Origin of the sequence: Roseomonas chloroacetimidivorans (assembly GCF_049629625.1) — a bacterium.
GTDB lineage: Bacteria > Pseudomonadota > Alphaproteobacteria > Acetobacterales > Acetobacteraceae > Roseomonas > Roseomonas chloroacetimidivorans.
Genome location: NZ_JBNBZS010000020.1, coordinates 1 through 109956, shown reverse-complemented (window position 1 = coordinate 109956; position 109956 = coordinate 1). Strand labels below are relative to the sequence as shown.

The following is a 109956-nucleotide window of genomic DNA, read 5'->3' as shown; positions in this document are numbered from 1 at the left end:
CAGGGCGCCAGCGCTCGGGCCCGGCTCGCCGGCACGCCGTCCAAGGCGGTGTCCTTTGGCGTGCCTCCTCTCGGCCTCGCCCTCGGCCCCGTGCCGCTCCTGCTCGACGGAACGAGCATGATGGCCGAGGCAAGCGTAAGGCTCTACGACTTCGGGATTGCGGCCTTGGCCCTGCAGCTTCCCGCGCAGGACCTTACATGGACCGCCTTCACAGCATTGATGAACCAGGCCGATCGAGCGGTAGGTCCCGCTGCCGAGACGGAGGTCTGGGACAGGCTGCTGTCGCAGATCCGCGGTCTTCTTGGGGAGGCGCTTGACCGCCCGACCGCGGTACCGTTGGAAGAAGACTACCTCATTGGCATGGTGAATGCCTTCAGCGAGCCAATGACCGCAGAGGCATTGCAGCAGCGCGTCGATCTCGTGCCGCTTCTCTCCGGCGAGGAGCGGCCGCTTTCGGAGGGAGCGCGGCGCGACCTCCTGGCGCAGCGCTTCTCCTATCATCCAGACGATTTGGCGGTGATCACCTGGGACCGCGCTTTTATCCTGGAACCACGACGGGAAACCGACGTCGCGGACGTGCTGGAAATGGCCAATGCACAACTTCTTGAGATGCGTAGCTATGACGAGATGCTGGATGACGAGCTGCCGCGCATGCGGGCGCTGGTAGAGACTGCACGACGACGCACCAACCTCCTCGCCTCGCGGCGCTACGCGCGGCTCGCCCGGCAGCTTCACACCCTGGTTGCCGAGGTGACCGAGCTGGCCGAGCGGGTGGATAACGCTTTGCAGGTGACCGAGGACGTCTATCTCGCGCGCGTCTACGCCGCCGCCATTGGGCTTTTTCGTGTGCCCCAGGTCAGCGCTGCCGTCGATCGCAAGCTGGACATCATTCGCCAGACCTACACAGCGCTGCACGGAGAGACCGCAGGCGGCCGGGCCGAACTGCTGGAGATCGCGATTCTGGTCCTCATCGCGTTCGAGATCGTGCTATCGCTCGTGCGGCACTGAAGAGTGGAGCTGTACCTAAATGGACCGCAGCCAGCGAGGCGGTCAGGTCGGCGCCGGGACTCATGCTTGCTGAAGCGCGACCAAGCCATGGCCATGTTGGTGAGCACCTAGCCGCGCCGTACCCGGCCTATTTGGCAAGTCCCCCACACGGCATGCGAGGACCGGGTCCGCATGCTGAGCTGGTCTGTTAGGGCCATAACAACCGCCGGACTTGCACTGTTGGCAGGTGCTATCACTGGCCCGAATGGGAACTAACTTTCGGGTTCCCGGAAAGCTGACTTGGGGGTGCAACGGCTATCACGGCCACAGCCCCCGGTCGCTAGCTCCGGCTAAAGGCCGCACGCGTCTCAGTCGCGTCATCACCTTCGACTACGCCGGTCTCGGCCTCTCGGCCGGCGAGCGCACCTATAACCCGGCCGTCCTGGCCAAAGATACGGCGGCACTGATCGGGGCGCTCGGCCTCGGGCGCGTGGTGCTCGGCGGCTGGTCGCTGGGCGGAATCGTGGCGCAGGTGCTGCTGGCCACGCGGCCCGACCTCGTCTCCCACGCCGTGCTCATCGGCACCACGCCGCCCGGCCCAGTGGTGAAGCTTCCGGAGCAGCTGTTCATCGACACGGCGCGCATTCCCGGCAGCTCGCTGGACAAGGACACCATTCTCTTCTTCGAGCCGGCATCGGCCGAGAGCCGCGCCGCGGCGGAACGCTCGGCGAAGCGCCTCTCCGTCCGGCAGGAAGGCAGCAGCCCCGATGTGCCAGGCGATTGGGCGGCCGCCCAACTCGGGGACAGGCCGCGCAACCCGCCCTTTCCTGCCGACGCCGTGCTGGCGGCGCTGAGGACGACGAAGGTTCCGGTCCTGCACATCGGCGCGGACCATGACATCGCCTTCCCGGTAGAGAACTGGTACGCGCTGATTGGCCAGCTTCCCACATTGCAACTGCTCACCTACCCACAGGCCGGGCACGCGCCCCACCATCAGTACCCCGAGGCGGCGGCCGCCTATATAGGGACCTTCATCCGTACCGCACGGGCAGCGGCCTAGGCGGGCCGCCCAAAGCGGCTTCATCGAACTGGGAGGAGTCCGGGGTTTTGCCAGAAGGTACTGCGCGGCCTTGGCAAGGTGCCTGAACCTGCGAGCGTCGCGGCGGCGACGCCCGCCGGCGCTTGGAAGCCCTGCACCCGGCGCAGGAAGCGAACCGATCCGCTTCGGGGCAGAAGGCGACGGGGGCGTGGCGACCAAGGCCGCCACGCCCCCTCGAATTGCGTGAGCCGGTATGGGAACGGACGTCAGGCCGGGATCGGCTTCTCGAGCATGGCGGCGTTGAACTCGTTGACGAGCCTGTGCTCGCCGGCGCCAGGGTTGTCGCGGATCGCCTGGACAGCATCGACCACGATCTCTTCCTCGTCGCCGGCCAGCTTCTGCATGGTTTCCTCGATGAAGGCGCCGAGCGGCATGGCGCGCGGGTCGTCGCTCTTCCCAATGAGATCAGTGTTCACCCAGGGCGGCGCGATCTCCTGCACCGTCACGGAGGTGCCGCGCAGCATGAAGCGCTGCGAGAGGGTGTAGCTGTGCAGCGCCGCCTTGCTGGCCGAGTAGACCGCATTCCCCGCCAGCGGCAGATAAGCGAGCACGGAGGTGTTGTTGATGATGGTGGCGCGCGGCTGCCGCTTCAGCCCCTCGATCAGTGCGGAGGTCATGCGGATCGGACCCAGCAGGTTCGTCTCCAGGATCTTCTGGCTCACGGCGTCATTGATCGGCCCGGCCGAGTTGTCGAAGGGCATGATGCCGGCATTATTGACCAGCACGTTCAGCGCCGGGAACTCCGCTGCCAGCCGATCCGCGACGGCCTGGATGCTGTCCGGGTCGGTGATGTCCAACTCCATCCCGGCCATGCCAGGATTGGCGGCGGTCACCTCCTGCAGCAGCGGAAGACGCCGGCCCGCAACGATCACCTTGTTGCCGAGCCGGTGGAAGGCCTCGGCCAGACCGCGTCCGATGCCGGACGTCGCGCCAGTGATGAAGATGGTGTTGCCGGTCAACCTCATGGTGTCGCTCCTCGGGTGATGTTGGGTTCAGGCGGCCGGCGCCATCACGCGGTGGCAGGCCGCAGGCTCACCGTGCGACAGCTTGGGAAGCACGGCTTGGCGCGGCGTGTCGTGGATGATTCGCCTCGCGGCACCGCCCCGGGGCGGCGCTATCCGCCCCCGCCGCGCAGGAACACGGCCAGGTGGGCGGCCACGGATTCAGGGTAGTGGTGGTGCGGCGCGTTGCCGGTGGTGGAGAAGGTGATGACCTGCAGCGTCGGCAGTTGCCGGCTCAGCGCGTACCAGTTCTCCACGGGGTGGCCGATGTCGTTGCCCCCACCAACGTGCAGGACCGGGATGCTGGTACTGCGGAGCGCGGCCAGGACCGCGTCCGATGGAAAAAGGGGCTGGCGCGGCGCGTCACCGAGTTGTGCGGCCGCCCATTCCCAGGGTACCTCGGCGCTGCGGCCAGCCTCGCGCAGCGCCAGCCGCTCGGCCGATCGCCGTGCCGCGTCCAGCCCCTTCCCGGATCGGTCCCCGAAGAACAGGACTGCCTCGTCCTCCAGGCTGCACCGGGGCATGGTAGCGATGTCGTAGTAGAGCTGCTCCGCTGGGCGCGCGCACGGGCCCGGCGGGGCGGTGCCGATCAGCACCACGTGGCTGAGCAGGCCGGGGATGCGGGCCAGCGCTGCCTGGGCGACCATGCCGCCGAGCGACCAACCGCCCACCGCGACAGGCCCAAGGTCGAGCGCCCCGGCCAGGTCGCGCAGATCCTCCACCATCTCCAGCGGGTTGTAGCTGCGCTCCCCGGTCGAGAGGCCGATGCCGCTGGGGTCGAAGACGATCACCCGGATTCCGTAGCCCGCCAGCGCATCGAGGAAGGCCGGATCCCAGCTGTCCATCGTGCCGCGGAAGCGGCTGCAGAGCAGCAGGGGCGTGCCCTCCCCGATGGACCGGTAGGTGAGTTGCCGTCCGCCGGCCTCCACGCGCCGGTTGACGGCGGAAACGGCTCCCAGCCTGTCCGCTCTGTTGCGGCGCGGCATGCTTTCTCCCTTGTTGGCCCGTGCCGGGGTCACAGGCGTCGTCGCCGGCCGATGGCGGCAGGGCCGGTTGGAGATGGGATCATCAGGGCGAGGCGCTGCCCTGCAGGAAGGCGACAATGTCGGCCCGGTCGGACTCGCTCGCCACGCGCACCGCCATCCGCGTGCCCGGCACCTTGCCCGTGGGGTTGGCGAGGTAGGCCTCCAGTTCCTCCGGGGACCACTGGATACTGGCGCCCTTCAGCGCGGGCGAGTAGCCGAAGCCCTGCACGGAGGCAGCGGCACGCCCCACCACCCCCTGCAGGTGCGGCCCCACGCCGTTACGGGGCTGCGCCACCTGGTGGCAGACAGCGCATTGCCGCTGGAACAGGGTCTTGCCCTTATCAGCATCAGCGGCGAAGGCCGGCGCCGACAAGGCGACGAGAGCCAGTGCCAGGAGGAGTGGGCGCATCAAACGGCTCCGAAGCGGGTCTTGGAGAAGGGGAGGCTGCGGACGCGCTGGCCAGTGAGGGCCGCGACCGCGTTGGCGACGGCGGGGGGCACCCCCGGCAGGCCGGGCTCGCCGATGCCCCCCATGGGCGCGCCGCTCTCGATGATGCGCACGTGCACACGCGGCATCCGCGCGCGGTTCAGGATGGGGTAGGTGTCGAAGTTGCGGGCCTGCGGCGCGCCCCTCTCGTAGACCACCTCCTCCAGCAGGGAGGAGGAAAGGCCGAGCGCCACAGCCGACTGCACCTGGTTGGTGATGATGGCCGGGTTCACGACCGAACCCGGGTCGATGGCCACCCAGACCTCGTGGACCTGCACCTCGCCCTCCGCGATGGAGACCTCAGCGATCGTCGCCACCTCCGTGTTAAAGGCGCTGGCCAGGGCAACGCCCCGCGCGCGCCGTCCGCCCTCGGCCTCGTAGGGGCCGCGCTTCCAGCCGCCGGAGAGGTCACCCACGGTCCGCAGCAGGTCACGCTGGCGCGGGCTGTCCTTCAACAGCTCCATCCGCAGCGCGTAGGGGTCCTTCCCCCCGCCCGCAGCGATTTCGTCCAGGAAGGATTCGTAGAAGAACTCGTTCATGGAGTGCCCGACGGAGCGCCAGAAGGCGATCACCGCGGGCTGCGGGTGCTTCACGCAGTCGATGCGCTTGTTGGGAATGGCGTAGGGCCGCTCCACGATACCCTCGACCATCGACGGATCCACGGGCGGGTTTCCCATCGCCGCGCCGAAGTAGCGGCCAATCGGCCCCTCTCCGACCACGGTGCCCTGCAGCGCCACCGGCATGCCGTTCGCATCCAGTCCGGCCTTGAAGCGCGTGAAGCCCATCGGCCGCACGGCGTCGCGCGCGAACTCCTCCTCGCGGCTCCAGATCACCTTTACCGGGCGGTTCACCGCCTTGGCGAGTTGGATGGCCTGCTGGAACGGGTTGGCGAAGTCGTAGAGGAAGTGGCGGCCGAAGAAGCCGCCGAGCATCGGCGAGTGCAGCTTCACCTGCTCCGGCTTCAGCCCCGCCACCTGCGCGGCGGCCCCCTGGAACAGCTCCGGCATCTGGTTCGGCAGCCACAGGTCCAGCGTGCCATCCGGGTTGAAGCGCGCCAGGGCGGAGGGTGGCTCGAGCTGCGCGTGGGAGAGATAGGGCGCGTCGTACTCCGCCTCGATTACCTTGGCCGCGCCGCGCAGCGCCGCCTCGGGGTCGCCCTTGCTCTCCGCCACGGCGCCGGCGCCGCGCTCGGCCTTCAGCGCGGCCAGCATGCCGGAGGAGGAGAAATCCTCCGGCATCCCGCCCGTGCCGGGCTTCCACTCGACCTTCAGGCTTTCCACCGCGCGGCGGGCCCGCCACCAGCTATTGGCGACAACCGCCACCGCGTCCTTCAGCCGATGGATAGAGTGAACGCCGGGCATAGCGCGGACCTCATCCTCGTTCTGGAAGTCGCCCGCCTCTGCCCCGATGCGCGGCGCGTGCTGCACGGCTGCCTGCAGCATGCCGTCCACGCGCTTGTCGATGCTGTAGGCGGCGCGGCCCGTGGACTTGTCGCGCACGTCCAGCCTTGCCACGGGCTTGCCGATGTAGCGAAACGTCTTCGGGTCGCGCAGCCGCGGGTTCTCGGCCGGTGCCAGCGCCATCGCCTCGCCGGCCAGCGCCGCATAGGTCAGGCGGCGACCACTTTGCCTATGCAGTACCTGCCCGTTCTCGGTCGTCAACTGCTCGGGCCTCACCTTCCAGCGCGCGGCGGCGGCGCGGATCAGCATGTCGCGTGCCGTGGCGCCGAGCCGGCGCATGATCTCGTGGGAGGAGCGGGTGGAGGAGGACCCGCCCGTCATCCGCATCCCGTCCACCACCGCATAGTCCGACCCCGGCGGGGCACACTCCACCTCGAAGCGCGCGGGATCGACGTCCAGCTCTTCCCCCATGAGCTGCGCCATCGTCGTGGCGATGCCCTGTCCGCCTTCCACGAATGGCGAGAGGAGTCGGAAGCGCCCGTCCGGATGGATCTCCAGGAAGGCGCTGAGGCGTGTGCCCGGCGGCGGCGCGGCGGCGCCCTGTGCGCGGGCCATGCGCCGGGGCAGCGAGGCCCCGAGAACCAGCGCGCCAAGCCCCACAGCCAGGCCGCGCCGGGAGAGCCGCGGCGGCTGTGCAGTGCCGCGTGCGAAGGGCGGGATCATGCCATCCATTTCCGTTCTCTCCTCAGACCGCCGAGGCGGCGTGGCGGACGGCATCCGCGATGTTGTTGTAGGTGCCGCAGCGGCAGAGATTGGTCATCGCGGCGGCAATGTCGTCGTCCGTGGGCTTCGGCGTCTGCTGCAGCAGCGCGGTGGCGGCGATCACCTGGCCGGACTGGCAATAGCCGCATTGCGGCACCTGCCCGCCCACCCAGGCCGCCACCACCTTCTTGCCCACCGGCAGCGTCTCGATCGCCTCGATGGTGGTGATCTGCGCGCCCACCGCGCTCTCCACGGGCGTGACACAAGAGCGCGTGGCCTGCCCGTCCAGCAGCACGGAGCAGGCGCCGCACTGGGCGATGCCGCAGCCGTACTTCGTGCCGGTCATGCCGAGCGTGTCGCGCAGCACCCAGAGGAGCGGCGTGTCGCCCTCGACATCGACTTGGCGGGTCGTGCCGTTGATGGTCAGCTCGATCATGCGGCCTCCTGGGGCGGTGCTTCGGCGCCCTGCGCTGTGGGGGGCGCGCGGGCGGGATGCGACGATGAGGGCCGGACCCTATGCTCGTGTCCCCAGGTGGACTTGTCGTTTTCGCTTCCTTCAGCGCGCGGCGGCCTTCCCACACCGAGGCGGGCCGAAAAAGCGGGTGCAAAAATGGGGGGACAAGACTTTTAACACCGCTTTACTCACGCCCCCTGCGGCGCCGGGGGCATGAGGCCGGCACGGGTCGCACCGCGCCGAGGACGGCGGGGGGCGGGCCCGGGCAGGAAAGGGCCGCCCCCATGCAGACGAGCTTCGCCAACCCGGCCGCAGCCGGTCACCTCATCCCCGCCAGCCACATCGAGCGACTGGCCGCGCTGCTGGAGGCGCCGGAGAACCACGCCGCCGCCGATGTGCGGGCGCTGCAATCCGTGCTGATGCGGGCCAACGCCCTGGTCTCGGCGATGCTGTGCGCCGAGCCGGAGCCGCGGCCGCTCCCCGCGCCACGCCGCGCCTGCGCGGGGCTGGCACCGTGGCAGCAGAAGCGGGTGCGCGACTTGGTGGAGGAGCGGATGCACGAGAGCCTGTCCGTGGTCGAGATGGCCGCCGCGGCACGGCTGAGCCGCAGCTTCTTCTCCCGGGCCTTCAGCGCCTCCTTCAACTGCTCGCCGCATGCCTACGTCATGGATAGGCGCATCGCCCGCGCGAAGGCGATGATGCAGCAAGGCGACGAGCCGCTGGCGCAGATCGCGGTGGCCTGCGGTCTGTCGGATCAGGCGCACCTCTCCCGGCTCTTCCGCCGCCACGCAGGGATGACGCCGAGCGCTTGGCGCCGGCGCGCGCAGGTCGGGCGCGGCAGCACGCCGTCCCGCGGGATCGTGGACGGGAACGCCGCGCTGGCAGTGGGCTAAGGCGGGCCATGTGGGTCCTCACCCTGCCGTCCTCGCATCCCGATCGGCCGATACAGGAGATTCCGTTGATCGACTCACCCATGCTCCGCGCCGCGCAAGGGCGGGAGCGGGACGTGCTGCACGGCGACTTGCAGCGCCTTGCCGCGCTCGGCGAGATGGCGGCCGCGGCGGCGCACGATTTCAACAATCTCCTCCAGGTGGTTGTCAGCGCGCTGCGCGTGATCGAGGGACAGCTGGGCACGGTGCCGGCGCAGGAAGTGAAGGGCCTCTTCGCCCAGGGGCTCTCGGCCGCCCAGCGCGCCGCCTTCCTCTCGCGGCGCCTGCTCTCCTACGGCACGGCCAGCCGGGGCACGGCGACGCGCTTCGAGCTCGGCGCGGCGCTTCGCGGCTCCATGCCGATGCTGCGCTGGATCCTGGGCGGCCGGATTGAGCTGCGGCAGGAGTTGCGAGACGACCCCCCTGGTGGTGGAGTGCTGCCCGCACGAGCTGGAGCAGGTGCTGCTCAACCTCGCCGCGAACGCACGGGACGCCATGCCCGGCGCGGGCACCCTGACCATCCGCAGCGAGGTCGTGCCGGCGCCCACGCCGTCCTGGCCCTTCCACAGCGTGGTTGCCATTTCTGTCGCCGACAGCGGCTGCGGCATGCCGGAAGCTGTGCGGGTGCGTGCCTTTGATCGCTACTTCACGACGAAGGGCGCTGCCGGGTCAGGGATTGGGCTTTTCGCCGTTCGGGAATTCGCAAAGCGGAATGGCGGTGACGCCTGGCTTGAAAGCAATCCCGGCCACGGCACCTCAGTGACGGTGGCGCTTCCCTGCCGGCAAGTGGACTAGCCGCCCCACCCGTAACCGTTTGCCACCGCCTTCGCCTGGGTGTTAATTGCCGCTGACCTGATCGAGTGATGACCTCGCGCGGGGGCGGCCTGCCGTTTCTGCCGAGGTCGGAGGACCGCGGCGGCATGGCACGAGAGAGTTTCGCCTTCGGCCCCTTCCGGCTTGATCCCGCACAGCAGCTCCTGACGAAGAGCGGCCACCCGCTGGCGCTCGGCGCGCGGGCCCTGGCGATCCTCGCCCTGCTGGCGGAGCGCGCGCCGGAGACGGTCGGCAACGCGGAGATCATGGCCCGCGTCTGGCCGGGGATCTTCGTGGAGGACGCGAACATCCGTGTCCACGTCTCCGGGCTCCGCAAGGTGCTCGGGGAAGGCCACGGCATCGTCAACCATCCCGGCGCGGGCTACGCGCTCTCCACGCCGGTGCGCCGGTGCAGCGAGGAGGCGGGCAGATCGCTGCCCGGCGCGGCCGTGGCGCTGCTGGGGCGCGATGACGCGCTCGCGCATCTCTCCAAATCCCTCGCCCGCCATCGGCTCACCACCATCATCGGCCCCGGCGGCATCGGCAAGACCAGTCTGGCCCTCGCCGCGGCACAGGCCGTCGCCGGGCGCTTTCCGCAGGGCGTCCACTTCGTGGATGTCGCGCCGTTGCACGACGCCTCGCTCCTCACCAACCGCGTGGCCGCGGTGCTCGGGCTGCGCTTGGCGGACGCCGATTCCGCCGCGGAGCTGGCGGCCGCGCTGCGCGACCGCGCGCTGCTCCTGGTTCTCGACAATTGCGAGCACGTGGTGGACGCGGCCGCCGTGCTGGTGGAGGAGCTGCAGGCCGGTGCGCCTGCGCTGTGCATCCTCGTCACCAGCCGGGAGCCGCTGCGCGCAGAGGGCGAGCACCTCTATCGCCTGCAACCGCTGGGGCTGCCGCCAGCCGGCATGGCGGAACACGATCCGGCGGCCGCAATGCGCCTTCCGGCCATGCGCCTCCTCATGGAGCGCGCGGCGAGCAACGATCCGCCTTTCGTCCTGTCGGAGGCCGAGGCGCCGCTCGCGGCCCGGCTCTGCCGCGCGTTGGACGGGCTGCCGCTCGCTATCGAGTTGGCCGCCGCCCGGCTGGGTGGGCTGGGCCTCTCCGCGCTCCTAGCGCATCTCGACGAGGCGCTCTCCACCCCATTGGAAGGATCGGGGCCCGCCCAGCCGCGCCATCGCACGCTGACCGCGACGCTGGACTGGAGCTACGGCCTGCTGCCACCGCCGGAGCGCGCGCTGCTGGACCGGCTGGGCATCTTCTGCGGCGCCTTCTCGCTGGAAGCCGTGGGTGTGGTGACCGCGGATCGCGAGGACGAGGCGGTGGCCGGGCCACGCCTCGGCGCCGCCGCGGCCGTCGCGGGGCTGGCGGAGCTGATCGACAAGTCCCTCGTCGTCGCGGACCTCAGCGGTGACCAGCCCTGGTACCGGCTGCTCGACACCATGCGGCACTATGCACAGGGCAAACTGGCCGGCACGGAGCTTTCCGCGCGGCTCTCCCGCCGCCACGCGGTCCGCGTCCTCGCGCGGCTCGCCGAGCTGGCGGCCCCGAGCACCCTGCAGGCGGAGCAGCGGCAGACGGCGAACCGCCGCCTGCTGGACGACGTGCGCGGGGCGCTGGACTGGGCCTTCTCGCCCTCGGGCGACCTCGGGCTCGGCCTCTCGCTCGCCACCGCCGCAGGCCCTTTCTACCTCCAGCTCTCCATGGCCGGCGAGTTCCGCCGCCAAGCCGCACGGGTACTGAGCGCCATCGCCGCCGTGCCGGGCCAGCATTCGGCGGCTGAGATGGGCCTGCTGCTCACGCTCGGCAGTGCCATCTACAACACGGACGGCGCAGTGCCCGCGGTGTTCGACGCCTATTCCCGCGCCCTCTCCCTGGCCGAGGCGCTGGGCGACGTGGCGGCCAAGCGGCGCAGCTTGTGGGGGCTTTGGCTACACGCCTTCGGCCTCGGCCACTACGCCGAGAGCCTGACCTATGCCGAGGCGTTCAGCGCCTGCACTCCGCCAGAGGAGGACCCGCTGCACGTGCGTGAACGGATTCTGGCCATGTCGCTGCACCATATTGGCGACCTCCGTCCGGCGCGCGAGCTTGCCGAGCAGGCGCTGAGCCGCCCGCCGCCGCAGGGCGGCAACGTCCTTGGCGGTTACCAATATGAGCACCGGGTCGCCATCCTCGGCGGCCTCTCGCGCGTGCTCTGGCTGCAGGGTCACGCCGACCAGGCGCGGGCGGCCGCGCGGGACAGCCTTGAGGAGGGGCTAAAGAGCGGCCACGCCCTCTCCATCCTCTTCACGCTGAACCTCGGCCAGTGCTTCATCGCCCGCGTAACCGGCACACCTGAGGAAGCGCGGGATGCGGCCGAGCTGATGCTCTCCACCGCCCGCGGCAACGCGCTCCCCTACTGGCTGCGCTACGGCCAAGTCTATCGCCGTGCCGCGGCGATGGCGCTGGGCGAGGCGCCGGACGACGCGGAGGCCTTCCTGCGCGGCACCCCCTGGAACAACGGGCAGGTGGAGCTGATCGCGACGCTCGGCCTTGGCCACGCCCACCCGCAGGGCTTCGCGCGGTTCGAGAACGGTGAGGTCTTCTGGGGTCTGCCGGAGGTGTTCCGCCTGGAGGCAGAGCGGCTGGCGGCACGGGATCCCGCGAGCGCCGCCGCCCTCCTCGACCACGCCGACAGAATCGCGAACCGGCAGGGCGCCCTTGCATGGCAGCTGCGGATCGCGATGAGCCGCGTCCGGCTCCCCGGCTGCCATGCAGGCTCCGTGCGGGCGCTGGAAGCGGTGCTGTCGCGCTTCACCGAGGGATTTGATACGCCCGACCTCGTCGCGGCGCACCGTACGCTCTCCTCCGTGACCGTGCGAGCGGGATGACGCGTACTCTTTCGGATGAGGCTGGCGTGAGAAGCGGAATCGGACGGCGAACCCTTGGTGCGGCCGCCATCGGCGGGGCCCTCGCCCGGGCGGCGAGGGCTCAGACATCCGATCGCCCGATCCGCATCCTGGTCCCCGGCGCGCCGAGCACGCAGCCGGACCTCGTCGCGCGCATCCTGGCCGAGGAGATGGGCCGGCAGCTCGGCCGCGCCGTGGTCGCGGAGCCGCGCCCGGGCGGGAACGGCATCGTCGCGGTGAACGCGCTGAGGCAGCAGCAGCCGGACGGGGGGGTGCTGATGCTCGGCGGCGGTTCCGTGCTCACCTACAACCCCGCACTCTACGCGAACCCGCCCTATGATCCCCTGCGCGACTTCACCGCGATCGGCCTAGTCGCAAACTCCCCGATGTTCCTGGTTGCCAGCCGGCGCAGCGGCATTGCGACCATCGCGGACCTCTTGGAGAAGGCGCGCGCGCGGCCCGAGGCGCTGACCTTCGCCAGTGGAGGCTACGGGCACTCGACCCACTTGGCGATGGAGATGCTGTGCGATGTGGCCGGCATCCGCCTGACCCACGTGCCCTTCCCCACGCGCTCGCCCCTTCCCGAGCTGCTGTCCGGCGCCATCGACCTCGCGACCGGTCCTGTCAGCAGCAGCCTGCCCTCCGTGCGCGCCGGGGAGTTGGTGGCGGTCGCGGCGCTGGCGGCGGGGCGAGTGCCCACGCTGCCCGACATACCCACCCTGCGCGAGGCCGGGTTGGACTGCCCGCTGGTGCCCGTGTGGTACGCGGTGGTTGGCCCGGCCGGCATGCCGGAGGAGGTCACGGCCCGGCTCAGCGCCGCGATCGGCGCCGCGGTCGCGTCCCCGGCCCTGCAGGCCAGGATGGCCGATCTCCAGATCACGCCGCTGATCGGAAACCCGGCGCAGGTCGGGGAAAAGATCAGGACCGAGGCAGCGGCATGGTCGCCGTTTGTCCGGAAGATCGGGCTGTCGGTCGGCTAGGCCGTCTCCAGCACTCTCCGGGCCGCGACCAGGTCCGGCATGTCGCCGCCCTCGTTGAAGCCCGCCAGGACCGGCGCGAGCAGCTCCTCCGCCCGGCCATGCTCTCCCTGGCCGCGCCAGAGGCGGGCAAGGCTGGTGGCGCTGCGGAGCGTCCAGGCGCGCAGCCCCTGCCGCTCCGCCAAGGCCAGCGCCTCGCGCAGCACGCGCTCCGCGGCCCGTGCGGCCCCGGGCTCGCCTCCGGCGCGGCGAAGAAGGTTCTCGGCCTTGGCGCGCAGAAGCTCCGGCGCGCACCAGGCGGCCTGCCCCGCCTCGGCCCGCGCGATGGTGGCGCTGTCGGCCAGGGCCGGATTCATCGTCGCCACCACCTCCAGGTGATAGGGCGTCAGCTCCAGCTCTCGTGGCAGGCCGGGAACCTCGCCGGGCCGGACGAAGAGGCTCGCGAAGCATCGCGACCACCCGTGCCAGTAGGGCATACGGTGGCGCCGGGCAGTAGCCGCCAGCCGCTCCACCAGTGCCGGCGTGGCCGGATCACCCGTCCATACGGCGATCGGTATCCCGGCCTGGGTCAGGGCGTAGCAGAGCGAGAGCGCGTCCTCCGCGGCTTCCGCCGCGGTCAGGGCCGCCTCCGCCGCCGCCCTTGCCCTGTCGAAGCGACCGTCCAGCCAGAGCAGCCGCGCGTCCAGCACGTGCACCGCGGCGGCCTGGTCGATCATCAGGCCGTAGGGGCTGGTGTCCAGCCTCGCCCGCAGATGGCGCATGGCGAAGTCGGTGTGCCGCCGCGCCTTCCGCTGGTCGCCGGCATAGTGCAGCGTCAGCCCGGCCACTCGGTGATGCGCCTGCCGCAGGTCGGAATCCGGCGGCGTCCCGGGCGGGATGCGGGCGTCCATCTCCGCCGAGAGGCGCGCGGCGGCGCCGACATCGCCCGCCATGATGCAGGCCATCCACAGCCCGCCGACGGCGCGGATCGCCGCGCCGCCCTCGCCGATTCGGTCGGCGATCTCGATGGCCCGGCGCAGCGGCTCCGCGACCAACGCCACCTCCCCGGTGTTCCGCAGGATTGTCATGCCGGCGGCGACGTGCAGCCGGAGGTCGGCCAGGGTCTCCCCCTGGCCGGAAGCGGCGAGGCGCGAGAGGGCCAGCTCCAGGCGGTGGCGGTACTCGGCCGCGAGATTCAGGCCCAGCCAGAGCGGGCCGGAGCCGGCGAGGAGGCTCAGGCCGATCTCCACCTCTCCCTCCGGCGCGAAAGCCCAGTCCACCGCGGCGCGCAGGTCGTCCGCCAGCCCGGCATGGGCCATTCGCCAAGCGGCGGGGGACATGCTCGGGCGCGCCGCCTCGGCCGCGCCCACCCTCTCCAGCACGTGCAGGGCGTGGAGGCGGAGCAGGGCTGGGGCCTCGCCGCTGGCCTCCAGCTTCTCGGCGGCATAGGCCCGTGTCGTCGCCAGCAGCCGCCGCAACGGCCCTTCATCACCCTCCCCGCCCTCCAAACGGTGCAGCAGCGACTTCGTCTCCAGGCGAAGGAGCGCGCGGCCGGCGTCGAAGGAAAGGTCCTCCCCCATCACGGTGAGGGCGGATGCGATGGAAAACGGGCCGCGAAAGACGGACAGGCGCCGCAGCAGGCACTGGTCGGCGGGCGAAAGGGCCTCGTGGCTCCAGTCCAGCGTTGCCCGCATGGTCCGGTGCCGCCCCGGCGTGCTGCGGCGTGAAGGAGCCGGGGAGGCCAGCAGGTCCGCCATCCCTGCTGCCAGCCCGGCGATGCCGAACATGTCGATGCGCGACGCCGCGAGCGTAATGGCGAGTGGTAGCCCGTCCAGCTTCCGGCAGAGCAGGGCCAGCCCGGCGGCATCGGCGTCCTTCGGGCTGAATCCGCCCAGCCGGGCCGAGGCGCGCTCCACGAAGAGCTGGGCGGCGGGGTAGGCCATCACCTCCGCCGCGTCACGCGGTTCCGTCTCCGGCGGCACCTCCAGGGGCGCAAGCCGGTGCAGCCACTCGCCCGCGGCGCCTAGCGGCTCCCGGCTGGTCACCAGCAGGCGCAGCGCCGGGCTGCGTTTCAACAGCCGCTCGGCAAGCCGCGCGGTGGCCTCGGCCAGGTGCTCCGCGCTGTCCAGGATCAGCATCGTCTCGCCCCGCAGTGCGGAGCCGATCTCCTCTATCGGGTCCAGCCCCGGCGTGCCCAGGCCGAGCGCCCCGCCCACCGCCGCCGGCAGCAGCGCGGGATCCGAAAGGGCGGTGAGGTCGAGGAAGCGCAGGCGCCTTCCGTGCCGGGTCGCCCAGGCCCCGGCGGCAGCCAGGGCGAGGCTCGTCTTGCCGATGCCGCCGATGCCGGCCAGCGTCACCAGCCGCCGGTCCTCCAGCCGCTCCGCCAGTAGCGCCAGCTCCCTTTCCCGTCCAATCAGCCGCGTCAGCAGCGGCGGCGGGCGGCCGGACTCCTCGTCCGGCAGGCCCGCCAGCACGGGTGGGGCGGAGAGGCGGCGCACGGGTAGGGTGAACTGATAGCCGCGGCCGGGGATGTTAAGGATCGCCCCCTGGCCCTCCGGCACCGTCGCCAGCGCCTTGCGCAGCGCCGTCATCTGCACGCGCAGGTTCGCTTCGCCCCGCGCGCCGCCGGGCCAGGCGCTGTCCATCAGCGCGGCGGCGCCGACGACATGGCCGGGCTCCGCAAGGAGGGCCGCGAGAAGGCTGCGCGCCGGCCCGCCCAGTGCCACCGGCGTGCCGTTCAGCAGCAGCGTCCGGGCGGACGGGTGGAACAGGAAGTCGCCGAAGGCGAGAGGCTCGTCGGCCGCCGTCAAGCGTCAGTCACTCCGCATGGTCACGCGGTCGGGCGGTGCGCCGGGCCGCGCGGGAGAATGCATAGCGCGAGCAGGAGGGCAACGCACTCGCATCCCGCCCCGGCCCAGCCGATGGCCCCGGCCGAGGCCCGCGCCAGGGTGGCGCCGCCGAGCGCCGCGCCGACGGAGAAGCCCAGGAACATGGAGGATGCGTTGAGGGAGAGCACCACCGGGGCCGCCTCCGCCCCCGCCAGCCGGATCAGCTTCGCCTGCTGCGCAGGGAAGAAGGACCAGACGGACATGCCCCAAAAGATGACCACCAGGATCACCGGCAGGGTGGCGGCCGAAGGGCTCAGCCAGACGGCGCAGGCCGAGAGGATGGCGAAAGCAGCGGCGAGCACGGCGAGGCTGGGCAGCACCACCGCGTCCGCGCCCAGACGGTCGTTCCCCAGCCCGCCCAGCACCAGGCCGATGCCGGCCGAGACACCCCAGAGGAGGACGAGGGCGGGAACCCAGGCGGCCGGCAGGTCGGTCGTCGCCCCGGCGATCGGCGCTAGGTAGGTGTAAACGGTGTAGGCGCCCATCGCCCAGAACAGCGTTACCAGCAGGCTCGGCCCGATCGCCGGGCGCCGCAGCACCGCCAGCCGCTCCCCGATCCCGGCCGCACGCGCCCCGGCGCCCAGCCCGCGCGACAGGCCCACCAGCACGCCGGCCACCGCCAGCGCGGCGATTGCCCCGACCGCGACGAAGGTCATGCGCCAGCCGAGCCCGTGCCCGACCACCGACCCAATGGGCACGCCGAGCGCGATGGCGACCGTGGTGCCGCCGTTGACGACCGCCAGGGCGCGCCCGCGCAGGGCCGGCGGCACGAGGGTTCCGGCGAGCGCGCTCGCATTGGGCGTGTAGAGTCCGGCGGCCAGGGCGAGGAGCACGCGCGCGCCTAGCAGGCCGAGATAGTGAGAGGAGAGCGCCGCCACCACATTGGCCGCGGCGAAGACGGCCATGGAGAGCGCCAGCAGCCGGCGCCGGTCCAGCCGCCCGGTGAGCATCGTCAGCACCGGGGAGGTCAGCGCGTAGGTCAGGGTGAAGGCCGTGACGAGCAGCCCGACGGCGCCGAGGCTCACCTCGAGGTCGGCGGCCATGTCCGGCAGCAGCGGCGCGATCATGAAGCTCTCGGTCCCGATGGCGAAGGTGCCGAGCGCAAGCCAGAGCACGGGCGTCATGCCGGAGGGACGCGGCGCGGGCGGGGCGAGGTCGCCCACGTAGTGGCTCGGCGTGTTCGCGTCCGGCGGCATGGCGAATTCCTGACTTCCACCCGCGCCGCGACCGCGCGGCCGGGGACCGACAGGCTGCAGCCAGAGCGCGGCCGGAGCTTGCAGGACTGCCCCGCGGCGAGGCGGGACGATCCTTCAATCCCGGACCTAGCCCTCCAGCAGGCGCCCGGCCTCCCGCAGGTCGGGCGTGTCGAAGCCCTCCTCGAAGCGGGCATAGGCCGCGTGCAGCGCCTCCAGTGCGCGGGCCCGGGCTGCCTCATCCCCCCGCAGCCGCGCCATGCTCATTAGGATCCGCAGCTCATAGGCCAGCGCGCCATTGGCCCGGGCGCAGACCAGCGCCTCCTCCAGCCCCGTCACCAGCCGCGCAGGATCACGGTGCCCGTACCAGGCGTAGAGGGCGCGGAGGTGCAGCAGGTGCGGCAGGTTCACCAGTTCGGCCGTGTCATGGGAGCGGAGGATGGCGGCTTCCACCGTTGCCAGCGCCTTCCCATGCCGGCCGGCGGCCGCGTAGGCCTCGGAGAGGTGGATCATCAGCACCACCTCCAGCAGGCGGCTGTTGATGCCGCGCAGGGCGGCGAGGCTTTCCTCAAGCAGGGGAATGCCCTCCTCCGGCCGGCCGCGATGGGTGAGGACCGCGCCGCGATGCGCCTGCCCCACGAGGCGGGAGGGGGAGAGGCCGCCGCGCGCGGTGCATTCCTCCAGCCGCGCCAGCCGGCGCTCCGCCACCTCCACCTCGCCGGTCCAGAGGGCGATCGGCAGGGTCCACATCAGCGCGACGGCGAGGGTGACGGGATCGCCCAGCGCCTCCGTCTCCTCCACGTTACGGGCCGCCACTTCCCGCGCCTGATCGGCCATGCCCTGCATCCACAGGGCGCGGGCCAGGGCGTTGCCGGCGTTCACCCGCCCGTCCACGCCGACGCGCAGCACGTCCACCGGCCGCTTGCGGGGCAGCGTAGCCATCGCACGCACCAGGTAGCGGCGCGTCTCCGGCAGGTTCCCCGCGAAGTAGAGAGAGACGCCCATCATCCAGTCGGAGCCGCCGTAATTCGGCAGGGCGAGGCCGCTGGTCAGCGCCTCGGCGCGCCGTGCCGTGTCGAACATTGCGCGGAAGTGGCCGCCGCGGAGGTGGTAGGTGAAGAGGCCGTCCAGGATGCGGGCTTGGTGGGCCACCGCGCCCAGCTCCTCCGCCAGGCCCAGCGCGCGCTCCAGCGCCAGCCGGACCTCCTCCAGATTGCCGCGGGTGAAGAGGAGGGGCATGGCGAAGCCCGTGCGGAGCTCCATCTCGCGCGCCGTGCCGCGCTCCTCATCCGGCAGGCGCTCCAGGGCGAGGCCGGTCCAGCGGACGCACTCAGCCAGGAGCGACAGGTCGATGAAGAGGAAGGCCGCCGCGACCGAGAGCGGCATGGCTATGGAGAGGTCGCCCTCCCCGGAGAAGGCCCAGGCCAGGGCGGCGCGGATGTTGTCCAGGTCCGGCCGGAAGGGAAGCAGGGTCTCGGCCGGGCGCTCCCGCACGAAGCGCTGCAGTACGTTCAGGAAATGTAGGGCGTGGCGCCGCGCGAAGAAGGCGCGCTCCCCGTGCTCCGCCAGGCGCTCCAGTGCGTAGACGCGCGTGGTCTCCAGAAGGTGGTAGCGCACCGTGCCGGAGGCGAGGTCGGCGGAGACGAGGGACGCCAGGACGAGGCGGGCGAGGTGGTCGGTGAAGTCGTCCGGGGGGATGTCGTCGCCGCAAACCACGGCCTCCGCCGCATCCAGCGTGAAGGAGCCGGCGAAGAGGCTCAGGCGGCGCAGCACCACCTTCTCTTCCTCAGCGAGGAGGTCGTAGCTCCAGTCCAGCGCCAAGCGCAGTGTCTGCTGGCGCGGCAGTGCCGTCCGACGGCCGCGGCTGAGCATCTGGAAGCGCTGGTCCAGCCCCGCTGCCAATCCCTTCACACCAAAGGAGTCGATCCGGCCCGCCGCCAGCTCGATTGCCAGGGCCAGCCCGTCCAGGCGGCGGCAGATCTCGGCCACGACCGGGGCGTTCTCGTCCGTCAGCGCGAAGCCGGCGGCGCCGGCGGCGGCGCGCTCCACGAAGAGGGCGGCTGCGGGATAAGTGGCGACCTCCTCCGCCGTCCGATCCCCGCCCTCCGGCGGGCAAGCAAGGGGCGGCAGGCGGTGCACACGCTCCGCCGAGATGCAGAGCGGCTCCCTCGTCGTCGCCAGGATGCAGGCCCGCGGGGCGCGCTCGTGGATCGCCTCCGCAAGCGTCGCCACCCCGTCCAGCACGTGCTCGCAATTGTCGAGGATCAGGAGGACGGGCGCTTCCTGCAGCGCGGCGAGGATGTTGCCGGTCTCGTCCTCGGATCGGATGGGAAGGTTGAGGGCGGTGGCGACCGCGCTCTGCACCATACGCTCCTCGCGCAGCGGCCCGAGGTCCACGAAGGCGACGGCACCGGGGAAGCGGTCGGCCAGCGCACCGGCGACCGCGAGGGCGGCGGTGGTCTTGCCGATGCCGCCCGGCCCGACGACGGAGATCAGCCGGTGCCGGAGCAGCGCCTCCGCGAGTTCCGCGACCTGCTCCTCCCGGCCCAGTACGGCCGTGCGTCGCTGGGGCGGCGGGCGCAGCCCGGAGGGCGGCGCGGCCGGGGCGGGGCGGGGCGCCTCCGCCGCCGGCAGGGCCGTGGCGCCCGGGCCGACCGGGGCCACGAAGCTGTAGCCGCGCCCGGGGATGTTGACGACGTAGCGCTGGGCCTCGCTGTCGCCGAGCGCCTTGCGCAACGCGTGGATGTGGACGCGGAGGTTCTCCTCCTCCACGTGCACGCTGCCCCAGGCGCGCTCCAGCAACTCCTCCTTACTGACGACCTCGCCTGCGCGCTCTACCAGGAGGAGAAGGAGGCCGAGGGCGCGGCCGCCGAGCGGCACCGCCCTTCCCTCCCGCGTCAGGCGCCGTGCGACGAGGTTCAGGCGGAAGGGGCCGAAGCCGATCGTTTCCGGCGCCGCAAGGCGGGCCTCCCCCACCGTGCCGAGGAGATGCTGCATCCCGCCCCTATCCGGCGAAGCGATGGGCGCCCGTCGCCTCGGATACCAGGGGCTGCTCCGCCGCGCCGTCGGCGAAGCGCGGCAGCCGGGCCATGATCGCCGCGGCCGCCAGCAGCAGCGCGATCACGCCCCAGATCACGGCCACGTAGTTGCCCACCGTGTCGAAGCTTATCCCCGCCAGGAAGGGGCCTACGGCGCCGCCCAGGACGAAGAGGGCGTAGAGGATGCCGTAATTCGTGGCGTAGCGCGCCAGGCCGAAGTAGCGGGCCGTGAGGAAGGCCATGAAGTCCACTTCCGCGCCCAGGGAAAGGCCGATGGCAAGAGCCGCCACGGGCGCCAGGCCGACACCGCCGAGTGCCAGCAGCAGGCAGCCCCCCGCCGCGCCGGCGAAGAACAGCGCAGCCACGTGCGGCGCGAAGAGGCGATCGACAAGATAGCCCGCGACAAGGCGGCCGGCGAGCACGCCGACGCCGACCAGCGAGGCGATACGCGCCGCCCCCATCGCATCCAGCCCCGTGTCGCGCAACAGCGGCACCATGTGGACGATCAGCGCCGAGACGGCGACGGCGACGGCGGTGAAGGCGAGCACCATGGCCCAGTAGGTACCACTGCCCAGCGCCGTTGCCGCCGCAGCCTGGCCACGCGCGCCCGTGGCGGCGTGATGCCTGGGGAAGGAGAGGAGAACAAAGGGCCAGGGCAGTAGCGCCAGCAGGGCGAGCGCAAGATAGCCCGCCCGCCACCCATAGGCGCCGTTGATCGAGGAGAGGAGGACCGGCAGCGCCATGGCGGCGACACCGATGCCGGCCAGCGAAATGCCGAGCGCCGTTCCCCGGGCGCGGTGGAAGGCCGCGTTCACCGCGCGGGTGTAGTTCACGGGCGTCGCGCCCGCGCCCAACAGCCCCATGAGGCCGAAGGCGAGCTGAAACTGAAACAGCGAGCCCTGGAAGGCTCCGAGGAGGAAGAGACTCAGCGCAAAGAGCGGGATGGCGGCGAGCGAGACGCGCCGTACCCCCAAGCGGTCCGCCAGCATTCCTAGCAGCGGCGCCACTGCGGCGAGCACGAGGGTGGTGTAGAGGTAGGAGGTGGCGATCGCGCCCCGGCCCCATCCGAACTCTGCCTGCAGCGGGCCGATGAAGGTGCCCAGGGTGTAGAAGGGCAGCACGCTGATGCCGGTGGCGGAGCCGAGCAGAGCGGCCAGCAGCACCGGCCAGCTGCGGCGGAATTCCGCCAGAGCGGAGGGGGGGTTCTCTCCCGGCGCGGCGTCCATCGTTGGCGGCTCCTCGTCCCTCACGGCGCTGCGCGGCAGCCCAGGGGCACCGCATCCCCGCCTCGAACCGGGAGCGGAGTGCCCGTAGCCTTGACCGGGGGATCATGCACCGTCTTGTCTGGATGTGCTCCACGGGGAGTGCGGCGGGCCCTCAACCCGCGTCAGTGAAAGAAATGCGGCCCCGCGCCGGCCGGGGGAGAGGGCCAGGGCGGGGCCGCCGCACGCCATCCCGCCGTGGGGGGCGGTATGGAAGCCGGGATGGCGGTGCAGCCAAGCCGGGGCTTGCGCCCCGGGGAGTCTGTCGGCCTAGCGGTTGCGCGCCACGTAGGCGACGCCCTGGACCAGCCCGTTGCTGCAGGGCTGGTCGGCGCTGACCACGGCCATGTCGTAGCCGCCGATGCGCAAGATCGGCCGCCCCTTGGTGCTGCCCACCACCTGCACGGTCGCGTCGTCCAGGGTGTAGAATTCCTGCCCGATTTTCATCTCGGCAACAGGATGCAGGCCCTCGATCACCAGTTGATCGACCACGGGCCACACGCCTTGCGGAGCACCATCCTCCGGCCCGACGGAAAAGAAGAGATTCCGAACGGCCGGCGGCACCTTCTCCACCTCAGCATTGTTCAGCGCAAAGATGGTGATGGGCTGACTCTGCACGAAGCGCGTCGTGCCACCCACGCGCTCCATTGCATTGAAGAAGGAGCGATAACTCGGATTGGCCGCCAGCGTGTCGACGCAGCTGTGCAGGCGCGGCGAGGCGGCATCCACCGGCACGGCGGAAGAGAGAAGGCCACCCGCGATGGTGGCAAGGGCGAGTGTGCGGAGAAGATCCATGCTGGGGTACCTTTCCTGGTGTTCCGTTCGTCCGGCGGGTCGGAAGGGCGGCGCGGACGAGAGGTGTTTTGGGGTGCCGAACCAGCCGGCTCTTGAAGCAGCGGGCTCTAGTTGTCCGCCTGCGCCGTGCTGGTGCTGGTGCTGGTGCTGGGAAGGATGCGCTGGACCGCGGAGTGGGGTGGTCAGCATGAGTTCCACCCCCGCACGAACGCGAGGGGTGGAGGGGTTCGAAGATCAGCGCCCGTCTTGAAGGAAGTTCATGAGGCCTTAGCGTAGGTGAAGCCAGCCCGCTGCGCCTCCGCCAGATAGGCGACGACACTTGGCACGAGGACCGTGCCCGGGATGAGATTGTTCGTCAGCTCGGCCGCGACCTCATCGGCCGCCCCAGCCTCCGCCCCCCGCGCGGCGTAGATGCCCCGGGCGATGGCGTGAATGGAATCATGGCAGGCCACGAACACGGCGCCGCGTCGTTGCAGGGAGACGATGTTGTTGTTTCCCGGGCCGTAGAAGCCGTCCAGCCTCTGGATGTCGTCCTCCGGCGAGACGCCGGGCCGCTCGACGACCATCTCGTTCCGGGTGAGGCTGCCGTGCGTGTTCGCGGCCAGCCCGTACTTGTCCCACATCGCCTGGCTTAATAGCGCCAAGTGTGCGGTGCCGTGGACCGCGGCCACCGCCAGGAAGTCGGGATGGCCATGCGCGAAGACCTGGCCGTTGATGGCCTCGCGCATGAGGTTCGGCCAGGCGGCGGCGATGTCGGTGCACTCCCACACCTGCTTCGGCCCGCCGGGATAGTCCAACAGGATCGCCGAGGCCTCATGGTCCCAGAGCTCCGGCCGGTCCACTACGAGGGGGACCGCCGCGAAGCCGCGCCGGCGGGGCGCATTGGCGAGCCGGCGTGAGAGCGCGGCGAGCGCCGGGCCATCCGGCCCGGCCGCGGTGGCCGGGGCCACCGCCGTCAGGGCCACCGCACCGCCGGCCCCGAGCAGCGCCAGGCGTCGTGACAGGTTCATCGCTGCCCCCGCTCAGTAGGAATAGACGTTGGCGGCGCGATCGACGACGGCCTCCACCGCCTTGCTCATCGCTGCGACGGTGGCGGGGTCGTTAATGCCGTAGCGACTGGCCAGTGCCTCCAGATCCGGGTAACCGATCCAGGTGCGCCCCATCGCGTCCTCCCACACCAGCACGCGCAGTGGAAGGTCCAGGCCCACCGTCTGATCGTCCTGCATCAGCCGGGTGCCGACCCGGGGATTGCCGAAGGTGATGACGGTGGTCGGCCGCAGCGTCTCGCCCACGCCGCGCGCATTGGCCGCGTGGTCGACCGTGGCGAAGACCGGCACCTTGGCGGCAGCGAGCCCGGCCTGGATCCGCGCGACCGTTTCGGCCGCGCCGAACTTGCTCTCCTGCGCGACGAGGCTGCGGTTGGCGAACACCGGGCCGAGGTCGTCCTTGTAGGCGGCCGCGATCTGGCGCGCGAGCACCGTCAGGTCCACGCCTTCCTTGTTCGTCAGCAGGGTCACGCAGACCAGCTCGGCCGATTCCGTGAAGCGGCTGAGGTAGGAACTGAAACCGGGGGAGTTGCCCTTCACCTCCATGAAGCCGGGGTGGTGCGTGAATTCCCAGCCGGCCATGGCGGGCACCACCATGCCGTTCGCCAGCCGCGTGGGCTTGTAGATCACGTCGCGGTTCGTCGCCTCGCGGATGAGGGTGGAACCGGCCAGGCCAATGTCCCACTTGCTGATGTCCTCGGCCGAGGACCAGAGGTCGCCGAAGCCGAACAGGTTGGCGGAGCTCTCCGGCGTCACGGCAACCATGCGCCCGTTCACGAGCTGGTAGCCGGTCGCCGGCTCCACCGGGTTGATGTAGCGCGCGTCCGACTTGAAGCGGGAGTGCTGGTTGTCGTGTGCCGGCGTCGGCACCGGCCGGTCCACCGCCGCCCTCTCCGCGAAGTCGCTGGCGTACATCGTCGCCGTCAGTCCCTCCACCTCGATCTGGTTCTTGCGGACGAACTCTTGGTAGCTCATGCCGCCAGCGCGCTCGACGGCCATGGCGAGAAGTGTGGAGTTCGTCGCGCTCAGCCGCGCCTCCGTGCCGTGCCCGAACAGCATCGGTTTTCCGGCGACGAGGCCGATGAGGTCGCGCGGCGCGTAGCGGCGGCCGGCATCCATCGCCTCGCGGTAGTCGGGGATGCCGGATGCGTGCTGCAACAGCTCCATGACGGTGATCCCGCGCCAAGCTGCCGGCAGATCATCCACCAGCTTCCCGATCGGGTCCTCGAGCCGAAGCGCGCCGCGCTCCTTCAGCTGCATTACGGCGACGGCGGTGAAGGCCTGGGTGATCGGCCCCACGTTCCACAGCGTGCGGGTGGAGGCAAGCTCGTCATGGGTCGAGGCTCGTCCTGCCGTACCCGGCGGAGCGAGGGATGTAGGGCGCCTGGACGATTGCCATGGTCAGCCCGGGAAGCTGATGCTTGGCGATGAAGTCGGCGATCAGCTGGTCGATGTAGACGCCGCGATCCTGCAGCCGCGCCTCGCCCCGCACGATCGGGATGCCGGAGGCCTGCGGCGCCTGCGCGAAGGCCGATCCGATCGGCGAGAGGGCGGTGGTGGCGAGGGCTAGCGTGAGCACGGCTCGGGCGATCTTCATGGCGATTTCTCTCTTCGGGGGGAACGAGACGCCTTTGGGCGGGCGCCTCGTGCCCCCAAGCTGGCGATGCATCGCGGCGATCGCTTGAACTGCAGTCCGTCAGCGCTCGCGCGCGGGTTAGGTCACGTTTCGACAAGTCGGCCCGCAGCGGGGCGGATTTCTGTCCGCCGTGGAACCCCTGCCGCGAGCGCGGCGGGGCTGGAGGATTGCGGAATGCCGTTCATCAACATCCGGTGCGCCGGGACGGCCCTGACGGGCGCGCAGACGGCGCGGTTGCAGGAGGAGGCCAGGCGCATTCTGGTGGAGAGCATGCGCAAGCGCGCGGACTGGATCGTCGTCCTTGTCGAGGAAACCTCGTGGCGGGGCTGGAGCATCGTGGGGCAGCAGGGCGGCATCGCGGCCCATGTGCGGACCACGATCAACGCGGGCGGCAGCACGGCGGAGGAGAAGGCGCGCTACGTCGGCGCGACCTACGCGATGCTGTGCGAGGTGTTGGGAGGCGGCCTCGGCGAAATGGCCTATGTCGAGATCCTGGAGCTGGAGGGCGGTGCCTGGGGCTTCGGTGGCCTGACGAACGCCGACCGCGCGGCGATGCAGCGCGTGTCGCACTGAGTCCACCGCCGCAACCCATGGCGCCAAGCCAGGGATGCCCGCAGCGCCCATGCTTCCCGGCACGCAACCCCGGGAGAATTCGCATGAACCCACTAGCGCAGCGCGTGATCGACGCGCATGGCGGGCTGGAGCGCTGGAAGGCGTTCAGCACCGTATCGGCCGACCTCGTCCAAGGCGGCGCCCTCTGGGCAATCAAGGGCCACCCGCGCACGCTGGAGCGCACGCGCGTTACCGCCGGGCTGCGGGAGGAGTGGGCGAGCCATGCACCCTTCGGTGGGGACGGGCGGCGGAGCCGGTTCGAGCCCGGCCGGGTCGCGCTGGAGGCGACGGACGGCACCGTGCTGGAGGAGCTGCGGGAGCCTCGGCGCAGCTTTGCCGGGCATGATCTGATGACGCCCTGGACGGAGCTGCAGCTGGCCTACTTCGCGGGGTGCGCGATGTGGACCTACCTCAACACCCCCTTCCTCCTGGCCTGGCCGGGGGTGGAGAGCGAGGAGGTGAGCCCCTGGGAGGAGGATGGCGCGATTTGGCGGAGGCTGCGGCTGCGCTTCCCTCCCGGCATCGCGACCCACAGCACGGTCCAGACCCTCTACGTCGACGGCAACGGCCTTCTGCGCAGGCACGACTACGACGTCGAGATCGCCGGGGGAACGCCGGGTGCCCACTACGTCGACTCCTACACGCAGGTGTCGGGCATCGCCTTCCCGACGAGGCGCCGTATCTTCCCGCGCGGAGAGGACGGCCGTGCGGCGCCCGAGCCGCTGGTCGTCTCCATCGACCTGTCGGGGCTCGAACTGCGCTGAAGCGGAAGGGGACGGGCGGCACAACCTCGCACAACGGTCCAAGAGGCGCCGCCCGCCACGGGCGCAGGCTTTGCTCCCCAACCCCGCACCGAAGGCCCCGCCATGCAGCCGCGCAACCCCGCCTATGCAGACCCGCCGAACCCCGCCCTGCCAATGGTCGGCATGGATCTGGACCTCAGCCGCACCGCGCTGCTGGTCACGGACCCGCAGATCGACTTCCTGAGCCCGCGCGGCGCCGCTTGGAGCGTCTTCGGCGAGAGCATCACCGAGCACCGCACGGTGGAGAACCTTGGCCGACTCTTCGAGGCATCGAAGCGCGCCGGCATCCCCGTGGTGATCTCGCCGCACTACTACTACCCCTTCGATCACCGCTGGAACTTCGCCGCCACCGGCGAGACGCTGATGCACAAGCTCCGCATGTTTGACCGCCGTGACCCCCTCTCGCTGGAGGAATTCGACGGCTCGGGCGCGGACTGGATGCCGGAGTTCAAGTCTCTGATCCAGGACGGGCAGACGATCGTCTGCTCCCCGCACAAGATCGCCGGGCCGCAGACGAACGACGTGGTCTTCCAGCTGCGGAAGAGGCGGATCGACCAGGTGATCCTCGCCGGCATGGCCGCGAACTACTGCGTCGAGTCGCACCTGCGCGACCTCGTCGAGAAGGGCTTTGAGGTTGCGGTCGTGCGCGACGCCACCGCCGCGAGCAAGATCCCGGAAGGTGATGGCTACCTCGCGGCACTGACCAACTTCCGCTGGCTCGCCAGCGCCGTTTGGTACACTGATGAGGTGGTGGACCGGCTGGCGCAGGTCCGCGCCAGGGCCGCCGCCTGAGGCCGCGATGAAATCCCTCCCCCTCGTCCCCGCTTCCTTTTTCGGCATCGTCCTCGGCCTCGTCGGGCTCGGGGGCGGCTGGCGCCTGGCGCACCGGGTCTGGGGCCTGCCCGCCGCCATCGGCGAGGTTTTGCTGGCGCTCGGGGGCCTGGTCTGGGCCGTTCTCGTCGTTCTCTACGCGGCGAAATGGCTGCTGGCCCGCGACGCGGCACTGGGTGTGGGCCCCCACCCGGGGCTGTGGTGCGGCGGGGGATGGGCCGGGGGGGCGACCATGCTGGTCGCCGCGGCCCTGCTGCCCCTCTCCCACGCCGCCGGCCTCCTCCTCTACGCGGCCGGGGCGATCATCACCCTCGCCTTCGCCCTCTGGCGCTCCGGCCAGCTCTGGCACGGGGAACGCGAGGCGGGCGCCACCACCGCGATCCTCTACCTACCGGCGGTGGCGGGCTCCTTCGTCACCGGCACGGGTGCAGCGGCACTGGGCTACCCGGATTGGGGACAGCTCGCCTTCGGGGCCGGGCTTTTCTCCTGGCTGGCGATCGAATCGGTGCTGCTCCACCGCCTCTATCACGGGCCCGCCATGCCGCCCCCATTGCGGCCCACACTTGGCATCCAGCTCGCGCCTCCGGTGGTCGGCGCGGTATGCTATCTCTCCGTCACGGCGGGGCCGCCGGACTTGGTGGCGCACGCGCTGCTCGGCTACGGCCTGCTCCAGGCTCTTCTGCTGCTGCGGCTGCTGCCCTGGATCCTGGAACAGCCCTTCACCCCCGCCTACTGGGCCTTCAGCTTCGGCGTCACGGCTCTGGCCAACTCCGCCCTGATCATGGTCGGCCGCGGCGATGCCGGTGCGGTCGCCACCCTGGCCCCGCTGCTCTTCCTTGGCTCCAACATCGCCATCGGGCTGCTGGCGGCCGGCACGCTGGCCCTGCTGTTCCGGGGCAGCCTGAAGCTGGAGTGGCGGCCGCTGTCGGGGGTCTTTCCAACCGGCGATGGCACGCCCGCCACCTGGCCGTGGCAGCCGATCCGTCCAAGACCGGCACGCCCGCACAAGGCAGAAGAGCCGCGCCGCAGGACGGCAGCTCCTCCAGGAGAAGCGACATGAACGAGAAGGACATCGCGCCCGCCGGGATCACCCGGCGTGATGCGATCCTGGCCGGAGCCGGCCTTGCCGCGGCCTACGCCTTCCCGGCCGCGGCGCTGGCGCAAACGGACCGGCACCCGACCACCCGAACCACCCACAGCGAAGGACGCAGGACGATGAGCTTCATCACCACGCAGGACGGCACCCAGATCTTCTACAAGGACTGGGGTTCGGGCCAGCCGATCGTCTTCCACCACGGCTGGCCGCTGAGCGCGGATGACTGGGATGCGCAGATGCTGTTCTTCCTGTCCCAGGGCTATCGCGTGATCGCGCATGACCGCCGAGGCCACGGCCGGTCCAGCCAGACGGACAAAGGCCAGGAGATGGACACCTACGCCGCCGATGTCGCGGCGCTGGCGGCGCATCTGGACCTCAAGGGTGCCATCCATGTCGGCCACTCCACCGGTGGCGGCGAGGTGGCGCGCTACGTGGCGCGGCATGGCGGCAACGGGCGGGTGGCCAAGGCCGTGCTGATCGGCGCCGTACCCCCGATCATGGTCAGGACGCCCGCCAACCCCGGCGGCCTGCCGATCGAGGTGTTCGACGGCTTCCGCAAGGCCCTGGCCGCCAACCGCGCCCAGTTCTTCCGCGACGTCCCCGCCGGCCCCTTCTACGGCTTCAACCGCGCGGGCACCGAGACTATCCCCGGCGTGGTGGACAACTGGTGGCGCCAAGGCATGATGGGCAGCGCCCAGGCCCATTACGAGTGCATCAAGGCCTTCTCCGAGACCGACTTCACCGAGGACCTGAAGGCGATCCAGGTGCCGGTGCTGCTGATGCATGGCGAGGACGATCAGATCGTGCCGATCGACGACTCCGCCCGGATCGGGATCAAGCTACTGAAGCACGGCACGCTGAAGACCTATCCGGGGCTCCCGCACGGCATGGCCACCACCCATGCCGACGTGATCAACGCGGACCTGCTGGCCTTCATCAAGGGCTGAGAAGCGAGGGTGGCCTCTCCTAAGGAAAGGCCACCCTTCACCACCTGCTTGCCCCTCCGGCCGCGGGAGGCATAGTTGCGCCTCCCGTCCAGGGACGGAGCTTGCGAACCATGCGCTATCCCGATCTCGAGATCGACCTGCTCCGCGCCTTCGTCGCGGTGGCGGAGACCGGCAGCTTCACCGCGGCGGCGGAGGTGGTGGCGCGGTCGCAATCCGCCGTCAGCCAGAAGGTGCTGCGGCTGGAGGAGATCGTCGGCCGCCGCGTCTTCGAACGCACGAGCCGATCTCTCAGTCTGACGCGGGACGGCGAGCAGCTGCTCGTGGCGGCCCGGCGCATGCTGGAATTCAATGACGCGCTGATGCGGCAGATGCGGGAGCCGCCGCGTGTGGGCACGCTGCGCCTCGGCATCTCTGAGGATTTCGTGCCGGGCGAGCTGCCCAAGCTCCTCGCCCGCTTCGCCCGGCTGCACCCCGGCGTGCAGGTGGATCTGATGACCGGGCTGAGTTGCGAGCTGCTGGACGCCTATGACGCGAGCCGGCTCGATGCAGTGATCGCCAAGAGGGACGGCGCGGCCCAGCGCGGTCGCGTGATCTGGCGTGAGCCGCTGGTGTGGATGGCCGCCGCCGACTACAGGCTGGACTTCACCCGCCCGGCGCAGCTGGTGATGCTCCGCGCTCCTTGCACCTACCGGGAGACGATGATCGCGGCGCTGGACACGGTGCGCCGCGAGTGGGTGGCGGTGTGCACGGCCAGCAGCCTCATGGGCGTGCAGGCGGCCGTGGCCGGCGGGCTGGGCGTGACGGTGCTCGGCCGGTCCTTCGTGCAGCCGGGGATGCAGATCCTCCGGGCGCCGGAGCACTGGCCGCCCCTTCCCATGACGGAGATCACCGTGCTGGGAGAGGAGGGCGAGGCCGGCGAGCTGCTGCGGCCATTGGTGGGCTTCCTGACCGAGAGCCTGGCCGATACGCGCCCGCGCGCCGCGGCGGCCTGACCGGCCGCCCCGTGCCGATCAGGCCTCCTGCCGGAGGCTGATGAGCATTCCGCCGGCGATGCAGACCGTGCCTATGGCCAGACCCGCATCCACCCGCTCGCCCAATGCCACGACGGAGAGGGCCAGTCCGGCCAGCGGTACGCCCAGCATGGCCATGGACATGGTGGTGGCGGGCAGCCGCGTGCTGGCCGCGTTTACCGTCACAAAGCAGAAGGCCGTTGCCACTGGGCCCACGAAGGCTAGCGCTTCCCAAAAGGCGGCGGAGCCATCGCCCGTGAAGGTGCCTTCCCAGATCCGCCCGGCCAGGGTCAGGCCGATGGCCGCCAGCAGCATCTGCCAGGGTGCCACGGCATAGGCGGAAGCGGGATGAACGCGCAGGTGCAGGATGCATGTCGCCCAGCAGGCAGCCGCCAGCAGCAGCATGGCATTGGCACCCAGCACGCCCGGCTGGTGCCAGGGAATGGAGAACGGATTCACCAGTACGACGATCCCGGCCAGGCCCAGCGCGATTCCGGCTAAGCGGCGCGGCGTCGCCCTCTCCCCGAAAAGGAGGATGGCGGCCGGCGCCACCCAGACCGGCGTGGTGTAGCTGAGGATGGCGGAACGCCCGGCGGGCAGGATCGTCATTGCCTCCATGCCAAGGGCGGTGAATGCCATCATCTGCAGCAGTCCGACTGAAGCGATCACCGGCAGGTCCGCGCGCCGGGGCAGATGTAGCCGGCCCTGCACGGCTTGGAGCAGGAAGAGGCAGGCCGCCCCCGCCGCAAAGCGCAGGGCAGAAAACCAGAGCGGCGTGACATGCGCTAACCCCACCTTCATCACCGGCCAGTTCGCCCCCCAGAGCAGGATGGCCGCGACCAGCGCCACCGCCGCCCAGCGCCCCCGGCGCGGCGCGGCGGTGAGGGGCTGGCCCTCCACAGCAAGGACGGGCACGGGCCCGCTTGACGCGACCGGCATCACCACCTCCGTTCCCGTCACGGGAGCAGGAGAGAAGCAGGCGGCCACGGGACGCAGGAGACGCGACATGGGTCCGGTTCCGGTTCTAGTATTGTCGCCCAGTCTCGCCCGCGGGCAGTCAGCCAGGGAAACGCATAGATCGGATCGCTGCTAGCGGTGGGCCTGATAGACCCCGGCCGCGCGCCGGCTACGGCTTGGGCACGAGGTCCATCTGCTGAAGCAGCCTGAGGTTGTCCTCAATGTGCCAGTTGTCGGTCACGCGGCCATCCGTCACACGGATCAGGTCAGTCGCGATGAAGTCGATCGGTTGGCCGCTGCCGCGTGCGTCGCCAAGGGTACCGGTGAAATGGCCGGTGAAGTGCATGTGCACCGTCACGTAGTCGCCCGCGATGATCATCTTCTCGACCAAGACGCGAAGATCCGGCACCGCCTGGCGGAAGTTGCGCGAAGCGAAGGCCGGGCCTTCCGGCCCCTGCGGCCGGCCGGGCGGCAGGGTATGGTCGATGAAGCCCGGAGCTAGCGCCTCGTGCAGCAGTGCCGCGTTGCCCGTGTTCCAGAAATTGTAGAAAGCGCGCGCAGCCTTCTCCACGCTCGCGCGCTGCGCGGCGGAAGGCGCGGTGGCGACGATCAACTCCTTCACCGGCACGCCCTGCGCGGCGGCGGGCAGCGTGGCCGGAAGGAGGAGCCCGGCCAGCACCGGGGCGGCTCTCAGCTTGGATGTCATGATGCGGATCTCCTGCGTGCGAGGCTCACTGCCCCTGCTGGCGGATGAAGCTCTCCGGCGTGCCGTCAGCCGGGTTGACGAAGATGATGTCCTTCGGATCGCGCCGCGGCGTGTCCACTGAGAGGAAGACGACGGGCCCCTCCAGGATGTCCGGCAGGGCGTGCACCGTGCCGCGGCGGAAGAAGAGAAGTTGGCCCGGCCGGAACTCGTCCTGCGTGTGGGCGCTCTCCATCCAGAAGGTGCCGCGCCCCGAGAGGACGTAGAGGTATTCGTCGCAGGTCGCGTGGTAGTGCGGCGGCGTACCGCGATAGACGCGGAAAACGCGCGCGCTCGCCGCCTCCTCTCTCGTGAGATAGCGGTCCACGAGCAGCGTGTCCGCCGTCTCGGGGAAGCTCTTCGCAATGGCGGCAAGGTCGAATCGGCCATGGGATGGCGCGGTGTACTCGGACACGGGCTCTCTCCTGATCTCCATGCGCTATTCAGCGCGCGTAGTAGCCCGCCGTGCCGTCCAGCCAGTCCTGGCGCTGCGGGGCAAAAATGTCGATGTCGATTGTGTCCTCGGTGAAGAGGAACTCGTGCGGCACGTTGGGTGGGATGATGAGCAGCGTGCCAGCCGTCATCACGAAGCGCCGGCCCTGGGAGAAGACCTCGGCGCGCCCTTCGGTGATCCAGGTGATCTGCTCGTTCACGTGGTGGTGCAGCGGCACCACCGCGCCCTTCCGCATCGTCCACTTGCAGAAGGTGGCGCCCGCGCCGCTGAGGTACTGCCGCCCAATCAGCGGGGACATCTGCTCCATCGGCTGCTCGTCCAGGCCGAACAGTGCCGGCACGGCACCAATATGCGCGCTGACGACTGGCAGCAGCCCGCGGCCCGGCGCGGCCGAGACGTGATCCCCGCCGAGCTGCCGCACGAGGGAGGCCGCTGCGGAGGCTTCCGCGGCCTGCGCGGGCGGGAGCTGGGCTCCCGCCGTGCCGGTCTCTGCCGCGAAAACGATTCCGGCACTGCCGGCCACCACCGTTCGCATCACGCCGCTCCTGGAAAGGTTCTCGTCCGGCCGGGGCGGGTCCGGGGCGCTCACCGCAGCTCCACCGGCCCGGCGTCGATGCGGATGCGGAATAGGAGGTAGGGCTTCACCCGCAGGTCCCGTCCTTCGTGGAACATGGCTTGTCGCTGCAACTGGTTGGCAGTGAAGTAGAGGTATCCGTCCCGCGCGATGGAGAGCGTGTCCGGCCAGAGGATGTGCGGGTCGTGCGCAATGGTGCGCCACTGGCCGTCCGTCCCGCGCTGGCGGATGCTGTTGTGCTCGTAGTCGCCGGCATAGACACGGCCCTTGTCGTCCGCCTCCAGCCCGTCCGAGGCTCCCTTCTCACCAAGGTCCCGCACCGCCGCCGCCACAGCCTCCGGCGCCGCGCGCCGATCGCGCAGCAGCGCCGTGGGCACGGAGAAGAGGTGGCGGCTGGAGAGCGGGCAGAAGTACAGCGTCTCCCCATCCGCCGAGAGGGCGATCCCGTCGGAGGCCACGCGGAAGGGCGTGGGCGGCTTGCCCGCTTCCCGCACCGCCATCGTCTCGCCCTCCACCACCGGCACGAAGGCCGGGTCGGGAGAGGTGGAGGGATGCCCCGTCAGGTGCCGCCACGCCTCGCCGCTGTCGAGATCGACGACGATGATCCCCCCAGGGCCGGAGGTGGAGGAATCCGTAATGTAGGCGACCCCGGCGCGGCCCTGGCGCAGGTCGAAGCGCACGTCGTTCACGTAGGTGGTGGGCAGCACCACCGTCTCCGGCAGCACGATGGTGCGGAGGACCTTGTTCGTCGCCAGGTCCACCGCGACGAGCTTCGCGCCGCCGCCCACGGGGCGCGCGAAGCCGGGCGCCGCGGTGTCGAGGATCCAGAGCCGGTCGGCGGCGTCCACCACGACGCTCTGCACGCTCAGCAGCGTCCCGCCCGGGCGGCGCGGGTCGGCGGCGTTGATTGCGGCGTCCGGGTAGGCCACCACGCGGCCGTCGCGGATCTCGCCCACGGTGAAGGGCACCTCATCCCCCCATTTGGGAAAGTTCACGAAGATGCGGCCGCGCGAGGAGACGGTGACGCCGGTCGGCATCGGGCCATCACGGAAGGCGAAGACCGGCTCGATGGAGCCGATGCTGCGCTCCGCCGGGAAGGCCTCTCGGCTCGGCGCCTGGGCCAGCGTCACCGGGGCAGCCAGGGCAAGGGCCAAGCCTGCCAGGCCCAGCCGCGTGGACATCGTCATCAGCATGACCTCTCTCGATCGCTGGTTGGCCCGGGGTGGCCGGACGCCGCGCCTGCCTCCCGCCACGAAGGTGGGCGCAGGAACGCAAAAAGAAAAACGCGTAGTTCCGATACCAAGCAGTTGAAGTTCTGCTGGTTATGGCGAGTTAGCCCGGGCGGTTCAGCGGCAGCCGGAAGAGTTGGACCGGCCAGCGGGTGCGGGATTGTCCGCCGTTGAACAGCGCCACGCGGTCCATCTGCGGCACGGGCAGCCAGATGTTGCGGTCCGCGCCGATGAAGGGCGCGTCCGCCCAGTGCAGCCGCAGGTCGCGTAGCATCGTGGTGATCCGACTGTCGCGGTCCAGCCGCTTCAGCGTGTCCTCCGCAAGGTCAGTGAAGTAGAGGTCGCCGTTGCCGTCCATCGCCGTGCCCCCCACCGGCGGCAGGTCGGCCCAGGGCTCCACCCGGGCGCCCAACTCGGCGGGTGGGATGAAAGAGTCGTCCAGCAGGCGCGTCTCGATGCGCGACCACGGGCCGGTCAGTGGCCCGTAGAGAAGCCAGCTCTCATCCGGCGTTAGCTCCAGCGGATCGACGTGCACGCGCAGGACGCCTCCATCCGGTGCGCGCACGGGCTGGCCATCCAGCACGGCCGCGCGGCCCTCCGGCGCGATGGTGGAGGGGTGCCCGTCCAGCACGCGCCGCGCGGTGCCGTCGCGGAGATCGAGCACGATCAGCCCGGGGCGGCCCGCATCGGTGAGATAGGCCATCTCGCCACGGAAGCGCACGTCGTCCACGTAGCTGCCGGGCCGCGCGATCTGCGGTCCGAGCGGGACGACGCGGCTGACCCGGTCGGTCGTCAAGTCGATGCGGACGAGCTTGGCGCCGCCCGGCAGCGGATCGCCGCCGAAGTCAGGGGAGCCGGTGTCCACGGCCCAGAGACCGCCGCGCCCGTTCATGTGGATGGCATTGACGCTCACCAAGGCCCCGGCCGGCTCCGCCCCGCGTGCCCAGCCGTTCCATGCGGTGTCGGGGTAGGGGCGGACGGTCCCGTCCGTCTCCAGCAGACCCAGCGCAGGGCCCTGCGAGCCCGTCCAGCGCGAACCGGCGACGAATACGCGCCCGCGATCCACCGCGACCGCATTCCAGATCATGCCGCGGCTCTCGGTCACGGGCGCCAGCGTATCCGGCCGCCCCACAGCGGGGCCGCAGCCCATTCCCGCGGCAAGGACGGCGAGGACATCGCGGCGGGGCATCGCGCGCTCCAGGATGCTGCTCATGTCCGGTAAACTAGGGAGTAGAGGCCGCTTTCTCTTGCACCGATGCGCTGCGCAGGGCAGCTGCCGCTGCGAAGTGATCCATATCCGGTCTCGCGTGGGCTGATGTGAAAAGGGTCGCGCCCTCCGCGTCGCAGACGGTTTGGAACCCCAGCCCCGCATCGCTCGCACCGCAGGACGGATCGACAATCGCGCAGGGTGAGGAGCTGATCTTATCCGGGATGCGCGCCCATCCGGCCTCGTGGCGCCCTCATCCCACTTCGACTGGAGAACGGCCATGGGACTGCAGATCTTCCCCATCGAACTCGGCGCGCTGACGATGGATTCCAGCGGACTCGTGCTGTTCCGCCGACCGGGGACGACGGTCACGATCCCCTTCCTGGGTTTCCTCATCCTCGGTGGTGATGCACCGGTCCTCGTGGATACCGGCCCGCGCAGCGCAGAGATGTTCGACGCCTTCGGTATGGCCGCCCGAAAGCCCCGCGAGATGACGATCGAGCACCACCTGGCCCAGCACGGCCTGAAGAAGGGCGACCTGCGCTACGTCCTGCAGACCCACGCCCATCTCGACCACGTCGGTGGACTCGACGCCTTCCCGATGAGCACGACGGTTGGCATCGCGCGGCGGGAGCTAGAATTCGCTGCCTCCGGCATCATGGGTCCGGGCATGTACACCGCGGCCGACACCAAGCACCTTATTGACCGTCTGCACACCCGCGATTCCCTTCGCCTCTTCGACATGGACGGCACCTTCGAGGAGGAGGTCATCCCCGGTGTCGCCGTGCGGCACACGGGCGGTCACACGGACGGCTCTATCTCCGTGCTCGTCGAGACGGAGGAGGGAATCGCCAACATCTGCGGCGACATCGTTTACGACGTGGCGGACCAGCTGATCACACCCCACCTCGACATCAACTTCAACGAGCCGACGGTGACGGCCAACCGCTCTACCACACAGCTCGCCGAGAAAACGGCGATCAAGCGCGCCCTGGCCACCAGCCGCTTCCTCCTGCCAGGCCACGACCAGCCTGTCCTTGTCGAGGGCAGCCGGGTGGTCGGGCAGATGAGGGACGCCTTCTCCAATCCCCGTGCGCGCGTGACGGAGGCGGCGAGCTACATGCCTCTGTCCTCCGCCCCGGCCCGTGCGGCCTGAGCCCGGGGGCAGCCACGGGCGGGCCGCCCCACCCTTTCACCGGATGTCCCTGCCGGAGGCTGCCATGCCCCCCCATTCCCCGAACACGAAGGGGTTCATGATCGCCTCGGGCGTGGTGGCGCATACGCTCTGGACGAGTGTCGCTCCCACGATCGCCTACCCGCTCTATGCCCAGCAGTGGAACCTGACTCCCACCGTCATCGCCAGCATCTTCGCGATCTACCCTCTGCTCGTGGTCGCCACGCTGATCATGTTCGGCGGGCTGTCCGACGCGCTCGGCAGCCGCAGGATGATGCTCTACGGGGTGGCCGCCTCCGCTGCGGGCGTCCTGGTCTTCGCAGCCGCCACGGGCACCGCCATGCTCTTCGCGGGCCGGATCCTGATGGGTCTCGGGGTTGGGCTTTCCGCCGGGCCCTCGGCGGCGGCATTGGTCGAGTTCGCCGGCAAGGGCGGGGTCCGCAGGGCAAGCGCCGTCACCCTGGCCGCCCAGGCCTTCGGCTTCGCCGCCGCCCTGCTCCTGGGCGGGACCCTGGCCCAGTACGCCCCCTATCCAACGCGGCTGAGCTTCCTGCTTCTCCTCGCCCTGCTCGTCGCGCTGTTCCTGGGCGTCCAGTCTCTGCCGCGGCAGGAAGCGCGCAGCCTGGCCGCTTGGCGCCCGAGCCTGCCCCGGGTGCCACGCGAGCTGCGGGGGGCCTTCTGGTTCGCGGCCTTCACCCTGATGACCGCCTATGCGGACGGCGCGCTTATCGGTTCCCTCGGCGCGCAGATCGCGCACGAGCTGGTGCGGTCCGACAACCTCCTGGTGAACGGGGCCGCGCTGTCCCTCTTCCCCGTCGCGCTCGGTGCCGTCGGCTTGGCCGCGAGAGGGCTGCGGGCGCCCGTTGCCGTCCTCAGGGGGGCGGCTGCGGCGGTGGCCGGCATGGCTTTCATGGCCGCCGCCGTCGGCTGGCACGACCTGGCCTTCCTTGTCGCGGCGAGCGTGACTTCCGGCGCCGGCTACGCCCTCATGGTCTATGGCGGCCTCGCCACCCTTAGCGAGGCCGCGCCGGAGGGGAACCGGGGTTCCATGACCTCTGCGGTCCTCGTGCTCTCATACCTCTTCAGCGGTATCCTAGCGATCGGCCTGGGGGCGCTGGCAACAGCTCTGGGGATGGCTGCGGCGGCCGCAACCGGCGTGGTGGTTGTCGCCGTGCTCGCCGCAATGGCGGTGCCCCTTGCGCTTCGCCGGGCGCGCCGTGACGTGCAGAGACAGGCGCGGTGAACGCCGGGAACGCGCCATGCGTGGAGGGCTTCGCAGGCCGCTGAGAAGGTCTGAAGAGAGAAGAGCTTGGTCCTCTGGCCGGGGCGCCAGGATTCCCAATCAGGTCCGCAAGATTCGGAGCTAGTTCAGCAGTTTAAGCCGACTTGGCGGGAATGTGGGACAGTACTGTGTGGCGGTCAAGGAGCGCCCCCCTATCGCAATCAATCGTGCCCAAACTGTCCTTCTTTGAGAAAGCGGAGGGTGTCCAACTCGGGATAGCGGAGCAACTCCATCGCATCCGCGAGTTCCGCGTTAGAAAGGCCGCTGTTGTATGTGCCTCCCGTCATGCTGCTTCCATGGCTATGGCCGAGCAGTGTTCGGATGATGGTTTCCGGATCTTTAGAGGCGAGAAGTCTCGTATTCACGCCATGGCGCATCGAATGGAAGTTCTGTCCTTCCTTGTAAGCATCAACGGCGCGACGGTACCCCGTCCACCACTGGCTGAAATTGTGTCTGAAGCGCTTGTCAGGTCCAGCTCGCTTGAAGCCGGGAAAGAGGAATCGAGAGCCGCTCTGCCGCATGGTCCGGACTTAGTCGAGAAAGCCGAGCTCCTTTAGGACGCTGTGAACCGGTACTTTGCGTACACTGCTTGCGCTCTTCACCTGAGTCCGCTTGCGGTCATGGATGGCTCCGATGGAGATCAGTTCAACCCCGTCCTCCTTGACTACGTCATCAGCCAGAGCTCGAGAAGCTCCTCCAGACGTTCGCCCCCGTAGAGCGCGACAAGCGGAACCCAGTACCGCATGTCGCGAATGAGCGTGCTCCCTGGCAGGAAGCGGTCCTCAGCACCATCACCGAAACCCGTGAAGACCGGGCCGTGGAAGATAGCAGAGAGGCGATCATCCTCGAGCTGCCTGCGGTCGAAGGTTGCGTTGCTCCTGACGTATGACTTCGAGAACCGGACGGCGAGAAAGGGAGTCTGCCCCTTCCGATCAACGCCGAGATGTTCTCCGACGAGCGTCTGCAAGCTGGTCAGGTGCTTGTTGATCGTCGCCGCCGACATTCGGTGAACCCGGGGCGCGTCTTCCGGGTCGGTGCCGGCGGCAATCGCGGCTCGCATGGCTTCCGCATCGTCCCTGTCCGCCAGACGGATCGCTTCCCGCCCGGTCATGTTCCGGAAGCGCTCGCTCTTCCCGTGCTGGCTCGGGACACGGTTTAGCTGCTCAAGAAAGTCCTGGCAGGCCGCCTTAGTGATCGCGCCGACATCCAGGTCGCCGCACATGTCGCCAAACAGGCGCCTAGCCACTTTGTAGTCGCGGATTTGCTTTGCGCCAACTTGATCAACTGTGCGGGCTTCAATGCGGGCGATCGCGGTCGCCGAGACTTCCATGAAGCTGGTCGGCGTCACCGTCTCGTTTGGTTCGGCTGGCGCCGACAGCGCGTTCGTCCCCTGACCATCTTCCGTCATCGGCACCGCCGGCATGCACGTGACACTCAGGTCGCGCCCCCCCAGGACCGCCACCGGAAGGGCAGCTCTGGATGGACATGACCATCAGGGGATCAACCTCCGGCACCGGATACTTCCCACGATCACGACGGGCATCCTCCCGCGCGACCTCGGCCAGCATCCGTAACGCATAACGGAGCATGACCCGGCGCGCGTTGGGCTCAAAGCTCAAGCCTTCCTCGACCTCAAAGCGCGCCAGGTGTTCCTCCGCGATGTCGGTGTCATTGGCTAGCATCGCGCGCTCGATGAATCGGGCCCGTCCCTCGGCAACGGCCGCGCGACGCGCGCGCTCGCCGAGCAGACTGGTCCGTACAGGCCTCGTTCCATCTTCCGCCATGGCCGCTGCGAGCTCGCCGGCCACCACGCCGTAGGGCTTGCCCGCGGTGCTGGCGGCGGGGGCAAGCGCCTCCGTCAGCCGTGCCAGCAGGTCGAGGGGCAGATGTTGGCCAATGGCGTCGGGCTGCTCCGCGAAGGCGCACAGGTCCCGGCCGAGGTCTTGTGGGAGGGACCACTCCGTCACCGGAACATCGACCCCCTTCACCCCCGCCGGACGTGCTGCCCGGTCCACCTCGCTCCAGGTGATGGCGCGGCTGCGGAAGGCCGCGAGTGCCGCCCCCAGCGTTACCTGCTCCTTCGCTACGTCCGCGCCCATCTGCACCGCCGCCCACTGCTCGAATCCGGCGTCCAGCAGGGCGGCGCGAACCACCGCCATCCCCCGGTCGCCTGTGCCCAGGGCTATCTGGATGTCGCGAAAATCGCACGAGGAATCGTCGTCCCCGAAGTGCCGCAGCAGCTGCGCGGGCAGCCGCCGGCGCCAGACCCAGCGACCGCCCCGCAGGGCGAGGTGGGTGGTGCGGCGCCTCGGCCGGCGCCGGGCGGGGCGGGTCGTTGTGTGACGCTCTTGTGTGACAGTGATGTGTGACACGGGCCGCCGAGCCGCCTCCAGGGGCTGGATCGCCGACGCAAAATCCTGAAGTAAAAAGGAAATCCGATTCGCTGGTTGGGGCGCCAGGATTCGAACCTGGGAATGGCGGTACCAAAAACCGCTGCCTTACCGCTTGGCTACGCCCCATCGGGCCATGTCCGGCCGAGCCGGAACATGTCCTCACCCGCGCTCCGCGTAAAGCCCTACCCGCGCATCCCGCTCACATAAGAGCCCCCGCCCCAACGCCACCAGGCCGCGGGCAGCATTGCCGCTGCCTGTGCCGCCGCACCGGCATCCGCAAAAATCGCGAAGCAAGTGGCGCCCGACCCACTCATCCGCGCCATCAGCGCCCCAGGCAGCGCGGCCAAGGCCGCCAGCACCGAGGCGATCGGCGGGCATAGAGCAATCGCGGGCTGCTCCAGATCGTTCCGTAGGCCCCGCAGATCGGCTGCCATGGCACGGGCATCCGCCCACCGCTCCGGCAGCGCGGCGGGGGGCGAGAAATCGCCTTCGCGCGCCGCGAAAACTCTCGGTGTCGCCAGGGAAACCCGTGGATTGGCCATTACCAGCCCGAATTCCGGCAGATCAGGCGCGGGCGACAACACCTCTCCCACCCCCGCCATGCGGGCCGGGCGGGACTTGATGCAAACCGGCACATCCGCTCCCAGCCGCACGGCCAATGCCTCCAGCCGGGGCGCTTCCATCCCCAGCTTCCATAAGCGGTCCAGCGCCCGCAGCGCCGCCGCCGCATCGGCCGATCCGCCGCCAATGCCGGACGCCACGGGAAGCCGCTTTTCCAACCGCAATGCCGCTCCCGGCAACGGGCGCCCGGCCGCGTCCACCAGCACACGCGCGGCCCGCAGAACCAGATTGTCCGGCTCTGCCGCCAACCCCCCGGCCTCCGGTCCGCCCAGCGATAAGGAAAGCCCGTCAGCCGGCGCCGCCTCCACCGTATCGGCGGCCCCTGCAAACACCACCAAGCTGTCGAGCAGATGATATCCATCCGCCCGCCGCCCTGTGACATGCAGGTGCAGGTTGATCTTCGCCGGTGCGGGCTCCACCGAAAGGTCCCGGGCTGCCGCCGTCCCGGGGTGCCCTGCCCCTTCCGCCACGAAGGCCGGCCCCTGTGTCCAAAGACGCCCGCCCGCCGTCACGACCCGGCCTCCGCGGCCCTGATCGCCCCCGTCGACTCCACCAGCCTCACCGGAGGACGGTGGCGGCAGGCAACCCGTCGCGCATCTTCGCCTCGATCCGCCCCGTTTCGCCCGGCTCCAGATCCAGCCCCAGCGCGCGGCGCCATTGGAAGCGCGCCTCCGCCTGCCGCCCTGCCGCCCAATAGGCGTCACCCAGATGGTCGTTGATCACCGCGTTGCGCGACTCCAGCTCCACAGCCTTCTCCAGCCAGCGAATGGCCCCGGGCAGGTCGCCCAGGCGGAACAGCGCCCAGCCCAGACTGTCGGCGATATTACCGTCCTCCGGTCTCGCGGCCACGGCTCGCTCCAACATTCCGCGGGCCTCTTCCAGCCGCTCTCCGCGCTCCACCCAGGCATAGGCCAAGTGGTTCAGCACGGAAGGCTGATCCGGGGAGAGCGCAAGAGCCTGCCGTAGATCCGCCTCAGCCCCCGCCCAGTCTCCCGCCCGCTCCCGCGCCATGGCACGGGCGCTGAAGAGCGGCCAGTCCGCCGGGCCGGGATGCGTCAGGGCACTGATCGCGATCCCATAAGCCGCCGCGGCATCAGCCGGGCGTCCCTCGCGACGCAGAATATCACCCATGGCCATGGCGGGCTGCGGCGCACCGGGATGTGCCTCCCCGAGTTGCCGCAGCAGGACCAACGCCTCGGCGGTCCGTCCCAGCCGGCTTAACAGCGTGGCACGGCGCAGCGCCGCCAGCGGCGCCATTGGGTCATCCTTCGCAACGTCATCCAGCATGGCCAGGGCGGCGGTCACATGCCGCTCATCCGCCATGCTCTCGGCGGCCAGAAGCTGGGCGGGCGCGAAGCCCGGCCGCAGCCGTAGCGAGAGCCGCGCCAGGATCAGCGACAGCTCCGGTGCCCCCTGTGCACGCAGTGCCGCGCCCAGCGCCACCTGCGCCTCCGCCATCCCCTCCACCGGGGAGGCCACAGCCCGCTCGGACAGCGCCGCCCGGCGCGCCGCCGGGCTCGCCGTCAGCACGATGTCGTCGGTTCCCAGCGACATGGCGTCAAAAATCCGCGCCCCGTCCGCTTCCCGCCCCGCCCGGGCCAGGATGCCGGCGGCAATGGTGGCCAGCCGCATATTCGGCTCCGCCGCCTCGGCCACCGCAATCCGGATCAGCCGCTCCGCGTCCCGCGGGCGGTTCGCCACATCGGCGATCATTGCGCCATGCAGCGCCGCCACACCACGAAGCTGCCCAGCTTCTGTGAAGGGCCGCAGCGTGGCCAGGGCCGCATCGATACTGCCCCGACCGGCCTGGGCCCAGGCCAGCAGCAGCGGCTGCAGGATCTGCGCGCTGCCCTGGCGCGGCAGGCTGCGGATCCGGGCCTCCGCTCGGTCCCAGCGCCCGGCCTGAGCGTCCGCTCCGGACAAAAGCAGCGCGGCAAGCTGGCTTTCCGGCATGCGCCGGGCAAGTCGCACCGCCTCGGATCGGCCAGCCATGACGGCGGCGTTGAAGGCGCGGGTCAGGATCTCCGGTTCATTCGGCTCCACCGCGAGCGCGGAAAGCAGGGCATCCGCCGCCGCCCCCGCATCACTCTCATTCGCGGCCAGACGCCCGGCGAGATAGGCCCCGAACACGCCGGACGGTGTGGCGGCGGCCGCAACACGCGGGCCCGCGACAATCACCGGCGCCGAAGACGCTGCCTGGGCAACCTGCTGCGGTGCTGCATCCATCACCGACACGCCTGGGCCAGGCGTTCCGCCGGCAGCGCAGCCGGCCAGCAGCGCGGCGGCGACCAACCCGGCCCGCCTGTGCCGCCCGGCGCCACCCCAGCGCGCGCGGAGCGCGAGTCGGGTCGGGAAGCGGAATGGGGCCTCAGACGGCATCATGCGGCGCAGCGTAACGGCGCGCACTGCCAGAATGCCAGCTTCACGTTTCGCTGAGCACCATGCCTCACCCCAACTGTGGCATTTCGGTGGCAGGCCTCATTGCCCTGCCAGAGGGATGCTCCCGCCGGGCCAGTACACTGGATTGAACGGCCATCCGGCAGGGCTGCGGGCCGGTATTTCATGTCGTCCGCGCGAACAGCTGCGCTGCGGAACCTTATTTGGTTAGAAGCTGCAGCCTAGTGAACATTCGTTGGTGCTGAAGATCCGCGGCAGGCAGGCCAAACCCTCAAGAAAGCCCTGTCGGGCCTCAGTTTTCACAACTTCGTTCTTTGAATGTTCTTGACGTCACCACCCCCCAATGCCCAAATTCGGGAGAACACAAGGCGAACTCAATAGGAGGCCACCATGCCGGACGGCACCCTGGGCAGCCCTCTCCTGAACCGTCCCGGCCTCCGGGGCACCTCCACCCCGCTGCCGGGCGTCCGGCGCGGCCGCGGCGCTGTCTCGAACCCCGCCAATCGGTTCGAGCGGACGCGGACCGATGCCTTCGACGATGGCTGGGGCACGCTGGCCGAGGCGATGGCCGACCTGCCGCCGCTCGCCACCTCCCTCACGCGGGACACCTCCCGCTCCGCCCTCACCTGGAATGACAGCCCGGATATCGGCTTCGACCGGTCCATCAACCCGTATCGCGGCTGCGAGCACGGCTGCATCTACTGCTATGCCCGCCCAACCCATGCCTGGATCGGTCTCTCCCCGGGTCTCGATTTCGAGGCCCGCCTGCACTTCAAGCCCGAGGTGGCGTCGCTGCTCGAAAAGGAGCTGCGTAAGCCGGGCTATGTGCCGCGCCCCATCGCGCTTGGCGCCAACACCGATCCCTACCAGCCCGTCGAGCGCACCCTTGGCCTGACCCGTCAGGTGCTGGAGGTTCTGGACCGCTTCAACCACCCCGTCACGATCGTCACCAAATCCGCTGGCGTGCTGCGGGATATGGACATCCTGACCCGGATGGCGGCGCGCAGCCTCGTCCAGGTCTGCTTCTCCGTCACCACGCTGGACAACCGCCTGGCCCGTACCATGGAGCCGCGCGCCGCGACGCCCCTGCGCCGTCTGGCCGCGATGCATGAGCTCGCCCGGGCCGGCATCCCGGTGGGCGTGCTCGCGGCCCCCATGATCCCGGGCGTGAACGACGCCGAGCTGGAGAAGATCCTGGAGGCCTCCCACGCACACGGCGCCCGCGCCGCCGGCTATGTCCTGCTGCGCCTACCCCTCGAGATCCGGCAGATGTTCGAGGACTGGCTGAACGCCCATATGCCGGATCGCGCCGCCCGCGTGCTCGCCCTGATCCGCGAAACTCGCGCCGGCCGGACCTATGATTCCCGCTTCGGGACCCGACAGACCGGCACCGGCCCCTATGCCGACATGCTCGCCCGCCGCTTCGCCGTGGCGACGAAGCGTCTGGGCCTGGATAAGGCGCGGGAAAACGGCGCTCTGGACTGCTCTCGCTTCGCCGTGCCTGGGGCGGATGCGCGGCAGCTGGAGCTTCTGTAAGCCCCGGGAAGCCTGAGAACCGTTTGGTCCCTTCAATGGAAAGGGGTCCCTGGCGTCTGCCAGGGACCCCTTTCCATTGAGGCCATTCCCTCACCCTGGCGGAAGAGCTCCGGGGAAGGCTGAGCCTTCCCCGGAGCTGCCGGCCGCTTACTGCCCCACCCGCACGTAGCGCAGCGGGAAGTAGTTATCCGCCATCTGCTGCAGGGTGATGTTGTTCCGGGCCGCCCAGACGACGACCTGCTGATGCAGTGGGATGTGCCCCACCTCGTCAACGTGGATCTTCATCGCCTCGTTAATCATCTGCTGGCGCTTTGCGGGGTCGGTCTCCACCGCGATCTGGTCCAGCAGCCCGTCGAAGCGGGCATTGCTCCAGCCACCCGAGTTGAACACGCCGCGCGCCCCGCCCCGCGTGCCCATGATGTTGTAGAGCGTGTTGTGGGCGTCATAGGTCGTCGGCGTCCAGCCGAGCAGATAGAAGCTCGTCTGGTAGCGCGGCGCCAGGATCTCGGCGAAGTAGCGCGCACGGGTCTGGGCGTTCAGCGTCACCTTCACTCCGATGCGCGCCAGCATGGACACAACGGCCGTGCAGATCGCCTCGTCATTCACATAGCGATCGTTCGGGCAGTCCAGCGTCACGCCGAAGCCATTGGGGTAGCCGGCCTCGGCCAGAAGCGCCTTGGCGCGATTGACATCGGGGCGCACGACCTGGTCGGCCGCCTCGGTCCAGCCATTCACGCCCGGGCCGACCATCAGCCCGGTCGGACGGGACTGGCCGCGCATGATGCGCGTCTTTATGGCCTCAAGATCGATGGCGAGCTGGAAGGCGCGGCGCACGCGCACATCGCGGAAGGGGTTCTTCCCCTTCACGTCGGACTTCAGCAGCTCATCGCGCGACTGGTCCATGCCCAGGAACACGGTGCGCAGTTCCGGCTGCTGATGGATCCGCACATTGCCCGCGCGGCTCAGCCGGTCCGTGTCCTGCGGCGGCACGGTGTAGATCATGTCCACCTCGCCCGAGAGCAGGGCGGCCACGCGGGTTGCGTCATTGCCGATGACGTTGAACACCACCTCATCAAGGTTGTGCTCCGGCTTGTCCCACCAGTTCGGGTTCGCGCGCAGCACGGTGCGGCGGTCCGGCTCCCGGCTGACCAGCATGAAGGGCCCGGTGCCATTGGCATTGCGGGTCGCGAAGTTCTCCTGGCCGCTCGTCAGGTCCACCGCCTGGGTGGCATTGTTCGCCTCCGCCCAGCGCTTGGACATCATCGCCCAGGTGGTGATCTCCTCCAGGAAGATCGGATCGGGCGCCTTCGTCTCGAACTCGACGGTGAAGTCATCGACCTTGCGCACCTCCTTCACCGAGGAGAGTACGGAGGTCAGGTTCGAGCCCTGCCCCCGCACGCGCTCCGCGCTGAAGATCACGTCATCGGCGGTGAAGGGCGAGCCGTCATGGAACTTGACGCCCTGGCGCAGATTCAGCCGCCACACGGTCGGCGAGGGCTGGGACCAGGAGACGGCGAGCGCAGGCTCGACCTTCAGCTCGCGGTTCCGGCGGACCAGCGGCTCGTAGATGTTCTGCGTGAAGGTGAGAAGGAAGGTCTCGTTCCGCGCATAGGGGTCCATGGAGTTGACGTCGCCGTCATTGGCCCAGCGGAAGGTGGCGGCATCAGCCGCGTTCAACCCCGCCCCGGCGCAGAGCATCAGCGCGGCAGCGCCGGCCAGCAAAAGTCGCCTCATTCCAGTTTCTCCCCGTGGATTCGGGCAGAGGCTAGGCGCAGAGCACAGAAATGCAAACGGGGGCCCTAAGGCCCCCGCTTTGGTTCCGACGATGAAGGCCCGATCAGGCCGCGCGCAGCACGCGAGGCAGGCCGGCTACAGCCTTGTCCACCATGGCCGCGTCCGCCTCCGGCGTCAGCCTCTCCGCGATAACGGAGCGGGCGGCGGCGGCGGCGATCTCGGCCGCGGCCTGGCGCACCTCGGCCAGGGCGCTGCTCTCGGCCGCGGCGATGCGGTCCATCGCCATGCGCTCGCGCCGGGCGGCATTCGCCTCGGCTTCGGCCGCGGCGGCGGCCGCGACACGATCAGCCTCGGCCCGAGCGCGGGTGATCATCGCCTCCGCCTCTTGCACGGCCTGGGCCCGCTCGGCTTCAGCCTGCTTCCGCATGGCCTCCGCCTCCTCACGCAGGCGCGTCGCCTCGGCGAGCTGTGCGCGGACCTGCTCGCCTCGCGCATCCAGCATCGCCCCGAGCCGCGCCCAGATCATGCGACCGAGCAGGACGACGAAGAGAATGAAGGAGACGGCGACCCAGAACTTCGGGTCCAGCCAGAAATGCTCGTAGTGATGCATGGCGCGCCCCTCAGCCGGCAGTCGACAGATTGCGGGCCGCCAGCTCCCGCTGGACGGCAGCGGCAACCGCCGCCTGGTCGTTCAAGCCGGCCAGGCGCTGAACCAGCGCACCGGCCGCGTCCGTGGCCACCTCGCGCAGCGCGCCCATGGCGGTGTCGCGGGCAGCGCTGATCCGCGCCTCGGCCTCAGCAATCTGCTTGTCCAGCCGGGCGGCCAGCGCCTCGGCACGGGCGGCCGATTCAGCCTGGGCGGCCTGCATCGCGGCAGCGACCGAGGCCTGCGCCTCGGCGCGGGCCCGGGCCGTGCTCTCGCGGCGCCCGGCTTCCGCGGCCTCAGCCTCGGCACGGGCATCACGCGCCGCGTCGAGATCGGCCGCGATGCGGGCCCGGCGGTCCTCCAGCACCTTCGCCACCGGAGGCAGCAGGTAGTGGTAGCAGAGGAAGACGAGCAGCCCGAAAATGACGAACAGCCACACCACCTGAGAGACCATCAGGGGGTTGCTGAAGTCGAGCTGCGGCATGCCGCCGCTGTCCGCGTCGGAAGCCGCGGCGTGGTCGTACTCGGCCGCAGTCTCACGTGCCGCGCGCACCGCGCGGGCGCGGTCGCTGTCGGCCTGCACGGCGGCACTTTCCCCCTGCTGCCCCGGCAGAGGCGCGTTGGTGGTCACCGAGCCGGTGGGCGCGGGGGCCGTAACATGCTGGGCGAGCGCGGCAGGAGCCTGCGAGAGCAGGAGCGCCAGGGCAGTCGCGTGCAGGAGGCGGATCATGCGGTCTCCGTCCCGCGGCGGACGGCCTGGGAAAGCCCCGAAGGACTCACCAGGGCCGCGCCGCGGACCCGATCAGGCGAAGAGGATCAGGAAGGCGATCAGCAGCGCAAAGAGCGCGACGGCTTCCGTCAGGGCGAAGCCGAGAATACCGATCGGGAACACGGTGTCGCGGGCGGACGGGTTGCGGGCAACCGACGAGATCAGCGTCGAGAAGATGTTGCCGAGCGCGAGACCCACGCCGAACAGCGCGAAGACGGCGATGCCGGCGCCGAGCGCCTTGAAGGCGCCAAGATAGGCGGCAGGATCGTTCATCGGAGGACTCTTCCTTGTTGAGCGGTTGGGGTGGTTGCCGGCGCGGTTTAGTGCAGGTGCACCGCGTCGTGCAGGTAAATGCAGGTCAGGATCGCGAACACATAGGCCTGCAGGAAGGCCACCAGGATCTCGAACCCGACGAGCAACACGTTGACGGAGAGCGGCAGGAGCGCGGCCACCGGCCCGATCATGCCCAGCCCACCGAGAAGGACGACGAAGGTCGCGAAGACCTTCAGCAGCACGTGGCCCGCCACCATGTTGGCGAAGAGACGCACGGAAAGGCTGACCGGGCGGGACAGGTAGGACACCACCTCAACCGGCACGATGATGGGCGCAAGCCAGAGCGGCGCGCCCTCGGGGAAGAAGTAGCCGAAGAACTTCTTCCCGTGCAGCACCAGCGCCACGATCGTTGTCACGAAGAACACGGTCGCCGCCAGCCCGAAGGTGACCGCGATGTGGCTGGTGTAGGTGAAGGCGTAGGGGAACAGGCCGATCAGGTTGCCGAACAGCACGAACATGAACAGCGCGAAGACGAAGGGGAAATACTTCCGCCCCTCATGCCCCACCTGCCCCGTCACGAGGTTCTCGATGAACTCGTAGAACATCTCGGAGGCCGCCTGGAACCGCCCGGGAACCAGCGCCCGCTTGCGGATACCCGCCAGCATCATGAAGCTCACCAGCCCCACGGCCAGCAGCATATGCGCGTTGGACTGGGAAAAGCCGATGGCCCGGCCCACCGGGCCCAGCACCGGAATCAGCTCGAACTGGCTCAGCGCGTCGATCGTCTTGCCTTCGGCGGCCACTGGTCGGTCCTTGAATTACGGTCGGGCACCGGGGCGCGGGCTGAACAGCCGATAGATGTTCAGCACCCCCGCGGCGCCGCCCACCACGAAGAAGACGAGGAAGAGCCAGGGAAAGGTCCCGAGCCAGCGATCGAGGCCAAAGCCCAGCGCCGCGCCCACGACCAGTGCCGACACCACCTCGACCCCCGCGCGGAAGCCTATTCCCCACGGTCCTACCGGCAGCCCCCCCGTCGCCCCCTCAGAGGGCTTGGGATCCAGGCCCTGTCGGGCCCTGGCCTGCCGCAGTCGGTCGTCGAAGCCGTCCCGGTTTTCCACTTCGCTCCTCCGCGGTGTCCCCCGGAAGGCAGGGGGTCCCTAAATTGGCGTCCATGTGGTGTCAAGCACGTGCGGCGTCGCAACGCTCGCTTAACACCAGCTTCCCGTCCGCTGTTGCGTCCATTCTGACCAATGGAAGAAACAGCCAAGGCCTCAGGCCCCGATAAATCCCCCGGACTGCCGCGCCCAGAGCCGCGCATAGGCCCCTTCTCGCCGCAGCAGCGCCGCATGCGTCCCGCTTTCCACGATACGCCCGGCTTCCAGTACCACCAGCCGGTCCAGCGTCGCGATGGTGGAAAGGCGATGCGCGATGGCGATCACCGTCTTGCCCGCCATCAGGGTGGCAAGCTGGTCCTGAATGGCCGATTCCACCTCCGAATCGAGCGCGCTCGTCGCCTCGTCCAGCACCAGGATGGGCGCGTCCTTCAGCAGCACCCGGGCGATGGCGATGCGCTGCCGCTGCCCGCCCGAAAGCTTCACCCCGCGCTCCCCGACATGGGCATCATAGCCCCGCCGTCCCCGCCAGTCTGACAGCGTCGCGATGAAATCTGCTGCCTCGGCGCGCCGCGCGGCCTCCTCCACCTCGGCCATCGTCGCCTCTGGCCGCCCGAAGCGGATATTGTCGCCGATGGAACGGTGCAGCAGCGCCGTGTCCTGCGTCACCATGCCGATGGCGCCCCGCAGGCTCTCCTGCGTCACCCCCGCGATATCTTGCCCGTCGATGGTGATCCGTCCGGATTCGGGGTGGAAGAAGCGCAGCAGCAGGTTCACCGCCGTGGTCTTGCCGGCCCCGGAATGCCCGACCAACCCCACCCGCTCGCCGGGCCGGATGTCCAGGTCGAGCCCATCCAGCACGGCGGCATCCTGGCGCCCATAGCCGAAGCGCACCCCTTCGAACCGGATCGCCCCGCGTGTCACCACCAGCGGCCGCGCACCCGGCGGATCCGGCTCGGTCGGCGGCACGGCGATGCTCCGCATCGCCTCCTGCACCACGCCGATATTCTCAAAGATGCCGGCCACGTTGAAGGCCACCCAGCCCGACATGTTGGCGATCTGCCAGGCCATGGGCAGGGCGGTCGCCACCGCCGCCATGGCCAGATCTCCGCGCATCCAAAGCCCGATGGACAGCGCTGCCATCCCCGTCAGCAGCAGGGCGTTCAGCGAGGAGAGCAGCACCGCGTTCAGCGTCACCATGCGCGACTGCCGCTGGAAGGCCGCGGTCAGCCCCCGAACCCCCTCCTGCACGAAGGCGTCCTCACGCTCCGCCCGGGCGAAGAGCTTGATGGACAGGATATTGGTATAGGCATCCACGATCCGCCCGGTCAGCAGGCTGCGCTGCTCCGACGCCGCACGGGACCGGTCCCGCATCTGCGGCACCACGAACCGCAACAGCGCCGCATAGGCCACGAACCAGAGCAGGATCGGCACCATCAGCCGCCAGTCCGCCCCTCCGAGCCAGACCACCGCGCTGCTGCCATAGACCAGAATGTACCAGACCGCCGTGATCGTCTGGACCACGGATTCCCTCAGCGCCGGCCCCGCCTGCATCACCCGGGTGGCGATCCGCCCCGCGAAATCCTCCTGAAAGAAGGCCCAGCCCTGGCGCGAGACCAGCCGGTGCGCCTGCCAGCGGATCAGGCTGGTGAAGGCCGGGTTGATCCCCTGGTTCGTCACCAGGTTCTGCGCCAGCACCGCGCCCGGCCGTAGCACAAGCAGCACCGCCGCCATCCCCAGCAGGCTCCAGCCCGCCTCCGCCAGCAGCCGGTCCGGCGGATGCTGCCCCAACAGCGCCACCACCTGCCCGATGAAAACCGGGATCAGGCTGTCCAGCACCGCCACCAGGAACCCCGTGGCGAAAAGCGCGATCACCAGCGCCCGCGCCTGCCGCGCGAAATGCCAGTAGAAGCCGGTCAGGCTGCGGGGCGGCGGCCCCTCCGGCACCGGCACGCCAAGACGCTTCGCGGCCCCGGCGCCCGGCGGGGCGATCGGGTCGATAAAGGACTCGAGGGAGCGGAAGGGCATGGGCGGGATGTAGTCCCGGGGTCCGGAAGCCGATAGCGGCGACACGGATCACCAGGGGGCGAGGGGGCGGAAGGAAAAGCCAGCGAAAATGCCTGGCAGCCCAGCCGTCCCGCGCCGCAGCCCCTACCGGATGCCCAGCAGCTTGTGCGTCTGCAGACTCAGCTGCCAGCGCGGGCGGCGCATGCAGAACTCCACAGCCAGCCGGGTGTTATGCGCCTGGTCCGGCCCGTCCATGGGCTGCACGGAAAGGCGCGAGAAGCCCATCTCCTCCAGAAGCTCCGGCTCCAGCCCAGGCTGCGGGTAGACCAACTTCAGTTCGTGTCCCTCCGTCAGGCGCAGCGGCGCCCCGGCCTTCGGGCTGACACAGATCCAGTCGATGCCCGCCGGGGCAGGGGCAACGGTTCCGTTCGTCTCGACCGCCACCTCGAAACCCCGCGCGTGCAACGCCTCGACCAGGGGTTCGTCGAGCTGCAACAGCGGCTCGCCGCCGGTGCAGACCACGAAGGGGCTTCCCCCGCCTGGCCAATGCGAGGCCACGGCATCGGCCAGGGAGGCCGCATCGGCAAAACGCCCGCCGCCGGAACCGTCGGTGCCGATGAAATCGGTGTCGCAGAACTGGCAGACCGCCTTGGCCCGGTCGCTTTCCCGGCCGGACCAGAGGTTACAGCCGGCGAAGCGGCAGAACACAGCCGGACGGCCGGCCTGTGCCCCCTCTCCCTGCAGGGTGTAGAAGATCTCCTTGACGGCGTAGCTCACGGCATGCCTCCCACGGCGCGCAGCGGCGTCTGTGGCAGGGCCGGCAAGTCGTTGATGCTCATATCCGGGCGCCGCCACCAGCACCGGCCGGCCTCACGCGGGGCCGGCAGGACGGCCAGCGGGTCGCCGTCGAAGACCACGACATTGGTCGGGGTCTCTTCGATCCGGATCTCGACACAGGCCAACCGCCCACCCTCGGCCGCGAGGAAGGCGTTCAGCTTCGCCATGAAGCAGCAGGCCAGCGCCTCGGTCGTCGGATCCCCTGGGGTGACGAGGATGCGGTCCAGCCGGTGCGGCTCATGGGCCCGGAACCAGGAGAGAAGCGGGTCCGCTTCCGAGAGCTGCAAGGCATGGTCCACCCGCTCATCGATCCAGCGATGCCAGGTCGCCTTCGCCTGCTCGAAGGGCGCGACCATATTCGCCGCCCCATCGAGCGGCCCCGGGCTGACGGCCTGGAGCCGGACGGTGACGGTCTCGTTATGCCCATGCGGCACGGCACATTTCTCAGACAGGCCGGCAATCAGGCGATGGGCCATCGAGTAGCGGCGGCTGAAGACGAGGCTGAACATCGGTTCTTTCTGATACGGCCCGGCATTCCAGCCGAAGCATCACGGGCCGCGGCATTGAACTGGCCGTCATATGGCCCCGGATCGGGGCGCCCCTATCCGACTCCGCCGCATTCAGGTCAACCAGCCCGGAATGGCCGCAGCCATGCCGTACCGTCGCGCCAGCGGCCCATGCGCTCCCTTGAACATCCAAGCCCTGGGGCCCAGCGAAGATTCTTCCGCCCGGCCCCGTCCGCGCTCAGACGAAGCGCAACACCAGGAACCCGCCCACGATCGCCAGTGCCGTCACCCCTGCGATCAGGTTCAGCCGCCGCTCGATGAACACCCGCGCCGGCGGCCCGAAGCGCCGCAGCAACCAGGCCAGCAGGAAGAACCGCGCCCCCCGGGTGATGATGCTGCACACGAAGAACACCAGCAGGGAGAAATGCGCCGCCCCCGCCGCGATGGTGACGATCTTATAGGGGATGGGGGTCAGCCCCTTGATCAGGATCACCGCCGCGCCCCAGCGCTCGAACCAGGCGGTGAAGGTGGCCAGCGCGTCGGCATGGCCATAGGCGGCCAGCACGGGCAGCGCCACTGCCTCGAAGAGGAGGGCGCCGATGGCATAGCCCAGCAGCCCACCTAGCACCGAGGTGATCGTGCAGATCAGGGCGTAGTGATAGGCCCGTTCCGGCCGCGCCAGGCACATCGGGATCAGCATCGCGTCCGGCGGGATCGGGAAAAAGCTGCTCTCCGTGAAGGAGACGACGCCCAGCAGCGTCGGCGCCCGGGGATGGGCGGACAGGGCGATGATCCGGTCGTACAGGGCGCGCAACATGGGCCAGGGCCATCCCATGCCGGGCCGGAGCGCACAAGCCTGCTTTCAATTTGACGAGAACCAGGAAGGCCGGGAACGATTCCGCCCTCCCGGCCCTTTTACCGGGTCAGATCGGGCAGACCCCGCTCGCGCATTGCAGATGGGCCCAGTCCACCGCCTCCTGCACCGTCCCATCGCGGATCCCTTCCACGATGGCCGCGAAGCGACCGGCCGAGACCTCCTCTTCCGGCAGGTACTCGTAGCCCAGCTCCGAATCCGGCCGGCTCGGCAGCACAGAGCAGCAGCGCACCCTCGGCTGCTCGTCCCGCATGATGGCCCGGAAGGCGTCCAGCTCCACCTGGTCGGTAAAGACCTTCAGCGTGTAGCTCACCTGGTTGCCCTGACTCTCGCCAATCCAGTGCCGCTCCAGCAGGCGCAGCCAGGCATATTGCTCATCCGGCGAGGCCTCGGGCGCCGTCACCAGCTTCGGTCCCAGCCCCAGGCGCAACGCCAGCGGCACGGTCGGGAAGCCCACGATGCTCATGCCCGGGAAGCTCCGCAGCGTGCGGATCGGGTAGCCCCGCGCCTCATACTCGGCCAGCAGAGGATCGGAGCCGGGCAGCCAGGCGCGCGTCTGCTCGTCCTTGCCGCCCTTGAACTGCACCCAGCGGAGATATTGCCGCCGCGCCGGCAGATGCGCCCCCTCGGTCAGGCCGAACAGCTTGCTGGTGGTGCCGGCCGGCTTCACCGTCGTCACCGTCACTGGCCGCGCCATGCCCAGGCTCTCGGCATAGGCATTCGCCTCCGCCTTGGCCGCGGCCGAAAGCCGGTCCAGCGCGCGCCAGAACTCCCGGGACCGGGACTCGTCCAGCAGGTCATGGAAGCCCAGGCCGAAGCGCATCCAGGCCCATTCATGCAGTCCGGTCGGGCCGATGCCGATGCGGTTGGTGCGCGCGACCTCCTCGCCATAAAGCGCGTCCATCCGGTTGGCCCGGATTAGGAAGCGCACGCCCAGGCGCACGCTGTCCTCCACCCGCGCATCCCAGAGCGCGGCCAGATCCGCCGACGCCTCGCCCGGCGCGAAGCTTTCCAGGTCCACCGGGCAGGCCAGCAGCGGCGCGAAATCGGCAATCACGCAATAGCCGCCGGTCACATGCAGGGTAATCTCGCCGCAGGGATTGGTCGTCACCGGGAAGCGGGCGGAGGAAGCCCGGCGCGACGCCTCCGCCAGCAGCCCCGCCGCGGCCTCCACCTGATAGCGTGAGCTGCGGAAGTCCCGTCCGTCCTCATGCACCGGCTTCTCCCAGGCACTGCCGGTGCGGACATCCTCCAGCCGGTCGCCATTGATGAAGCCGGGCTCGCCATTGATGTAGGCGCAGCGCGTCACCTCGGCGAAAACCGCCTTGGCATGAGCGGTCAGCAGGTCCCCCGCACCATCCTCGGCCCGCACCCGCGCCCAGAACTCGGCATCCACCATCACCGAGTTGTTCGCCGTCCACAGCCCGCCCTCGGACTTCGCCCGCACGAAGCGCAGCACGCCGGGATCACGCCAGGACTTGGTGGCCATGCGCGCGGCCCGCCGCGCCCCGCCCACCTGCACCTCCACCGAGAGGTAGTGATCCACCAGCAGCGCCTGTTCCCAGGGCTGCAGCGCCTCGCCCGCCGGATCGCGCTCCCGCGCCGGTGCCAGCACATGGCGGCGGATGTTCAGCAGCCCACGCAGCAAGGAGACCGGCCCGGAGGAGGGCCGCCCCTGCATTCCCTTGATCGGACTACCCGCCGGCCGAATGGCGGAGAGGTCCAGCACCAGCACCTGGCCGGAGGCTCCCTCGAAGGCCATGGCCTCAAGCTGCTCCACCGCCTTGGCCCAGCCCTCCCGGCTGTCCTCCACCCGGTGCAGCACCGCCCCCGCGGGCACGGCGGAAAGATCCGGCAGCAGCTCCGCCGTCAGGAAATCCCGCACCCGCGCCTCGGCGGCCGCATCGAACCCCACATCCTCCGTGCCCCAGGGCAGGATGCCCAGCTCAATCCCGAAGCGCCGCAGCCCATCGCGCCCGCGCGGGTAATCGGCATGGGCGGGGTCCAGATGCAGCAGCAGCGTCGGCGCCTGGCCCCAATCCACCAGGCACAGCTCGTCATCATAGGCCCGGCCGACGCCGGAGCCGTTCAGCAGCAGATAGAATTCGGCAAAGGAGGCGATCGCCGTCGCGCAGTTGGTGAACACCTCCATGTTCCGCCCGGCCTGCCCGGCATCGCCGTGCTGCAGGTGGCGGCCGGAGGTCAGCAGCGCACCCGTCGCGATGGCATTCCGCAGCCGCGCCTGCTCCGCGGCATCCGGCACCGGCGCAAGGCTCATATTCCCTGCCGCTACCCGGCCCGCCACGCGCCCGAAATCCTCGCCATCCTCCGGCCGGAAGACCGTCCGGCGCCCCACGGCCACGCCCATTCCCTCGTCCAGCGCACGCCCCGGCAGGGGCGCCTCGCCGAACGCGGTGCCGGGCCGGGTGCGCGGCCAGGGCTGCGCGGCCAGGGCGTCGGGAAAAGGCGTGAAGCCGTCCATCGGCGTACTCCGCATCGGACATCAGGGAAGGCACGGGCAGCCCCGCAAAGCCGGGGCCGATCGCGTCCGGGCGCAGCGAATCGGCCCGCAGGAAAACTATATATGGTGTCTCCAACGGCAGAAATCCACCAAATGTTGCTTTACGCAGGCGGAATCAAAAGCGCCGGGACAGGAATGATCATCACCCGATGATGCTGCTTTCATGGGCCGGGCAGGCTGCCGAGGCCCGGAAAGGAGGGATAAGCTCGGTTAATGAGCGCTCTCCCCACCCTCACCGAATCCCTGGCCGCCCGCCTCGCCAGCATCGCGCTCGGCCATGTGGAGCGCGAATATCCGAACAAGCCCGGCCATGTGCTGAGCGGCCCGGAGGACGCCCGCACCCCCGCCGATCTCCACCCGATCTTCCACGGCAGCTACGACTGGCATTCCTGCGTCCATGGCTACTGGATGCTGGCCCGCCTGCTGCGCCGCTTCCCGGCCATGGAGCCCGCCCCCGCCATCCGCGCCCTGTTCCACCGCCGGATCACGCCCGCGGCCGTGGCAGGTGAATGCGCCTATCTCGAACCCCGTACCGCCCGCGGCTTTGAGCGCCCCTATGGCTGGGGCTGGCTCCTCGCCCTGGCCGCCGAACTCGGGCGCCACCCCTCCGAGCCCTGGGCTGCCACCCTCACCCCGCTGGCCCAGGTCTTCGCCCAGCGCTTCCGCGGCTTCCTGCCCCTCGCCACCTACCCGGTCAGGGTCGGCACGCACTTCAACACCGCCTTCGGCCTCCTGATGGCCGCCGACCATCTGGAGGCGACAGGCGACCTCCCCCTCCTCCGCGCCACCGCCCTGCGCTGGTACGGCCCGGACCGGGACTGCCCGGCCTGGGGGGAACCGAGCGGCGACGACTTCCTTTCCTCCGCCCTGATCGAGGCCGCCTGCATGGCCCGCCTCCTGCCCCAGGCCGATTTTACCCCCTGGTTCGCCGCCTTCCTCCCCCGTATCGCCCAGCGGGAACCTGCCACCCTCTTCGCTCCCGTCACGGTTTCGGACCGCAGCGACGGCAAGATTGCCCATCTGGACGGGCTGAACCTCTCCCGCGCCTGGTGCTGGCGCCGCCTCGCAGCCACCCTCCCGCCCGGCGATCCGCGCCGTCCACCCATGGAACAGGCGGCCGCTGCCCATCTCCAGGCCGGCCTTCCGCATGTCGCCGGCGACTACATGGGCGAACATTGGCTCGCGAGTTTCGCGGTCCTCGCTCTGGAGGGGTAGGGCCGTCCTGTCATTCCGGTTATCTTCTCCCTACCGGAACGGGACCGGGGCCAGCGGCGGCCCCGACCGCAGAATGGGCCGGCAGGGAGAGGGATTTTTGCCAACGCCGCAGCCAGCCCCACCACCGGAAGCCCGCGCCCACCTGCCCCCGCCCGACCGTCACCACCAGTTGGGGGACACGCTGGCCTTTTACGGGGTGCTCACCGTCCTAGCCGCCACCTTCCTGGGCTGGAGCCTGATCGCCTTCATTCTCTCTTTCATCCTGCCGCCCCGCATCGGCCATCCGCTCGGCCGCCGCAGTATCGGCAAGGGCTTCCGTTTCCTGCTGCGCCTGATGGAGCGCTCCGGCCTCGTCGAGCTCGACCTATCCGCCCTCGACACCCTCCGCGACGCGCGTGGCCTGGTCCTCGCCCCCAACCACCTCTCGCGCATCGACGTGATGCTTATCGTCTCCCGCGTGCCGGACACGGTCTGCATCATGAAAGCGGGGCTGGAGGCCAACCCGGCCCTCGGCGGCGCGCGCCTGGCAGGGTACATTCCGAACGACTCCGGCCTCAGCGTCATCCGCCGCGCGGCGGAGGCGCTGCGCGGGGGCGCCAACCTCCTTGTCTTCCCCGAGGGAACCCGAACCCCCGATGGCCGCCTCGGCCCCTTCCATCCCGGCTTCGCCCTCATCGCCCGCCGTGCCCGCGCACCCGTGCAGCCCGTCCTTATCGAGAGCAATACGAATTACCTTGGCAAAGGCTGGCCGATCTGGCGTCGCCCGGACTTCCCGCTGCGCTACCGCGTCCGCCTGTGTGATCCCGTGACCGTGCAAGGCCATGCCGAAGCCTTCGCGGAATCACTGCGCCGCCAGCACGCAGCCGCCCTCGGAACCCAGCTTCGTTGAGCCATACCCACCTCGTCGTCATCCCCAGCTACAACACCGGCCCGCGCCTGGCGGAAACGGTCGCGGCTGCCCGCTCTGCCTGGCCCGTGGTCTGGGTGGTGATCGACGGCAGCACCGACGATTCCGCCGAACCCCTGCGCGGGATCAACGACCCCGGCTTCCACCTGATCGAGCGCCCCGTGAATGGCGGCAAGGGCGCCGCCATCCGCGACGCGCTGGAGGAGGCGGCGAAGCAGGGCTTCACCCACGCCCTGACCATGGATGCCGACGGCCAGCATCCCGCCGACCGCATTCCCGACTTCATGGCTGCCTCCGCCGCGAATCCACGGGCCATGATCCTCGGCAACCCCATCTTCGGTCCCGAGGCTCCGCTGCTACGTGTCCGCGGCCGCCGCATCTCCAACTGGTGGACCGGCCTCGAAACCCTTTGGTGCACGAAATCCGGGGAGGCCATCGCCGACAGCCTCTACGGCTTCCGCATCTACCCGATCGCACCGCTGCTCCAGATCATGCGCCGCAATCCCTGGATGCGCCGCTACGACTTCGACGCCGAGGCCGTGGTCCGCCTGGCCTGGGCAGGCGTGCCGGCCATCAACATCCCCTCCGCCGTGCGCTACCTCACGGCCGCCGAGGGCGGGGTCTCCCATTTCCGCTATGGCCGCGACAACGTCCTGCTCACCGGCATGCACACGCGGCTGATCTTTGGCTTCCTCTGGCGTCTTCCGGCGCTGCTCTGGCGCAGGGCCCGCGCATGATTCCCGCCATTCCACTGGTGGAAGTCCGCCGCGGCGGCGTCACCGAAAGCCTCCATCACGGCGTCGCCGTCGTGGCCGACGCCGATGGCCGCCTCCTTCATGCCTGGGGTGACCCGGAACTCCTCACCTTCCCCCGCTCCTCCCTCAAGCCCTTCCAGGCTCTCTCCCTGGTGGAGAGCGGCGCCGCCGACGCCCTGGATTCCGCCCATCTCGCCCTCGCCTGCGCCTCCCATCGCGCCGAGCCCTTCCAGGTCCGGATGGTCGAGAACTGGCTGGCCCGGATGGGCCGCCCCGAATCCGCCCTGGTCTGCGGCCCCGCTTTGCCCATGGGCGAATCCGACCTGGCCGACGCCATTCACTCGGGCGGCAAGCGCCGCGCCTTCCACAACTGCTCCGGCAAGCATTGCGGCTTCCTTGCCGCCGCCGGCGCCTTCGGCACGCCCGATGGCTATGAGAGGCCCGACCACCCAGCCCAGCGCCACTGGCTCGCCGCCCTCTCCGAGCTCATCGGCCACGACGCCACCGCCCTCCCCCGCGGCACTGATGGCTGCGGCCTGCCTGCCCTCGCCATGAGCATGGGCGACGCCGCCCGCGCCGCCGCCCGTTACGCTGCTCTTGCCGTGAAGGACCCGAAGCGCGAGGCCGCCATCCGCCGCCTCCTGGCCGCCTTGCGCGAACACCCCGATCACGTCTCGGGCCGCAACCGCCCGACCTCGAGGATCGTCGCCGCTACTGAAGGCCGCGTCGTGCTGAAGGAAGGCGCCGAGGGCTTCGTCATCGGCTTCGTCCCAGCGAGGGGCCTCGGCCTTGCCGTGAAGCTGCTGGATGGCGCCAGCCGCGGGAAGATGGCCGTCTTCGCCACCCTGCTCGGCCGCCTTGGCCTCCTTCCGACCGACCGCGCCGCCGAACTGGCACGCGCCGTGGAAGCCCCTGTCCTCGACAGCAATCACCGCATCGTCGGCGAGGTCGCGGCCCTCCCGCTCGCCTGACGTCTTCCGGAAGGACCCGCGCATGGCCATCCCCCCCATTGCCCGCGTGCAGGACGACCCCACGCTGCCGGCGGAGGTGGATGTCGCCATCATCGGCGGCGGCATTGCGGGCGTCTCCGCTGCCTATTTCCTCGCCAAGGCCGGCCGCTCCGTCGCCGTGATCGAAAAGGGCGTCGTCGCCGGCGAACAGTCCAGCCGCAACTGGGGCTGGTGCCGCGTGCAGAACCGCGACGAGCGCGAAATTCCGCTCATGCAGCGCAGCCTGGAGCTCTGGGCCGGCCTGGCGGCCGAAACCGGCGATGACTACGGCTTCCACCGCGACGGCCTGGTCTATGTCACCCGCAGCGAGGCCGAGCTGGCCAAATGGCAGGCCTGGGTGGACATGGCCCGCCAGTACCAGGCCCATAGCCGCATGCTCTCCGCCAAGGAGGCCCGCGCCGCCACCCCCGGCAATGACGGCGCCTGGATCGGCGGCGTCGCTTCCCCGCGCGACGGCATGGCCGAACCCTTCAAGGCCGTCCCCACCCTGGCCGAGGCCGCCCGCCGCCACGGCGCGACCATCCACCAGCGCTGCGCCGTGCGCGGCCTGGATATCACCGCCGGCCGCGTCTCCGGCGTCATTACCGAGCGCGGCCGCGTCCGCGCCGCCTCCGTCCTGCTCGCCGGCGGCGCCTGGTCCTCCATGCTGCTGCGCCGCCACGGCGTGGACCTGCCGCAGACCAGCGTGCGCTCCACCGTCTTCCTTACCCAGGCCGCGCCCGAGGTGACGAAGGGCGGCATCTACACGCCCGACATCACCATCAGCCGCCGCTCCAATGGCGGCTATATCGTCGCCGCCAACAACCGCGGCCGGATCGAGGTTACCCCCGGCGGCATCCGCCACGCCCGGAAGTTCTGGCCCATGCTGAAGAGCCGCTGGAGCAGCGTCTCCTTCGGCGTCGGCTCCTCCTTCTTCCGCGGTCCCGATGCCTGGGCCGGCAACTGGTCCTTCGACCGCCCGACAATCTTCGAGGCCGAGGACATGCGCACCCTCGACCCCGCCCCCAGCCCCGGCGTCGAGGAACCCGGCCTCGCCCAGCTTGCCAAATCCTGGCCCAGCCTCGCCGGCACCAAGGCCGCCGCCACCTGGGCCGGCTGGATCGACTCCACGCCGGACGCCGTGCCCGTCATCGCTCCCATCGATGCCTTGCCCGGCCTCTTCCTCTCCACTGGCTATAGCGGCCACGGCTTCGGCATCGGCCCGGGCGCGGGCCGCCTGGCCGCCGACCTCATCCTCGGCACCACGCCGATCGTGGATCCCACGCCCTTCAAACTGGATCGGCTGGTTGATGGGTCGCCGATCCGCGAACCCGGGATGATCTGAGGGTGGCCCCTGGAAGGCTCCGCCTCCCAGGCTCTCCGCCGGGCCCCGAATCCTGTTTGGGACCATTGGCCACCGATCGGCGTTCACCTCCCATGATCCTGCCGAACAACAATCGGTCCAGCGAATGGTGAAGCGTCCCGCGCGGCCGCGGCGGACAAGTTGCGGCGTGGTGGTGAGCGATGGCACCCATGTGCTGCTGGGCCATCCCACCCGCTCCGCACTGTGGGACATTCCCAAAGGCGTGGCCGATCCGGGCGAAGCCTTCCGGGATGCCGCCACGCGCGAGTTGCGGGAGGAGACAGGCCTGGTCGTCGCCCCGGCGGAGCTGATCGACCTCGGCGTGCACATCTATATTTCCGGCAAGGACCTGGCCGTCTTCGTCTGGCGCCTCGCTGCCATGCCTGACCCGGCGACGCTCCGCTGCACTTCCTTCCTGCGCAAGCCGGATGGCGGCTGGATTCCCGAATTCGACCGCTTCGCCGTCCTGCCCTGGCCAGAAGCACTGACCCGGCTTGGCAAGAACCTGAATCGCGTGCTGGAGTCGCTCCGCACCGGCCCGGACTGGCCCTTTAACCAACAGGCCTGATGGACCGACCCGGGAAGGCAGAGCCGTTCCAGCGTTACAGCCGGCCCCGCACCGTCCACAGCTCCGGAAAGAACCGCCGCTCCAGCGCACGCCGCAGATAGGCCACGCCAGCCGATCCGCCCGTGCCCGGCCGCATGCCGATGATGCGCTCCACCGTCGTGACATGACGGAAGCGCCATTGCTGGAAGGCGTCCTCCAGATCTACCAGCTCCTCGGCCAGCTCGTAGAGGTCGAAGTGCTCGTGGCTGTTGCGATAGACCACCGCCCAGGCCTCCACCACGCCCTCATTCTCCAGATGCCGCGAGGAAGGATCGCGGTTCAGCACCGCCTCGGGCACGGGAATGCCGCGACGCGCCAGCAGCCGCAGCGCTTCCTGGTAAAGCGAGGGCGAATCAAAGGCCGCGCGCAACCGCGCCGTCAGCGCCGCATCATGCGCATGCGGCTTCAGCATGAACTCGTCCCGCGCGCCCAGCAGGATCTCCATTAGCCGGTATTGCCAGGACTGGAAGCCGGAGGACTGGCCGAGCACGTCGCGGAATGCCAGGTAGTCTGCCGGCGTCATGGTGGAGAGCACGTCCCACGCTTCCACGAGTTGCCGCTGGATGCGCGACACGCGCGCCAGTCCCTTGAAGGCCGGCCGTAGCTCGTCCGCGCGCACGCAATCCGTTGCCACCTCCAGCTCCCGGATGATCAGCTTCATCCACAGTTCCTGGACATGGTGGATGACGATGAACAGCAGTTCGTCATGCCTGTCCGAAAGCGGCTGCTGCGCCGAGAGCAGCGTATCGAGGTGCAGATAGGCGCCATAGGACATGCTGCGGGAGAAGTCGGTCGCAATCCCGCGCCCCTCCTCCTTCGCATGGTCAGGCGCATCCTTGGATGTGCCGCTCGGCGTCTCAGCCACGCCGCCGCGCCTCCGCCACCAGCCGCTCCAGCTCCGAAAGCTCCACCGCGCCGGGAACCAGCGTGTCGCCGATCACGAGGGCCGGCGTGCCCTCGATCTGCAGCCGCTGCGCCAGGCCGAGATTCGCCTGCAACCGGGCCTCCAGCGCGGGATCCTCCATGTCGCGCCGCAGCCGCGCCCAGTCGATTCCCGCGCGCTGCGCCTCGGCCTGAAGCACCTGCTCCGTCAGCTCGGTCCGCAGCTTCATCAGCGCGTCATAGAGCGGCTCGTACTTGCCCTGCTTCTGCGCCGCCAGCAGCGCACGGCTCCCCAGCACGCTGTTCGGCCCCAGGATCGGAAGATCCTTCATCACCACGCGGATGTTGCGGTCCCGCTGCAGAAGCTGCTGCATGGTCGGATACAGTGCCTTGCAGTAGCTGCAACGCGGATCGAAGAACTCGACAATCGTCAGGTCCCCCCGCGGATTGCCCTTGCTGGGGTCGCGCGCGTCGTTGAACAGCGCGTCATGGCTCGCGGCCAGGGCGGCGCGCTGCGCGTTCTGTTGCTCCGCGCGCTGCGCCTCCTGCATGGCCATGATGGCATCACGCAGGATGGAGGGGTCATTCTTCATCGCCTCGCGCAGGATCGACACGATCTCCTGCCGCTGCTCCGGCGTGAAACCCTGCGCACCGGTGGGGGCGGAAGCGGAAGGCGCCGTGCCCTGGGCCAGCGCGGCGCCGATCCCCATCACCAGGGCCGCGCCCGCCATCAGGAATCGCCTCATCGTCTGTCCCTCCGCCGAAGCTCGTCCTCGGCCTTACGCTCGTCGCTGGTCAGGTTATCACGCGCCGCCGCCCGCCGCAGGTCACTGGCGCGAAGGCGGGCCGGGCCGGGCGGCAGCCCTTTCTCCGCGCGCGCCGCACGGAAGCGGGTCTCGGCGGTATCGCCCTCGGCCATCGCCTTCTCGGCCAGGGCGAGTTCGGCATTGGGCAGGTCATCCAGCCGGGCATAGGCATTTGCCAGCTGCCCCCAGGTGAAGGCGTTGTCCCGGTCCTGCCGCGCCGCCGCCTGCAGCTCGGCCACGGCGCGGCGCAGGGTTGCGGTATCCGGCGCCCCTTCCAGCAGCGCGCGGCCATAGGCGGCGCGGATCAGGGACTCCCCCGGGGCCAACCGCACCGCGGCCGCGAGCGGCGCGATCGCCTCCCGCGGGCGCCCGCCCTCGAACAGGATCTGCCCCTTGAACTCCAGCAGATAGGGGTTGGAGGGCTGCTCCCGGATCACCGTCTCCAGGATCTCCAGCGCCGCGTCCATGCGGCCCGACCGGTACTGGGACACGGCCCGGGCATAGCGCCCTGGGGCGCTGTCATCATTCAGGTAGCGCCGCCAACTGGCCGCCGGCGGGTCGATGAAGCCATTCAGCTTCGCCCGTACCATGGCGAATTCCAGCTCCAACGCCACCGGCAATCCGGTACCCACGGCGCGGCCGCGCGCCATCTGCTCGCGCACGAAGTCCAGCCGGTCCCGCGAGAGGGGGTGGGTGCGGAAATAGGGGTCCTGCCGCCCGACCGACAGCAGCTCCTGGTCCAGCAACCGGCGCAGCAGCCGCTCCAGCCCGGCGCCCGACCAGCCCATCCGTTGCAGGAAGGCCAGCCCCGCCTCATCCGCCGCCTGCTCCTGCGTGCGGCTGAAAGCGTAGAAGGAGCCCATGGCGCTGGTCTGCCCGCCCATCATGATGCCGATGGCGGCCTCCGAGGAGCGCGCCGCCAGCCCCGCCCCGGCCCCGAGCAGCATGGCCGCGACCGAGCGCAGCATGGCCAGCCGCATCTCCTCCGGCAGCCGGGCCAGGTGGCCGCCCGCGACATGGCCGACCTCATGGGCCAGCACCCCCGCCAGCTCCGAGGCCGATTCCGCCTGCTGGATCAGGCCCGTGTTGATGTAGAGCCGGTTTCCCTGGGCGACGAAGGCATTAATCGCCCGGTTCTGCACCAGGGTCAGCTCCACCAGCCGCGGCTCCACCCCTGCCGTCCGCAGCAGCGGATCGAGCATGGAACGGACAAGGGTTTCCGTTTCCGCGTCCCGGATGGTCGCGATCGGCCCCTGGCCCCCTTGCGCCTGGGCCGTGGCCGGTGCCAGGAACACGCCGATGACCAGCACGGCGGCAGGAATGGCCCGAGACAGGATGGCGAGCGCGCGCGGCTTCCGCATGGGCGGCACCCTATTCCGGGCACCGTCCCTCAGGCCAGCCGGAACGGCGGCCCTGCTCCTCTCCGCGGCACTGCTGGCCGGCTGCTCCACGATCGAGCGCGTCGGGAACGTGATCGGCGGCGGCTCCTCGCTCCAGCCGGGGCAGCAGGGCTATGTCCGGGGCTTCCTGGGCAATGTGGTGGCCGAGGAGCCCCGCGCGGCCCTGGTGGCGCGCGACATCCTCTCGGCCGGCGGCTCGGCGGCGGATGCCATGGTGGCGGCGGGCATGGCCCTCACCGTCACCATGCCCTCCCGCGCCGGGCTGGGTGGTGGCGGCGCCTGCCTGGGCTACGACCCCCGCCGGAATGAGCTGGAGGCCTTCCTCTTCCTGCCGGGCGCACGCAGCGGCATCCCGGCCGGCGCCGACCGCCCGGCTGCCGTGCCGCTGATGGCCCGCGGCCTCTTCGCCCTGCATGCCCGGCAGGGCCGCCTTCCCTTCGAGACCGACATCGTTCCGGCCGAGCAGCTCGCGCGCTTCGGCACACAGGTGTCCCGCGCCTTCGCGGCCGACCTGGCGGCCGTTTCGGGCCCTCTCTTCGCTGATCCCGTCTCCCGCGCCGTCTTCGCCGGCCCGGGCGGCGCCCCGCTGGGCGAGGGCGACCGGCTCGTGCAGCAGGAACTCGCCACCACCCTCGGCCAAATCCGCACCGCCGGGGTGGGGGACTTCCACCAGGGCGGCCTTGCCCGCCGGGTGGAAGAGGCCAGCGCCACCGCCGGTGGCTTCCTGACCGTGCCTGAGATGCGCGCTGCCCTTCCCCAGGCCGTGCCGGCGCAGCAGGAACGGCTGGGCGACGACATCCTTGCCGTGCTGCCGCAATCCGCCGATGGCGGCGCGACACTGGCCGCCTTCCGCACGGCAGCGGCGGGGCAGACCCCGCAGGCCGTGCCGGGAACCTTCGGCGCCAGCACCACCGTCGTCGTTCAGGATCGGGAGGGCGGGGCCGTGTCCTGTGCCTTCACCATGAACAACCTCTTCGGCACCGGCCGGATGCTGCCGGGCATGGGCTTCCTCCTGGCTCCCGCGCCTGGCCTGGGCAATGTGCAGCCACCGCCCCTCGGTGCGATCCTCGTCGCCAATACCAGCGTGAAGACCATGCGCTATGTCGGCGCCGGTTCCGGCCAGGGCGCCGCCCCGGCAGCGGCCGGCGGCCCGGCCGCGCTGCATCTGCGGCGCCGGGCCCCGCTGGACCAGGCCATCCAGGCCGGCGCGCCGGAGCCGGGACGTGGCATCGCCATCTCCTGCCAGGGCAGCGTCGCGGCCTCGCGCTGCCAGGCCGTGGCCGACCCGCGCGGCCTTGGCCTGGCCACCGGAAACGACTGAGGTGGCCCTTCCGTCAAAAGGGGGCCTCAAGGTTGGGCGGGGCGCCAATGCCCCTGCCTTCCTCGTGATGGACGTGATCGCGGCCGCCAATGCGCGTGCCGCCGCCATCCCGCCGGGCCAGCCGGGCATCCTGCGGATGGAGGTTGGCCAGCCCGGCACCGGCGCCCCGCGCGGCGCCGCCGAGGCCGCCATCCGCGCCCTGCGGGATGGCCATCCCATGGGTTACACTGAGGCCTTCGGCATCCGTTCCCTGCGCGAGCGCATCGCCCGCCGCTATGCGGAACACTACGGCGCGACAGTTCCCGCCGAGCGGATCGCGGTCACCGTGGGCGCCTCCGGCGCCTTCCCCCTGGCCTTCCTCTCCGCCTTCGATGCCGGGGACCGGGTGGCCATGGCCGCCCCCTACTACCCGCCCTATGCCAATATCCTGACCGCGCTGGGCATGGTCCCGCAGCTTCTGCCCTGCGACGCCACCACCCGCTTCCAGCCGACCGTCGCCATGCTGGAGGCACTGGATCCGCGCCCCGCCGGGCTGATCGTCGCCAGCCCGAACAACCCCGCCGGCACCATGCTCTCGCCGGAGGAACTGGCCGCCATCGCCCGCTGGTGCCACGAGAATGGCGTGCGCCTGATCTCCGACGAGATCTATCACGGCCTGTCCTACGACATGCCCGAGGCCACTGCGGCCGCGCACTCCCCCAGCGCCATCGTGGTGAACAGCTTCAGTAAGTATTTCAGCATGACCGGCTGGCGCATCGGCTGGCTGGTTCTGCCGGAGGACCTGATCCGCCCGGTCGAGCGCCTCGCCCAGAACATGTTCATCTCCGCCCCCCATGTGGCGCAGATCGCGGCCGAGGCGGCGATGGACTGCGCGGAGGAGCTGGAGGCGAACCGCGCCACCTATCGCCGCTCCCGCGACCTGCTGCTGAAGGGGCTGCCCCAGGCAGGCTTCGACCGCATCGCGGCGGCGGACGGCGCCTTCTACATCTGGGCTGATGTCGGCCACCTGACGAATGACAGCGTGGCCTTCTGCAACCGCATGCTGGCCGAGGCCGGCATCGCCGCCACCCCCGGCGTCGATTTCGACCCGGAACGCGGCGCCCGCTTTCTGCGTTTCAGCTATTGCGGGCCGGAAGACGCCATGGCCGAGGCGCCGGAACGGCTGCGGCGCTGGCTGAAGGCCTGATACCCCCTTCTCGAAGAAATTCCCGATGAACCGCCGTTCCCTCCTGGCCCTGCCCGCAGCCGTTGCGCTGGCCCGCCCCGCCATCGCGCAGCAGCGCCCCACCCGCCTGATCGTGCCCTTCCCTGCGGGCGGCGCCACCGATGCCGTCTCCCGCCTCTTCGCCCCGCTGCTCGGGCAGAAGCTGGGCACCACGGTGGTGATCGAGAACCGTCCCGGTGCAGGCGGCGTGCCTGCGGCGGAAGTGGTGGTCCGCGCCCAGCCAGATGGGCTGACCCTGCTTCTCGCCACCTCCTCGATTCATTCCACCGCGCCCGCGACGGGCGCCAACCTGCCCTATGACGTGGAGAAGGACTTCACGCCGCTGGCGCTGATCGGCGCCTCGCCCTCCCTCGTGCTCGTCTCGACCACCGTCCCGGTGGATGACCTGCGCGGCCTCATCGCCTGGGCCAAGGCGCGGCGCGGACAAGTGAATTACGGCTCCTCCGGCGTCGCCACCACGCCGCATCTGAACGGCGCGCTGCTGGACAGCCTCGCCGATCTCGGCATGGTGCATGTGCCCTATCGCGGCACAGGCGCTGTCTATGCCGAGCTCCGCCGCGGCGATGTCCATGTGCTGCTGGATGTGCCGGCGACCGCGGCCACCCATATTCAGGCCGGTACGGTGAAGGCCCTGGCGGTCACCTCGGCGCAGGAGACGCCGCTGGCCCCCGGCGTGCCGACCGGCGGGGCCGCGGGCCTGCCCGGTCTCGTCTCCGAAACCTGGTTCGGCATTTTCGGCCCCGCCAATATGCCCGCGCCGATCGCCAATCGCATCTCCGAGGCCGCGCAGGCCGTGATGGGCGATGCGGAGCTGCGGACACGGCTGCTGGGCCTGGGTGTCGATCCGCGCACAGGGAACGGGCAGGCCCTGGCGGCTGCCGCACGGACGGAGCGCGAGCGCTGGACCGAGTTGGTGCGCCGCCTGAACATCCGCACCACTGATTGAGGAGCCTCCTCCCCTAAGCTCGCAAGCGGCGCCACGCGGAGGCGTAGCCCGCTGGGCGCCGCTGCGTGAAAGCACCACCCGGGCCGCCAAGGCCCGGCTTGCAGGCCTGGCAGCAAGACACAGCCAGGCCTTTGCGTCTCACTCCGGCCTGATGTGCCGCGCGCGGATAATCCCGCCCCATTTCTCCATCTCGCGCCTCTGGTAAGACGGAAAATCCTCGGGCTTTCCGCCCACCGGCCGGATCGCCAACGCGGCCAGCTTCTCCTGCACCTCCGCGCTCTCCAGCGCCTGCGTGAAGGCGGCCTGGATACGAGCCTGCAGGGCCGGCGCCATGCCGGGCGGCGCGAAGAGGGCAAAATCGGTCGAGCATTCATAGCCCGGCACCACCTCGGCCACGGGTCGCACCTGCGGCTCTGCCGGGTCCGGACGGGCGGAGGAAACAGCGATGGCGCGCACCGCCCCCGCGCGCATCGGCTGCAGCGCCGAAACAGCATCAACCGCCGAGAGCTGGACCTCGCCCGCGATCAGCGCCTGGAGAGCCGGGCCGCCGCCGCGATAGGGGACATGCAGCATCTCCATCCCCGTCTCCGCATTCAGCAGCTCCACCGCCAGATGCGCCGAGGAGCCGGGGCCGGAGGAGGAGTAGCTGATCTTGCCGGGCCGCGACTTCACCAGCGCGATCAGCTCCGCGATGTTCAGCGCACGCAGGTCGGGATGGACGCAGAAGAACTGCGCATTGGTCGCCAGCAATCCGATCGGCGTGAAGCCGTGCTCGTTGTCATAGGGAATGCCCTTCAGCAGGAAGGGCGCCATCGCATAGGTGGAGTTGGTGCCCAGCAGCAGAGTGTAGCCATCGGGTTGCGCGCGGGAGACCATGGCATGCCCCACCGTGCCCGACCCGCCCGGGCGGTTGTCCACCACCACCGGCTGCCCGAGATCGGCCGAGACCCGCTGCGCCAGCACCCGCGCCAGCGTGTCTGTGGAGCCACCCGGCGCCCAGGGCACCACCAGCGTTACCTGCCGCTGCGGCCAGCCGAAGGCCTGCGCACGCGCCGCGCCGGCGGCCACCAGTCCCAGACCTGCCAGCCCCAGACCACGCTTGGTGATCATTCTGCTTCCTCCGTTGTTGGAAGAAACAACGTCCAGGGCCGCCTTTCACGCAAAACGATTGCGCGAGAGCAGGCGCTTACTTCACATGTGCATCAAACGCGGCGCCAATCACGCCCGGTGGGGCGGGGTGGCCGGTGAACAGGACGAAGCCATCCTCCGCCTGCCTGATCGACATGGCGCGGCCCGGCATGATCGCGCAGCCCAGCGCCTTCGCCGCCGCCAGCAGCGGCGTGATAGGTGGGTGGTACACCGCATCCGCCACCCACATCCCGCCCCGCAGCAGCGCGGGGTCCACGGGGCTGGAGGTATCGGGCAGCATCCCGGCCGGGGATGCGTTCACCACGCCCACCGCACCCGCCATCGCCTTCCCGGCTTCTGAGACCGGCACGAAGCGCCCGCCACCCCAGCCCGAGGCCTCCTGCGCCAGCGCCGCGGCGCGCCCGGCATCCTGGTCCACTACCCGCACCTCCGGCACGCCCGCCTGAGCGAGCGCCCAGGCTATGGCCCGCCCCGCGCCCCCCGCGCCGATCAGCACGGCCGGCCCGGTTGTCACCGCCTCGCCAACCGTCTCCTGCAAGCCGGAGAGAAATCCCGTGGCATCGGTGTTGTAACCGGTCAGCCGCCGATCGCGCACCGTGATCACGTTCACCGCCCCCAGCTGCGCCGCGCCGGGGTCGAGCGCGTCAAGGAAGGGCATTACTGTTTGCTTGTAGGGGAAGGTGACATTGATTCCCGCGAAACCGATCAGCCGCACGCCATCGAGAATGCGGCCGATGGTTTCCGCCGAGGCGTCCGGCACGTCGATCAGGTGGTCGCGGATGTCGAGCCCCACGGCCGCTCCCGCCGCCTCCATCATGGCGGGCGCAGCCGAATGCGCGATCGGCGAGCCCAGCAGACCCAGAAGGACACGCTCCATGCCGGCCATGCTCAGATCCCCGCCAGGCGCTGCATGGGGGCAAGTGCCAGGACGAGTTCGGCGGCGCCAATCGGCTTCATGCAATCCTCCCGTCCTGCCGGGCCGGCTCCGCGGAACGGCCGGCATCGAGGAAGCGAACTATCGGCCCCGGCTGCAAGGGCTGGCAAGCCGCGGGCCGACAGCATCCGGCCCTGTTCCCAGCCGGGGCGCGACCTGCCGGGGCAAGTGAAACCATGCGCCATCCCGCAGCTTCGAAGCATGGCGCATCTCTGCAAGCCGGCAGGGGCAGGCAGCACGATCCGCCGCTTTCCCCGCTTCTCAGCCGCGCCGATACTATATGGAACCAGTCCCGAGGACCGCGTGAGCGATAGCAACCCTTATGAATTCACCGGCCAGGAGCTGGCCGCCTTCGGGAAGACGATCGTCGCCGAGCGCGAGGCCCTGCTCCAGGCCGCCCACACCACCCTGAGCGAGCTGTGCGGCACCCGCTTCGGAACCCGTCCCGCCCCTCCGGTCGCCGCGCAGGCCCGCTTCGACGGCAAGGCGGCCTATCTCCTCATCGGCTGCCCTATGAACGGCCAGACCGTGATCCTGGAGATGGTCATCGAGCGCGCGGAGGGAGATCCCCCTGCCACCCTGCCCGCCGTCCTGCGGACGCCACAGCACGGGGAGGTCGGAATGCGGATCGTGGAGCTCGCGGTGACACCGCAGCTGTGGAACGCCGCCCAAGTCCTGATGCATCGCGCTGCCTTGCAGGAGGAGGTCGCAAAGGCGCTGGACGAAAAGGTGAAGGCGCTCTGGTCCGAGTTGGACTCGGCCGCCCGTGCCGCCTGGGCCCGCGCGCATACCGACGGGCTCTCCCTGCAGTTCGTGGGCGTCGAACGCAGCCCGGATGAGCTGACCTACCAGCTCCGCTTCAGCACCCAGTCAGAGGAGAGCGCGGACGGGGGCGGCGCCATAACCTGCGGCCTGGGCCCGGCAGACCATATTGAAGTGGCCCTTGAACTGGTTGCTGACACCGGGCTCGAAGTCATGAGCGAGACCTGGAACCAGCGCCTCGACGGTCGCATCGGGCAGCTCTTCCGGGATGCCAAGATCCTGGAACGGCGCCTTGAGGCCATCCGGCTCGGTGCTGACCCGGCCGAAGCCGCCAGAACGGTCCATCAGCCGGCCTGGCAGACCGATCAGGGCTGAGCCCTGCGCACGCGGCTTTCCCGTGTGCGGCAGGGCCGCACAGGCCGCACAGGCCGCACAGGCCGCACCGCGAGCGTTACCTGAGCGGTTCTCCAAGGCGAGCGATGCAACATGCTCCGAAGGACAGTCGCACTCCTCCTATGCTGCCTTTCATGCCTGGGCGTCGCAGCCTGTGCAGCCGCACCGAACCGCTGGCCCGACCGGAGCGGGCACGAACGTTTTGACCGTTACTACCTTCACCGGGAAGCACCATTCCATCCTCGGGGCGACCTTTTCGACCGCCCCTGAGAACTCGCCATGGCCGCTCCAAGGCCATGGATTATCAGCACCAGCTTCTCACCCCGGGTAAACAGCCCCGGAGAAACAGCTCGGAGAGAAGCCGGCCACCCGTCCACAACGCTCTCTGAAATGGAAGTGCCTGGATGCTGGCGGCTGAGTCAGTGCCGGCAGCAATAGGCCAGTCTTCAACGCAACCGCCACCTGCCGCGCATCGGAGAGGTCACTTGCCTTCACCGTGACCCGCTTGCCCGCGAATGCTGGGCCTTAAGGATCATCCACGGGCTGAAGGACAAGCCCCAGGCCGGGAACCTCGGTGACCCAAAGGGACAGCCGCTGAGGTCCCGGCTCGGTCTGCCAAACGCGTGTCGGCGCCAGTCCTACACGCGTCTCTCAGCTTCCCCTACCCGGTAAGTCCGGGTGGAAACTCGATCGTTGTTCTGGCTGGGATTCGGTCTCTAGCTTCGATACGACCCGTTGATATCGATATACCCATGGGTCAGGTCGCAGGTCCAAACGGTGGACTCCCCCTGCCCCAGGCCGATATCGACTTCGATATCGATCTCCCGTCCCCTCATATGCGCGACGACCGGCGCCTCGTCATAGCCCTCGACCACGCCGCCCGCCTTCGCCATCCAAACCCCGCCCACGGCAACGGACAGGCGGTCCCGATCGGCCGGCTCACCCGCCTTGCCCACGGCCATGACGATGCGGCCCCAGTTCGCGTCCTCGCCGGCAATGGCGGTCTTCACCAGCGGTGAATTCGCGATGGCCATGCCGATGCGCTTGGCCGAGCTGTCGGAGACGGCGCCGCGCACCGTCACCTTCACCAGCTTCTGCGCCCCCTCTCCATCCCGCACCACCTGCAAGGCAAGGTCGAGCAGCAGTGCATCCAGCTGCATCTGGAAATCCTCCAGCGCCGAGGTCGCGAGGGCGGAGACGCGGTCATGCTGCGCCTGCCCGGTCGCGAAGAGCAGCACCGTGTCGGAGGTGGAGGTGTCGCTGTCCACCGTGGTGCGGTTGAAGCTCGCCTCGACACCCTTGCGCAGGCAGGCCTGCAACGCGGCGGCGGGAATGGCGGCGTCGGTCGCCACGAAGCACAGCATGGTCGCCATGTCCGGCGCCACCATGCCGCTGCCCTTGGCGATGCCCACGATCGTCACCTTGGTCCCGTGAATCGTCGCCGTGCGGGCGCAGGCCTTGGGAAAGGTATCGGTGGTCATGATGCCGCGCGCAGCATCGGCCCAGCCCGTCTCCTGCAGCGAGGCATGCAGCGCCGGCAGCGCCGCCGTCAGCTTCTCATGCGGCAGCACCTGGCCAATCACGCCCGTGCTGGCCAGGAACACCTCGGAGGGCTTGGAGCCCACGAGGTGGGCGGCGGCGGCGGCGGTGGCCTCCACCGTCTCAACCCCGGCGCGGCCGGTGAAGACATTGGCATTGCCGGCATTCACCACCAACGCACGGGCAGCCTCGCCCTTCAGCGCGCTGCGGCACCAATCCACCGGCGCGCCGGGGCATTTGTTGCTGGTGAACACGCCGGCCACCGTCGTGCCGGGCGCGAACTCCATCATCATCACGTCGGGCCGCCCCTGATAGCGCAGCCCGGCTTCGGCCACGCCCAGCCGCACGCCCTTTAGCGGCGGCAGCGGCGGCAGATCGACCTTGAGCGGGGAAACAGGGATGTTCTGGGCCATAATCTTCTCCTCAGCGCCGCTGGGCCGGTGCGGCGGCCGGGGGCGCCGCCGCCGGAGCGGGCGGCGAGGCGCCGTCCAGCAGGCTGGGCGCCCGCTGCGGCGAGCCGTCCAGGTTGAACCGCTCCACTTTGGCGGAATTGCGGATGCGCTCGACCGCGGCGTTCACCGTCTCCTCGAAGGCCGCCTGGCGCAGCGTTTCCTGGCTCTCCTCGAAGCTGGCCGGCGGCGCGGAGCGGCGCTCTTCCACCTTGATGACATGCCAGCCGAAGGGGGTCTGGATCGGATCGCTGATCTGGCCGGGCTGCAGGGCAAATGCCACCTCAGCGAATTCCGGGATCATGTCCGACTTCTTGAAAAACCCGAGATCACCGCCCCGCTGGGCGCCAGGACCAGTGGAAAGACGCTTGGCCACCTCGGCGAAATCGGCGCCGGGCTTGCGCACCTCATCCAGCGCGGCACGGGCCGCGGCCTCGGTCGGCACGAGGATGTGGCGGGCATGCACCTCCTCCTCCGTCTGGCGATTGGCGGCCCCACGCTCATAGCGCTGGCGCAGCGCCTGCTCGGTCAGGGCCGGGGCGACTTCCCGCCGCAGCAGCGCCTGCTGCAGTTCCTGGTCCGTGGCGCGGGTGATGCGGCGCTGCACATCCGGATCGTTCTGGAGCCCCTCCGCCCGGGCCCGGGCCACGAGCGCCTTCTGGGCCACCAGCTGGTCCAGGATCAGCGGATAGAGCGTGGCCGGAGGAGCGTTTCGCAGCTCCTGCGGCAGTTCGGCGGCGGCCTCCCGCACGTCGGAAAGGCGGATCTCCTGCCCATCCACCCGCGCCACCACCGGATCGGCGGGTTGGGCATTCGCAGCCTGGGCCGGGGTCGCGGGTGCGGGGGCGGCAGGGGATGGAGCCTGGGCCAGGGCGAGGCCGGCGGAGAGGCACAGCGCCGGGAGGGCTGCGGAGGAGAGGAGAAGGCGGCGCATCGCGGGGGGTAGCCTTGGCGGAAAGGGGCCGCAACATGGCCGAGCGGTCGCGCCCCTACAAGCTGGACCGCCGGGCCGGAGTCGTCACAACGCGGCGTCCGGGCCCTGTTCCGTCCTCTGACCCGGGCCGAACAACTCTCGCATGGCGCCGGCGACGTGCTGCACCGCCAGGTCCCCGCCACGCCGGTCATGCCAGGCGAGGTCGAGGCGGAAGCCCTCGACGGGTAGCGGCGGGTCCCGGGTCACCAGCGCCGCATCCTCCGGCACGCAGCGGCCGGGCAGCATGGCGATCATGTCGGAACCGGCGAGCAGGGGCGGGACCATGAGGAAGCTGGGCACGACCATTCCCACCCGACGGGACAGGCCGCGCGCGGCCAGCACGGCATCCAGGGGAGTCTCCGCGAGGCCGCGGCCGGAAACGACGATATGTGGATAGGCGAGCCAGCGCGGCAGGTCGAAGCCCTCCGCCGCCGGATGGCCCCGGCGCATGGCCACGCGGTAGCGCTCCTCCAGCAGGGCGCGCTGGCGCAGGGGCGGCTCAAGCGGCGGCAGGACGGAGGCGACAAGATCAGCCTCACCGCGCGTCAGGCGGCTCAACGCATCATCCGCCCCGGCCCAGGGCAGGATGGCGAGGGTGATGCCGGGCGCGGTGGCGGCCATGCGGGCATGCAGGGCGACGGCCAGGGCAGCCGCGGGCGCGTCCGCCATCAGCAGACGCACGGTCTGGCTGAGGGTGGAGAGGTCCGCCGGCGGGCGGTCCAGCACGGTCCGTACGAAGGCCAGGGCCTCGCGTAGCCTGGGGCGCAGCGCCTCCGCGGCCGGGGTGAGGCGCATGCCACCACGCCCCCGCTCCAGCAGCGGGTCGCGGAAGAGATGACGGAGGCGGTCCAGCGCATTGGAGGTAGCGGGCTGAGAGAGAGCGAGGCGGCGGGCGGCGCGGGTGACATGCGCTTCCTCCAGCAAGGCTTCGAGAATGACGAGGAGGTTCAGGTCAACGGACCGGAGATCATTCATTTCACCGATCATGTGGCATATGAATTATCCGTTGGAAGCATAATCCGGGCTGGCCCAATGGGGAGGGGCAACAGGCGGAGCCACCGTGATGACCGAGATCCTGATCCTGCTTTCCCACCCCGATTTCGCGGCCTCCCGCGCTAACCGCGCGCTGTTGGAGGCGGCCTCCGCCCTGCCGGGGGTAGAGGTGGCGCATCTGGAGGGGCTCTACCCCGATGGGCGGATCGACGGAGATGCGGAGGTGGCACGGCTGCTGGCGGCGCGGCGGATCGTCCTACAGTTCCCGGTGCAGTGGTATTCGACCCCGCCCCTGCTGAAGGCGTGGCAGGACCTCGTGCTCACGCGGATGTTCTATGTGAATGCCCGGACCGAGGGCACGCTGATCGCCGGGCGGGCGATGATGGTGGCAGCGACGGCGGGGAACCGTCCCTCGGCCTATTCGCCAGAGGGCGCGAATCTGTTTTCGCTGCCGGAGTTGCTGCGCCCGCTCCATTCCACAGCCCATCGCTGTAACCTGGTCTGGCAGGAGCCCTTCCTGGCCTATGAAGCCCGCCATGCCCCGGAACCGGTACTGGCGGAGGCTGGACGGGCCTATGCCAGCCGGCTGCGGGAACTGGGCAGGCTGGGCTGAAGGACCCGGGGCCCGGCCAGCTTCGTTGACCGGCCGCCCCCCCTTCCCTATCTCTCCCCCCTGCACGCAGGGCCCGGCGCGGCCCCCTTCCCTGCCGGCCGCGCCGCGGCCTCTTGGCGGCCGCCCCCTTTGCGTTGCGCCGGAGACCGCCCGACCCGATGTTCGCCCGCCTTGCCCGCGCCTTCCTCGGCACCTCGAACGACCGCGCCCTGAAGGCGTACCGGGCGCGGGTGCCGGCCATCAACGTGCTGGAACCCCAGATGGCCGCCCTCTCCGACGAGGCGCTGAAGGCCAAGACCCCCGAGTTCCGCCAGCGCCTCGCCAATGGAGAGAGCCTGGACTCCCTCCTCCCGGAGGCCTTCGCCGTCTGCCGGGAGGCCTCCAGGCGCGTCCTGGGCATGCGCCATTTCGACGTACAGCTGATCGGCGGCATGGTGCTCCATGAGGGCCGAATTGCCGAGATGAAAACCGGCGAGGGCAAGACCCTGGTCGCCACCTTGCCCGCCTATCTGAATGGCCTGACCGGCAAGGGCGTGCATCTGGTCACGGTGAACGACTACCTGGCCACGCGTGACGCCGAAGAGATGGGGCGCCTCTACAACTGGCTTGGCCTGACGGTCGACACGATTGTCTATGGCAAGACCGACCAGCAGCGCCGCCAGGCCTATGCCTGCGACATCACCTATGGCACGAACAACGAGTTCGGCTTCGACTACCTGCGCGACAACATGAAGTACTCGCTGGCCGAGATGGTCCAGCGCCCCTTCAACTACGCGATCGTGGACGAGGTGGACTCGATCCTGATCGACGAAGCCCGTACCCCCCTCATCATCTCGGGCCCCACCGACGACACCTCCGACCTCTACAACCGCGTCAATGCCGTGGTGCGGGAGATCGCGAAGGATCCGGCGAATTACGAGAAGGACGAGAAGAACAAGACCGTCTCCCTGACCGAGGCCGGCAATGAGGCGGTGGCCGAGGCCCTGACCGCGGCCGGGATGCTCGAGGAAGGCGACCTCTACGACTTCCACAACGTCACCCTGGTCCACCATGTGAACCAGAGCCTGCGCGCCCACACCCTTTTCACGCGGGACGTGGACTACATCGTCTCGCGCGACGGCAAGCTCGTCATCATCGACGAGTTCACGGGCCGCATGATGGAAGGCCGCCGCTACTCCGATGGCCTGCATCAGGCGCTGGAGGCAAAGGAGGGCGTTGAGGTCCAGCCCGAGAACCAGACGCTGGCCTCCATCACCTTCCAGAACTACTTCCGCCTCTATCCCAAGCTCTCCGGCATGACCGGCACGGCAGCCACCGAGGCCGACGAGTTCGCCGAGATCTACAAGCTGGAGGTGGTGGGGATTCCGACCAACCTCCCCGTCGCCCGCATCGACTCGGACGACGAGGTCTACCGCACCGCCCGGGAGAAGTACGAGGCGGTCGCGGCCCTGATCCAGGAATGCCGCGAGCGCGGCCAGCCCTGCCTCGTCGGCACCACCAGCATCGAGAAGTCGGAACTAATCTCCGACCTGCTGAAGAAGAAGGGCGTGCCCCACCAGGTGCTGAACGCCCGCTACCACGAGCAGGAAGCGGCCATCATCTCCCAGGCTGGCCGCCCGGGCGCGGTCACGATCGCGACCAACATGGCGGGACGCGGCACCGACATCAAACTCGGCGGCAATGCCGAGATGCTTGCCCGCGCCACCTTCCCCGGCGAGCCCGCCGGCCCCGAGTTCGAGGCGCGGCTGGCCGAGATCCGGCGCGAGGTGGAGGAGAGCGCGGCCAAGGTGAAGGCGGCCGGTGGCCTCTTCGTCATCGGCACGGAGCGGCATGAGAGCCGCCGCATCGACAACCAGCTCCGTGGCCGCTCCGGCCGCCAGGGCGATCCGGGTGCCTCCCGCTTCTTCCTCTCCCTGGAAGACGACCTGATGCGCATCTTCGGCAGCGACCGCATGGGCGGGATGCTGGAGAAGCTGGGCCTGAAGGAGGGGGAGGCGATCATCCACCCCTGGATCAATAAGGCCCTGGAAAAGGCGCAGAAGAAGGTCGAGGCGCGCAACTTCGACACGCGCAAGAACCTGCTCAAATACGACGACGTGATGAACGACCAGCGCAAGGAGGTCTATGCCCAGCGCAAGTCGTTCATGCAGGCCGCCGATGTCCAGGAAACCATCGCGGAGATGCGCCGCGAGATGATCGAGGACATGGTCGCCGCCGCCATTCCCGAGAATGCCTATCCCGAGCAGTGGGAGACGGAGGGGCTGCAGTCCCGCGTGCTGGAGATCCTCGGCCTCGACCTGCCGATCGTGGAATGGGGCCGCGAGGAGGGGATCGACGAGACCCAGATCCGCGAGCGCATCATGGAGGCGGCCGAGACCTCCTATGCCGCCCGCGCCGCCAATATCGGCATCGAGCGTATGCGCGAGGTGGAGAAGTCCATCCTCCTGATGGTCTTCGACAAGGTCTGGAAGGACCACCTCCTTGCCCTCGACCATCTGCGCCAGGGCATTGGGCTGCGCGCCTATGGCCAGAGGGATCCGCTGAACGAGTACAAGTCCGAGGCCTTCAACCTCTTCAACGCCATGCTCGGTGAACTCCGCGAAGAGACGACGCGCTGGCTCATGCAGGTGAACCTGGCCCCGGACCAGCCTCTGCCGAACCCGGAGCCCATCAGCTTCACGGATATGAGCCATCCCTCGCCGGAGTTCAGTGACCCGCTGCTCGGCCCGCTGGTCGGCCTGGACACGGCGGGCGACTACGGCTCCGCTGCTCCGGTCACCACGGACCGTGTGGCCGAAGGCGTCGACCCGAGTGATCCCTCCACCTGGGACCGCACGCCCCGCAACGCGCCCTGCCCCTGCGGATCCGGGAAGAAGTACAAGCACTGCCACGGGCGGGGCTGATGCCCCTGGGAGGCTTTGCCTTCCGAACCCCTGGGGCAAAGGCGAAGCGTTTGTCCCGCGCCGGGGAGGCAACGGCCTCCCCGGGACTACATCCCAGCCCCTACTTTCCGGACCATGAACACGGCGATCCTCACCGGATCGGCCGCCAGCGCCCCGCGGGCGAGGAACGGCGTGGCGGTCGCAGCGCCAAGCAGGCTGCGACGGTTCATGCGCAGGGACCTCACGAGAGCTTCGGATAGGTGGCGGGATCGAAGAAGGAGGATCCGGCGATGTAGCGCCGCCCCTTCGACATGTCGGGCGACGGGCCGGCCTCAGTGGAGCCGTCGAAGGTCAGCTCCAGCTGCACGCCCGACGGGTCATAGACGAAGAGCTGCCAGAGCGTGGTGCCGGGCACCAGGAACTCCCGCCAGTCCAGCCCGGCCGCACGGAAGCGCGCGATGAAGCCGTGATAGCCCCGGCAAGCGAGCGAAACATGGTCGATGGCCGCGGTGCCGTGCGGCGCCACGCCTTCCGGCCCAAGTGCCGGCCCGCCAGCATAAATGTGCATCAGCGCGGGCCCGCCGGGCAGCGGCACGGCCAGCCAGGCGCCGGGATATCCGAAATCGGGCCGGTGCGCCTCGGCCAGCCCCATGATTCCCTTGTAGAAGGCGAGAGTCGCCGCGAGGTCGCTCGTCTTGATGGCAACATGGAAGAGGCCGGCGACGAGTGGCGTGTCCTGCTCAGGCATTCGGAACGGCTTCCTGCAAGTTGGCCCTTGCAGGGCAAGCCATGTGCCACGCGCGGGCCGGTGATCCGGATCGCCGGCGCCTGTTGCCTGGTCAGTATCTTCCCGGGGCTGGCGCCGACCTAAGCAGCCTGTCTGCAACGAACCTGAAATGAAAGAGAGGAAGGCGGCCTCTCCGGCCGGCTTCGCCTGCTACGCTCTCAGAACGGCTTGGCCAGGGTCGCGCGCCCGCCATGGGCGGCGGACCAGGCGATAGGATCAGCCAGGAACCGCTCCAAAGTTGCACGGGCCCGGGGCGGCAGCCCGCCTTCCACGGCCAGCACGTCGCGCCAGCTCGCCAGGGCGATCAGGCTCAGCCCGAGCTTCTCCAGCCGCTCAGCCCCGCCCGGGAAGGTGCCGTGATGGAAGAGGCAGAGGCCGTGGGTGACCTGCGCCCCCGCCGCCCGCAGCCCCCGCGTGAAGGCAACCTTGCTGCTGCCATCCGTCATCAGGTCGTCCACCAGCAGCACGCGAAGGCCATCCACCGGCCCGCCCTCCACCTGGGCGTTGCGGCCGATGCCCAGTGGGCGCTTGCGCACATAGCGCAGCGGCAGGTCCAGCGCCTCGGCCAGCCAGGCGGCCCAGGGTATCCCGGCGGTCTCAGCCCCCGCGACGGCGTCCGGCATGGCCGGGCCCAGCGCCCCACGAATCGCTGCCGCCGCCAGGTCGGTCGCCGCGCGTCGCAGCCGCGGCTCCCCGATCAGCAGGCGGCAATCGACATAGGTTGGGCTCGCCCATCCCGCAGCCAGGATGAAGGGTTGCTCGTCGCTCACCTGCACGGCGCCTGCCTCCAGCAGAAGCCGCGCCATGGCATCGCCCGATCCCGTCATGCCGCGGCCTCGCGCAGGGTGCGATAGAGAAGCTCGGCGCCGATCAGGAAATCCTCCATCTCCATCGCCTCCCGCGGGTTGTGGGAGCCATGCTGGTTGCGGATGAAGATCATCGCGCTGGGGATGCCCGCCTGCGCGAAGACCGCCGCATCATGTCCCGCCCCGCTTGGGATCGGCTCGTCCGGCTGGCCCATCGCGCGCAGCCCGGCGCGGAGTCGCTCGATCAATCCTTCATCCATCCGTGCGGGCGCGGAATCAAGCCGGCGATCCAGGCGGAATTCCACTCCCCGCTCTTCCCCGATCCCCGCGCATTCCGAGAGGAAGAGGTCATAGAAGGCCTCCAGCGTCTCGACACTCTGGCTTCGCGCCTCCATGGAAAAGCGCAGCCGCCCGGGAATCCGCGCCAGCGCATGCTCCGCCGGATCGGTGCCGATCACGCCGGAGGTCACCACCAGATCCCGCCCGCGCTCCAGCAGGGTGCGCCAGTGCCGGTCCAGCCGGGTGATCAGCTCTGCCGTCGCGAACACCGCATCCCGCCGCAGCCAGCGCGGGATGGTGCCGGAATGCCCGGCCTCCCCGATGCACTCCACGGAACGATGCCGGATGTTGCCGCGAATGCCCGTCACGATCGCCACCGGCAGGTTCCGCGCCACCAGCACCGGCCCCTGCTCGATATGGATCTCCAGCCAGGCGGCGATGCTCTTCGGGTCCAGCAGCTTCTCCCCGCGCGCCACCCGATCCGCATCCACCCCGGCATCGCGCATGCAGTCGATCAGCGGCCGTCCCGTCACCACATGGGGCGTCGCCAGATCTTCCGGCGAAAGCCGCCCGAACAGCGCGGCCGATCCCATATAGGCGCGCCCGAACCAGGCGCTCTCCTCCCCGCGCAGCGCCATCAGCGTGATGCCGCGCTCGGGCACGAAGCCTTCCGCCTGCAGCCGGGCCAGCGCCATCAGCCCGCCAATCACCCCCGCCGCGCCGTCGAAATTCCCGCCTTGCGGCACGGAATCCAGATGCGACCCGCAGGCGATGACCGGCAGGGACGGATCACGCCCCGGCAGTGTGACAACCAGATTGGCGCCCGCATCCCGGCAGGTTTCCAGCCCCTGCGCCCGCGCCTCCGCCTCGACGATATCCAGGGCCAGCGACTCCCCGGGCCCATAGCTCTCCCGCGTGATGCCGACACCATCCCCTGTCGCCTCGGCCAGCCGCGCGAAAAGCCGCTCCGCCATGGCCCGTTCCGGCGCGATTTCCAGCACCGCGCTCATGGGGAGGGCTCCGTCCATTCCAACTCCGCCTCGTCCGTTTCCTCACGGTTGATCGCGCTGGTCAGCTCGGCCACGCGCGCGATCCCCCGCGCCGCGCAGAAGCGGTCCAGCCCCTCGATCACCGCCTGCATCGCGCCGGGATTCAGGAAGGTGGCCGTGCCCACCTGCACGGCCGCGGCGCCGGCGATCATGTATTCCGCCGCATCCTCCGCCGTGGAAATCCCGCCGCAGCCGATCACCGGGATCCGCACGGCCCGCGCGCATTGATAGACCTGTCGCAGCACAATCGGCTTGATCGCCGGACCAGACAGCCCGCCCATCACATTGCCCAGCCGCGGCTTGAAGGTGGCCAGGTCCACCGACATGGCCAGGATGGTATTCGCCACCACCAGCGCATCCGCCCCTTCCGCCTCGGCCGCCCGCGCCACCTCCGCCACATCCCCGGTGTTCGGCGTCAGCTTCGCCCAGAGTGGAAGGCGCGTCGCCTCCCGCAGCCGCCGCATCACCGCCGCCGTGGACTCGGCCCGCATGGCAAAGGCGCGCCCATCCTCCTCAATGTTGGGACAGGAAATATTGGCCTCGATCGCCGCCACCCCCGGCACGGAGATCTCCGCCGCGAGGCTCGCGAAACCCTCTACCGTCGGCGCGGAAATGCTGACCACCAGCGGCGGCGAGAAAGCCCGCATCGCCGGCAGCGTGTGCTCCAGGAAATAGGGCACGCCCTTGGAGGGAATGCCGATCGCATTCAGCATCCCGCCCGCCGTCTCCGCCACGCGCGGCAGCGGGTTCCCCGCCCGCAGTTCCCGCGTGATCGTCTTGGTCACCAGCGCGCCCAGCGCGTTCAGGTCCGCCGCCTGCGCCAGCCCTTCGGCGAAGGTGCCCGAAGCCGGCATCACCGGGTTGGCCAGGGTCAGCCCGCCGACCTGCACGGACATGTCCGTCATGCCACCGCCTCCAGAAGATCGAAGACCGGCCCGTCCCAGCACACCCGCTTGTGGACGATGCCCTCCTCCGAATGGAAGTCGCGCACGCAGCAGAAACACATGCCCAGCCCACAGGCCATCTGTTGCTCCAGCGCCACCTGCCCGGGCAGGCCGAATTCCCGCGCCAGCTTCTGCTGCACCCGCAGCAGCCGGGCGGAGCCGCAGGTGAAGAACGCATCGCAGCGTCCCTCGGCGATCAGCCCGCGGAGCAGCCGCTCCACATGGGCCGGCCCGCTCGTTCCCTCCAGGTCCGTCACGGTCAGCACGCGCGCGCCCTGGCGCTGGAACAGCGCGTCCGACACCATCAGATCCGGCCGCCGCGCGCTCAGCAGCGCCGTCACGCCAATGCCCCGTGCCCGCGCCGCCTGGGCCAGCGGCGCCAGCGTGGCCAGCCCCGCGCCCCGACCCACCGCGACAACATGCCGCCAGGCCGGCGCCAGCGTGAAGCCCCGGCCCAGCGGCCCCATGATGTCGAGCTGATCGCCTGGTGAGAGCGTCGCGAGCCCGCGCGTCCCCGCCCCCGTGACCTTGTAGAGGAACTCCACCGTCCCCGCCGCCGGATCGGCGCCATAGAGGCTCATCGGCCGCCGCAGGAAAGGCGCCTCCCCCGGCGGTGCCGGGCAGAGCAGCTGAAAGAATTGGCCTGGTGCCGCAAAACTGGTCTGAGGCCCGCAGCGCAGGACGAGATGGCGGTACTCGGCATTCACCTGATGGTGCGCCAGCACCTCCGCCATCTCAGCAACGACGGGGCGGCCGGCCGGCGCCGGCCCGGCCTCGGCGGTATATATTGGGATGGACATGGCGCCCTCTCCAGCAAAGGCCCATCCAAGCCCCGCCGGGCCGCTCGCAAAAGAAGAGAATTTCGGCCGAGGCGCTGCCGATCCGGCATCACCCCTGCCGCGCCAGGGCCGGCCCGGGGGGGCCCGTTCCTACAGCCAGCCCTTGCGCTTGAAATACCAGATCGGCAGCAGCGCGCTCGCCACCATCAGCAGCAGCGCCCAGGGATAGCCCAGCTCCCAGCCCAGCTCCGGCATGTGCTGGAAATTCATGCCGTAGATGCTCGCCACCAATGTCGGCGGCATCAGCGCGACGGACGCGACCGTGAAGGTCTTGATGATCCCGTTCTGGTCCATGCTGATAATGCCCAGCACGGCATCCAGCAGGAACTGCGCCTTGTTGTTCATGGTGTTCGCATACTCAACAAGCGAACGCACGTCCCGAACCAGCGTCTTGATCATCGCCTGGTTCTCCTTGCGCACGGCATTCGCCTTCTCCGCGCCCACGAAGGTCAGGATGCGCGTCAGCCCCAGCAGCGTGTCGCTCGCGCGCGTCGTCACATCGCCCACCTGGCCCAGTGTCAGCAGCGCCTGGCGCAGGTCCACGTCGCGCTTGTTCGCCTTCACATGCAGGTTGCGCGCGTTGCGGAAAGTGGTCTGGCTCGCCCGGTCCATCTCGCTCGCCGTCCGCTCCAGGATATCGGCCAGCCGGTCCACGATCTGCTCAAACAGATGCAGCATCACGCCATCCGGCGTGCGCAGGATCGGCGCCGCCTGGCGCTGCGCCCGCACGGCGAACACGGAAAAGGCCTTGGGCGTCGCATAGCGCACCGTGATCAACGCGGTCGGCGCCAGCACGAAGGTGATCGGCGTGGACCCGAATTCTCCCTCCTCGGCGCCGTACAGAAAGGCGGCCGTGAGGAACAGCACCTCCCCTTCCTTATAGAGCCGGGAGGAGCTCTCGATCTCCTGCATCTCCTCGCGCGTTGGCACCTCGACATGCAGCGCCTGCTGCACCGCGCGCTCCTCCTCGGGCGTCGGGTTCAGCAGGTCGATCCAGGTCGCGGCCGCGATGGATTCGGCCGTATCCAGGCCGCCATGCACGGCGCAAGCGCCGTCACGAAGGGCGTAGGTGGTCATCATCGGCGAAGTCTCCCGGCCGCCGGGCAAGGGGCCAGTTCATCTCTGTTGAACGCACGATCCAGGCCCGGGCCGATTCGGGAGCCCCTGGCGATCACGCTCTAGCCCCGCGCGCGGCACCTCGCCAGCGCGGCGGGATGACAGGGCGGCAGACCCTGTCTCAGGTGGTACTCGGGGGCTTATCAGGCGCGGGCAGGCCGAAGCGCGCCGCCACTTCGGGGAAGGTGGCACAAGCCGGGTGCCGCCCGCTCGCCACTGTGCCATCGGCCGCGCGCACGAGCTGGCAAACCTGCATGCCCGCCGCGGCCGCCGCATCCAGTTCCTCCGCCACATCGGAGAGGAACAGCATCTCCCTCGGCTCGAACCCTGCCGAGGCTGCAATGGCGCGATAGGAATCCGCCTCACGCTTCGGCCCGGTGCGGGTATCGTCGAAGCCCGACAGGATTGGCGTCAGGTCTCCCGCCTCGGAGTGCCCGAAAAGCAGCTTCTGCGCCTCCACGGAACCAGAGGAGTAGATCCGCAGCTTCACCCCTGCCGCCGCCCAGGCCCGCAGGCAGGGGGCCACATCCGGCCAGAGATGCCCGTGCAGCGCCCCGGATTCAAAGCCCTGCCGCCAGATCATTCCCTGAAGCGCCTTCAGCGGCGTCACTTTCTCGTCCCGCGCCATCCAGCGGCGCAGGGCGTCGGCTGGCTCCTCCTGCGGAGCCAGCGCACGCACCTCATCCAGGATCGCCGCCACCTCGGGCCCGGTGCCGTGCTCGCGCAGGAACCCGTCCAGCGCACCCTCCGCGAAGGGGAACAATGTCTCCTTCACGAAGGCGATCGCGCTGGTCGTACCCTCGATGTCGCAGACGACCGCGCGGATGGCAGGCGCGGGCGGAGTCACGCCACTCTGGCCGGGAAGCGCTCCGACATGTCGGTGCCCGTGTAATGCGGGGTCCAGCCCGTGGTATCCGTGAAGATGCGCAGCGCCGTCACATTCGGCTTCACGCCCGCATCGAACCAGTGCTGCGTGTTCGCGGGCACCGAGATCAGATCGCCCCGTACGCAATGGGCGTCATAGACCTTGCCATCCACATGCAGGATGAAATTGCCCGATCCCTCGTGGAAGAAACGGACCTCGTCCTCCGTGTGGCGGTGCTCGGCCAGGAACTTCGTCCGCAACGCATCGGCCTGGGGGTGGTCGGCGGTCAGCCGGATCACATCGGCCGTGCCCGCCCCGGTCTCGCCCATGAAGGCGTCCAGCCGCGGCTTGTAAGCGGCCAGCACCGTCTCGGCATCGGCACCCTCGGGCAGGTCGGCCACCTCCCAGCGCTCGAAGCGCACGCCAATCCCGGCCAGGGTCTTGGCGATCTCCTCCGCCTCCTGCGTGTCCAGGAGAACGGCCTTGGTGTTGGCATCATGAACGACGAGGCGGCTCATGGCACAGAACCTCCCATGGAAAGCGTGGCCATCTCGCAGGCCAGCATGAATTCGAGCCCTTCCAGGCGCGCCAGCGCGGCGTCCATGTCGGGCCCCCATACATAGACGCCATGGCCGCGGATCAAATACCCAGGAAGGATCGGGGCCGCCATGCCCGCCCAGCGCGCCTCCACGGCCCGTTGCAGACGGGCGATGTCCTGGTCGTTGTCCAGCACCGGCAGTTCGACCACCGCCTCATGCGTGGCCAGGCCGGGAAAGGCCTTCAGCAGCTCATAGCCCTCCAGCCGGATCGAATCCCCGGCCCGGCGGGACAGCACGGTGTTGGCGATGGAATGTCCGTGCACCACCGCCCCCACCTCGGGAAAGGCGCGATAGGCCCCGCAATGCAGCCCCGTCTCGGCGGAAGGCCGCAGGGCCGGATTCTCCGGCCGCCCTTCCAGATCGACCGCCATCACGGCACTTCCGTCCAGATGCGCCTTGTGGAATCCAGAGCGGGTGATCGCCACGCGCCCGCCCGGCAGCCGGACGGAGATATTGCCCGCCGTCGCCGGCACCCAGTTCCGCTCCGCCATCCGGCGCCCGGCCTCGACGATCGCCCGCACCGCGTAATCGGGGATGGGCGCCTCGGGAATGCGATCAGCCATAAATCCGTAACCTGTCCGCAAACGAAGCGCGCCGGCCCTTGGGGGACCGGCGCGCCATCAGGCCATAAGGGCTGGGGTCAGACCGGCCCGGGCGGCTGACGCACCACGGTGCGGTTCGGATCGGCCGAAGCCTGGACGCCCGGCGGGGGCAGGTTGCCGGCCGGCGTGGTGGTGGTTTCCGCCATGGAGGCGTCGGGCTCATCCTCCTTGATGTTCTTCTTGAAGGACTTGATGCCCGTGGCGAGGTCGCCCATCAGCCCGCTGATCTTGCCGCTGCCGAAGAGCAGCAGCACGACCAGCAGCACGACGAGCCAGTGCCAAATGCTGAACGAACCCATGTGACGCCCCGTAATCCTTGCGCGGTTTGGCGGGCTTGCAGCCTTCGCCACCTTCCCTGGTGGAGACTAGGGCGGCGCCTTCCGGGGGTAAACCGGCCCACGCCATCCCCGTGGAAATCTCATAGAGGACATGGGCCATGCCGGGCCCGGACGCAATGGGCGGATGACGGTTCCGTCACCCATTCCCGGATCATTCCACCGCCGCCCAGCGCCGGGTCGGGTGAATGAACCCATAGGCCGGGAAGACCGTGCTCCCGACCACCCCCGCCGGCGGGTACCATACCCGCACCGCCGACCAGTCATTGCGCTCGGACACATCGATCACCGCTTGGTCCCGCGCCACCCGGCCCTTCAGCCCGCCCGAGGCCCAGTTCGCATGATCCACGCGGATCTCGCGCGGCCCAAGCACCCGGGCCACCACCGCCACATGCCCGTCCCGCAGTCGGGAGGTCCGCTGGAGCACCAGCACCGATCCCGGCCGCGGCCTCTGGTCGCGATCATACCGGCCCAGCGCCGCGTCCCACCACTGCCAGCCATCCCCACGCAGATCGATCCCCGACCGTGCGCGCGCATAAGGCACGCAGGATTGGTAGCCATTGCTGGCCTCGTAACCATAGCCAGCCGCGATCGGCCCACGCGTCGAACCACAGGCCGACAAGGCCCCACCCACCAGCGCCAGCAGCGCCAGCCGCAGGATGAACCCGGACACGCTCGAAATCCCCCTCAAGCCTCCCCCGAGGCCCACCCCAGGCTAGCGCGCGCCCCCGCCCCTGTCAGCGCCACGCCGCGACCCCGCACCGGACAGGTTCCGTCCGAAAAAATTCACGCCCCATGTCACACCCAGCGTCACATCCGGCGCCTCCGCCTCGTCCTGTGGCTGACAACCCCATGCAAGGATGGTCGCCATGACGCCCCGCCTGAACTACTTCGCCGTAGCGCCCAAGCTGATGCAGGCCATGACCGCCCTGGAGCGCGCCATCGCCACCAGCGGCCTGGAGCACAGCTTGATCGCGTTGGTGAAGACCCGCGCTTCCCAGATCAATGGCTGCGCCTTCTGCATCGAGATGCACACGCGCGATGCCCTCAAGGCCGGCGAGACCCCGGCCCGCCTCTTCCTGCTGGATGCCTGGCGCGAGGCCCCGCACTACACCCCGCGCGAGCGTGCCGCCCTGGCCTGGACCGAAGCCCTCACCCTCGTCTCCCAGACCCACGCCCCGGATGACGATTACGAAGCCCTGAAGCCGCACTTCACTGAGGAAGAAATCGTGCAGCTCACCTTGTTGATCACTACGATCAATGCCTGGAACCGCCTGGCCATCGGCTTCCGCAGCGTCCCCGGCCAGGCCCCGGCTGCCGCTGCGGCCGCCTGACCATGCCGGGCGAGCCCGATCCGGCCGAGCACTTCACCGCATTGCGGGCGGAGCTGATCGGGCTCGCCTATCGCATGACCGGCTCCTTCGCGACCGCTGAGGATATCGTCCAGGACGCCTTCCTCCGCTGGAACGCCGCCGATCGCAGCCAGATCGAGATCCCCCGCGCCTGGCTCCTGAAGACCACCGCCCGCCTCAGCCTGGACCACCTCAAATCCGCCCGGCACCGGCGGGAACACTATGTTGGCCCTTGGCTCCCCGAACCCGTGCTGGATGACGTGGCCCCGCCACAACAGGCCGCCCATGAGCGCGCCCAGGATCTCTCCGTCGCCTTCCTGCTCACCCTTCAGCGCCTCTCCCCGGCCGAGCGCGCGGTCTTCATCTTACACGACCTGTTCGAAACCCCCTTCGCGGAGATCGCCACCCTGCTTGGCCGCAGTGAACCCGCCTGCAGGCAGCTCGCCGCCCGTGCCCGCCAGCACCTGAACGAGGCCGCCCCACGCCGCCCCGTGGCCGAGGAAGAAGCCCGGCGGATCGCCCGCGCCTTCCTCGCCGCCTCCCGCAACGGCGATGAGGCCGCGCTCCGCGACCTGCTGGCACGCGACGTGGTGCTGCACACGGATGGCGGCGGCATCCGCCCGGCCGCCCTCAACCCCATTCTTGGCGCCGAAAAGGTGGGCCGTTTCTTCGCCGGGCTCGCCCGCAAGCGCGCTGCCCCCGCCCCGCTGCTGCATCTCGGCCGGATCAACACCCTGCCCGGCTATGTCACCCTGGAACCCGATGGATTGCCACAGACCACCGCCCTGGAGGTTCAGGACGGCCGGATCACGGCCATCTACATCGTCCGCAACCCGGAGAAGCTGGCCATGATCCGCGCGCATCTTCCGGGCAGCTGAAACAAAAAAGCCGGGAAGAAGGAATTCTCCCTGGCTCCTTCATCTTTTCTTCAAGTTTGGACGGCCTGCCATCACAGGCGCGCAATGCCGGGGAATGTGGCTCAGGCCGGAACCGCCAGCTCCGCCAACGCCTCGGCCCGAGACGGCACCTCGGCCATCGGCGCGTCAATCCCGGGCGTCCAGGCCCGCCCGCCGCGCGGCCGTGGCGCGAAATGCGCCTGCAGTGTCCGAAATCCCCCGATCCGGGCGACATCGAACATTCGCCAGCCCTCCCCCGGATCATCCGGCCCGCGCGCCAGCCCGGCGGTCTGCCAGGTCAGCAGCCCGACGCGGCCGGTGCCCATCCGCCCGATCGCATGCGGATGCACGACACGCCACGCGCCGCCATAGAGCAGCTCGAGCGCGCGCCTGTCCTGCACTGCCCGTGACAGGCGGGCGACACGGCGGCGAAGGTTTGGAGAGAGAGGCGGGGACGCATCGGCGCGGAGCCCCGCGGGGGTCTGGCGCATGCATCCCATATGGGTCTTACCCCACTGATTTTAAAGGCTGATCGCCCATATGGGATGCTGGATTCCGGCCATGTGCCGGCTTTCGGCTCAGCAGGAACAGCGCCTGTTCGCCGAACAGATTCGCCAGCCGCAAGCTGCGCCGCCACGGTGCCCGCAGCCCATGCTCGTCTGCTGCCAGCCACTCCTCCACCGCATAGCCATCCTGTTCGCACAACTCCACGAAGTCGAGCATCGTGCAGGGATGGATGTTCGGCGTCTCGTACCAGGGCCGGTTCCAGATTTCCGTGTCCGGCATCCGCCCCGTCGAAACCAGGCGCCAGCGCATCTGCCAGTGCCCGAAATTCGGGAAGGAGACGATCGCATGGGTGCCGATGCGCAGCATCTGCCGCAGCACCTCCCGCGGCTTCTCCACCGCCTGCAAGGTGCGGGACAGCACGACATAGTCGAAGGCGCCGTCCGGGTAATGCGCCAGGTCCGCATCCGCGTCGCCATGGATCACGGCCAGCCCCGCCGCGACGGCGCGCGTTGCCTCCGCCATGTCGATCTCGATGCCGCGCGCGTCCGCGCCCTTCTCGCGCGTCAGGTACTCGATCAGCGCGCCGTCGCCGCAGCCGATGTCCAGCACCTTCGAACCTTGCGGGATCATCTCCGCGATCAGCCGCAGATCCACCCGCATGTTCTTCGCGACATAGCGGATGGGCTCTTTCGGTCGCATTCCCATCCCTAAACCCCCACCGCCTCGGCGGCCCCGCTCAGGAACCCGCCCAGCGCCGCATGGAACTCCGGCTCGTCCAGCAGGAAGGCGTCATGCCCCTTGTCGGATTCGAGCTCGATGAAGGCTACCCGCGCGGCTGCCTTGTTCAGCGCCCGTGTGATCGCCCGGCTCTCCGCCGTCGGAAACAGCCAGTCCGAGGAGAAGGACGCCACGAAGAACCGCGTCTTCGTGCCCTTGAACGCCGCCGAGAGATCCCCGCCGCAATCCGCCGCCAGGTCGAAGTAATCCATGGCGCGCGTGATGGTCAGGTAGGAATTCGCGTCGAAACGCCGGATGAAGGTGCTGCCCTGGTGGCGCAGATAGCTCTCCACCGCGAAGACATCCTCCAGGAAGGTCAGCGCCTTCGCCCCCTGCAGCCGACGCCCGAATTTCCGCGTCAGCGCGCTCTCCGAGAGATAGGTGATGTGCGCCACCATCCGCGCCACGGAGAGGCCCTGCGCTGGGATCCGCCCCTCCCGCCAATAGGCGCCGCCACAGAAATCCGGGTCCGCATGGACCGCTGCGCGCCCCACCTCATGGAACGCGATATTCTGCGCGGAGTGATGGGCCGCCGTGGCGATCGGCGCGCAGGCGAAAACGCTCTCCGGATAGGTCGCCGCCCATTGCAGCGCCTGCATCCCGCCCATCGAGCCGCCGACCACGGCCAGCAGCCGCTCGATCCCGAAATGCTCCACCAGCCGCTTCTGCGCCCGCACCATGTCGCGGATGGTCACGGAGGGAAAATCGATCCCCCAGGGCCGCCCCAGCCCGCGCCCCTCTGCATCCGTCATCTCCTCACGCGGCCCGGTGCTGCCCATGCAGCCCCCCAGCACATTCGCGCAGATGACAAAGAAGCGGTCCGTATCGATCGGCAGGCCCGGCCCGACGACCTTCTCCCACCAGCCCGGCTTGCCCGTCACCGGCTGCGTCTCGGCCACATACTGGTCGCCAGTCAGTGCGTGGCAGACCAGCACGGCATTGCTCCGGGCCGTGTCCAGTGTCCCATAGGTCCGGTACGCCACCGTCAGCGGCGCGATCCTCACCCCACAGTCCAGCATCAGCCCGTCCGGAAAGACGACCCGCTGATGATCGACATCCGGCAAGGAAATGATCGCGTTCATGGGCGGGAGGATTAGGAGCCCCGTGCCGGGGCGGCAAGGCGCGGCTGCTTGCTTCCCCCAACTCGCTAAAGCCGCACACCGTCCAGTCATTCCGATGGCAGCAGCCGAATGCAAAAGACCCCGGCCGGATTTCTCCGACCGGGGCCCAAAGCCCGTTCCGGCGCTTACGCCGGAACAGCAATCCTTAAGCGGCGGAAACCGCCGCCCGGGCCCTCAGGCCTGGCGCAGGTTGCCGGCAGAGGCCTTGCCCTGCTGGCCCTGAAGCACGTCGTATTCGAGCTTGTCACCCTCGCGCGGCTCCTGGAGACCAGAGCGCTGCACGTCGGAGATGTGCAGGAACACATCCTTGGAGCCGTCATCCGGCTGGATGAAGCCATAACCCTTGGTCGCGTTGAACCACTTAACAGTACCTGTAGCCATGATGAGATTCCGATCAAAACGGAAGACCGCTGGGCGACATTGCCCCGCGAATCATTTTCTCTTGAGACGGAACCAAACCCGGCGCCCACATGACATGGACAGCGGAAGCAAACCGAACCAACGAACCTGACGACGTCTTTATGCGCGCATTGACATCCGAATGCACGTCTTTTTTGCGACCCCATTTATTTGTGATGGATGTTTCAGATGTTCTCCACCCCGGAAAGCGACATCAGACCGTAACGCGGCTGAACTGAGTGCCCGTTTGAGAATGGCTAGGGGTTGGGGTGAGCGACGCGCCGGAGCAGGAGCGCGCCCATGCTGAGGTGGATCATGGCGTCGGACACGTCCAGGCGCACCTCGTAGTCGCGCACCAGCCTGCGCCATCGTGTCATCCAGCCGAACGAGCGTTCCACCACCCAGCGCCGCGGCAGCACCTGGAAGCCCGTCTGGTCCGGCAGCTTGCGCACGACCTCCAGGGTGAAGTCCTTGTAGGCGGCCAGGCTCGCCAGCCTGCCCCGGTCGTAGGCACCGTCGGCGAACAGGTGCTTCAGCCACGGCCAACGCTTGCGGACGCCACGGACGATCTCCTCCGCCCCAGCCGCATCCTGCACGTCGGCGGTGGTCAGGTTGACCATGAGCAGGCGTCCGTCGGTGTCTACGGCCACGTGGCGCTTGCGCCCCTTGGTCCGCTTGGCTGCGTCATACCCGCCGCCACCGGGCGCGTGCGGCGCCTTGGCGGTCTGGCTGTCCAGCACGCCCGCGCTCGGGCTGGCCTCACGCCCCTGTTGCTCGCGATCCAGCATCAGCATGACGTCGTGGACGGTCCGGAACAGCAGGCGGCGCACAAGGCGCCGGAACCACCAGTATACGGTTTCCCACGGCCCGAAGTGGATGGGCAGCATGCGCCAGCCGCCGCCCGAGCGGGCCATGTAGCGGATCGCGTTCAGGATCTCGCGCAGGTCTACCTTCGGCCGCCTGCCGCGCCGGGCGGGCTTGGGCAGCAGCGGCTTGATCCGCTCCCACTCGGCGTCCGTCAGGTCAGTCGGGTAGCGGCGGCGTTGCTCAAAGGCGAGTTGCCGCGCACGGTGCTCCTTGGTCCACATTCCACCTATGTGGCCATCCAGGCCCGACCAACCCAGCCCAGAACCGCATTCTCAAACAGGCACTGACAGCACGGGCCGTGCGGGCGCTCCCGGCTCGCCAGCCCCAAGGCCCGCGCCGCCGGCGATCAGGCTCCGCCCCGCCTTGGCGCTCCGCCGTGGGGGCGCTAGACCCGCCAGACCCCCCTGGCCTGGTTCCATGTCCGATCCCGCCCTTACCGACACCGCCGTCATTCAGCCCACCGCCCTCGCCGCCGCGCGTGCCGAGTTCGATGCGATCGACGACGCCTTGCACGACCTGCTGATGCGGCGCTCCGCCCTATCCGCCCAGCTCACGGCCCAGGGCATGAAGGCCGGCGGCGCCAGCTTCCGCCCGGGGCGGGAGGCGATGATCCTGCGCCGCCTCCTCGCCCGCCATCGTGGCCCGATGACGCGCGCCACCGTCGTTCGCCTGTGGCGGGAGGTGATCGGCTCCTCCCTCCGCCTGCAATCCGCCTTCACGGTCGCCACCGTAGCGGGCTGCGAAACGCTGTCGCGCGGCCATTTCGGGCTGGACACGCCGCTCCGCACCCATGCCACCCCTTCCCGAGCCCTGGCCGCCCTTTCGGCCGGGGAAGCCCCGGTCGCCATCCTTCCCTCGCCCGCGGATGGGGAGCCGCCCGAGGCCGCCTGGTGGATCAGTCTCGATTCCCCCCGCCTGCAGGTCGTGGCCGCCCTGCCCTTCCTCATGCAGCCTGGCCAGCTTCTGCCCAGCGCCCTGGTCCTGGCCCCCTTCGGCACCGACGCCACCCCGCGCGACCGCGGCCTGATCCGGTTGGAGCGCGCGCCGAACACATCGCGCGACGCCCTGGTCGCGACCCTGACCGCCGCCGGGCTGAAGCCGCTCCGCCTCATCCTCGCCGCCGACGGGCTGCGCGCCCTGGCGGAGGTGGAAGGGCTGGTTGCCCCCGCCGATCCCCGCCTCGCTGCCCTGGCCTCGCTCCGTCCCGCCCCCATTGGCGGCTATGCCGAGCCCGAGCCCGACGAAGCCTCTTCCGAACCCGCCTGACCCGCTACCGGGGTCCATCCCCCGAAGGACGACCGCCATGCCCGTGATGCCCCGCCCCTCCATCCTCTCGGTCGAGCCCTATGTGGGCGGCGAATCGAAGGTTCCGGGCGTGAACCGGATCGTGAAGCTCTCCTCCAACGAGGGTCCCTTCGGCCCGCCCCCCGCCGCCGTGGCCGCCATCGCCGAGGCAGCGAAAGAGGCGAACCGCTACCCCGACGGCGGCGCCACCGCCCTGCGTGAGGCCATCGGCAAGCATCACGGCCTGGACCCCGAGCGCCTCGTCGTCGGCAACGGCTCCGATGAGCTGCTGGCCCTCCTGATCCTCGCCTATGGCGGCGAGGGGACGGAGCTGGTCATGTCCGCCCATGGCTTCCTGATGTACGAGATCACCGGCCGCTGGGCCGGCTGCAACATCATCAAGGTGCCGGAGAGGAACCTCCAGGCCGATATCGACGGCATCATCGCCGCCTGCGGCCCGCGCACGCGCCTCGTGATCCTGGCCAACCCCAACAATCCCACCGGCGCCCTGCTGCCGCAGAGCGAGGTGAACCGCCTCCGCGCCGGCCTGCGCGAGGACATCCTCCTCATCCTCGACAGCGCCTATGCCGAATATGTCGAGGACAAGGACTATGACCCCGGCCAAGCCCTGGTGGATGCCGGCACCAACACGGTGATGACCCGCACCTTCTCCAAGGTCTGGGGCCTGGGCGGCATGCGCCTCGGCTGGCTCTATGCCCCGCCGGCCATCGTGGACGTGCTGAACCGCGTCCGCAGCCCCTTCAACGTCTCCCTCACCGCCCAGGCCGCCGGCATCGCCGCCCTGTCCGAACCCAACTGGGTCCAGAAGAGCGTCGCCCACAACACGGAGTGGGTGCGGAAGATGACGGAGGGGCTGACCAAGCTCGGCCTCAAGGTCTATCCGAGCCACACCAACTTCCTGCTCGTCGATTTCGGCAGCGCCGAGGCCTCCAAGGCCGCCGACGCGCATCTCCGCTCCCGCGGCCTGATCGTGCGCGGCGTGGTCGCCTATGGCCTGCCCACCTGCCTGCGCATCACCATCGGCACGGCCGAGGAATGCCAGATGGTCCTCGACGCCCTGGCAGAGTTCCGACATGGCTGAGGCACCGCTCTTCAACCGCCTCTGCATCATCGGCCCGGGCCTCGTCGGCTCCTCGATCCTGCGCGTGGCCCGGGAGCGCGGCGACATCGCCCGCACCCTCGTGGCCAATGCCCGCCACGCGGCTACGCTGGACCGGGTGCGCGAACTCGGCATCGCCGATATTGTCGAACCCGACGCGGCCAGGGCCGTCGAGGGCTGCGACGCCGTGATCCTCTGCGTCCCCGTCGGCGCCTATGCCGGCGTGATGGCGCAGATCGCCCCGCATCTCGCCCCCGGCTGCATCCTCAGCGATGTCGGCTCCACCAAGGGCAGCGTGCTGCGGGACCTCACGCCCCTGCTGCCCGAGGGTGTCCACCTCGTCCCCGCCCATCCCATGGCCGGCACCGAGCACTCCGGCCCCGATGCCGGCTTCGCGGAGCTGTTCAAGGGCCGCTGGTGCATCATCACCCCGCCCCCGGGCAGCGACCCGGAAGCAGTCGCGAAGATCCGTGCCCTCTGGGAACGCGCGGGCTCGATGATCGAGACCATGGACGCCGCGACCCATGACAAGGTCGTGGCCGTCGTCTCCCACCTGCCGCACCTGATCGCCTTCACCATTTGCGGCACGGCGGACGACCTGGCCCAGGAGACACGGGAGGCCGTGCTCCGCTTCGCCGCCTCCGGCTTCCGCGACTTCACCCGCATCGCCGCCAGCGATGTGGACATGTGGCGCGACATCTTCCTGAACAACCGCGAGGCGGTGCTGGAAATGCTCGCCCGCCTGACGGAGGACGCCCAGGCTTTCGGCCGCGCCATCCGCTGGGGCGAGGCCGGCTTCATCGAGGACCGTATCCGCCGCGGCCGCAAGATCCGCCGGTCCCTCATCGAAATGAAGCAGGCCTGACCGGGTATTCCCCGACCAAGCCTGCCGACACAACCGAGAGCGGTGACCGCCTTAGTTGAAGGTCACCCGCTCGTTCTCGCCGCCCTGGGGTGACTTGCCCGTCACCGCCGCCTTCACCGTGCCATAGGCATGCAGTAGGGTGGAGGAAGGGGCGTCCCAATACTCCGCGCCGGCCATCTCCACGGCGATCAGCGCAATGCTCGGATCCTCCGGCCCGTCCGGGAACCACGTCTTCATCGTGGTTTGCCAGAGCTCCTTCTGCTTCGCCACGTCCCGGACGACCCGCGCGGAGCCGGTGACAGAGACATAGGTCTGGCTTGACGGCTCGGAGTAGACGAGCAGGACATTGGCGTTCCGCGAGATCTCGTCCGTCTTCTCCGTCGCGTTCTTGGAGAAGAACCACATCGTCTTGCCGTCGGCATCCATCGCGGCGGCCACCATCGGACGCCCGCGCATCTCCGCGCCGTCATGAGTGACCAGAATGGCCGTATTCACATCCTTGATCAGCTCGCGCACCTTCTCGCGCTGCTGGTGCTCGGTCATCGCCTGCGCCATCGGGCACTCCTTCGCTGTGGGGATCAGGCGAAGAAACGGATGCCGCCCGAGTCGGTTGCCCGGCAGGCTTTGCCTCCCCGCCCCGTCCACCGGCGCTCTGGAACCGGCGATCTGCCTTCGGGAAAACAGGCCCTGAGGATCGCCCGGCCTCAGAAACCCGGGCAAAATGCAATCCGAGCGGTGGGAGGACGCCCAATTCTTACTTTGAGATTTGCTGTAACCGCCCCTGAATAGCCCTGCCACGGGCCCGGAGCGATTTGACCCGCGCCTGCATCGTATCCTTCATGCGGCCAAGATATTCCCGGCTGGTCTGCTTTGGCGGTTTGACCGGATGCCACAGGTAATTCCGCCTGTACCCGGCGAGGAACCGCGCCGGTTTGAAGACGAAGCTGCCAGGGGCGAGATTCCAGGTAGGGGAATTGCTGTAGAAGCGGTTCCTGTTCTCCGGCGTGACGAAGGCGCCATTACCACCAATATCCTCGATCATAAGCCCTGCGTGGTTGAGCACCGTCGGCCAAGTGGCTTCCAGATGACCCGACCAACCCGCACGATATGCTTGATCCATAACCTCCACCGCCGCTCGCGAGGCACGGAAGATCGGCATGAAGCAGCGCAGGCGCTCGATGTCACGTAACGGAACCGGCGCACGAAGCGTCGACCAATAGAACCAGTCCGGCTCGTCGGCGGCTGTTCGCACCGTCGTTGCCAGGAACTCCGCCGGGCTATTCCGGAAGGCGTCGAATAGCGTGCGCCACGCCCCGGAGAAGCGGACGTCGTATTCCATTGACCAGAATTGGTCGAACTCGGGGTGCATCTGGGCAAAGCGCAGCAGTAGCAGGTCAGTATGACCGTCGCGCGCGATATGCCAGTTCGCACCATCAAAGGCCTTCGCCCCATAGTCCCGGTTCCTGGCCTCGGCCGTGCTCACATAGGCATAGCGGATACCTTCAAGCAGCGGTCCCACCGCCACAGGGGGCTCGCCATTGATCAGGACAACGGGCTCGAAATCGGGTGGGCATGTATTCACCAAATGGCGAAATGTCCGCAACATTGAACTGTTAAATACATGCGTCATGAACAACACGGCGGTCCGAGTACGTGCCATCGCTTGAACTTCCCCGTCCGATTGCCAGGGGCAGCCGCCGCCAGCAGCAGCGGAGCAGGCCGGATAAGAGCAGGGACCGGCCTGCCATCCAGCCCTTTCTCAAGCGACGCAATTACTTCGCTTCCGGCCAATCAAATATCGATGACAACGATATTATGCGGCATCAATGCGGTTTTTCCGCCTAGGTATCTGAAGCAGCCTGATGCTTTCGGGAAACAAGTCCTGTGTAGATAGCCGTCCACATGCGACTGCCTACACGGTCCCTTCCGCCGGGAACCCAGCCGGCTTCTCGGCGGAAAGGAGTATGGGGCAGGCGGTGCTTTCCCCGCCCCCTCAGTCCAGCACCACTTTCGCGGCCGCGATCCACTCGCGCTGCTGCACGACCTGGCGCTCCAGAAAAGCTCCGAACTCCGCCGGGCTCATCCGCATCGGCTCGGAGCCCTGCCTCTTTTGCATCTCCACGACATCCGGCTGAGCCAGGATCTCGTTCACCGCCGCGTTCAACCTGGCGATCACCGGCCCTGGCGTCCCAGCCGGCGCTGCCAGCCCGTTCCAGAGCGAAGCCTCATAGCCCGGCAGCATCTCCGCCACCGCGGGTACCTCGGGCAGCAGCTCGGACCGGTCCGGCCCCGTTGTCGCCAGCCCCCGCACCTGCCCGTCACCCACCAGCGGCAGCATGGTGAAGATCGCATCCATCATCACATCCACCTGCCCGGCAACAAGGGCCGTCCGCGCCTCGTTGTAGTTGCGGTAGGGAATATGCTCCATCTCGATCCCCGCCCGCGCGCAGAGTGCCGCCGTCGCCACATGCCAAATCGAGCCGGGCCCCGAGGATGCATAATTCAGCTTTCCCGGATGCGCCTTCGCATGGGCGATCAGCCCCGGCAGATCCTTCACCGGCAGCTTCGGATTCACCGCGACGACATGCCGGTACACATTGATCGCCGCCACCGGCGCCAGATCACGCATCAGCTGATAGGGCCGGCGCGGCTGCAGCGTCTCGTTCGCCGCCTGATTGGTCGTGATGACGCCCAGCGTGTAGCCATCCGGCACACTCTTCGCCACGGCATCCGTGCCGATTGTCCCGGTCGCGCCCGGCCGGTTCTCCACCACGAAGCCTTGCCCCAGCGCGGCCCCCAGCCGGTCACACAGGAAGCGCGCCACCGCATCGGTCGAACCCGCTGAGCCATAGGGTACGATCACCCGCACCGGACGCTCCGGCCAGGCGCCACCCTGCGCGAAGCTGCCGCGTGAGGACAGAACGAAGGGCAGGCTGCCGAGACCGGCGAGAAATTGGCGGCGGATCATGACCTGGACTCCACGCAACGACCGCCATCCTAGCGGCCGCCCGGAATTGCCGGGAGAAAAAACCTTCGATATGTAGCAATCGACGTGCCACCCGCACGCACACCGCCGTGACTTGCCGCCGCGCGGGCCAGCGCGGCAGCCTGCGCGGCCCCAGGGATGCCGCCGCCGATGACGCCCACCGACTCCACGCCACTGTCCATCTGGAACTTCCGCCAGCTCTCACATCACGAGCTGGACGGTTTCGGCGGCATGGGAGAAGGCCTGTCCATCCAGATGGCGAAGGATGGCCGCCGTATCCTCTGGTGCGCGCATGAAAGCGCGCCGAAGAACTTCACGGGCATCGACGTTACCGACCCGCGCAACCCGCGCATGGTCGTGCAGACCACCCTGCCCCAGCCGCATATGCGCTCCAACTCGCTGGAGGTGGTGGGCGACATGATGACGGTCGCCTACCAGGTCTCAAAGCCCGGCCTGCAGCCCGCAGGCTTCGAAATCTTTGACATCTCCAAGCCTGAGGAACCGCGCTCCGTCGCCTTCTTCGACTGCTCCGGCCCGTATTCCCGCGGCGTGCATCAGCTCTGGTTCGTGGATGGCGAAACGGTGCATCTCAGCGCCGGCGCGCCCGACTTCCAGCCGCGCAATCAGAATGACGACCAGTTCTACCGCATCATCGACATCAAGAACCCGACCAAGCCGGAGGAGGTCGGCCGCTGGTGGCTTCCCGGCACGCGGGAAGGCGATGCGGAACCACCGGTGAAGCGCCATGAGGGCCTCGCGGATACCGGCTTCCGCGTGCACAATACGAATGTCTATCCGCAGCGTCCGGACCGCGCCTATCTCGGCTACCTGGACGCCGGCATGTTCATCCTCGACATTGCCGACAAGTCACGCCCCAAGGTCGTCGCCGCCTGGGACAACTCACCGCCCTATTTCGGCTTCACGCACACCGTCCTGCCGCTCTTCAACCGCGACCTGCTGGTCGTCACCGACGAATCCGTTCTCGACGATGCGGCGGATTGGCCCAAGCTCGTCTGGATCATGGATGCGCGGGACGAGACGAAGCCCATCCCCATCTCCACCTGCCCCATGCCGCCCGTGGATTCCTTCCGCCACCGGGGCGGCCGCTTCGGCGCGCACAACCTGCACGAAAACGTGCCGCTTCCGACCTCCTGGCACTCCGAGCAGGTGATCATCGGCACCTTCTTCAATGGCGGACTGCGCGCCTTCGATATCGCCGATCCGTACCAGCCCAAGGAAATCGCGCATTTCGTCCCGGCGGCCCCGCGCGGCTCGCCCACCAAATCCATCCAGATCAATGACGTCTTCGTGGACGAGCGTGGGATCGTCTACACCGTCGACCGCCATGTCGGCGGCCTCTACATCCTGGAGATGGATTTCTGAACACGGTCCTCTCCGCCTTTGGCGCGGCGCCCGGCCTTTTCGGCCGGCGCCAGCGCCGGGCACGCGGCTCGCGCATTCCCGTCATCCTCGTCACCGGCTTCCTCGGCGCCGGCAAGACCACGCTCATCCGCGCTCTGCTGACGACCGAGGCGGGCCGCGATTCCGTTGTGGTAGTTAATGAATTCGGCGAGGTCGGCATCGACGACGCGCTGATCGTCGGCACCGGCAACGACACCGTCCTGCTCGGCAATGGATGCCTCTGCTGCCGCATCCGCAGCGATCTGGAAACGACGCTTCGAACTCTCTTCACGGATCGCATGCGCGGCGCGATCCCCGGCTTCGCGCGCGTCATCCTGGAAACCAGCGGCCTCGACGATCCCGCGCCCTTCCTGCAGACCCTGCTGAGCGACCGCGCCCTCGGCCGCGAATACCACCTGCAGTCCATCCTTACCTTGCTCGACCTCGCCACCGGCGAGGCAGCCCTGGCCGAATCCCCCGAGGCCCGTCGGCAGGTCGCGATCGCCGACCGCATCCTGCTCACCAAAGCCGATCTCGCCCCGGCTGGCGCCGCGGAACGCCTCGCCCCCGCCCTGCGCGCCCTGAACCCCCACGCACCCATCGAAGCCACGGCACCGGGCGCTATCCCACGGCCGGAGTGGCTGGAGGAATCCGACCTTCCCCTTCCCAGCCTTCTGACCGCTGATGCACCCCCTCGTCACACGGCCGGTCTCGCCACCTTCACCATCACCTTCGGTCAGCCCTGGTCCTGGCCCGCCCTGGAAGCCACGCTCGACCTGCTGCTGCGCCTGTGCGGCGAATCCATCCTGCGCGCCAAGGGCCTCGTCGCGCTGGAAGGCTGCACCGGCCCCGTCGCCATCCACGCCGTCCGCCACATCCTCCATCGCCCCGTGGAGCTCGAAGCCTGGCCCAAGGGCGACAGCACCTCGCGCCTCGTTTTCATCACACGCAACCTGCCCCGCGAAGCCGTGGAGGCACTCCTGCGCGCCGCCCACCACCTGGCTCCCCCTCCGGAGAATACGCCATGACGCAGCCGCCCACCCAGCCCCGAGACCGCGCCCCTTACTCCGCCATCGTCGACCGCCCACCGCTCAAGCTGCCGAACAACGCGCGGGTCGTGGTCTGGACCATCGTGAATCTCGAGGTCTGGGACATTGCCAGCCCCATGGCCCGCCAGGTTCTTCCCGCCCCCACCGGCCAGGTCCTGCTGCCCGACGTACCCAACTGGTCCTGGCACGAATACGGGATGCGCGTCGGCTTCTGGCGCTTCCACAAGCTTTATGAGCGCCTGGGCATCCGCCCCACCCTCTCCATCAACGCCCGCGTCTGCGACGACTATGAACGCGTCGCCGCCGCCTGCCGCGATTCCGGCTGGGAGTTCATGGGCCATTCCTGGCAGCAGGGCCCGATCCACAAGGAGACGGATCAGCGCGGCATGATCCACCGCTCCATGGACCGGCTGGAAGCCTTCACGGGCAAGCGCCCCGTCGGCTGGCTTGGCCCGGGCCTCACTGAAACCTATGAAACCCCCGAGCTGCTCGCCGAGGCCGGCGTCCAGTACATCGGCGACTTCGTGTGGGACGATGAGCCTTGCGAGATCAGCACCGCCAACGGTCCCCTCGTAACCTTGCCCTACACGGTGGAGCTGAACGACATCCCCACCATGATCGTGCAGCACCACGAGAGTCCTTACTGGGCCACGCGCTGCAAGGACAGCCTGGACCGCCTGCATATGGAGGGCGAGGAGCGGGCCAAGATCATGGCCATTGCCATCCACCCCTACATTTCCGGCCAGCCCCACCGCATCCGGTACCTGGAGGAGGTCTATGACTATGCCGGCGGGAAGGAAGGCGTGGTGTTCATGAACGGGGAAGAGATCCTGAACTGGTATCGGTCGGCGAAGGCCGCCTAGACCGGCCCAGGAGGCTCTGCCTCCTGGATCTCCGCCGGGGCCCCGCCAGGGGTCCCGGACCCCGCGTCAGGTCAGGGGCGGGATGACCTTCTCGCGGCGCAGCTGATCGAAGAACTGGGTGAACATGTCCTCCGTGTCGATGCAGGCATGGAAGCCCGCACGGCGAGCCTTGATCGTGCTGCTGATGTTGTCGAAACCGCTGTTGAGGATGAAGTCACCGAAGCCCCACGAGACGAGCTTGTCATACGGAATCGGCTGAAGCCCGTACTTCTCCGTCATCTTCGCCCAGAGCGGGCCCTTATCCGCCATATAGGTCACCAGCGGCGTCGGTACCGGATCGGCCACCTCCATGCGGAAGGCGCGTGCGATCCGTGGCCACATATGCTGCCAACGGAAATAGTCGCCATTGGTGATGTTGTAGATCTCGCCGCGCGCCGCCTCCGTCCGCCCGGCCCAATCCGCCGCCTCGGCCAGGATATCGGCCGAGGTCACTTGGTACAGCGCCCGATAGGCGGCCTCGGTCCCCGGAAAGCGCAGTGGCAGCCCCAGCTGCTTCGAGATCGCAGCATAGACGGCGATCACCATCGTCAGGTTCATCGGGTTGCCCACGGCGAAGCCGCAGACCGCCTCCGGCCGCAGCGCCGTGAAGCTCCAGGCCTTGCCCGCGCTGCGCTCCCGCAGAAAGTCCTCCTGGTCGTAGTAGAAATTCGGCGGCATCAGCCGCGGGTCATCCTCGCGCGCCGGCGTCTTGAAAGGCCCGAGATCCGCGCCATAGGCCTTGCCGCCCTGATACAGCGTGACATGCCGCAGCCCCGGCGAGGCTTCCTCCACCACATCCAGCAGGTTGCGCAGCAGCGCCAGGTTGACCTCGCTCTTCTCCGCCGCCGTTGGCTTCTCGATATAGGCGCCGAACACGACATGCGTGACGTCACGGATCCGGCCGAGCTTGGCGCCCACATCCTCCGGCCGCAGCAGATCGACGGAAACCTCCTCCACTCCCGGCAGCCCGAGGCCGGTGCGGCGCGAAAGGCCATAGACCCTGGTATCCGCCTGGGCCGCCAGATGCCTGGCCGCAGCGCGCCCGATGACGCCCTGAGCACCCGCAACCAGCACAGTGCGCTGTGATGCCATCATCTTTCTCCTGAATCCTGGGGAGCAGGCGCGGCCGATACGCGATCGCGCCCCGCCCTACGCTGACCTATGAGCAAAGGCCGGAGGAACGCGTCAGCCGCTCACCCGCACGATAATCTTGCCGCGCACATGCCCGGACATGCTGAGCCGCAGCGCCTCAGCGGCCCGCTCCAATGGAAACACCTGCGCGACGGGAACGGTCAGCTTTCCCGCATCCGCGAAATCCGCGAGCACCTGCAGGTCCTCCCCATTCGGCCGCACCCAGGCATAGAGCCCGCCATGCTCCGCCACCGAGGAGTCCACGATCGAGCCATGGCGCCCGGAGGGCGCCAGCACCGCGAGCGTGACGTCGCGCACCCCGCCCACGAAATCCGCCGCGACATCGATGCCATTCGGCACAAGCTGGCGCACGCGCTCTACCAGCCCCTCCCCATAGGCCACCGGCTCGATGCCGAAGCCCCGGAGGAAGTCGTGGTTCTTCTCCGAGGCCGTGCCGATCACCCGTGCTCCCATCGCCTTCGCGATCTGCGCGCCCAGGATCCCCACCCCGCCCGCTGCGGCATGGATCAGCACCACTTCCCCCGCCTTCAGGCCAAGGCGCTTCAGCAGCTGATAGGCCGTCAGCCCCGCAAGCGGCAGCCCCGCCGATTGGTCCCAGTCCAGGCTCGCCGCCTTGCGTGCCGTCGCCTGGGTTGAGACGGAGATGAACTCCGCGAAGGTTCCGTCGTGGACGACGCTCTTGCGGGCATAGGCCATCACCTCCTCGCCCGGCCGGAATTCGGGTGCGTCGAAACCCACCGCCTCAACCACCCCGGCCACGTCCCAGCCCGGTGTGACCGGGAAGAAGGTCTGCATGATCCCGTCCAGCCCGCCGGCCATGATCTTCCAGTCCACGGGATTCACCGCCGCGCTGCGAACCCGGATCAGGATCTCGCCTGGCCCGACCTTCGGCATCGGCAACTCGGCCTGCTGAAGGATCTCGGGCTCGCCATAGCGGTCGAAGGTCATGGCCTTCATGGAAAGCTCCTTACGCAAGGAAAAGGTCCGATGCCCGCGCCGTGAAACGGCGCGGGCAAGCCCTGGTTGAGGGGGCGATGCAGCCCCGGTCAATCCGCCTGGCGCGCTACCCTGCCGCTGGCACAGCGACGGGAAAGCAGACCTGGGCGAACTCGGCGCTGGCCAGGTTCTTCTCCTTGGCCTCCACCTCGATATCCGCCCAGGCCAGGTGCCGTGCCGCCCATGCCGCATGGGGCCGGTTCCACAGCCGCGCCGAATGCGCCCGCAGGTCCCGCGCCGAAATCCCCGCCGCGATCAGCGCCGCCCGGTCCGGCAGCACATCCGGGTCCTGCCCCGCCACCAGGTCCGGCTTCGGCGCGCTGATATGGATCACGGGCCGCACCCCGCGCCAGGAGGCCTTGATCCGCTCGATCCGTGGGTCGTCCGGCTCCAGATACTCCCCCGTCACCACCCAGTGGTGATGCAGGTCCAGAACGATGGCCAGGTCATCCGCCAGGGGCAGGAGGTCATCCAGCCCATAGGCCGTCTCCTCGTTCTCCACCGTCAGCAGCCCGCGCGCATCATCCGACAGCAGCCGCAGCCCTGCCCGGAAGGCCTCGATCCCTGCGGCGCGTCCGCCCGCATGCACATTGATATGGGCGCCATGCGGGTGCCACCCGCCGGCATGGCCCAGGAAGCGCATGACATCCGTGTGGTACTCAATATCCCCCACCGCGGCCGCTTGCGTGCTGTCCCGCTCCGTCGCCAGCACCGTGTACTGCCCGGGATGCATGGAAAGCCGAACCCCGCCCTGCTTCGCGACCTCGCCTACCGGCTTCAGGCTGGTCTCCACCACCCGCCGCAGCACCGGGTCGTCATAGAGCGGCCGGATCGCCGGATGGCTGTAGGAAGGCAGCACGCTGCTTGCCATCCGCATGGCGCGCTGCCCCTGCGGCAGCCGTGCCGTCCGGGCCACCTGCCCGAGCAGCGTTTCACCATTGGTGCGCACCAGCCCGATCAGCTTCTCGACCGCCGCCTTGCGCTCCATCCTCTGCAGCGCCGTGACCGTGGTGTCGCGCAAGTTCAGCGCGCTCTGCTCCTTCGCAGAGAGTGACGGGTCCAGCCATTGGCAGACCCAGGCGATGCGCGGCGTATCCATTCCCTCGCAAACGAAAAAACCGGAAGGACGTATCCTCCCGGCTCTCCTCAAATTGCCAAAAAGCGGAGAGCAGCCCTCCCCGGTCTTTTAGCTTCCCTCCGCCGGCACCGGCCGCGGCCGTCCCTTCTCGTCCAGCGCCACGAAGGTGAAGGCCGCTTCCGTCACCCGCTCCCGCAGGTCCGAATGCCGCTCCCGCCTCCAGGCCTCTACCTGGATGCGCAGCGAGGTCCGCCCCACCGCCAGGATGCGGGCGTAGAGGCTAACCTCATCCCCCACATGGACTGGCCGGTGGAAGGTCATCGCCTCCACCGCCACCGTCGCGCAGCGCCCACGAGCCCGACGCGCCGCCGCATTCCCCGCTGCCAGATCCATCTGGCCCATCAGCCAGCCACCGAAGATGTCCCCAGCCGGGTTGGTATCGGCCGGCATGGCAATCGTGCGGATCACCGGTGCCATCTCAGGCGGCAAAAGCTGTTCAGTCACGTCCGGTCGCCGTCCTGCTCTTGATCCTCGTCCCGCTCCTCACGGGGCCCCAGATCCCGCGCCACCTCCGGCCGGCGCATCAGCGCGTCGATATGCATGGCATGATCGAGCGCCGTGTCCGCCTGGAAATGCAGTTCCGGGGCGAACTTCAGACGCACGGCCCGTGCCACTTCCCGCCGCAGCTCCGGCTGGTTCCGCCGCAGCAGGTCCAGCAGCGCCTTGTCCGCCGTCTTCCCCAGGCGGGAGACGAAAACCGTCATATGCTTGAGATCCGGGGAAGCCCGCACCTCCGTCACCGTCACCCGCGCATCCGCCAGCTCCGGATCATGCACGTCCCCGCGCGTGAGGACGGCGGAAAGCGCGTGCCGCACCTCCTCCGCCACGCGGAGCATGCGCTGGGACGGGGCGCCCGTCGGCGTCTTCTCCCTGTGGGCCTGCTTGGCCATGTGGTCACCTCCAAAAGCATCCGCCGCGCCCGGCTCTCACCGGGCGCGGCGGGATCGTATTCCCGAAGAAGAGGGGTGGCGGATCAGTCCGCCGCCACCGTCTCCGTCTCGTAGCACTCGATCTGATCGCCGACGCGGATGTCGTTGTAGTTATGGAAGGACATGCCGCACTCGTAGCCGTTCGCCACTTCCTTCACGTCATCCTTGAAGCGACGCAGCGTGGACAGCGTGCCCTGGTGGATCACGACACCATCGCGCAGCAGGCGGACACCCGCACCGCGCTTCACGACGCCCTCGGTCACGCGGCAGCCGGCAATGTTGCCGAGGCGCTTGACCTCGAAGACCTGCAGGATCTGCGCGTAGCCCAGGAACTTCTCGCGCTGGATCGGGGCGAGCTTGCCCTTGACCAGCTTCTCGATGTCGTCGGCCACCTCGTAGATGATCGAGTAGTAGCGGATCTCGACCCCGTCCCGGTTCGCCATCTCCCGCGCCTGGGTGGTGGCCCGGACGTTGAAGGCGATGACCACGGCGTTGGAAGCCTTGGCAAGCTGGATGTCGCTCTCGGTGATCTGGCCGACCGCCGAGTGCAGCACGCGCACCCTGACCTCTTCGCGCGAGAGCTTGCCGAGGGTGACGCCGAGCGCCTCCGCCGAGCCCTGCACGTCCGCCTTGACGACGACGGCCACCTCCTTCTGCTCACCCGCCTGGATGCGGGCCAGCATGTCGTTCAGCGTACCGCGCGCCGCACCCGCCGCAGCGGCCTGCTTCTCGCGCAGCTTGCGCTGACGGAACTCGGTGATCTCGCGCGCCCGGGTCTCGTCCTCGACCGCGACGAAGGTCTCGCCCGCGGAGGGAACGCCCGAGAGACCGAGGATCTCGACCGGCTCGGACGGCTCGGCACCCGTGAGCGGGATGCCCATGTCGTCGATGATCGCGCGCACCCGGCCCCATTCGGCGCCGGCCACCACGATATCGCCCTGGTTGAGCGTGCCCTTCTGGACGAGGACGGTCGCAACCGGCCCGCGGCCCTTGTCGAGCTTGCTCTCGATCACCGTACCCTCGGCCGCCCGGTTCGGGTTGGCCTTCAGGTCCAGCACCTCGGACTGGAGGATGATGGCCTCCAGCAGCTTGTCGAGGCCGGTGCCCTTGAGCGCGGAGACCTGGATTTCCTGCGTGTCGCCACCCAGGCTTTCCACCACGACCTCGTGCTGCAGCAGTTCCTGCCGCACGCGGTCAGGGTTCACACCGGGCTTATCGATCTTGTTGATCGCGACGATCATCGGAACGTTAGCCGCCTGGGCGTGCTTAATCGCCTCGACCGTCTGCGGCATCACACCGTCATCCGCCGCCACGACCAGCACCACCATGTCCGTCACCGAGGCACCGCGGGCACGCATGGCCGTGAAGGCCTCATGGCCCGGGGTGTCGATGAAGGTCACGCGGTCGCCGCTCGGGATCTGGATCATGTAGGCGCCGATATGCTGGGTGATGCCACCCGCCTCGCGCGCCGCCACATCCGTCTTGCGAAGGGCGTCCAGAAGGCTCGTCTTACCGTGGTCGACATGGCCCATGATGGTGACGACCGGCGGGCGCGGCTCCAGCGCCTCCTCGGTGTCAGCCTCACCCTCCAGGCCCTGCTCCACATCGGCTTCCGAAACGCGGCGCACGCGGTGACCGAACTCGGTCGCCACCAGCTCCGCCGTATCGGCGTCGATCGACTGCGTGATGGTCGCCATCACGCCCATGCGGAACAGCGCCTTCACCACCTCGCCAGCCCGGGCCGCCATACGGTTGGCCAGCTCCTGCACGGTGATGACGTCGGGGATGATAACGTCGCGAACCACGCGCTCCTGGCCGGAGCGCAGGCGAGCGAGCTCGGCCTGGCGCCGCTCACGCTCACGCGCACGCCGCACCGAGGCCAGCGAACGCCCGCGATCGTCGTCACCCTCGATGGCCGCCTGCACGTCGATGCGGCCTTCGCGCTTCCGGTCGGCCGGGTTCATGCCCTTCTTGGCAGGAGCCGGAACGGTCTTGCGGGCCGCGGGCGATGGGGCGCTGCCCAGGCGACGCGGCGGGGCGCGGCGCCCCTCCTCCTCCATCCCCGGCACCGGCGCGTCGCCGGGCGCACGGGGGCGCAGGGAGAGCTTGCCGGCACCACCGGCCGGCAGGCTGCTCGGCACGGGGCCGGGCCGGCGCGCCGCCAGCGGGCCACCGCCGGCGCCGCCACCATAACCGCCGCCGCCGCCGCCGGGGCCACCGGCGCGCGCACCATAGCCGCCGGGTCCACCAGCCGGGCGCGCCGTATAGCCACGGTCGCCACCAGGTCCACCGGCCGGGCGCGGCGCATAGCCGCCGCGGTCGCCACCGGGGCCCCCGCTGCGCGGCGCATAGCCGCCACGGTCACCACCCGGGCCAGCCGGACGCTGGGCGTAGCCGCGATCGCCACCCGGAGTGCCCGTGCGCATCACATAGCCACGCTCACCGCCAGCGCCGGGTCCACCGGCCGGACGCGGCGCATAGCCGCTCCGGTCACCACCCGGGCCGCCGGAACGCTGGCCATAGCCACCCCGGTCACCGCCATCACGCGGCGCATGGCTGCGGTCGTCGCGGCCGGAATAGCCGCCACGATCGCCACCGCGGTCCTGACCAGCACGATCCTGATAGGGCGCGCGGGCGGCCGGCGCAGGGCGCGGGCCGTCCTCACCCGCCGGCTGGGCCGGCGATGCATTGCGGCTTCCGATCGGCCCCGGCCGCGGTGCGGCCAGGGGCGGCGTCGGCGGGCTCGGTGGCACAGGGGCCGCCTCGCGGGCCGCAGGAGTTGGGGCCGGGGCGGGCTGCTCGCGCGGCGCGGAGGCGGCAGCCTCGGCGGCACGGCGCTCCTCCTCCGCCCGGCGGGCGGCGTCGGCCTCCTCGCGGCGGCGCGCCTCGGCGGTGCGCTCAGCGGCCTCCTCGGCGGCACGGCGCTCCTCTTCCGCCCGGCGCGCAGCCTCTTCGGCGGCGGAACGCACCATCAGCGCCTGTTGCTCACGCTCCTGGCGCTGACGCTCCGCCTCCTGACGACGCATCTCCTCCAGCACGCGCAGGCGGTTGGCCTGCTCGCCCTGGGTCAGCGGGCGGCCAGGGGCCG

107 protein-coding genes, 1 tRNA gene and 2 pseudogenes (1 of these 110 only partly in view) are annotated in these 109956 nt (G+C 69.5%); 36 read left to right on the top strand and 74 right to left on the bottom strand.

The genetic code is table 11. The features are described from left to right. Together ACO1BU_RS16845 and ACO1BU_RS16840 are read left to right on the top strand one after the other, a co-directional pair. Positions 1 to 1008 carry the 3' portion of an RMD1 family protein gene (locus ACO1BU_RS16845; protein ID WP_424137122.1) on the top strand. 114 nt of this gene lie to the left of the window's left edge, so the window shows 1008 of its 1122 coding nt (coding positions 115-1122); the start codon falls outside the window, past its left edge; it ends in the stop codon at positions 1006 to 1008. Positions 1009 to 1252: 244 nt separating this feature from the next. Next, the gene (locus tag ACO1BU_RS16840; protein WP_424137121.1) at positions 1253 to 2047 is read left to right on the top strand and encodes an alpha/beta fold hydrolase; all 795 of its coding nucleotides are present in this window, start codon (positions 1253 to 1255) and stop codon (positions 2045 to 2047) included. Between the two features lie 245 nt (positions 2048 to 2292). Here ACO1BU_RS16840 and ACO1BU_RS16835 read toward each other — a convergent pair whose 3' ends face one another. From ACO1BU_RS16835 to ACO1BU_RS16815, 5 genes are all read right to left on the bottom strand, one after another. Next, positions 2293 to 3051 carry an SDR family oxidoreductase gene (locus ACO1BU_RS16835; RefSeq protein ID WP_424137120.1) on the bottom strand — a complete coding sequence of 253 codons (759 nt, stop codon included), beginning with the start codon at positions 3049 to 3051 and terminating at the stop codon, positions 2293 to 2295. Between the two features lie 149 nt (positions 3052 to 3200). Further along, complete coding sequence (locus ACO1BU_RS16830) at positions 3201 to 4073, bottom strand: alpha/beta fold hydrolase (protein ID WP_424137119.1); 873 nt, start codon at positions 4071 to 4073, stop codon at positions 3201 to 3203. An 82-nt stretch (positions 4074 to 4155) separates the two neighbouring features. Further along, on the bottom strand, positions 4156 to 4521 hold the full coding sequence (locus ACO1BU_RS16825) for a c-type cytochrome (RefSeq protein WP_424137118.1): 366 nt from the start codon (positions 4519 to 4521) through the stop codon (positions 4156 to 4158). Beyond that, positions 4521 to 6731 carry a xanthine dehydrogenase family protein molybdopterin-binding subunit gene (locus ACO1BU_RS16820; protein ID WP_424137117.1) on the bottom strand — a complete coding sequence of 737 codons (2211 nt, stop codon included), beginning with the start codon at positions 6729 to 6731 and terminating at the stop codon, positions 4521 to 4523. Before ACO1BU_RS16820 ends, ACO1BU_RS16825 begins: the two co-directional genes overlap by 1 nt. Positions 6732 to 6744: 13 nt before the next feature. Beyond that, the gene (locus ACO1BU_RS16815) at positions 6745 to 7197 is read right to left on the bottom strand and encodes a (2Fe-2S)-binding protein (RefSeq protein WP_424137116.1); all 453 of its coding nucleotides are present in this window, start codon (positions 7195 to 7197) and stop codon (positions 6745 to 6747) included. A gap of 302 nt (positions 7198 to 7499) precedes the next feature. Here ACO1BU_RS16815 and ACO1BU_RS16810 point away from each other — a divergent pair, with 302 nt between their 5' ends. Further along, positions 7500 to 8108 carry a helix-turn-helix domain-containing protein gene (locus ACO1BU_RS16810; RefSeq protein WP_424137115.1) on the top strand — a complete coding sequence of 203 codons (609 nt, stop codon included), beginning with the start codon at positions 7500 to 7502 and terminating at the stop codon, positions 8106 to 8108. Between the two features lie 74 nt (positions 8109 to 8182). Here ACO1BU_RS16810 and ACO1BU_RS16805 read toward each other — a convergent pair whose 3' ends face one another. Next, positions 8183 to 8614 (bottom strand): hypothetical protein, encoded by a 432-nt coding sequence (locus ACO1BU_RS16805; protein ID WP_424137114.1) that lies wholly within the window; start codon positions 8612 to 8614, stop codon positions 8183 to 8185. 25 nt (positions 8615 to 8639) lie between these two features. Between ACO1BU_RS16805 and ACO1BU_RS16800 the strand changes: the two genes are divergently transcribed. From ACO1BU_RS16800 to ACO1BU_RS16790, 3 genes are all read left to right on the top strand, one after another. Next, positions 8640 to 8939 carry an ATP-binding protein gene (locus tag ACO1BU_RS16800; RefSeq protein ID WP_424137141.1) on the top strand — a complete coding sequence of 100 codons (300 nt, stop codon included), beginning with the start codon at positions 8640 to 8642 and terminating at the stop codon, positions 8937 to 8939. Between the two features lie 125 nt (positions 8940 to 9064). After that, a complete protein-coding gene (locus ACO1BU_RS16795) occupies positions 9065 to 11827 on the top strand; it encodes an ATP-binding protein (protein ID WP_424137113.1) in 2763 nt (920 codons plus the stop codon). Between the two features lie 26 nt (positions 11828 to 11853). Further along, entirely contained in the window at positions 11854 to 12825 is a 972-nt protein-coding gene (locus ACO1BU_RS16790; protein WP_424137112.1) for a tripartite tricarboxylate transporter substrate binding protein, read from the top strand. On the opposite strand, the gene ACO1BU_RS16785 is transcribed toward ACO1BU_RS16790, so the two are convergent. The 9 genes and pseudogenes from ACO1BU_RS16785 to ACO1BU_RS16745 form a co-directional block, all read right to left on the bottom strand. Continuing rightward, the gene (locus tag ACO1BU_RS16785; protein WP_424137111.1) at positions 12822 to 15611 is read right to left on the bottom strand and encodes an ATP-binding protein; all 2790 of its coding nucleotides are present in this window, start codon (positions 15609 to 15611) and stop codon (positions 12822 to 12824) included. The two genes, ACO1BU_RS16790 and ACO1BU_RS16785, sit on opposite strands and share 4 nt — an antisense overlap. Before the next feature lie 20 nt (positions 15612 to 15631). Continuing rightward, positions 15632 to 16885: an MFS transporter gene (locus tag ACO1BU_RS16780; RefSeq protein ID WP_424137110.1), complete on the bottom strand. Its 1254-nt coding sequence runs from the start codon at positions 16883 to 16885 to the stop codon at positions 15632 to 15634. A gap of 126 nt (positions 16886 to 17011) precedes the next feature. After that, on the bottom strand, positions 17012 to 19879 hold the full coding sequence (locus ACO1BU_RS16775; RefSeq protein WP_424137109.1) for an ATP-binding protein: 2868 nt from the start codon (positions 19877 to 19879) through the stop codon (positions 17012 to 17014). 7 nt (positions 19880 to 19886) lie between these two features. Continuing rightward, complete coding sequence (locus ACO1BU_RS16770) at positions 19887 to 21146, bottom strand: MFS transporter (protein WP_424137108.1); 1260 nt, start codon at positions 21144 to 21146, stop codon at positions 19887 to 19889. Between the two features lie 306 nt (positions 21147 to 21452). After that, entirely contained in the window at positions 21453 to 21977 is a 525-nt protein-coding gene (locus ACO1BU_RS16765; RefSeq protein WP_424137107.1) for a fasciclin domain-containing protein, read from the bottom strand. A gap of 257 nt (positions 21978 to 22234) precedes the next feature. Beyond that, positions 22235 to 22987, bottom strand: a complete 753-nt coding sequence (gene tetH, locus ACO1BU_RS16760; protein ID WP_424137106.1) for a thiosulfate dehydrogenase — start codon at positions 22985 to 22987, stop codon at positions 22235 to 22237. 12 nt (positions 22988 to 22999) lie between these two features. After that, positions 23000 to 23314 carry a DUF302 domain-containing protein gene (locus tag ACO1BU_RS16755; protein WP_424137140.1) on the bottom strand — a complete coding sequence of 105 codons (315 nt, stop codon included), beginning with the start codon at positions 23312 to 23314 and terminating at the stop codon, positions 23000 to 23002. Positions 23315 to 23437: 123 nt separating this feature from the next. Continuing rightward, positions 23438 to 24337, bottom strand: a pseudogene (locus ACO1BU_RS16750) (serine hydrolase domain-containing protein); the annotation flags it as partial. Positions 24338 to 24353: 16 nt separating this feature from the next. Next, a complete protein-coding gene (locus ACO1BU_RS16745) occupies positions 24354 to 24620 on the bottom strand; it encodes a hypothetical protein (RefSeq protein WP_424137105.1) in 267 nt (88 codons plus the stop codon). A gap of 213 nt (positions 24621 to 24833) precedes the next feature. Between ACO1BU_RS16745 and ACO1BU_RS16740 the strand changes: the two genes are divergently transcribed. From ACO1BU_RS16740 to ACO1BU_RS16715, 6 genes are all read left to right on the top strand, one after another. Beyond that, the gene (locus ACO1BU_RS16740) at positions 24834 to 25232 is read left to right on the top strand and encodes a tautomerase family protein (protein ID WP_424137104.1); all 399 of its coding nucleotides are present in this window, start codon (positions 24834 to 24836) and stop codon (positions 25230 to 25232) included. Between the two features lie 83 nt (positions 25233 to 25315). Continuing rightward, the gene (locus ACO1BU_RS16735; protein WP_424137103.1) at positions 25316 to 26035 is read left to right on the top strand and encodes a hypothetical protein; all 720 of its coding nucleotides are present in this window, start codon (positions 25316 to 25318) and stop codon (positions 26033 to 26035) included. Between the two features lie 102 nt (positions 26036 to 26137). After that, positions 26138 to 26866: a cysteine hydrolase family protein gene (locus tag ACO1BU_RS16730; RefSeq protein ID WP_424137102.1), complete on the top strand. Its 729-nt coding sequence runs from the start codon at positions 26138 to 26140 to the stop codon at positions 26864 to 26866. A 7-nt stretch (positions 26867 to 26873) separates the two neighbouring features. Next, the gene (tehA, locus tag ACO1BU_RS16725; RefSeq protein WP_424137101.1) at positions 26874 to 27965 is read left to right on the top strand and encodes a dicarboxylate transporter/tellurite-resistance protein TehA; all 1092 of its coding nucleotides are present in this window, start codon (positions 26874 to 26876) and stop codon (positions 27963 to 27965) included. 155 nt (positions 27966 to 28120) lie between these two features. After that, positions 28121 to 28948 carry an alpha/beta fold hydrolase gene (locus ACO1BU_RS16720; protein WP_424137139.1) on the top strand — a complete coding sequence of 276 codons (828 nt, stop codon included), beginning with the start codon at positions 28121 to 28123 and terminating at the stop codon, positions 28946 to 28948. A gap of 110 nt (positions 28949 to 29058) precedes the next feature. Next, complete coding sequence (locus ACO1BU_RS16715; protein ID WP_424137100.1) at positions 29059 to 29940, top strand: LysR substrate-binding domain-containing protein; 882 nt, start codon at positions 29059 to 29061, stop codon at positions 29938 to 29940. Between the two features lie 18 nt (positions 29941 to 29958). Here ACO1BU_RS16715 and ACO1BU_RS16710 read toward each other — a convergent pair whose 3' ends face one another. The 6 genes from ACO1BU_RS16710 to ACO1BU_RS16685 form a co-directional block, all read right to left on the bottom strand. Continuing rightward, the gene (locus ACO1BU_RS16710) at positions 29959 to 30966 is read right to left on the bottom strand and encodes a DMT family transporter (RefSeq protein ID WP_424137099.1); all 1008 of its coding nucleotides are present in this window, start codon (positions 30964 to 30966) and stop codon (positions 29959 to 29961) included. Positions 30967 to 31084: 118 nt separating this feature from the next. Beyond that, positions 31085 to 31621, bottom strand: coding sequence for an ester cyclase (locus tag ACO1BU_RS16705; protein WP_424137098.1), 537 nt, complete (start codon positions 31619 to 31621; stop codon positions 31085 to 31087). 25 nt (positions 31622 to 31646) lie between these two features. Next, positions 31647 to 32072, bottom strand: coding sequence for a cupin domain-containing protein (locus ACO1BU_RS16700; RefSeq protein ID WP_424137097.1), 426 nt, complete (start codon positions 32070 to 32072; stop codon positions 31647 to 31649). Positions 32073 to 32100: 28 nt separating this feature from the next. Further along, entirely contained in the window at positions 32101 to 32700 is a 600-nt protein-coding gene (locus ACO1BU_RS16695) for a cupin domain-containing protein (protein ID WP_424137096.1), read from the bottom strand. Further along, the gene (locus tag ACO1BU_RS16690) at positions 32697 to 33872 is read right to left on the bottom strand and encodes an L-dopachrome tautomerase-related protein (protein ID WP_424137095.1); all 1176 of its coding nucleotides are present in this window, start codon (positions 33870 to 33872) and stop codon (positions 32697 to 32699) included. The genes ACO1BU_RS16695 and ACO1BU_RS16690 overlap by 4 nt, the downstream gene beginning before the upstream one ends. A gap of 145 nt (positions 33873 to 34017) precedes the next feature. Beyond that, positions 34018 to 35127 carry an L-dopachrome tautomerase-related protein gene (locus ACO1BU_RS16685; protein ID WP_424137094.1) on the bottom strand — a complete coding sequence of 370 codons (1110 nt, stop codon included), beginning with the start codon at positions 35125 to 35127 and terminating at the stop codon, positions 34018 to 34020. A gap of 274 nt (positions 35128 to 35401) precedes the next feature. Between ACO1BU_RS16685 and ACO1BU_RS16680 the strand changes: the two genes are divergently transcribed. Next, positions 35402 to 36277: an N-acyl homoserine lactonase family protein gene (locus tag ACO1BU_RS16680; protein ID WP_424137093.1), complete on the top strand. Its 876-nt coding sequence runs from the start codon at positions 35402 to 35404 to the stop codon at positions 36275 to 36277. Between the two features lie 64 nt (positions 36278 to 36341). After that, entirely contained in the window at positions 36342 to 37538 is a 1197-nt protein-coding gene (locus tag ACO1BU_RS16675; protein ID WP_424137092.1) for an MFS transporter, read from the top strand. Between the two features lie 200 nt (positions 37539 to 37738). Here ACO1BU_RS16675 and ACO1BU_RS16670 read toward each other — a convergent pair whose 3' ends face one another. From ACO1BU_RS16670 to ACO1BU_RS16645, 6 genes are all read right to left on the bottom strand, one after another. Further along, the gene (locus ACO1BU_RS16670) at positions 37739 to 38098 is read right to left on the bottom strand and encodes a site-specific integrase (protein WP_424137091.1); all 360 of its coding nucleotides are present in this window, start codon (positions 38096 to 38098) and stop codon (positions 37739 to 37741) included. Positions 38099 to 38241: 143 nt separating this feature from the next. Further along, complete coding sequence (locus tag ACO1BU_RS16665; RefSeq protein ID WP_424137090.1) at positions 38242 to 38925, bottom strand: hypothetical protein; 684 nt, start codon at positions 38923 to 38925, stop codon at positions 38242 to 38244. Continuing rightward, entirely contained in the window at positions 38873 to 39949 is a 1077-nt protein-coding gene (locus ACO1BU_RS16660) for a DUF6538 domain-containing protein (protein WP_424137089.1), read from the bottom strand. Before ACO1BU_RS16660 ends, ACO1BU_RS16665 begins: the two co-directional genes overlap by 53 nt. Positions 39950 to 40021: 72 nt before the next feature. Further along, positions 40022 to 40096: transfer RNA gene (locus tag ACO1BU_RS16655), tRNA-Gln, on the bottom strand. Between the two features lie 56 nt (positions 40097 to 40152). After that, positions 40153 to 41010, bottom strand: coding sequence for a 4-(cytidine 5'-diphospho)-2-C-methyl-D-erythritol kinase (locus ACO1BU_RS16650; protein ID WP_424137138.1), 858 nt, complete (start codon positions 41008 to 41010; stop codon positions 40153 to 40155). Positions 41011 to 41149: 139 nt separating this feature from the next. Then, entirely contained in the window at positions 41150 to 42973 is a 1824-nt protein-coding gene (locus ACO1BU_RS16645; RefSeq protein ID WP_424137088.1) for a tetratricopeptide repeat protein, read from the bottom strand. 405 nt (positions 42974 to 43378) lie between these two features. Between ACO1BU_RS16645 and ACO1BU_RS16640 the strand changes: the two genes are divergently transcribed. Next, a complete protein-coding gene (locus ACO1BU_RS16640) occupies positions 43379 to 44524 on the top strand; it encodes a PA0069 family radical SAM protein (RefSeq protein WP_424137087.1) in 1146 nt (381 codons plus the stop codon). A gap of 147 nt (positions 44525 to 44671) precedes the next feature. On the opposite strand, the gene ACO1BU_RS16635 is transcribed toward ACO1BU_RS16640, so the two are convergent. From ACO1BU_RS16635 to ACO1BU_RS16585, 11 genes are all read right to left on the bottom strand, one after another. Beyond that, entirely contained in the window at positions 44672 to 46258 is a 1587-nt protein-coding gene (locus ACO1BU_RS16635) for an ABC transporter substrate-binding protein (protein ID WP_424137086.1), read from the bottom strand. Between the two features lie 103 nt (positions 46259 to 46361). Further along, entirely contained in the window at positions 46362 to 46868 is a 507-nt protein-coding gene (locus ACO1BU_RS16630) for a F0F1 ATP synthase subunit B family protein (protein WP_424137085.1), read from the bottom strand. 10 nt (positions 46869 to 46878) lie between these two features. Next, on the bottom strand, positions 46879 to 47634 hold the full coding sequence (locus tag ACO1BU_RS16625; RefSeq protein WP_424137084.1) for a F0F1 ATP synthase subunit B family protein: 756 nt from the start codon (positions 47632 to 47634) through the stop codon (positions 46879 to 46881). Between the two features lie 72 nt (positions 47635 to 47706). After that, positions 47707 to 47946 carry an ATP synthase subunit C family protein gene (locus ACO1BU_RS16620; RefSeq protein WP_073134617.1) on the bottom strand — a complete coding sequence of 80 codons (240 nt, stop codon included), beginning with the start codon at positions 47944 to 47946 and terminating at the stop codon, positions 47707 to 47709. A 47-nt stretch (positions 47947 to 47993) separates the two neighbouring features. Continuing rightward, on the bottom strand, positions 47994 to 48749 hold the full coding sequence (locus ACO1BU_RS16615) for a F0F1 ATP synthase subunit A (RefSeq protein WP_424137083.1): 756 nt from the start codon (positions 48747 to 48749) through the stop codon (positions 47994 to 47996). 15 nt (positions 48750 to 48764) lie between these two features. Then, positions 48765 to 49064: an AtpZ/AtpI family protein gene (locus ACO1BU_RS16610; protein WP_424137082.1), complete on the bottom strand. Its 300-nt coding sequence runs from the start codon at positions 49062 to 49064 to the stop codon at positions 48765 to 48767. A gap of 153 nt (positions 49065 to 49217) precedes the next feature. Further along, entirely contained in the window at positions 49218 to 51086 is a 1869-nt protein-coding gene (locus ACO1BU_RS16605) for an ABC transporter ATP-binding protein (protein ID WP_424137081.1), read from the bottom strand. Between the two features lie 123 nt (positions 51087 to 51209). Continuing rightward, the gene (gene queE / locus ACO1BU_RS16600) at positions 51210 to 51842 is read right to left on the bottom strand and encodes a 7-carboxy-7-deazaguanine synthase (protein ID WP_424137080.1); all 633 of its coding nucleotides are present in this window, start codon (positions 51840 to 51842) and stop codon (positions 51210 to 51212) included. After that, complete coding sequence (locus tag ACO1BU_RS16595; protein WP_424137079.1) at positions 51839 to 52411, bottom strand: 6-pyruvoyl trahydropterin synthase family protein; 573 nt, start codon at positions 52409 to 52411, stop codon at positions 51839 to 51841. Before ACO1BU_RS16595 ends, queE begins: the two co-directional genes overlap by 4 nt. A 235-nt stretch (positions 52412 to 52646) precedes the next feature. Continuing rightward, positions 52647 to 53225, bottom strand: a complete 579-nt coding sequence (locus tag ACO1BU_RS16590; protein WP_424137078.1) for a YqaA family protein — start codon at positions 53223 to 53225, stop codon at positions 52647 to 52649. Between the two features lie 106 nt (positions 53226 to 53331). Further along, a complete protein-coding gene (locus ACO1BU_RS16585; protein WP_424137077.1) occupies positions 53332 to 55764 on the bottom strand; it encodes a recombinase in 2433 nt (810 codons plus the stop codon). A 252-nt stretch (positions 55765 to 56016) separates the two neighbouring features. Here ACO1BU_RS16585 and ACO1BU_RS16580 point away from each other — a divergent pair, with 252 nt between their 5' ends. The 6 genes from ACO1BU_RS16580 to ACO1BU_RS16555 all read left to right on the top strand — a co-directional run bounded on the left by ACO1BU_RS16580 (position 56017) and on the right by ACO1BU_RS16555 (position 61600). Continuing rightward, entirely contained in the window at positions 56017 to 57018 is a 1002-nt protein-coding gene (locus ACO1BU_RS16580) for a DUF2891 domain-containing protein (protein ID WP_424137076.1), read from the top strand. 97 nt (positions 57019 to 57115) lie between these two features. Then, on the top strand, positions 57116 to 57907 hold the full coding sequence (locus ACO1BU_RS16575) for a lysophospholipid acyltransferase family protein (protein WP_424137075.1): 792 nt from the start codon (positions 57116 to 57118) through the stop codon (positions 57905 to 57907). Beyond that, the gene (locus tag ACO1BU_RS16570; protein ID WP_424137074.1) at positions 57904 to 58662 is read left to right on the top strand and encodes a glycosyltransferase family 2 protein; all 759 of its coding nucleotides are present in this window, start codon (positions 57904 to 57906) and stop codon (positions 58660 to 58662) included. The genes ACO1BU_RS16575 and ACO1BU_RS16570 overlap by 4 nt, the downstream gene beginning before the upstream one ends. Then, positions 58659 to 59651 (top strand): asparaginase, encoded by a 993-nt coding sequence (locus tag ACO1BU_RS16565; protein WP_424137073.1) that lies wholly within the window; start codon positions 58659 to 58661, stop codon positions 59649 to 59651. The genes ACO1BU_RS16570 and ACO1BU_RS16565 overlap by 4 nt, the downstream gene beginning before the upstream one ends. 22 nt (positions 59652 to 59673) lie before the next feature. Continuing rightward, positions 59674 to 61014 (top strand): NAD(P)/FAD-dependent oxidoreductase, encoded by a 1341-nt coding sequence (locus ACO1BU_RS16560; RefSeq protein ID WP_424137072.1) that lies wholly within the window; start codon positions 59674 to 59676, stop codon positions 61012 to 61014. 124 nt (positions 61015 to 61138) lie between these two features. Continuing rightward, entirely contained in the window at positions 61139 to 61600 is a 462-nt protein-coding gene (locus ACO1BU_RS16555; protein WP_424137071.1) for an NUDIX domain-containing protein, read from the top strand. A 34-nt stretch (positions 61601 to 61634) separates the two neighbouring features. Here the strand turns inward: ACO1BU_RS16555 and kynA are convergent, their stop codons facing one another. Genes kynA through ACO1BU_RS16540 form a run of 3 tightly spaced genes read right to left on the bottom strand, consistent with a single transcriptional unit; the run spans position 61635 to position 64688 of the window. After that, positions 61635 to 62504, bottom strand: a complete 870-nt coding sequence (gene kynA / locus ACO1BU_RS16550; protein ID WP_424137070.1) for a tryptophan 2,3-dioxygenase — start codon at positions 62502 to 62504, stop codon at positions 61635 to 61637. Continuing rightward, positions 62497 to 63267, bottom strand: coding sequence for a DsbA family protein (locus tag ACO1BU_RS16545; RefSeq protein WP_424137069.1), 771 nt, complete (start codon positions 63265 to 63267; stop codon positions 62497 to 62499). Before ACO1BU_RS16545 ends, kynA begins: the two co-directional genes overlap by 8 nt. Beyond that, entirely contained in the window at positions 63264 to 64688 is a 1425-nt protein-coding gene (locus ACO1BU_RS16540) for a M48 family metalloprotease (RefSeq protein WP_424137068.1), read from the bottom strand. Before ACO1BU_RS16540 ends, ACO1BU_RS16545 begins: the two co-directional genes overlap by 4 nt. On the opposite strand from ACO1BU_RS16540, the gene ACO1BU_RS16535 reads away from it, so the two are divergent. The 3 genes from ACO1BU_RS16535 to ACO1BU_RS16525 all read left to right on the top strand — a co-directional run bounded on the left by ACO1BU_RS16535 (position 64663) and on the right by ACO1BU_RS16525 (position 68219). Continuing rightward, positions 64663 to 66048 (top strand): gamma-glutamyltransferase, encoded by a 1386-nt coding sequence (locus ACO1BU_RS16535; RefSeq protein WP_424137067.1) that lies wholly within the window; start codon positions 64663 to 64665, stop codon positions 66046 to 66048. The genes ACO1BU_RS16540 and ACO1BU_RS16535 overlap by 26 nt on opposite strands. 67 nt (positions 66049 to 66115) lie before the next feature. Further along, positions 66116 to 67234, top strand: a complete 1119-nt coding sequence (locus ACO1BU_RS16530; RefSeq protein WP_424137137.1) for a pyridoxal phosphate-dependent aminotransferase — start codon at positions 66116 to 66118, stop codon at positions 67232 to 67234. A gap of 25 nt (positions 67235 to 67259) precedes the next feature. Further along, a complete protein-coding gene (locus tag ACO1BU_RS16525) occupies positions 67260 to 68219 on the top strand; it encodes a Bug family tripartite tricarboxylate transporter substrate binding protein (RefSeq protein WP_424137066.1) in 960 nt (319 codons plus the stop codon). Between the two features lie 138 nt (positions 68220 to 68357). Here the strand turns inward: ACO1BU_RS16525 and ACO1BU_RS16520 are convergent, their stop codons facing one another. Next, the gene (locus ACO1BU_RS16520; protein WP_424137065.1) at positions 68358 to 69329 is read right to left on the bottom strand and encodes a Bug family tripartite tricarboxylate transporter substrate binding protein; all 972 of its coding nucleotides are present in this window, start codon (positions 69327 to 69329) and stop codon (positions 68358 to 68360) included. Positions 69330 to 69405: 76 nt separating this feature from the next. Continuing rightward, the gene (locus ACO1BU_RS16515; protein ID WP_424137064.1) at positions 69406 to 70254 is read right to left on the bottom strand and encodes a shikimate dehydrogenase; all 849 of its coding nucleotides are present in this window, start codon (positions 70252 to 70254) and stop codon (positions 69406 to 69408) included. Positions 70255 to 70605: 351 nt separating this feature from the next. On the opposite strand from ACO1BU_RS16515, the gene ACO1BU_RS16510 reads away from it, so the two are divergent. Next, a complete protein-coding gene (locus ACO1BU_RS16510; RefSeq protein WP_424137063.1) occupies positions 70606 to 71439 on the top strand; it encodes a hypothetical protein in 834 nt (277 codons plus the stop codon). A 734-nt stretch (positions 71440 to 72173) separates the two neighbouring features. On the opposite strand, the gene argJ is transcribed toward ACO1BU_RS16510, so the two are convergent. From argJ to ACO1BU_RS16495, 3 genes are all read right to left on the bottom strand, one after another. Then, the gene (argJ, locus tag ACO1BU_RS16505) at positions 72174 to 73409 is read right to left on the bottom strand and encodes a bifunctional glutamate N-acetyltransferase/amino-acid acetyltransferase ArgJ (protein WP_424137062.1); all 1236 of its coding nucleotides are present in this window, start codon (positions 73407 to 73409) and stop codon (positions 72174 to 72176) included. 10 nt (positions 73410 to 73419) lie between these two features. Next, complete coding sequence (locus tag ACO1BU_RS16500) at positions 73420 to 74379, bottom strand: peptidylprolyl isomerase (protein ID WP_424137061.1); 960 nt, start codon at positions 74377 to 74379, stop codon at positions 73420 to 73422. A gap of 84 nt (positions 74380 to 74463) precedes the next feature. Beyond that, on the bottom strand, positions 74464 to 75393 hold the full coding sequence (locus tag ACO1BU_RS16495) for a LysR substrate-binding domain-containing protein (protein WP_424137060.1): 930 nt from the start codon (positions 75391 to 75393) through the stop codon (positions 74464 to 74466). Between the two features lie 88 nt (positions 75394 to 75481). Between ACO1BU_RS16495 and ACO1BU_RS16490 the strand changes: the two genes are divergently transcribed. After that, on the top strand, positions 75482 to 76024 hold the full coding sequence (locus ACO1BU_RS16490) for an NAD(P)H-dependent oxidoreductase (protein ID WP_424137059.1): 543 nt from the start codon (positions 75482 to 75484) through the stop codon (positions 76022 to 76024). A 158-nt stretch (positions 76025 to 76182) separates the two neighbouring features. Continuing rightward, positions 76183 to 78927, top strand: a complete 2745-nt coding sequence (secA, locus tag ACO1BU_RS16485) for a preprotein translocase subunit SecA (protein WP_424137058.1) — start codon at positions 76183 to 76185, stop codon at positions 78925 to 78927. A gap of 86 nt (positions 78928 to 79013) precedes the next feature. Here the strand turns inward: secA and ACO1BU_RS16480 are convergent, their stop codons facing one another. From ACO1BU_RS16480 to ACO1BU_RS16420, 13 genes are all read right to left on the bottom strand, one after another. Continuing rightward, positions 79014 to 79136: a hypothetical protein gene (locus ACO1BU_RS16480; RefSeq protein WP_424137057.1), complete on the bottom strand. Its 123-nt coding sequence runs from the start codon at positions 79134 to 79136 to the stop codon at positions 79014 to 79016. Positions 79137 to 79147: 11 nt separating this feature from the next. After that, complete coding sequence (locus ACO1BU_RS16475) at positions 79148 to 79654, bottom strand: VOC family protein (protein ID WP_424137056.1); 507 nt, start codon at positions 79652 to 79654, stop codon at positions 79148 to 79150. Between the two features lie 197 nt (positions 79655 to 79851). Continuing rightward, positions 79852 to 80520, bottom strand: coding sequence for an orotate phosphoribosyltransferase (locus ACO1BU_RS16470; protein WP_424137055.1), 669 nt, complete (start codon positions 80518 to 80520; stop codon positions 79852 to 79854). Then, positions 80517 to 81806 carry a Zn-dependent hydrolase gene (locus tag ACO1BU_RS16465; protein ID WP_424137054.1) on the bottom strand — a complete coding sequence of 430 codons (1290 nt, stop codon included), beginning with the start codon at positions 81804 to 81806 and terminating at the stop codon, positions 80517 to 80519. Before ACO1BU_RS16465 ends, ACO1BU_RS16470 begins: the two co-directional genes overlap by 4 nt. Next, positions 81785 to 82732, bottom strand: a complete 948-nt coding sequence (locus ACO1BU_RS16460) for a dihydroorotate dehydrogenase (RefSeq protein ID WP_424137053.1) — start codon at positions 82730 to 82732, stop codon at positions 81785 to 81787. The genes ACO1BU_RS16465 and ACO1BU_RS16460 overlap by 22 nt, the downstream gene beginning before the upstream one ends. Further along, positions 82729 to 83571 carry a dihydroorotate dehydrogenase electron transfer subunit gene (locus ACO1BU_RS16455; protein ID WP_424137052.1) on the bottom strand — a complete coding sequence of 281 codons (843 nt, stop codon included), beginning with the start codon at positions 83569 to 83571 and terminating at the stop codon, positions 82729 to 82731. Before ACO1BU_RS16455 ends, ACO1BU_RS16460 begins: the two co-directional genes overlap by 4 nt. A 129-nt stretch (positions 83572 to 83700) precedes the next feature. Further along, positions 83701 to 84690 (bottom strand): magnesium transporter CorA family protein, encoded by a 990-nt coding sequence (locus ACO1BU_RS16450; protein WP_424137051.1) that lies wholly within the window; start codon positions 84688 to 84690, stop codon positions 83701 to 83703. 157 nt (positions 84691 to 84847) lie between these two features. Further along, positions 84848 to 85573 (bottom strand): acireductone synthase, encoded by a 726-nt coding sequence (gene mtnC / locus ACO1BU_RS16445; protein ID WP_424137050.1) that lies wholly within the window; start codon positions 85571 to 85573, stop codon positions 84848 to 84850. Beyond that, the gene (locus ACO1BU_RS16440; RefSeq protein WP_424137049.1) at positions 85570 to 86109 is read right to left on the bottom strand and encodes a 1,2-dihydroxy-3-keto-5-methylthiopentene dioxygenase; all 540 of its coding nucleotides are present in this window, start codon (positions 86107 to 86109) and stop codon (positions 85570 to 85572) included. The genes mtnC and ACO1BU_RS16440 overlap by 4 nt, the downstream gene beginning before the upstream one ends. Beyond that, positions 86106 to 86753: a methylthioribulose 1-phosphate dehydratase gene (locus ACO1BU_RS16435; protein WP_424137048.1), complete on the bottom strand. Its 648-nt coding sequence runs from the start codon at positions 86751 to 86753 to the stop codon at positions 86106 to 86108. Before ACO1BU_RS16435 ends, ACO1BU_RS16440 begins: the two co-directional genes overlap by 4 nt. A 77-nt stretch (positions 86754 to 86830) precedes the next feature. After that, positions 86831 to 87091, bottom strand: a complete 261-nt coding sequence (locus tag ACO1BU_RS16430; protein ID WP_424137047.1) for a twin-arginine translocase TatA/TatE family subunit — start codon at positions 87089 to 87091, stop codon at positions 86831 to 86833. Between the two features lie 190 nt (positions 87092 to 87281). After that, positions 87282 to 87800: a CHAP domain-containing protein gene (locus tag ACO1BU_RS16425; protein ID WP_424137046.1), complete on the bottom strand. Its 519-nt coding sequence runs from the start codon at positions 87798 to 87800 to the stop codon at positions 87282 to 87284. A gap of 42 nt (positions 87801 to 87842) precedes the next feature. Further along, a complete protein-coding gene (locus tag ACO1BU_RS16420) occupies positions 87843 to 87998 on the bottom strand; it encodes a hypothetical protein (protein ID WP_424137045.1) in 156 nt (51 codons plus the stop codon). On the opposite strand from ACO1BU_RS16420, the gene ACO1BU_RS16415 reads away from it, so the two are divergent. Both ACO1BU_RS16415 and ACO1BU_RS16410 read left to right on the top strand, forming a co-directional pair. After that, on the top strand, positions 87997 to 88461 hold the full coding sequence (locus ACO1BU_RS16415) for a carboxymuconolactone decarboxylase family protein (protein WP_424137044.1): 465 nt from the start codon (positions 87997 to 87999) through the stop codon (positions 88459 to 88461). The two genes, ACO1BU_RS16420 and ACO1BU_RS16415, sit on opposite strands and share 2 nt — an antisense overlap. A gap of 2 nt (positions 88462 to 88463) precedes the next feature. Continuing rightward, a complete protein-coding gene (locus ACO1BU_RS16410; protein ID WP_424137043.1) occupies positions 88464 to 89357 on the top strand; it encodes a sigma-70 family RNA polymerase sigma factor in 894 nt (297 codons plus the stop codon). A 101-nt stretch (positions 89358 to 89458) separates the two neighbouring features. On the opposite strand, the gene ACO1BU_RS16405 is transcribed toward ACO1BU_RS16410, so the two are convergent. The 5 genes from ACO1BU_RS16405 to ACO1BU_RS16385 all read right to left on the bottom strand — a co-directional run bounded on the left by ACO1BU_RS16405 (position 89459) and on the right by ACO1BU_RS16385 (position 93267). Then, positions 89459 to 89866, bottom strand: a complete 408-nt coding sequence (locus ACO1BU_RS16405) for a hypothetical protein (protein ID WP_424137042.1) — start codon at positions 89864 to 89866, stop codon at positions 89459 to 89461. Positions 89867 to 89882: 16 nt separating this feature from the next. Further along, the gene (gene metW / locus ACO1BU_RS16400; RefSeq protein WP_424137136.1) at positions 89883 to 90542 is read right to left on the bottom strand and encodes a methionine biosynthesis protein MetW; all 660 of its coding nucleotides are present in this window, start codon (positions 90540 to 90542) and stop codon (positions 89883 to 89885) included. Between the two features lie 47 nt (positions 90543 to 90589). Beyond that, complete coding sequence (gene metX, locus ACO1BU_RS16395; RefSeq protein WP_424137041.1) at positions 90590 to 91741, bottom strand: homoserine O-acetyltransferase MetX; 1152 nt, start codon at positions 91739 to 91741, stop codon at positions 90590 to 90592. 213 nt (positions 91742 to 91954) lie between these two features. Further along, entirely contained in the window at positions 91955 to 92161 is a 207-nt protein-coding gene (locus ACO1BU_RS16390) for a cold-shock protein (RefSeq protein ID WP_424137040.1), read from the bottom strand. Between the two features lie 275 nt (positions 92162 to 92436). Beyond that, a complete protein-coding gene (locus tag ACO1BU_RS16385) occupies positions 92437 to 93267 on the bottom strand; it encodes an IS5 family transposase (protein ID WP_424137039.1) in 831 nt (276 codons plus the stop codon). A 196-nt stretch (positions 93268 to 93463) separates the two neighbouring features. Here ACO1BU_RS16385 and ACO1BU_RS16380 point away from each other — a divergent pair, with 196 nt between their 5' ends. Genes ACO1BU_RS16380 through ACO1BU_RS16370 form a run of 3 tightly spaced genes read left to right on the top strand, consistent with a single transcriptional unit; the run spans position 93464 to position 96315 of the window. Continuing rightward, positions 93464 to 94312 carry a chorismate mutase gene (locus ACO1BU_RS16380; protein ID WP_424137038.1) on the top strand — a complete coding sequence of 283 codons (849 nt, stop codon included), beginning with the start codon at positions 93464 to 93466 and terminating at the stop codon, positions 94310 to 94312. Positions 94313 to 94349: 37 nt separating this feature from the next. After that, positions 94350 to 95432 carry a histidinol-phosphate transaminase gene (gene hisC / locus ACO1BU_RS16375; protein ID WP_424137037.1) on the top strand — a complete coding sequence of 361 codons (1083 nt, stop codon included), beginning with the start codon at positions 94350 to 94352 and terminating at the stop codon, positions 95430 to 95432. After that, positions 95425 to 96315, top strand: a complete 891-nt coding sequence (locus tag ACO1BU_RS16370) for a prephenate/arogenate dehydrogenase family protein (protein WP_424137036.1) — start codon at positions 95425 to 95427, stop codon at positions 96313 to 96315. The genes hisC and ACO1BU_RS16370 overlap by 8 nt, the downstream gene beginning before the upstream one ends. A gap of 51 nt (positions 96316 to 96366) precedes the next feature. Here the strand turns inward: ACO1BU_RS16370 and ACO1BU_RS16365 are convergent, their stop codons facing one another. The 3 genes from ACO1BU_RS16365 to ACO1BU_RS16355 all read right to left on the bottom strand — a co-directional run bounded on the left by ACO1BU_RS16365 (position 96367) and on the right by ACO1BU_RS16355 (position 99283). After that, positions 96367 to 96870: a pyridoxamine 5'-phosphate oxidase family protein gene (locus ACO1BU_RS16365; protein ID WP_424137035.1), complete on the bottom strand. Its 504-nt coding sequence runs from the start codon at positions 96868 to 96870 to the stop codon at positions 96367 to 96369. 199 nt (positions 96871 to 97069) lie between these two features. Further along, positions 97070 to 97945 (bottom strand): DUF3405 domain-containing protein, encoded by an 876-nt coding sequence (locus tag ACO1BU_RS16360; RefSeq protein WP_424137034.1) that lies wholly within the window; start codon positions 97943 to 97945, stop codon positions 97070 to 97072. 363 nt (positions 97946 to 98308) lie between these two features. Next, positions 98309 to 99283: a Bug family tripartite tricarboxylate transporter substrate binding protein gene (locus tag ACO1BU_RS16355; RefSeq protein WP_424137033.1), complete on the bottom strand. Its 975-nt coding sequence runs from the start codon at positions 99281 to 99283 to the stop codon at positions 98309 to 98311. Positions 99284 to 99451: 168 nt separating this feature from the next. Between ACO1BU_RS16355 and ACO1BU_RS16350 the strand changes: the two genes are divergently transcribed. Genes ACO1BU_RS16350 through ACO1BU_RS16340 form a run of 3 tightly spaced genes read left to right on the top strand, consistent with a single transcriptional unit; the run spans position 99452 to position 102614 of the window. Next, complete coding sequence (locus tag ACO1BU_RS16350; RefSeq protein WP_424137032.1) at positions 99452 to 100684, top strand: LVIVD repeat-containing protein; 1233 nt, start codon at positions 99452 to 99454, stop codon at positions 100682 to 100684. Further along, the gene (locus ACO1BU_RS16345) at positions 100681 to 101730 is read left to right on the top strand and encodes a CobW family GTP-binding protein (protein ID WP_424137135.1); all 1050 of its coding nucleotides are present in this window, start codon (positions 100681 to 100683) and stop codon (positions 101728 to 101730) included. The genes ACO1BU_RS16350 and ACO1BU_RS16345 overlap by 4 nt, the downstream gene beginning before the upstream one ends. Continuing rightward, on the top strand, positions 101727 to 102614 hold the full coding sequence (locus ACO1BU_RS16340) for a polysaccharide deacetylase family protein (protein ID WP_424137031.1): 888 nt from the start codon (positions 101727 to 101729) through the stop codon (positions 102612 to 102614). The genes ACO1BU_RS16345 and ACO1BU_RS16340 overlap by 4 nt, the downstream gene beginning before the upstream one ends. A gap of 66 nt (positions 102615 to 102680) precedes the next feature. Here ACO1BU_RS16340 and ACO1BU_RS16335 read toward each other — a convergent pair whose 3' ends face one another. The 7 genes and pseudogenes from ACO1BU_RS16335 to ACO1BU_RS16305 all read right to left on the bottom strand — a co-directional run bounded on the left by ACO1BU_RS16335 (position 102681) and on the right by ACO1BU_RS16305 (position 109422). Further along, positions 102681 to 103745 carry an SDR family oxidoreductase gene (locus ACO1BU_RS16335; protein ID WP_424137030.1) on the bottom strand — a complete coding sequence of 355 codons (1065 nt, stop codon included), beginning with the start codon at positions 103743 to 103745 and terminating at the stop codon, positions 102681 to 102683. A 93-nt stretch (positions 103746 to 103838) separates the two neighbouring features. Further along, the gene (locus ACO1BU_RS16330; protein WP_424137029.1) at positions 103839 to 104762 is read right to left on the bottom strand and encodes an NADP-dependent oxidoreductase; all 924 of its coding nucleotides are present in this window, start codon (positions 104760 to 104762) and stop codon (positions 103839 to 103841) included. 106 nt (positions 104763 to 104868) lie between these two features. Continuing rightward, a complete protein-coding gene (locus ACO1BU_RS16325) occupies positions 104869 to 105900 on the bottom strand; it encodes an apurinic/apyrimidinic endonuclease family protein (RefSeq protein ID WP_424137028.1) in 1032 nt (343 codons plus the stop codon). Positions 105901 to 105987: 87 nt separating this feature from the next. Then, on the bottom strand, positions 105988 to 106356 hold the full coding sequence (locus ACO1BU_RS16320; RefSeq protein WP_424137134.1) for an acyl-CoA thioesterase: 369 nt from the start codon (positions 106354 to 106356) through the stop codon (positions 105988 to 105990). Between the two features lie 23 nt (positions 106357 to 106379). Next, complete coding sequence (gene rbfA / locus ACO1BU_RS16315) at positions 106380 to 106829, bottom strand: 30S ribosome-binding factor RbfA (RefSeq protein ID WP_424137027.1); 450 nt, start codon at positions 106827 to 106829, stop codon at positions 106380 to 106382. A gap of 83 nt (positions 106830 to 106912) precedes the next feature. Continuing rightward, positions 106913 to 109176, bottom strand: a pseudogene (gene infB, locus ACO1BU_RS16310) (translation initiation factor IF-2). A 117-nt stretch (positions 109177 to 109293) separates the two neighbouring features. Next, positions 109294 to 109422, bottom strand: a complete 129-nt coding sequence (locus ACO1BU_RS16305) for a hypothetical protein (RefSeq protein WP_424137026.1) — start codon at positions 109420 to 109422, stop codon at positions 109294 to 109296. Here ACO1BU_RS16305 and ACO1BU_RS16300 point away from each other — a divergent pair. Continuing rightward, a partial coding sequence (locus ACO1BU_RS16300) for a hypothetical protein (protein ID WP_424137025.1) occupies positions 109421 to 109956 on the top strand: 536 nt, incomplete at its 3' end. The two genes, ACO1BU_RS16305 and ACO1BU_RS16300, sit on opposite strands and share 2 nt — an antisense overlap.

What these genes read in the sequence shown, in the direction of transcription:
- ACO1BU_RS16535 (WP_424137067.1), top strand. Translation starts at nt 64,663, where the DNA reads ATGGCGAGCGCGCGCGGCTTCCGCATGGGCGGCACCCTATTCCGGGCA.
- ACO1BU_RS16670 (WP_424137091.1), bottom strand. Translation starts at nt 38,098, where the DNA reads ATGCGGCAGAGCGGCTCTCGATTCCTCTTTCCCGGCTTCAAGCGAGCT.
- ACO1BU_RS16435 (WP_424137048.1), bottom strand. Translation starts at nt 86,753, where the DNA reads ATGGCTGATCGCATTCCCGAGGCGCCCATCCCCGATTACGCGGTGCGG.
- ACO1BU_RS16745 (WP_424137105.1), bottom strand. Translation starts at nt 24,620, where the DNA reads ATGAAGATCGCCCGAGCCGTGCTCACGCTAGCCCTCGCCACCACCGCC.
- ACO1BU_RS16635 (WP_424137086.1), bottom strand. Translation starts at nt 46,258, where the DNA reads ATGAGGCGACTTTTGCTGGCCGGCGCTGCCGCGCTGATGCTCTGCGCC.
- ACO1BU_RS16640 (WP_424137087.1), top strand. Translation starts at nt 43,379, where the DNA reads ATGCCGGACGGCACCCTGGGCAGCCCTCTCCTGAACCGTCCCGGCCTC.
- ACO1BU_RS16440 (WP_424137049.1), bottom strand. Translation starts at nt 86,109, where the DNA reads ATGAGCCGCCTCGTCGTTCATGATGCCAACACCAAGGCCGTTCTCCTG.
- hisC (WP_424137037.1), top strand. Translation starts at nt 94,350, where the DNA reads ATGCCCGTGATGCCCCGCCCCTCCATCCTCTCGGTCGAGCCCTATGTG.
- ACO1BU_RS16645 (WP_424137088.1), bottom strand. Translation starts at nt 42,973, where the DNA reads ATGATGCCGTCTGAGGCCCCATTCCGCTTCCCGACCCGACTCGCGCTC.
- ACO1BU_RS16675 (WP_424137092.1), top strand. Translation starts at nt 36,342, where the DNA reads ATGCCCCCCCATTCCCCGAACACGAAGGGGTTCATGATCGCCTCGGGC.
- ACO1BU_RS16410 (WP_424137043.1), top strand. Translation starts at nt 88,464, where the DNA reads ATGCCGGGCGAGCCCGATCCGGCCGAGCACTTCACCGCATTGCGGGCG.
- ACO1BU_RS16420 (WP_424137045.1), bottom strand. Translation starts at nt 87,998, where the DNA reads ATGGCGACCATCCTTGCATGGGGTTGTCAGCCACAGGACGAGGCGGAG.
- ACO1BU_RS16580 (WP_424137076.1), top strand. Translation starts at nt 56,017, where the DNA reads ATGAGCGCTCTCCCCACCCTCACCGAATCCCTGGCCGCCCGCCTCGCC.
- ACO1BU_RS16540 (WP_424137068.1), bottom strand. Translation starts at nt 64,688, where the DNA reads ATGCGGAAGCCGCGCGCGCTCGCCATCCTGTCTCGGGCCATTCCTGCC.
- ACO1BU_RS16590 (WP_424137078.1), bottom strand. Translation starts at nt 53,225, where the DNA reads ATGTTGCGCGCCCTGTACGACCGGATCATCGCCCTGTCCGCCCATCCC.
- ACO1BU_RS16355 (WP_424137033.1), bottom strand. Translation starts at nt 99,283, where the DNA reads ATGATCCGCCGCCAATTTCTCGCCGGTCTCGGCAGCCTGCCCTTCGTT.
- ACO1BU_RS16525 (WP_424137066.1), top strand. Translation starts at nt 67,260, where the DNA reads ATGAACCGCCGTTCCCTCCTGGCCCTGCCCGCAGCCGTTGCGCTGGCC.
- metW (WP_424137136.1), bottom strand. Translation starts at nt 90,542, where the DNA reads ATGCGGGTGGATCTGCGGCTGATCGCGGAGATGATCCCGCAAGGTTCG.
- ACO1BU_RS16775 (WP_424137109.1), bottom strand. Translation starts at nt 19,879, where the DNA reads ATGCAGCATCTCCTCGGCACGGTGGGGGAGGCCCGCCTTGCGGCGCCG.
- ACO1BU_RS16450 (WP_424137051.1), bottom strand. Translation starts at nt 84,690, where the DNA reads ATGATGACCACCTACGCCCTTCGTGACGGCGCTTGCGCCGTGCATGGC.
- ACO1BU_RS16740 (WP_424137104.1), top strand. Translation starts at nt 24,834, where the DNA reads ATGCCGTTCATCAACATCCGGTGCGCCGGGACGGCCCTGACGGGCGCG.
- ACO1BU_RS16325 (WP_424137028.1), bottom strand. Translation starts at nt 105,900, where the DNA reads ATGGATACGCCGCGCATCGCCTGGGTCTGCCAATGGCTGGACCCGTCA.
- ACO1BU_RS16560 (WP_424137072.1), top strand. Translation starts at nt 59,674, where the DNA reads ATGGCCATCCCCCCCATTGCCCGCGTGCAGGACGACCCCACGCTGCCG.
- ACO1BU_RS16810 (WP_424137115.1), top strand. Translation starts at nt 7,500, where the DNA reads ATGCAGACGAGCTTCGCCAACCCGGCCGCAGCCGGTCACCTCATCCCC.
- ACO1BU_RS16350 (WP_424137032.1), top strand. Translation starts at nt 99,452, where the DNA reads ATGACGCCCACCGACTCCACGCCACTGTCCATCTGGAACTTCCGCCAG.
- ACO1BU_RS16465 (WP_424137054.1), bottom strand. Translation starts at nt 81,806, where the DNA reads ATGGACGGAGCCCTCCCCATGAGCGCGGTGCTGGAAATCGCGCCGGAA.
- ACO1BU_RS16840 (WP_424137121.1), top strand. Translation starts at nt 1,253, where the DNA reads ATGGGAACTAACTTTCGGGTTCCCGGAAAGCTGACTTGGGGGTGCAAC.
- ACO1BU_RS16605 (WP_424137081.1), bottom strand. Translation starts at nt 51,086, where the DNA reads ATGCCCTTCCGCTCCCTCGAGTCCTTTATCGACCCGATCGCCCCGCCG.
- ACO1BU_RS16720 (WP_424137139.1), top strand. Translation starts at nt 28,121, where the DNA reads ATGAGCTTCATCACCACGCAGGACGGCACCCAGATCTTCTACAAGGAC.
- ACO1BU_RS16520 (WP_424137065.1), bottom strand. Translation starts at nt 69,329, where the DNA reads ATGATCACCAAGCGTGGTCTGGGGCTGGCAGGTCTGGGACTGGTGGCC.
- ACO1BU_RS16470 (WP_424137055.1), bottom strand. Translation starts at nt 80,520, where the DNA reads ATGACGGGATCGGGCGATGCCATGGCGCGGCTTCTGCTGGAGGCAGGC.
- ACO1BU_RS16800 (WP_424137141.1), top strand. Translation starts at nt 8,640, where the DNA reads ATGCCCGGCGCGGGCACCCTGACCATCCGCAGCGAGGTCGTGCCGGCG.
- ACO1BU_RS16365 (WP_424137035.1), bottom strand. Translation starts at nt 96,870, where the DNA reads ATGGCGCAGGCGATGACCGAGCACCAGCAGCGCGAGAAGGTGCGCGAG.
- ACO1BU_RS16335 (WP_424137030.1), bottom strand. Translation starts at nt 103,745, where the DNA reads ATGGCATCACAGCGCACTGTGCTGGTTGCGGGTGCTCAGGGCGTCATC.
- ACO1BU_RS16490 (WP_424137059.1), top strand. Translation starts at nt 75,482, where the DNA reads ATGACCGAGATCCTGATCCTGCTTTCCCACCCCGATTTCGCGGCCTCC.
- tehA (WP_424137101.1), top strand. Translation starts at nt 26,874, where the DNA reads ATGAAATCCCTCCCCCTCGTCCCCGCTTCCTTTTTCGGCATCGTCCTC.
- rbfA (WP_424137027.1), bottom strand. Translation starts at nt 106,829, where the DNA reads ATGGCCAAGCAGGCCCACAGGGAGAAGACGCCGACGGGCGCCCCGTCC.
- metX (WP_424137041.1), bottom strand. Translation starts at nt 91,741, where the DNA reads ATGAACGCGATCATTTCCTTGCCGGATGTCGATCATCAGCGGGTCGTC.
- ACO1BU_RS16565 (WP_424137073.1), top strand. Translation starts at nt 58,659, where the DNA reads ATGATTCCCGCCATTCCACTGGTGGAAGTCCGCCGCGGCGGCGTCACC.
- ACO1BU_RS16730 (WP_424137102.1), top strand. Translation starts at nt 26,138, where the DNA reads ATGCAGCCGCGCAACCCCGCCTATGCAGACCCGCCGAACCCCGCCCTG.
- secA (WP_424137058.1), top strand. Translation starts at nt 76,183, where the DNA reads ATGTTCGCCCGCCTTGCCCGCGCCTTCCTCGGCACCTCGAACGACCGC.
- ACO1BU_RS16405 (WP_424137042.1), bottom strand. Translation starts at nt 89,866, where the DNA reads ATGCGCCAGACCCCCGCGGGGCTCCGCGCCGATGCGTCCCCGCCTCTC.
- ACO1BU_RS16555 (WP_424137071.1), top strand. Translation starts at nt 61,139, where the DNA reads ATGGTGAAGCGTCCCGCGCGGCCGCGGCGGACAAGTTGCGGCGTGGTG.
- ACO1BU_RS16340 (WP_424137031.1), top strand. Translation starts at nt 101,727, where the DNA reads ATGACGCAGCCGCCCACCCAGCCCCGAGACCGCGCCCCTTACTCCGCC.
- ACO1BU_RS16585 (WP_424137077.1), bottom strand. Translation starts at nt 55,764, where the DNA reads ATGGACGGCTTCACGCCTTTTCCCGACGCCCTGGCCGCGCAGCCCTGG.
- ACO1BU_RS16430 (WP_424137047.1), bottom strand. Translation starts at nt 87,091, where the DNA reads ATGGGTTCGTTCAGCATTTGGCACTGGCTCGTCGTGCTGCTGGTCGTG.
- ACO1BU_RS16390 (WP_424137040.1), bottom strand. Translation starts at nt 92,161, where the DNA reads ATGGCTACAGGTACTGTTAAGTGGTTCAACGCGACCAAGGGTTATGGC.
- ACO1BU_RS16530 (WP_424137137.1), top strand. Translation starts at nt 66,116, where the DNA reads ATGGACGTGATCGCGGCCGCCAATGCGCGTGCCGCCGCCATCCCGCCG.
- ACO1BU_RS16710 (WP_424137099.1), bottom strand. Translation starts at nt 30,966, where the DNA reads ATGTCGCGTCTCCTGCGTCCCGTGGCCGCCTGCTTCTCTCCTGCTCCC.
- ACO1BU_RS16305 (WP_424137026.1), bottom strand. Translation starts at nt 109,422, where the DNA reads ATGCGCCGCGTGATGGCGGTGACCGGGGTGGCTATGGCCAGCGTTCCG.
- ACO1BU_RS16360 (WP_424137034.1), bottom strand. Translation starts at nt 97,945, where the DNA reads ATGACGCATGTATTTAACAGTTCAATGTTGCGGACATTTCGCCATTTG.
- ACO1BU_RS16625 (WP_424137084.1), bottom strand. Translation starts at nt 47,634, where the DNA reads ATGATCCGCCTCCTGCACGCGACTGCCCTGGCGCTCCTGCTCTCGCAG.
- ACO1BU_RS16825 (WP_424137118.1), bottom strand. Translation starts at nt 4,521, where the DNA reads ATGCGCCCACTCCTCCTGGCACTGGCTCTCGTCGCCTTGTCGGCGCCG.
- ACO1BU_RS16795 (WP_424137113.1), top strand. Translation starts at nt 9,065, where the DNA reads ATGGCACGAGAGAGTTTCGCCTTCGGCCCCTTCCGGCTTGATCCCGCA.
- ACO1BU_RS16415 (WP_424137044.1), top strand. Translation starts at nt 87,997, where the DNA reads ATGACGCCCCGCCTGAACTACTTCGCCGTAGCGCCCAAGCTGATGCAG.
- tetH (WP_424137106.1), bottom strand. Translation starts at nt 22,987, where the DNA reads ATGAACCTGTCACGACGCCTGGCGCTGCTCGGGGCCGGCGGTGCGGTG.
- ACO1BU_RS16330 (WP_424137029.1), bottom strand. Translation starts at nt 104,762, where the DNA reads ATGAAGGCCATGACCTTCGACCGCTATGGCGAGCCCGAGATCCTTCAG.
- ACO1BU_RS16715 (WP_424137100.1), top strand. Translation starts at nt 29,059, where the DNA reads ATGCGCTATCCCGATCTCGAGATCGACCTGCTCCGCGCCTTCGTCGCG.
- ACO1BU_RS16780 (WP_424137110.1), bottom strand. Translation starts at nt 16,885, where the DNA reads ATGCCGCCGGACGCGAACACGCCGAGCCACTACGTGGGCGACCTCGCC.
- ACO1BU_RS16705 (WP_424137098.1), bottom strand. Translation starts at nt 31,621, where the DNA reads ATGACATCCAAGCTGAGAGCCGCCCCGGTGCTGGCCGGGCTCCTCCTT.
- ACO1BU_RS16500 (WP_424137061.1), bottom strand. Translation starts at nt 74,379, where the DNA reads ATGCGCCGCCTTCTCCTCTCCTCCGCAGCCCTCCCGGCGCTGTGCCTC.
- ACO1BU_RS16820 (WP_424137117.1), bottom strand. Translation starts at nt 6,731, where the DNA reads ATGGATGGCATGATCCCGCCCTTCGCACGCGGCACTGCACAGCCGCCG.
- argJ (WP_424137062.1), bottom strand. Translation starts at nt 73,409, where the DNA reads ATGGCCCAGAACATCCCTGTTTCCCCGCTCAAGGTCGATCTGCCGCCG.
- ACO1BU_RS16835 (WP_424137120.1), bottom strand. Translation starts at nt 3,051, where the DNA reads ATGAGGTTGACCGGCAACACCATCTTCATCACTGGCGCGACGTCCGGC.
- ACO1BU_RS16480 (WP_424137057.1), bottom strand. Translation starts at nt 79,136, where the DNA reads ATGAACCGTCGCAGCCTGCTTGGCGCTGCGACCGCCACGCCGTTCCTC.
- ACO1BU_RS16765 (WP_424137107.1), bottom strand. Translation starts at nt 21,977, where the DNA reads ATGGATCTTCTCCGCACACTCGCCCTTGCCACCATCGCGGGTGGCCTT.
- ACO1BU_RS16385 (WP_424137039.1), bottom strand. Translation starts at nt 93,267, where the DNA reads ATGTGGACCAAGGAGCACCGTGCGCGGCAACTCGCCTTTGAGCAACGC.
- ACO1BU_RS16735 (WP_424137103.1), top strand. Translation starts at nt 25,316, where the DNA reads ATGAACCCACTAGCGCAGCGCGTGATCGACGCGCATGGCGGGCTGGAG.
- ACO1BU_RS16545 (WP_424137069.1), bottom strand. Translation starts at nt 63,267, where the DNA reads ATGAGGCGATTCCTGATGGCGGGCGCGGCCCTGGTGATGGGGATCGGC.
- ACO1BU_RS16475 (WP_424137056.1), bottom strand. Translation starts at nt 79,654, where the DNA reads ATGCCTGAGCAGGACACGCCACTCGTCGCCGGCCTCTTCCATGTTGCC.
- ACO1BU_RS16690 (WP_424137095.1), bottom strand. Translation starts at nt 33,872, where the DNA reads ATGACGATGTCCACGCGGCTGGGCCTGGCAGGCTTGGCCCTTGCCCTG.
- ACO1BU_RS16830 (WP_424137119.1), bottom strand. Translation starts at nt 4,073, where the DNA reads ATGCCGCGCCGCAACAGAGCGGACAGGCTGGGAGCCGTTTCCGCCGTC.
- ACO1BU_RS16515 (WP_424137064.1), bottom strand. Translation starts at nt 70,254, where the DNA reads ATGGCCGGCATGGAGCGTGTCCTTCTGGGTCTGCTGGGCTCGCCGATC.
- ACO1BU_RS16460 (WP_424137053.1), bottom strand. Translation starts at nt 82,732, where the DNA reads ATGACGGACATGTCCGTGCAGGTCGGCGGGCTGACCCTGGCCAACCCG.
- ACO1BU_RS16770 (WP_424137108.1), bottom strand. Translation starts at nt 21,146, where the DNA reads ATGGACGCCGCGCCGGGAGAGAACCCCCCCTCCGCTCTGGCGGAATTC.
- ACO1BU_RS16495 (WP_424137060.1), bottom strand. Translation starts at nt 75,393, where the DNA reads ATGAATGATCTCCGGTCCGTTGACCTGAACCTCCTCGTCATTCTCGAA.
- ACO1BU_RS16815 (WP_424137116.1), bottom strand. Translation starts at nt 7,197, where the DNA reads ATGATCGAGCTGACCATCAACGGCACGACCCGCCAAGTCGATGTCGAG.
- ACO1BU_RS16630 (WP_424137085.1), bottom strand. Translation starts at nt 46,868, where the DNA reads ATGCATCACTACGAGCATTTCTGGCTGGACCCGAAGTTCTGGGTCGCC.
- ACO1BU_RS16455 (WP_424137052.1), bottom strand. Translation starts at nt 83,571, where the DNA reads ATGTCCATCCCAATATATACCGCCGAGGCCGGGCCGGCGCCGGCCGGC.
- ACO1BU_RS16595 (WP_424137079.1), bottom strand. Translation starts at nt 52,411, where the DNA reads ATGTTCAGCCTCGTCTTCAGCCGCCGCTACTCGATGGCCCATCGCCTG.
- ACO1BU_RS16320 (WP_424137134.1), bottom strand. Translation starts at nt 106,356, where the DNA reads ATGGCACCGGTGATCCGCACGATTGCCATGCCGGCCGATACCAACCCG.
- ACO1BU_RS16620 (WP_073134617.1), bottom strand. Translation starts at nt 47,946, where the DNA reads ATGAACGATCCTGCCGCCTATCTTGGCGCCTTCAAGGCGCTCGGCGCC.
- ACO1BU_RS16685 (WP_424137094.1), bottom strand. Translation starts at nt 35,127, where the DNA reads ATGAGCAGCATCCTGGAGCGCGCGATGCCCCGCCGCGATGTCCTCGCC.
- ACO1BU_RS16370 (WP_424137036.1), top strand. Translation starts at nt 95,425, where the DNA reads ATGGCTGAGGCACCGCTCTTCAACCGCCTCTGCATCATCGGCCCGGGC.
- ACO1BU_RS16680 (WP_424137093.1), top strand. Translation starts at nt 35,402, where the DNA reads ATGGGACTGCAGATCTTCCCCATCGAACTCGGCGCGCTGACGATGGAT.
- ACO1BU_RS16380 (WP_424137038.1), top strand. Translation starts at nt 93,464, where the DNA reads ATGTCCGATCCCGCCCTTACCGACACCGCCGTCATTCAGCCCACCGCC.